Annotated in this window: 97 protein-coding genes, 1 tRNA gene, 1 pseudogene and 2 riboswitches (2 of these 101 only partly in view); of the genes and pseudogenes, 67 read left to right on the top strand and 32 right to left on the bottom strand. The window is 74.1% G+C overall.

What is annotated here, in order from left to right; all coding sequences use genetic code 11:
• Together ABIB53_RS01770 and ABIB53_RS01765 are read right to left on the bottom strand one after the other, a co-directional pair.
• Window positions 1-1,225 carry the 5' portion of an aspartate aminotransferase family protein gene (locus ABIB53_RS01770; protein WP_191563104.1) on the bottom strand. 182 nt of this gene lie to the left of the window's left edge, so 1,225 of the gene's 1,407 nt are visible here — the first part of the coding sequence; the start codon lies at window positions 1,223-1,225; the stop codon falls past the left edge of the window.
• 19 nt (window positions 1,226-1,244) lie between these two features.
• Window positions 1,245-1,733, bottom strand: coding sequence for an Lrp/AsnC family transcriptional regulator (locus ABIB53_RS01765; protein ID WP_354586888.1), 489 nt, complete (start codon window positions 1,731-1,733; stop codon window positions 1,245-1,247).
• Window positions 1,734-1,904: 171 nt separating this feature from the next.
• Between ABIB53_RS01765 and ABIB53_RS01760 the strand changes: the two genes are divergently transcribed.
• The 10 genes and pseudogenes from ABIB53_RS01760 to ABIB53_RS01715 all read left to right on the top strand — a co-directional run bounded on the left by ABIB53_RS01760 (window position 1,905) and on the right by ABIB53_RS01715 (window position 12,853).
• The gene (locus ABIB53_RS01760) at window positions 1,905-3,350 is read left to right on the top strand and encodes a gamma-aminobutyraldehyde dehydrogenase (protein ID WP_068274736.1); all 1,446 of its coding nucleotides are present in this window, start codon (window positions 1,905-1,907) and stop codon (window positions 3,348-3,350) included.
• Between the two features lie 96 nt (window positions 3,351-3,446).
• Window positions 3,447-4,697: an ABC transporter substrate-binding protein gene (locus ABIB53_RS01755; RefSeq protein ID WP_354586887.1), complete on the top strand. Its 1,251-nt coding sequence runs from the start codon at window positions 3,447-3,449 to the stop codon at window positions 4,695-4,697.
• Entirely contained in the window at window positions 4,697-5,851 is a 1,155-nt protein-coding gene (locus tag ABIB53_RS01750) for an ABC transporter ATP-binding protein (protein WP_354586886.1), read from the top strand. The genes ABIB53_RS01755 and ABIB53_RS01750 overlap by 1 nt, the downstream gene beginning before the upstream one ends.
• Window positions 5,848-6,768, top strand: coding sequence for an ABC transporter permease (locus tag ABIB53_RS01745; protein ID WP_354586885.1), 921 nt, complete (start codon window positions 5,848-5,850; stop codon window positions 6,766-6,768). The genes ABIB53_RS01750 and ABIB53_RS01745 overlap by 4 nt, the downstream gene beginning before the upstream one ends.
• A gap of 59 nt (window positions 6,769-6,827) precedes the next feature.
• On the top strand, window positions 6,828-7,604 hold the full coding sequence (locus tag ABIB53_RS01740) for an ABC transporter permease (RefSeq protein ID WP_201468350.1): 777 nt from the start codon (window positions 6,828-6,830) through the stop codon (window positions 7,602-7,604).
• A gap of 37 nt (window positions 7,605-7,641) precedes the next feature.
• Window positions 7,642-8,919: a saccharopine dehydrogenase family protein gene (locus ABIB53_RS01735; RefSeq protein WP_354586884.1), complete on the top strand. Its 1,278-nt coding sequence runs from the start codon at window positions 7,642-7,644 to the stop codon at window positions 8,917-8,919.
• A 13-nt stretch (window positions 8,920-8,932) separates the two neighbouring features.
• Window positions 8,933-9,289, top strand: a pseudogene (locus ABIB53_RS01730) (nitrilase-related carbon-nitrogen hydrolase); the annotation flags it as partial.
• Window positions 9,277-9,795, top strand: a complete 519-nt coding sequence (locus ABIB53_RS01725; RefSeq protein WP_354586883.1) for a nitrilase-related carbon-nitrogen hydrolase — start codon at window positions 9,277-9,279, stop codon at window positions 9,793-9,795. The pseudogene ABIB53_RS01730 and the gene ABIB53_RS01725, both read left to right, overlap by 13 nt.
• Entirely contained in the window at window positions 9,792-11,480 is a 1,689-nt protein-coding gene (locus tag ABIB53_RS01720; RefSeq protein ID WP_354586882.1) for an amidohydrolase, read from the top strand. The genes ABIB53_RS01725 and ABIB53_RS01720 overlap by 4 nt, the downstream gene beginning before the upstream one ends.
• The gene (locus tag ABIB53_RS01715) at window positions 11,477-12,853 is read left to right on the top strand and encodes an APC family permease (RefSeq protein ID WP_354586881.1); all 1,377 of its coding nucleotides are present in this window, start codon (window positions 11,477-11,479) and stop codon (window positions 12,851-12,853) included. Before ABIB53_RS01720 ends, ABIB53_RS01715 begins: the two co-directional genes overlap by 4 nt.
• Before the next feature lie 401 nt (window positions 12,854-13,254).
• Here the strand turns inward: ABIB53_RS01715 and ABIB53_RS01710 are convergent, their stop codons facing one another.
• Entirely contained in the window at window positions 13,255-14,331 is a 1,077-nt protein-coding gene (locus ABIB53_RS01710) for a threonine aldolase family protein (protein WP_354586880.1), read from the bottom strand.
• Complete coding sequence (locus ABIB53_RS01705; protein WP_354586879.1) at window positions 14,328-16,493, bottom strand: DUF6421 family protein; 2,166 nt, start codon at window positions 16,491-16,493, stop codon at window positions 14,328-14,330. The genes ABIB53_RS01710 and ABIB53_RS01705 overlap by 4 nt, the downstream gene beginning before the upstream one ends.
• A 171-nt stretch (window positions 16,494-16,664) precedes the next feature.
• Here ABIB53_RS01705 and ABIB53_RS01700 point away from each other — a divergent pair, with 171 nt between their 5' ends.
• Complete coding sequence (locus ABIB53_RS01700) at window positions 16,665-20,009, top strand: DEAD/DEAH box helicase (protein ID WP_354586877.1); 3,345 nt, start codon at window positions 16,665-16,667, stop codon at window positions 20,007-20,009.
• Here the strand turns inward: ABIB53_RS01700 and ABIB53_RS01695 are convergent.
• Window positions 19,984-20,877: an SDR family oxidoreductase gene (locus ABIB53_RS01695; RefSeq protein ID WP_354586876.1), complete on the bottom strand. Its 894-nt coding sequence runs from the start codon at window positions 20,875-20,877 to the stop codon at window positions 19,984-19,986. The two genes, ABIB53_RS01700 and ABIB53_RS01695, sit on opposite strands and share 26 nt — an antisense overlap.
• A 132-nt stretch (window positions 20,878-21,009) precedes the next feature.
• Between ABIB53_RS01695 and ABIB53_RS01690 the strand changes: the two genes are divergently transcribed.
• Genes ABIB53_RS01690 through ABIB53_RS01665 form a run of 6 tightly spaced genes read left to right on the top strand, consistent with a single transcriptional unit; the run spans window position 21,010 to window position 26,431 of the window.
• A complete protein-coding gene (locus ABIB53_RS01690; protein ID WP_191681687.1) occupies window positions 21,010-22,473 on the top strand; it encodes an NAD-dependent succinate-semialdehyde dehydrogenase in 1,464 nt (487 codons plus the stop codon).
• Window positions 22,474-22,533: 60 nt separating this feature from the next.
• The gene (locus ABIB53_RS01685; RefSeq protein WP_354586875.1) at window positions 22,534-23,046 is read left to right on the top strand and encodes a guanyl-specific ribonuclease; all 513 of its coding nucleotides are present in this window, start codon (window positions 22,534-22,536) and stop codon (window positions 23,044-23,046) included.
• A complete protein-coding gene (locus ABIB53_RS01680) occupies window positions 23,043-23,384 on the top strand; it encodes a barstar family protein (protein ID WP_354586873.1) in 342 nt (113 codons plus the stop codon). Before ABIB53_RS01685 ends, ABIB53_RS01680 begins: the two co-directional genes overlap by 4 nt.
• 26 nt (window positions 23,385-23,410) lie before the next feature.
• Window positions 23,411-23,908, top strand: a complete 498-nt coding sequence (locus ABIB53_RS01675; protein ID WP_224766769.1) for an acyl-CoA thioesterase — start codon at window positions 23,411-23,413, stop codon at window positions 23,906-23,908.
• Entirely contained in the window at window positions 23,905-25,083 is a 1,179-nt protein-coding gene (gene dxr / locus ABIB53_RS01670; protein WP_354586872.1) for a 1-deoxy-D-xylulose-5-phosphate reductoisomerase, read from the top strand. The genes ABIB53_RS01675 and dxr overlap by 4 nt, the downstream gene beginning before the upstream one ends.
• Window positions 25,084-25,087: 4 nt before the next feature.
• Window positions 25,088-26,431: a M50 family metallopeptidase gene (locus ABIB53_RS01665; protein WP_201467312.1), complete on the top strand. Its 1,344-nt coding sequence runs from the start codon at window positions 25,088-25,090 to the stop codon at window positions 26,429-26,431.
• 168 nt (window positions 26,432-26,599) lie between these two features.
• Here the strand turns inward: ABIB53_RS01665 and ABIB53_RS01660 are convergent, their stop codons facing one another.
• Window positions 26,600-27,580, bottom strand: a complete 981-nt coding sequence (locus ABIB53_RS01660) for a hypothetical protein (protein ID WP_354586870.1) — start codon at window positions 27,578-27,580, stop codon at window positions 26,600-26,602.
• A 279-nt stretch (window positions 27,581-27,859) separates the two neighbouring features.
• Here ABIB53_RS01660 and ispG point away from each other — a divergent pair, with 279 nt between their 5' ends.
• Both ispG and ABIB53_RS01650 read left to right on the top strand, forming a co-directional pair.
• Entirely contained in the window at window positions 27,860-29,023 is a 1,164-nt protein-coding gene (gene ispG, locus ABIB53_RS01655; protein ID WP_354586869.1) for a flavodoxin-dependent (E)-4-hydroxy-3-methylbut-2-enyl-diphosphate synthase, read from the top strand.
• A 14-nt stretch (window positions 29,024-29,037) separates the two neighbouring features.
• Window positions 29,038-29,883 (top strand): GNAT family N-acetyltransferase, encoded by an 846-nt coding sequence (locus ABIB53_RS01650; protein ID WP_123092782.1) that lies wholly within the window; start codon window positions 29,038-29,040, stop codon window positions 29,881-29,883.
• Between the two features lie 117 nt (window positions 29,884-30,000).
• On the opposite strand, the gene ABIB53_RS01645 is transcribed toward ABIB53_RS01650, so the two are convergent.
• Window positions 30,001-30,957 carry a zinc-binding dehydrogenase gene (locus ABIB53_RS01645; RefSeq protein ID WP_354586868.1) on the bottom strand — a complete coding sequence of 319 codons (957 nt, stop codon included), beginning with the start codon at window positions 30,955-30,957 and terminating at the stop codon, window positions 30,001-30,003.
• 120 nt (window positions 30,958-31,077) lie between these two features.
• Here ABIB53_RS01645 and poxB point away from each other — a divergent pair, with 120 nt between their 5' ends.
• The 4 genes from poxB to ABIB53_RS01625 are packed head-to-tail and all read left to right on the top strand — an operon-like array spanning window position 31,078 to window position 34,664.
• The gene (poxB, locus tag ABIB53_RS01640) at window positions 31,078-32,802 is read left to right on the top strand and encodes a ubiquinone-dependent pyruvate dehydrogenase (protein ID WP_201467309.1); all 1,725 of its coding nucleotides are present in this window, start codon (window positions 31,078-31,080) and stop codon (window positions 32,800-32,802) included.
• Between the two features lie 8 nt (window positions 32,803-32,810).
• Complete coding sequence (locus ABIB53_RS01635) at window positions 32,811-33,212, top strand: DoxX family protein (RefSeq protein ID WP_201467308.1); 402 nt, start codon at window positions 32,811-32,813, stop codon at window positions 33,210-33,212.
• On the top strand, window positions 33,209-33,997 hold the full coding sequence (locus tag ABIB53_RS01630; protein WP_354586867.1) for an SIR2 family NAD-dependent protein deacylase: 789 nt from the start codon (window positions 33,209-33,211) through the stop codon (window positions 33,995-33,997). The genes ABIB53_RS01635 and ABIB53_RS01630 overlap by 4 nt, the downstream gene beginning before the upstream one ends.
• 16 nt (window positions 33,998-34,013) lie before the next feature.
• Window positions 34,014-34,664, top strand: coding sequence for a peptidoglycan DD-metalloendopeptidase family protein (locus ABIB53_RS01625; protein ID WP_354586866.1), 651 nt, complete (start codon window positions 34,014-34,016; stop codon window positions 34,662-34,664).
• Here ABIB53_RS01625 and ABIB53_RS01620 read toward each other — a convergent pair.
• Both ABIB53_RS01620 and ABIB53_RS01615 read right to left on the bottom strand, forming a co-directional pair.
• A complete protein-coding gene (locus tag ABIB53_RS01620; protein ID WP_354586865.1) occupies window positions 34,658-35,278 on the bottom strand; it encodes a pyridoxamine 5'-phosphate oxidase family protein in 621 nt (206 codons plus the stop codon). The two genes, ABIB53_RS01625 and ABIB53_RS01620, sit on opposite strands and share 7 nt — an antisense overlap.
• Window positions 35,279-35,318: 40 nt before the next feature.
• On the bottom strand, window positions 35,319-36,275 hold the full coding sequence (locus ABIB53_RS01615) for a WcbI family polysaccharide biosynthesis putative acetyltransferase (protein WP_354586864.1): 957 nt from the start codon (window positions 36,273-36,275) through the stop codon (window positions 35,319-35,321).
• Between the two features lie 137 nt (window positions 36,276-36,412).
• Between ABIB53_RS01615 and ABIB53_RS01610 the strand changes: the two genes are divergently transcribed.
• Genes ABIB53_RS01610 through ABIB53_RS01600 form a run of 3 tightly spaced genes read left to right on the top strand, consistent with a single transcriptional unit; the run spans window position 36,413 to window position 39,739 of the window.
• Window positions 36,413-38,182, top strand: a complete 1,770-nt coding sequence (locus tag ABIB53_RS01610; RefSeq protein ID WP_191563118.1) for a proline--tRNA ligase — start codon at window positions 36,413-36,415, stop codon at window positions 38,180-38,182.
• Window positions 38,179-38,979: an HAD family hydrolase gene (locus ABIB53_RS01605; protein ID WP_224766771.1), complete on the top strand. Its 801-nt coding sequence runs from the start codon at window positions 38,179-38,181 to the stop codon at window positions 38,977-38,979. The genes ABIB53_RS01610 and ABIB53_RS01605 overlap by 4 nt, the downstream gene beginning before the upstream one ends.
• Window positions 38,980-38,986: 7 nt before the next feature.
• Window positions 38,987-39,739 carry a cobalt-precorrin-6A reductase gene (locus ABIB53_RS01600; RefSeq protein WP_354586862.1) on the top strand — a complete coding sequence of 251 codons (753 nt, stop codon included), beginning with the start codon at window positions 38,987-38,989 and terminating at the stop codon, window positions 39,737-39,739.
• On the opposite strand, the gene cbiB is transcribed toward ABIB53_RS01600, so the two are convergent.
• Genes cbiB through ABIB53_RS01565 form a run of 7 tightly spaced genes read right to left on the bottom strand, consistent with a single transcriptional unit; the run spans window position 39,723 to window position 48,125 of the window.
• Window positions 39,723-40,652 carry an adenosylcobinamide-phosphate synthase CbiB gene (gene cbiB / locus ABIB53_RS01595; RefSeq protein WP_354586861.1) on the bottom strand — a complete coding sequence of 310 codons (930 nt, stop codon included), beginning with the start codon at window positions 40,650-40,652 and terminating at the stop codon, window positions 39,723-39,725. The genes ABIB53_RS01600 and cbiB overlap by 17 nt on opposite strands.
• Window positions 40,649-41,200 carry a bifunctional adenosylcobinamide kinase/adenosylcobinamide-phosphate guanylyltransferase gene (locus ABIB53_RS01590; protein ID WP_354586860.1) on the bottom strand — a complete coding sequence of 184 codons (552 nt, stop codon included), beginning with the start codon at window positions 41,198-41,200 and terminating at the stop codon, window positions 40,649-40,651. Before ABIB53_RS01590 ends, cbiB begins: the two co-directional genes overlap by 4 nt.
• Window positions 41,197-41,985 (bottom strand): adenosylcobinamide-GDP ribazoletransferase, encoded by a 789-nt coding sequence (locus ABIB53_RS01585; protein ID WP_354586859.1) that lies wholly within the window; start codon window positions 41,983-41,985, stop codon window positions 41,197-41,199. The genes ABIB53_RS01590 and ABIB53_RS01585 overlap by 4 nt, the downstream gene beginning before the upstream one ends.
• A complete protein-coding gene (cobA, locus tag ABIB53_RS01580; RefSeq protein ID WP_354586858.1) occupies window positions 41,982-42,749 on the bottom strand; it encodes a uroporphyrinogen-III C-methyltransferase in 768 nt (255 codons plus the stop codon). Before cobA ends, ABIB53_RS01585 begins: the two co-directional genes overlap by 4 nt.
• Complete coding sequence (cobBC, locus tag ABIB53_RS01575; RefSeq protein ID WP_354586856.1) at window positions 42,746-45,328, bottom strand: bifunctional hydrogenobyrinic acid a,c-diamide synthase/histidinol phosphate aminotransferase CobBC; 2,583 nt, start codon at window positions 45,326-45,328, stop codon at window positions 42,746-42,748. Before cobBC ends, cobA begins: the two co-directional genes overlap by 4 nt.
• 50 nt (window positions 45,329-45,378) lie before the next feature.
• Window positions 45,379-45,993 carry a cob(I)yrinic acid a,c-diamide adenosyltransferase gene (gene cobO / locus ABIB53_RS01570; RefSeq protein WP_068274825.1) on the bottom strand — a complete coding sequence of 205 codons (615 nt, stop codon included), beginning with the start codon at window positions 45,991-45,993 and terminating at the stop codon, window positions 45,379-45,381.
• Window positions 45,993-48,125: a magnesium chelatase subunit D family protein gene (locus ABIB53_RS01565; RefSeq protein WP_354586854.1), complete on the bottom strand. Its 2,133-nt coding sequence runs from the start codon at window positions 48,123-48,125 to the stop codon at window positions 45,993-45,995. The genes cobO and ABIB53_RS01565 overlap by 1 nt, the downstream gene beginning before the upstream one ends.
• Window positions 48,126-48,177: 52 nt before the next feature.
• Window positions 48,178-48,308, bottom strand: a riboswitch (cobalamin riboswitch).
• 18 nt (window positions 48,309-48,326) lie between these two features.
• Between ABIB53_RS01565 and cbiE the strand changes: the two genes are divergently transcribed.
• The 3 genes from cbiE (at window position 48,327) to ABIB53_RS01550 (ending at window position 51,098) form a co-directional block, all read left to right on the top strand.
• Window positions 48,327-49,547 (top strand): precorrin-6y C5,15-methyltransferase (decarboxylating) subunit CbiE, encoded by a 1,221-nt coding sequence (gene cbiE / locus ABIB53_RS01560; RefSeq protein WP_354586853.1) that lies wholly within the window; start codon window positions 48,327-48,329, stop codon window positions 49,545-49,547.
• Window positions 49,544-50,329, top strand: coding sequence for a cobalt-precorrin-4/precorrin-4 C(11)-methyltransferase (locus ABIB53_RS01555; RefSeq protein ID WP_354586851.1), 786 nt, complete (start codon window positions 49,544-49,546; stop codon window positions 50,327-50,329). The genes cbiE and ABIB53_RS01555 overlap by 4 nt, the downstream gene beginning before the upstream one ends.
• Before the next feature lie 211 nt (window positions 50,330-50,540).
• A complete protein-coding gene (locus ABIB53_RS01550) occupies window positions 50,541-51,098 on the top strand; it encodes an acyl-CoA thioesterase (protein ID WP_354586850.1) in 558 nt (185 codons plus the stop codon).
• A gap of 4 nt (window positions 51,099-51,102) precedes the next feature.
• Here ABIB53_RS01550 and ABIB53_RS01545 read toward each other — a convergent pair whose 3' ends face one another.
• The 3 genes from ABIB53_RS01545 to ABIB53_RS01535 are packed head-to-tail and all read right to left on the bottom strand — an operon-like array spanning window position 51,103 to window position 54,448.
• The gene (locus ABIB53_RS01545) at window positions 51,103-52,659 is read right to left on the bottom strand and encodes a precorrin-2 C(20)-methyltransferase (protein ID WP_354586849.1); all 1,557 of its coding nucleotides are present in this window, start codon (window positions 52,657-52,659) and stop codon (window positions 51,103-51,105) included.
• Entirely contained in the window at window positions 52,656-53,324 is a 669-nt protein-coding gene (locus ABIB53_RS01540) for a precorrin-8X methylmutase (RefSeq protein ID WP_354586848.1), read from the bottom strand. Before ABIB53_RS01540 ends, ABIB53_RS01545 begins: the two co-directional genes overlap by 4 nt.
• Window positions 53,321-54,448, bottom strand: a complete 1,128-nt coding sequence (locus ABIB53_RS01535) for a ferredoxin-like domain-containing protein (RefSeq protein WP_354586847.1) — start codon at window positions 54,446-54,448, stop codon at window positions 53,321-53,323. Before ABIB53_RS01535 ends, ABIB53_RS01540 begins: the two co-directional genes overlap by 4 nt.
• A 127-nt stretch (window positions 54,449-54,575) precedes the next feature.
• Window positions 54,576-54,641: riboswitch (cobalamin riboswitch) on the top strand.
• A gap of 83 nt (window positions 54,642-54,724) precedes the next feature.
• Here ABIB53_RS01535 and cobN point away from each other — a divergent pair.
• Together cobN and bluB are read left to right on the top strand one after the other, a co-directional pair.
• A complete protein-coding gene (cobN, locus tag ABIB53_RS01530) occupies window positions 54,725-58,435 on the top strand; it encodes a cobaltochelatase subunit CobN (RefSeq protein WP_354586846.1) in 3,711 nt (1,236 codons plus the stop codon).
• Entirely contained in the window at window positions 58,432-60,213 is a 1,782-nt protein-coding gene (gene bluB, locus ABIB53_RS01525) for a 5,6-dimethylbenzimidazole synthase (RefSeq protein ID WP_354586844.1), read from the top strand. Before cobN ends, bluB begins: the two co-directional genes overlap by 4 nt.
• Window positions 60,214-60,268: 55 nt before the next feature.
• On the opposite strand, the gene cobF is transcribed toward bluB, so the two are convergent.
• Complete coding sequence (cobF, locus tag ABIB53_RS01520) at window positions 60,269-61,066, bottom strand: precorrin-6A synthase (deacetylating) (RefSeq protein WP_354586843.1); 798 nt, start codon at window positions 61,064-61,066, stop codon at window positions 60,269-60,271.
• The gene (locus ABIB53_RS01515) at window positions 61,063-62,547 is read right to left on the bottom strand and encodes a cobyric acid synthase (protein WP_354586841.1); all 1,485 of its coding nucleotides are present in this window, start codon (window positions 62,545-62,547) and stop codon (window positions 61,063-61,065) included. The genes cobF and ABIB53_RS01515 overlap by 4 nt, the downstream gene beginning before the upstream one ends.
• A gap of 38 nt (window positions 62,548-62,585) precedes the next feature.
• Here ABIB53_RS01515 and ABIB53_RS01510 point away from each other — a divergent pair, with 38 nt between their 5' ends.
• Window positions 62,586-63,185: a histidine phosphatase family protein gene (locus ABIB53_RS01510; protein WP_354586840.1), complete on the top strand. Its 600-nt coding sequence runs from the start codon at window positions 62,586-62,588 to the stop codon at window positions 63,183-63,185.
• A 175-nt stretch (window positions 63,186-63,360) separates the two neighbouring features.
• Here the strand turns inward: ABIB53_RS01510 and ABIB53_RS01505 are convergent, their stop codons facing one another.
• Both ABIB53_RS01505 and ABIB53_RS01500 read right to left on the bottom strand, forming a co-directional pair.
• Window positions 63,361-64,257 (bottom strand): aminoglycoside phosphotransferase family protein, encoded by an 897-nt coding sequence (locus ABIB53_RS01505; protein WP_354586839.1) that lies wholly within the window; start codon window positions 64,255-64,257, stop codon window positions 63,361-63,363.
• Between the two features lie 5 nt (window positions 64,258-64,262).
• Window positions 64,263-65,120, bottom strand: a complete 858-nt coding sequence (locus tag ABIB53_RS01500) for a hypothetical protein (protein WP_354586838.1) — start codon at window positions 65,118-65,120, stop codon at window positions 64,263-64,265.
• Between the two features lie 132 nt (window positions 65,121-65,252).
• On the opposite strand from ABIB53_RS01500, the gene rimP reads away from it, so the two are divergent.
• The 4 genes from rimP (at window position 65,253) to infB (ending at window position 70,262) form a co-directional block, all read left to right on the top strand.
• Window positions 65,253-65,807: a ribosome maturation factor RimP gene (gene rimP / locus ABIB53_RS01495; protein WP_068274869.1), complete on the top strand. Its 555-nt coding sequence runs from the start codon at window positions 65,253-65,255 to the stop codon at window positions 65,805-65,807.
• A 7-nt stretch (window positions 65,808-65,814) separates the two neighbouring features.
• Window positions 65,815-66,873 (top strand): transcription termination factor NusA, encoded by a 1,059-nt coding sequence (gene nusA / locus ABIB53_RS01490; RefSeq protein ID WP_123092806.1) that lies wholly within the window; start codon window positions 65,815-65,817, stop codon window positions 66,871-66,873.
• On the top strand, window positions 66,866-67,210 hold the full coding sequence (locus tag ABIB53_RS01485; protein WP_354586837.1) for a YlxR family protein: 345 nt from the start codon (window positions 66,866-66,868) through the stop codon (window positions 67,208-67,210). The genes nusA and ABIB53_RS01485 overlap by 8 nt, the downstream gene beginning before the upstream one ends.
• A 133-nt stretch (window positions 67,211-67,343) precedes the next feature.
• A complete protein-coding gene (gene infB / locus ABIB53_RS01480; RefSeq protein WP_354586835.1) occupies window positions 67,344-70,262 on the top strand; it encodes a translation initiation factor IF-2 in 2,919 nt (972 codons plus the stop codon).
• Window positions 70,263-70,337: 75 nt separating this feature from the next.
• Here infB and ABIB53_RS01475 read toward each other — a convergent pair whose 3' ends face one another.
• The 3 genes from ABIB53_RS01475 to ABIB53_RS01465 form a co-directional block, all read right to left on the bottom strand.
• The gene (locus ABIB53_RS01475; RefSeq protein ID WP_354586834.1) at window positions 70,338-71,585 is read right to left on the bottom strand and encodes a Dyp-type peroxidase; all 1,248 of its coding nucleotides are present in this window, start codon (window positions 71,583-71,585) and stop codon (window positions 70,338-70,340) included.
• Window positions 71,582-72,184, bottom strand: coding sequence for a copper chaperone PCu(A)C (locus ABIB53_RS01470; protein WP_354586833.1), 603 nt, complete (start codon window positions 72,182-72,184; stop codon window positions 71,582-71,584). The genes ABIB53_RS01475 and ABIB53_RS01470 overlap by 4 nt, the downstream gene beginning before the upstream one ends.
• Window positions 72,185-72,281: 97 nt before the next feature.
• Entirely contained in the window at window positions 72,282-72,848 is a 567-nt protein-coding gene (locus ABIB53_RS01465; protein WP_123092809.1) for a hypothetical protein, read from the bottom strand.
• 103 nt (window positions 72,849-72,951) lie between these two features.
• On the opposite strand from ABIB53_RS01465, the gene ABIB53_RS01460 reads away from it, so the two are divergent.
• From ABIB53_RS01460 to ABIB53_RS01420, 9 genes are all read left to right on the top strand, one after another.
• Window positions 72,952-73,557 carry a DUF4190 domain-containing protein gene (locus tag ABIB53_RS01460; protein WP_354586832.1) on the top strand — a complete coding sequence of 202 codons (606 nt, stop codon included), beginning with the start codon at window positions 72,952-72,954 and terminating at the stop codon, window positions 73,555-73,557.
• 87 nt (window positions 73,558-73,644) lie between these two features.
• On the top strand, window positions 73,645-74,124 hold the full coding sequence (locus tag ABIB53_RS01455) for a hypothetical protein (protein WP_354586831.1): 480 nt from the start codon (window positions 73,645-73,647) through the stop codon (window positions 74,122-74,124).
• 70 nt (window positions 74,125-74,194) lie between these two features.
• Window positions 74,195-74,638 carry a 30S ribosome-binding factor RbfA gene (rbfA, locus tag ABIB53_RS01450; RefSeq protein ID WP_068274885.1) on the top strand — a complete coding sequence of 148 codons (444 nt, stop codon included), beginning with the start codon at window positions 74,195-74,197 and terminating at the stop codon, window positions 74,636-74,638.
• Complete coding sequence (truB, locus tag ABIB53_RS01445; protein WP_354586830.1) at window positions 74,635-75,588, top strand: tRNA pseudouridine(55) synthase TruB; 954 nt, start codon at window positions 74,635-74,637, stop codon at window positions 75,586-75,588. Before rbfA ends, truB begins: the two co-directional genes overlap by 4 nt.
• A 50-nt stretch (window positions 75,589-75,638) precedes the next feature.
• Window positions 75,639-76,598, top strand: a complete 960-nt coding sequence (locus ABIB53_RS01440) for a bifunctional riboflavin kinase/FAD synthetase (protein ID WP_123092813.1) — start codon at window positions 75,639-75,641, stop codon at window positions 76,596-76,598.
• A 16-nt stretch (window positions 76,599-76,614) separates the two neighbouring features.
• On the top strand, window positions 76,615-77,760 hold the full coding sequence (locus ABIB53_RS01435; RefSeq protein ID WP_354586829.1) for an FtsW/RodA/SpoVE family cell cycle protein: 1,146 nt from the start codon (window positions 76,615-76,617) through the stop codon (window positions 77,758-77,760).
• A gap of 153 nt (window positions 77,761-77,913) precedes the next feature.
• Complete coding sequence (locus tag ABIB53_RS01430) at window positions 77,914-79,770, top strand: AMP-dependent synthetase/ligase (RefSeq protein WP_354586828.1); 1,857 nt, start codon at window positions 77,914-77,916, stop codon at window positions 79,768-79,770.
• Window positions 79,771-79,929: 159 nt separating this feature from the next.
• The gene (locus ABIB53_RS01425) at window positions 79,930-81,912 is read left to right on the top strand and encodes a TIGR03960 family B12-binding radical SAM protein (protein WP_354586827.1); all 1,983 of its coding nucleotides are present in this window, start codon (window positions 79,930-79,932) and stop codon (window positions 81,910-81,912) included.
• 55 nt (window positions 81,913-81,967) lie between these two features.
• Window positions 81,968-84,823: an FAD-binding and (Fe-S)-binding domain-containing protein gene (locus tag ABIB53_RS01420; protein WP_354586826.1), complete on the top strand. Its 2,856-nt coding sequence runs from the start codon at window positions 81,968-81,970 to the stop codon at window positions 84,821-84,823.
• A 121-nt stretch (window positions 84,824-84,944) separates the two neighbouring features.
• Here ABIB53_RS01420 and ABIB53_RS01415 read toward each other — a convergent pair whose 3' ends face one another.
• Window positions 84,945-86,312 (bottom strand): transaminase, encoded by a 1,368-nt coding sequence (locus tag ABIB53_RS01415; protein WP_354586825.1) that lies wholly within the window; start codon window positions 86,310-86,312, stop codon window positions 84,945-84,947.
• Window positions 86,313-86,383: 71 nt separating this feature from the next.
• On the opposite strand from ABIB53_RS01415, the gene ABIB53_RS01410 reads away from it, so the two are divergent.
• From ABIB53_RS01410 to proB, 7 genes are all read left to right on the top strand, one after another.
• On the top strand, window positions 86,384-87,103 hold the full coding sequence (locus tag ABIB53_RS01410) for an MBL fold metallo-hydrolase (RefSeq protein WP_354586823.1): 720 nt from the start codon (window positions 86,384-86,386) through the stop codon (window positions 87,101-87,103).
• Window positions 87,104-87,391: 288 nt separating this feature from the next.
• Window positions 87,392-88,150, top strand: a complete 759-nt coding sequence (locus tag ABIB53_RS01405) for a TIGR03936 family radical SAM-associated protein (RefSeq protein ID WP_354586822.1) — start codon at window positions 87,392-87,394, stop codon at window positions 88,148-88,150.
• A gap of 140 nt (window positions 88,151-88,290) precedes the next feature.
• Entirely contained in the window at window positions 88,291-91,143 is a 2,853-nt protein-coding gene (locus ABIB53_RS01400; RefSeq protein ID WP_354586821.1) for an Rne/Rng family ribonuclease, read from the top strand.
• 180 nt (window positions 91,144-91,323) lie between these two features.
• Window positions 91,324-91,632 carry a 50S ribosomal protein L21 gene (rplU, locus tag ABIB53_RS01395; protein ID WP_123092820.1) on the top strand — a complete coding sequence of 103 codons (309 nt, stop codon included), beginning with the start codon at window positions 91,324-91,326 and terminating at the stop codon, window positions 91,630-91,632.
• A 30-nt stretch (window positions 91,633-91,662) separates the two neighbouring features.
• Window positions 91,663-91,926 carry a 50S ribosomal protein L27 gene (rpmA, locus tag ABIB53_RS01390; protein WP_068274920.1) on the top strand — a complete coding sequence of 88 codons (264 nt, stop codon included), beginning with the start codon at window positions 91,663-91,665 and terminating at the stop codon, window positions 91,924-91,926.
• Window positions 91,927-92,009: 83 nt separating this feature from the next.
• The gene (gene obgE / locus ABIB53_RS01385; protein ID WP_191563355.1) at window positions 92,010-93,518 is read left to right on the top strand and encodes a GTPase ObgE; all 1,509 of its coding nucleotides are present in this window, start codon (window positions 92,010-92,012) and stop codon (window positions 93,516-93,518) included.
• Window positions 93,519-93,575: 57 nt separating this feature from the next.
• Window positions 93,576-94,721: a glutamate 5-kinase gene (gene proB, locus ABIB53_RS01380; RefSeq protein ID WP_232311846.1), complete on the top strand. Its 1,146-nt coding sequence runs from the start codon at window positions 93,576-93,578 to the stop codon at window positions 94,719-94,721.
• 215 nt (window positions 94,722-94,936) lie between these two features.
• Here proB and pdxY read toward each other — a convergent pair whose 3' ends face one another.
• Window positions 94,937-95,794, bottom strand: coding sequence for a pyridoxal kinase PdxY (pdxY, locus tag ABIB53_RS01375; protein ID WP_191680908.1), 858 nt, complete (start codon window positions 95,792-95,794; stop codon window positions 94,937-94,939).
• A 72-nt stretch (window positions 95,795-95,866) separates the two neighbouring features.
• On the opposite strand from pdxY, the gene ABIB53_RS01370 reads away from it, so the two are divergent.
• From ABIB53_RS01370 to ABIB53_RS01305, 14 genes are all read left to right on the top strand, one after another.
• A complete protein-coding gene (locus ABIB53_RS01370) occupies window positions 95,867-96,169 on the top strand; it encodes a hypothetical protein (RefSeq protein ID WP_354586820.1) in 303 nt (100 codons plus the stop codon).
• Between the two features lie 27 nt (window positions 96,170-96,196).
• Entirely contained in the window at window positions 96,197-97,489 is a 1,293-nt protein-coding gene (locus ABIB53_RS01365; RefSeq protein ID WP_354586819.1) for a glutamate-5-semialdehyde dehydrogenase, read from the top strand.
• A 467-nt stretch (window positions 97,490-97,956) separates the two neighbouring features.
• Window positions 97,957-98,208, top strand: a complete 252-nt coding sequence (locus tag ABIB53_RS01360) for a hypothetical protein (RefSeq protein ID WP_354586818.1) — start codon at window positions 97,957-97,959, stop codon at window positions 98,206-98,208.
• A gap of 2 nt (window positions 98,209-98,210) precedes the next feature.
• Window positions 98,211-98,816 carry a nicotinate-nucleotide adenylyltransferase gene (gene nadD / locus ABIB53_RS01355; protein ID WP_083968759.1) on the top strand — a complete coding sequence of 202 codons (606 nt, stop codon included), beginning with the start codon at window positions 98,211-98,213 and terminating at the stop codon, window positions 98,814-98,816.
• Window positions 98,813-99,214 carry a ribosome silencing factor gene (gene rsfS, locus ABIB53_RS01350; RefSeq protein ID WP_191680913.1) on the top strand — a complete coding sequence of 134 codons (402 nt, stop codon included), beginning with the start codon at window positions 98,813-98,815 and terminating at the stop codon, window positions 99,212-99,214. The genes nadD and rsfS overlap by 4 nt, the downstream gene beginning before the upstream one ends.
• Window positions 99,211-99,861 (top strand): histidine phosphatase family protein, encoded by a 651-nt coding sequence (locus ABIB53_RS01345; RefSeq protein ID WP_201467266.1) that lies wholly within the window; start codon window positions 99,211-99,213, stop codon window positions 99,859-99,861. Before rsfS ends, ABIB53_RS01345 begins: the two co-directional genes overlap by 4 nt.
• A gap of 76 nt (window positions 99,862-99,937) precedes the next feature.
• Window positions 99,938-100,010: transfer RNA gene (locus ABIB53_RS01340), tRNA-Ala, on the top strand.
• Between the two features lie 86 nt (window positions 100,011-100,096).
• Entirely contained in the window at window positions 100,097-101,599 is a 1,503-nt protein-coding gene (locus ABIB53_RS01335) for a LamG-like jellyroll fold domain-containing protein (RefSeq protein WP_354586817.1), read from the top strand.
• Between the two features lie 66 nt (window positions 101,600-101,665).
• Window positions 101,666-102,295 (top strand): YgjV family protein, encoded by a 630-nt coding sequence (locus ABIB53_RS01330; protein ID WP_123092829.1) that lies wholly within the window; start codon window positions 101,666-101,668, stop codon window positions 102,293-102,295.
• Window positions 102,296-102,314: 19 nt separating this feature from the next.
• Complete coding sequence (locus tag ABIB53_RS01325; RefSeq protein ID WP_354586816.1) at window positions 102,315-103,790, top strand: gamma-aminobutyraldehyde dehydrogenase; 1,476 nt, start codon at window positions 102,315-102,317, stop codon at window positions 103,788-103,790.
• Between the two features lie 10 nt (window positions 103,791-103,800).
• Complete coding sequence (locus tag ABIB53_RS01320; RefSeq protein ID WP_354586815.1) at window positions 103,801-104,469, top strand: lysoplasmalogenase family protein; 669 nt, start codon at window positions 103,801-103,803, stop codon at window positions 104,467-104,469.
• Window positions 104,466-105,128, top strand: a complete 663-nt coding sequence (locus ABIB53_RS01315; RefSeq protein ID WP_354586814.1) for a SanA/YdcF family protein — start codon at window positions 104,466-104,468, stop codon at window positions 105,126-105,128. Before ABIB53_RS01320 ends, ABIB53_RS01315 begins: the two co-directional genes overlap by 4 nt.
• Window positions 105,129-105,238: 110 nt before the next feature.
• Window positions 105,239-108,139 carry a leucine--tRNA ligase gene (gene leuS / locus ABIB53_RS01310; protein WP_354586813.1) on the top strand — a complete coding sequence of 967 codons (2,901 nt, stop codon included), beginning with the start codon at window positions 105,239-105,241 and terminating at the stop codon, window positions 108,137-108,139.
• A 4-nt stretch (window positions 108,140-108,143) separates the two neighbouring features.
• Window positions 108,144-108,989, top strand: coding sequence for a DegV family protein (locus ABIB53_RS01305; RefSeq protein WP_068274957.1), 846 nt, complete (start codon window positions 108,144-108,146; stop codon window positions 108,987-108,989).
• Between the two features lie 49 nt (window positions 108,990-109,038).
• Here the strand turns inward: ABIB53_RS01305 and ABIB53_RS01300 are convergent, their stop codons facing one another.
• Entirely contained in the window at window positions 109,039-111,555 is a 2,517-nt protein-coding gene (locus tag ABIB53_RS01300; protein WP_354586812.1) for a ComEC/Rec2 family competence protein, read from the bottom strand.
• Window positions 111,552-112,448 (bottom strand): ComEA family DNA-binding protein, encoded by an 897-nt coding sequence (locus ABIB53_RS01295; RefSeq protein WP_354586811.1) that lies wholly within the window; start codon window positions 112,446-112,448, stop codon window positions 111,552-111,554. The genes ABIB53_RS01300 and ABIB53_RS01295 overlap by 4 nt, the downstream gene beginning before the upstream one ends.
• Before the next feature lie 159 nt (window positions 112,449-112,607).
• Between ABIB53_RS01295 and ABIB53_RS01290 the strand changes: the two genes are divergently transcribed.
• Window positions 112,608-112,748, top strand: coding sequence for a DUF8730 family Cys-rich protein (locus tag ABIB53_RS01290; RefSeq protein WP_201467259.1), 141 nt, complete (start codon window positions 112,608-112,610; stop codon window positions 112,746-112,748).
• Between the two features lie 4 nt (window positions 112,749-112,752).
• Here ABIB53_RS01290 and ABIB53_RS01285 read toward each other — a convergent pair whose 3' ends face one another.
• Window positions 112,753-113,655, bottom strand: coding sequence for a LysR family transcriptional regulator (locus ABIB53_RS01285; RefSeq protein ID WP_068274964.1), 903 nt, complete (start codon window positions 113,653-113,655; stop codon window positions 112,753-112,755).
• Window positions 113,656-113,797: 142 nt separating this feature from the next.
• Window positions 113,798-113,956, bottom strand: the final stretch of a protein-coding gene (locus ABIB53_RS01280; protein WP_354586810.1) for a DUF3618 domain-containing protein. The gene runs 549 nt beyond the window's last position; only the last 159 of its 708 coding nucleotides appear in the window; the start codon falls outside the window, past its right edge; it ends in the stop codon at window positions 113,798-113,800.

Genomic DNA, 113,956 nt, shown 5'->3' with positions numbered 1-113,956 from the left:
CGGACTCGGCCTCGTCGAAGGTCTCCTTCGTCGCCTTGTCCTTGACGAGCTCGATCCCGTAGAAGTACCCCTCGCCGCGCACGTCGCCGACCATCGGCAGGTCGAGCAGACGCTCGAGGGTGCGGCGGAAGGTCGGGCCGTGCTCGCGCACGTGCTCGACGATCCCCTCGCGCTCGAAGATGTCGAGGTTCTCCATCGCGACCGCGGCGGCGACGGGGTGCCCGCCGAAGGTGTAGCCATGGGCGAAGGACGCGGTGCCGTGCTTGAAGGGCTCGAAGAGGCGCTCGCTGGCGATCATCGCGCCCATCGGCGCGTAGCCGGAGGTCAGCCCCTTCGCGCACGTGATGATGTCGGGCTGGTAGCCGAACTGCTCGGCGCCGAACATCGACCCGACCCGTCCGAAGGCGCAGATGACCTCGTCGGAGACGAGCAGGACGTCGTAGGTGTCGCAGATCTCGCGGACCCGCTCGAAGTACCCGGGCGGGGGAGGGAAGCACCCGCCGGCGTTCTGGACCGGCTCGAGGAAGACGGCGGCGACGGAGTCGGGGCCCTCGGTCTCGATGGCGACGGCGATCTGGTCGGCGGCCCAGCGGCCGAAGGCCTTCTCGTCCTCGCTGTAGACGTCGGGGGCGCGGTAGAAGTTCGTGTTCGGCACCTTGTGGGCCCCGGGCACGAGCGGCTCGAACATCTCCTTGAGCGGCGGGATGCCGGTGATCGACAGGGCGCCGTGCGGGGTGCCGTGGTAGGCGACCGAGCGTGAGATGACCTTGTGCTTGCCCGGCTTGCCGGTGAGCTTGAAGTACTGCTTGGCGAGCTTCCACGCGGACTCGACGGCCTCGCCGCCGCCCGAGGTGAAGAAGACGCGCTCGAGGTCGCCCGGCGCCATCCGGGCGAGCCGCTCGGCCAGCTCGATCGCGGCCGGGTGCGCGTAGGACCACAGCGGGAAGAAGGCGAGCTGCTCGGCCTGCTTCGCGGCGGCCTGGGCGAGCTCGGCCCGGCCGTGGCCGACCTGGACGACGAAGAGCCCGGCGAGCCCGTCGATGTACTCGCGCCCGCGGTCGTCCCAGATGCGGTGGCCCTCGCCGCGCACGATGACCGGCACCTCGCCGCCCTCCTCGAGCACGGAGTGGCGGGTGAAGTGCATCCACAGGTGGTCGCGGGCGGCGTCGGCGTGCCGGCTGCCCGACCGGGTCGTCATCGGCCCGGTCTGCGGGGTGGTGGTCATGCTGCTCCTGTCGCGGGGCTCATCGCGTGCCCCAGTCGTAGTGCTGCTTGTCGAGACGCAGGTAGACGAAGGTCTCGGTGCTGCGGACGCCGGGGATGGTGCGCAGCCGGGTGGTGAGCAGCTCGAGGAGCTGCTCGTCGTCCTCGCAGACCATCTCGACAAGGACGTCGAAGCTGCCGGCCGTCGTCACGACGTAGGAGGCCTCGGGCATCGCGGCGATCTGCTCGGTGACCGGGCGCAGGTCGCCCTCGACGGTGAGCCCGATCATCGCCTGGCGGGTGAAGCCGACCTGGAGGGGATCGGTGACGGCGACGATCTGCATGACGCCGGCCTCGAGCATCTTCGTGGCCCGCTGCCGCACCGCGGCCTCGGACAGACCCACCTCGCGGGCGATGGTCGCGTAGGACTGGCGGCCGTCGACCTGGAGGTGCTCGATGATCTGCTTGCTCACCTCGTCGAGCCGCACCCGTCCCCGGGGCTCTGACGCGTCGGGCGAAGGGGTGGCCATGCGCCCCATCGTGCGCCCAGATGATCGCTCTGACAAGCCTGCTTCGACGATATCCGTACGAAACATGGGCGTGATCAGAAGTTTTCGCACCTTCTTCACCATGGGTCTGTCGAGATCGACATCCGCCGTCTATCGTCTGTCTCACCCATCCCCCTTCGCAAAGGACGCACAGTGACGAAGACCCGGACCCTGCGCAACTTCGTCGGCGGCGAGTACGTCGACACCGAGAGCGAGGGCAGGACCGACCTGGTCAGCCCGGCGACCGGTGAGGTCGTCGCGTCCGCGCCCGTCTCCGGCCAGGCGGACGTCGACGCCGCCTACGCCAGTGCCGCCACCGCGTTCGAGGAGTGGGGCCAGACCACCCCGGGGGAGAGGCAGACCGCGTTGCTGCGGTTCGCCGACGCCCTCGAGGCCCGGGCCCAGGAGTTCGTCGAGCTGGAGGCCGAGAACACCGGCAAGCCCTTCGCGCTCACCGCCAGCGAGGAGGTGCCGGTCATGTGCGACCAGCTGCGCTTCTTCGCCGGCGCGGCCCGGGTCCTCGAGGGCAAGGCGTCCGCGGAGTACATGCGTGGTCACACGAGCTGGATCCGGCGCGAGCCGATCGGCGTCGTCGGCCAGGTGACCCCGTGGAACTACCCGATGATGATGGCCGCCTGGAAGATCGGGCCGGCCCTCGCCGCGGGCAACACCATCGTGCTCAAGCCGAGCGACACGACCCCCGAGACCACCCTGCTCATGGCCGAGATCGCCGCCGAGCACATGCCCGCCGGCGTCTTCAACGTCATCACCGGTGACCGCGAGACCGGCCGGATGCTCGTCGAGCACACGACCCCGGGTCTCGTGGCCATCACCGGCTCCGTGCGCGCCGGTGTCGAGGTCGCGGCCTCGGCCGCGCGCAACCTCACCCGCGCGCACCTCGAGCTCGGCGGCAAGGCCCCGGTCGTCGTCTTCGACGACGCCGACATCGAGGCCGCGGTCGAGGGCATCGGCACCGCCGGGTACTTCAACGCCGGCCAGGACTGCACCGCCGCGACCCGCGTGCTGTGCACCCCCGGCATCCACGACGACTTCGTCGCCGCGCTCGCCGACTTCGCCCGCACGCAGGCCAAGGTCGGCCGGCCCGACGACGAGGACGCGCTGCTCGGCCCGGTGAACAACGCCGACCAGCTCGCGAAGGTCTCCGGCTTCCTCGAGCGCCTGCCCGACCACGCCTCGCTCGACGCGGGCGGCACCCGCCTCACCGAGCTCGGGGGCGGCTTCTACCTCAGCCCCGCCGTCGTGTCGAACCTGCGCCAGGACGACGAGGCCGTGCAGCAGGAGATCTTCGGCCCCGTCATCACCGTGCAGCGCGTCGCCGACGAGGACGAGGCGGTGCGCTGGGCCAACGACGTCGAGTACGGCCTGGCCTCCTCCGTGTGGACCCGCGACTTCGGTCGCGCCATGCGGATGAGCAAGCGGCTCGACTTCGGCTGCGTGTGGATCAACACCCACATCCCGCTCGTCGCCGAGATGCCGCACGGCGGCTTCAAGAAGTCCGGCTACGGCAAGGACCTGTCGATGTACGGCTTCGAGGACTACACCCGGATCAAGCACGTCATGGCCAACATCGACAGCTGAGCCGGGCACCCCTTCGCCGCCGGCCGGTGCACCCGGCCGGCGGTACCCCTCCACCCCGACGACCGCCCGCGGTCCCGTCCCGTGAAGAAGGCCACCATGACGCCTCTGCGGCCCCCCTCCGACCCGATGACCGCCGCGCTCGTGCGGGCCGCGCAGGCCTCGCAGCGCTCACGGCTGACGCGTCGCTCGGTCCTCACCGGCGGTCTGCTCGGCGGCGCGGCGCTCGCCGCCGCCGGGTGCGCTCCGCCGCCCCCGCCGTCGGCCGAGGGCGGCACGGTCGCGCTCGACCTGCCCGACGACCTCTCCGACGAGGAGAAGGTCGTGCGGTGGGCGAACTGGACGGCCTACCTCGACATGGACGACGACGGCAAGCGCTACCCGACGCTCGACGCCTTCAAGAAGAAGACGGGCATCTCGGTGACCTACACCGAGGACATCGACGACAACGACACGTACTTCAACAAGATCGCCCCGCAGCTGCGCGCCGGTCAGGACATCAAGCGCGACATCTTCACCTTCACCGACTGGATGGCCAACCGGATCATCCGCGAGGGGCTGTGCCAGCCGCTCGAGCTCATCCAGATGCGCAACGCGGGCAACCTCCTCGAGCCGCTGCGCGAGGTGAGCTTCGACCCGGGTCGGCAGAACTCTTTGACCTGGCAGTCCGGCTTCGCCGGGATCGGCTACCACAAGAAGAAGGTGGGCCGAGAGCTGAAGTCGCTCGAGGACCTGTGGGCCGACGACCTCAAGGGCCGGATCTCGGTGCTCTCGGAGTTCCGCGACACCGTCGGCCTCATCCTGCTCCAGCAGGGGATCGACATCGACCAGGGGATCACCAAGGAGCAGTTCGAGTCCGCCGTCGCCGAGGTCGACAAGCGCGTCACCGACGGCTACATCCGTCGGATCAAGGGCAACGCCTACCTCAACGACCTCAAGAGCGGCAACGCGATCGCCGGCATCGTGTGGAGCGGCGACCTCTTCGTGCTGCGGGCCGAGACCAAGGACGACAACTGGGAGTTCGTCATCCCCGAGTCCGGCGGCACGCTGTGGAGCGACAACATGATGGTGCCGATCACCTCGACGCACCGCCGCAACGCCCAGCGGGTCATGGACTACTACTACGACCCGAAGGTGGCCGCCGAGGTCGCCGCGTGGGTCAACTACATCTGCCCCGTCGAGGGCGCCCGTGAGGAGATGGAGAAGATCGACCCCGAGCTGGCGAAGTCGCCCTTCATCTTCCCCGGGGCGGACTACATCCGCGACAACAACGTCCAGGGCTTCGCCGCGCTGTCGGCGCAGGACGACGCCGAGTTCAGCGACATCTGGTCGCGGACGGTGGGCAACTGATGGCCCGTCGCTCCGGCTCCGGCTTCCGGGAGGCGCACGGCGACCTCGAGCTCGAGTCGGTGACGAAGTCCTTCGGCGACTTCACCGCCGTCGATGACCTCGACCTCACCATCCCGCGCGGGTCCTTCTTCGCCCTCCTCGGCCCCTCGGGCTGCGGCAAGACGACGACCCTGCGCATGGTCGCCGGGCTCGAGCAGCCGACCTCCGGCCGGGTCCTCATCGGCGAGACCGACCTCACCGGGTCGCGCCCCTACGAGCGCCCGGTCAACACCGTCTTCCAGAGCTACGCGCTCTTCCCGCACCTCAGCGTGCGCGACAACGTCGCCTTCGGCCCGCAGCGGCGCGGCGAGAAGGACGCGAGGACGAAGGCCGACGAGGCGCTCGAGCTCGTGCAGATGGGCCACCTCGCCGGGCGCAAGCCGACCCAGCTCTCCGGTGGTCAGCAGCAGCGCGTGGCGCTCGCCCGGGCCCTCGTCAACCGTCCCGAGGTGCTCCTGCTCGACGAGCCGCTCGGCGCGCTCGACCTCAAGCTGCGCCGCGAGATGCAGGTCGAGCTCAAGCGCATCCAGACCGAGGTCGGGCTCACCTTCGTCCACGTCACCCACGACCAGGAGGAGGCCATGACGATGGCCGACACCGTGGCCGTGATGAACCAGGGCCGGATCGAGCAGATGGGCCACCCCGAGGCGCTCTACGACCTGCCGCGCACCGCCTTCGTCTCGACCTTCCTCGGCCAGTCCAACATCGGGGCCGGCCGGGTCGTCGACCGCGACGGCGACTTCGAGGTGCTCGAGGTCGCGGGCACCCGGGTCAAGGTGCACCGGGAGCGCTCCGGCGGCGAGGGCGACGACGTCCTCTTCGGGGTGCGCCCCGAGAAGGTGACGATCCACGAGCACCGCCCCGACGGCGCCGGCAGCGACGTGCGCGCCGTCGTCCAGGACGTCTCCTTCACCGGTGTCGCGACGCAGTACCTCGTCGAGGTGCCGAGCGGCTCCGTGTGGTCGGTCTACGAGCAGAACCTCGACGTCGAGCGCAACACGATCCGCCGCGGCGACGAGGTCTGGCTGTCGTGGAAGGACGCGCACGCCTTCGCCGTGCCCGCCGACGCGCAGGCCGCCGAGGCCGGTCGCGTCGCCGCGGGGGAGCCGGCGTGAGCATCGCCCACGGTCTCGGCGCCGCCGCCGGGACCGGCGGTGACGGGGCGGACCACGCGAAGGGCGGGCGCCGCTCGAGCCGGACGGCCTACCTGCTCCTCCTGCCGGGCGTGCTGTGGCTCGTCGTCTTCTTCGTCGTGCCACTCGTCCAGCTCTTCACCGTCTCGCTGCAGAGCGACTTCCCGGGCTACCCGGGGTACTACTACCGCGACGTCAACCTCGGCAACTACGTCGACGCCTTCGTCGAGTTCTGGCCGCACATGGTGCGCTCGCTGCTCTTCGGCGCGCTCGCGACCTTCTTCGCCTTCGTCCTGGCCTACCCGCTCGCCTACGCGATGGCCTTCAAGGCCGGGCGGTGGCGGGGCGTCATGCTCATCTGCGTCGTCGCGCCCTTCTTCACGAGCTTCATCCTGCGCACGATCGCGTGGCGCCAGATCCTCTCCGACGAGGGTCCCGTCGCGAGCACCCTGCGCACCCTGCACCTGCTCCCCGGCGGGCACATCACCGAGACCTGGGTCGCCGTCGTCGCCGGTCTGACGTACAACTTCCTGCCCTTCATGGTGCTGCCGATCTACGCCTCGCTCGAGCGGGCCGACCCGCGGGTCATCGAGGCCGGCGGCGACCTCTACGCGAACGGCTTCACGACCTTCCGCACCGTCACCCTGCCGATGTCGCTGCCCGGCGTCCTCGCCGGCACGCTGCTCACCTTCATCCCCGCAGCGGGCGACTACGTCAACGCCGAGCTGCTCGGCTCGGACCGGAGCACGAAGATGGTCGGCAACGTCATCGAGAGCCAGTTCTTCCGGGTGCCCGGCGGCTTCGACACGGCGGCCGCGCTGTCCTTCACCCTCATGGCGATCATCCTCGCCCTCGTCTTCGTCTACGTCCGCCGCTTCGGGACCGAGGAGCTGCTGTGAGCGCCACGTCCACCCCCTTCGTGCGCCGGGTGCGCTTCTGGGTCGGCGAGCGCTTCGCGATGATCGCGGCGCTGCTCGTGCTCTTCTACCTCTTCCTGCCCGTGCTCTACACCTTCGTCTTCTCCTTCAACGACTACAAGAAGTCGAACATCACGTGGAACTCCGAGGCGGGGCCGACGCTCAAGCACTGGCAGAACCCCTGCGGGGCGCCCGGGGTGTGCGAGTCGCTCGTGAAGTCGATCCAGATCGGCGCGATCGCCACCCTCGTCGCCACCGTCCTCGGCACGATGATCGCCTTCGCCCTCGTGCGGCACCGCTTCCGCGGGCGCGGCACGGGCAACTTCCTCGTCTTCATCCCCATGGCGACGCCGGAGATCGTCCTCGGCGCGAGCCTGCTGACGATCTTCGTCCAGGGCTTCTCGCGGGTGGGGCTGCAGCTGGGCTTCTGGACGATCGTCATCGCCCACATCATGTTCTGCGTGAGCTTCGTCGTCGTCACGGTCAAGGCTCGGCTGCAGAGCCTGGACCCCCGGCTCGAGGAGGCGGCGCAGGACCTCTACGCAGGACCCGGCGGGACGTTCTGGAGGGTGACCTTCCCGCTGGTCCTGCCGGGCATCGTCGGCGCCGCGCTGCTCGCCTTCAGCCTGTCCTTCGACGACTTCATCATCACCAACTTCGTGTCCGGCGACGAGACGACCTTCCCGAAGTTCGTCTACGTCAGCTACCTGCGCGGCATCCCCGCGCAGGCCAACGTCATCGGCTTCTCGATGTTCGTCATCGCGGTGCTGCTCGTCGTCCTCGCGCAGGTCGTCGGCAACCGCCGGAAGAGCGCCTGACCCGCGCGGGAGCGCGGCGGGCGGAGGAGGAGACCCCGTGCGAGTGCTCATGATCGGTGCCGGGGGCGTCGGCGACGCCGCGGCGAAGATCGCCGTCGACCGCGACTACTTCGAGCGGTGGGTGGTCGCGGACTACTCGCTGGAGCGGGCCGAGGCGACCGTGGCCGCGGCGAGCGGGCGAAGGGAGGGCGAGTCCCGTCTCGTGGCCGCCCAGGTCGACGCCTCCGACCCCGGGGCGGTCGCGGCGCTCGCGTGCGAGCACGGCGCGACCCACGTCTTCAACGCCGTCGACCCGCGCTTCGTCATGCCGGTCTTCACGGGGGCGCTCGCGGCCGGGGCGCACTACCTGGACATGGCGATGTCGCTGTCGCGGCCGCACCCGGAGCGCCCGTACGAGGAGGTGGGGGTCAAGCTCGGCGACGAGCAGCTCGCGCAGGCGGGGGAGTGGGAGTCGTCGGGCCGGCTCGCGCTCGTCGGGATGGGCGTCGAGCCCGGGCTCTCCGACGTCTTCGCCCGGTACGCCGCCGACGAGCTCTTCTCCTCGATCGACGAGCTCGGCACGCGCGACGGGGCGAACCTCGTCGTGCGCGACGAGGAGGGGCACGAGGTCTTCGCGCCCGGCTTCTCGATGTGGACGATCATCGAGGAGTGCCTCAACCCACCGGTCGTGTGGGAGCGCGAGCGGGCGCAGGCCGCCGGGGGTGACGTCGAGGCGGGCTTCTTCACGCTGCCCCCCTTCGCCGAGCCCGAGGTCTTCGACTTCCCCGAGGGGATCGGCCCGGTCGAGTGCGTGCACGTCGAGCACGAGGAGGTGCTCCTCATGCCGCGGTGGGTCGACGCGCAGCGGGTGACCTTCAAGTACGGGCTCGGCGCGGAGATGATCGCCATGCTGCGCCAGCTGCACGCGCTCGGGCTCGACTCGACGCTGCCCGTGGACGTCAAGGGGGTGCAGGTCAGCCCCCGCGACGTCGTCGCCGCCGTGCTGCCCGACCCCGCGAGCATCGGCCCGCGGATGGAGGGCAAGACGTGCGCCGGGCTGTCCGTCACCGGCACCGGCAGGGACGGGCAGCCGCGCGCGGTCTACCTCTACCACGTCGTCGACAACGCCGACTCGATGCGCGACTTCGACGCCCAGTGCGTCGTGTGGCAGACCGCGATCAACCCCGTCGTCGCCCTCGAGCTCCTCGCGAAGGGGGAGTGGTCCGGCACCGGCGTCCTCGGCCCTGAGGCCTTCCCCGCCCGCCCCTTCCTCGACCTCCTCGCCGCCCCCGCGCCGGCCGGGTACGGCTCGGCCTGGGGGATGGAGGAGCGATGAGCGCGGTGGCGCGATGAGCGAGAGCCCCGTCGCCGGTCGAGGTGCGAGGGCCCGCCAGGGCCTGAGCCCCGAGACCACCGTGCCGCCCCCCGAGACCCTGCGGGTCGCGGTCTGGCAGTGCCACCCCGAGCCCCGCGACCCGGCGGCGAACCTCGCCCGCCTGCGCGCCGCGGCGACGTCAGCCGCGGAGCAGGGCGCGCGGGTGGTCGTCGCCCCCGAGGCCATGCTCACCGGGTACGACGTGGGGGTCCTCGAGCCGGAGGACGTCGACGGCGCCGTCGACGCAGTCGCCGAGGTCGCTCGCTCGACCGGGGTCGCGGTCGTCGCGGGCGTCCTGCGCGTCGACCCCGGGGGGACGTGGCGCAACAGCGGGGTCGTCGCCTCCGCCGACGGGGTCGTCGTCCACGACAAGGCGCACCTCTTCGGCGGTCTCGACGCGACCCGGGTCGAGGCCGGCGACCACCCCTTCGCCCTGGGTCGGTCGACGGGGTGCCGGTCGCGACGATGGTCTGCTACGACGTGGAGTTCCCCGAGGCGGTGCGAGCGGCGGCGCTCGCCGGGGCACGCGCCGTGCTCGTGCCGACGGCCAACATGGAGCCCTACGTCGCGGTCAACGACGTCGTGGTGCGCTCACGGGCGATCGAGAACGCGACGCCCGTCGTCTACGCCAACCACTGCGGGAGCGAAGGCGAGACCCGCTACGTCGGGGCGAGCGTCGTCGTCGGGCCGGACGGCGCCGTCCTCGCCCGCGGAGGCCCCGACGGCGAGGAGCTCCTCGTCGTCGACCTGCCGCTGCGGGCCGCGAACCCGCCGGACGGGGCGACCTACCTCGCCGACCGCAGGCCCGAGATCTACGACGCCGGAGGCGAGCGATGAGCCAGACCACCCTCTTCACCGGACGCATCTGGTCGGCGTGCACCGGCGACCTCGACGCCCTGCTCGTCGACGACGGGCGGGTCGTCGCGACGGGGGACCGGGCGCGCGAGCGCGCGAGCGAGATCGGGGCCGTCGAGCACGAGGTCCCGACCCTGCTGCTGCCCGCCTTCGGCGACGGCCACGCCCACCCGCTCTTCGGCGGGCTCGAGTCCGAGGGGCCCGCGATCCGGGAGTGCACGAGCGTCGAGGAGATCGTCGCCGAGGTCGCGCGGTACGCCGCGGCCCACCCCGACCTCGACGTCATCCGCGGCGCGTCCTACGACGCGAGCCTCGTCGACGGGGGGCTCTTCGACGCGCGCTGGCTCGACGAGGCCGCCCCCGGCCGGCCGGTCGTCCTGCGGGCCTGGGACTACCACACGGTCTGGGTGAGCACGGCGACCCTCGAGCGCTGCGGCATCACCGCGCAGACCCCCGACCCGCCGCTCGGCGAGATCGCGCGACGGCCCGACGGCTTGCCGCTGGGCACCCTGCGCGAGTGGGGCGCCGTCGACCTCGTCACCGACGTGCTCGGCGAGTGGGACGTCGAGACGATGGTCCGCTCGGTGGAGCGGGCCGGTCGCGCCTACGCGGCCCTCGGCGTCACCTGGGTGCAGGACGCATGGGTCACCCCGGCCGAGCTGCCGGCCTGGCTGCGCGCCGCCCGTGAGGACCGGCTGCCCGTGCGCTTCGACCTCGCGCTGCACGCCGACCCGCGGCGCTGGCCCGACCAGCTCGAGGAGATCCTCGCGATGCGCGAGCAGGTGCGGGCGCTGGGCCACCCGCACCTGCGGGCCGAGTCGGTGAAGTTCTTCGCCGACGGGGTCGTCGAGAACGCCACGGCCGCGCTGCTCGAGCCCTACGCCACGTTGCTCGACGGCAGCCGCCCGGAGGAGCACGCCGCGTGCGGGTGCCCGGTCGACGGGATGATGGTCTGGCCGCCCGAGCAGCTCGCCGAGGCCGTCACCGCGGTGGACGCGCACGGGCTGCAGCCGCACATCCACGCGATCGGCGACCGGGCCGTGCGGGCCGCGCTCGACGCGGTCGGAGCCGCCGAGGCCGCCAACGGTCCGCGTGACCGACGTGCCGTCGTCGCCCATGTGCAGCTCGTCGACCCGGCCGACCGTGCTCGCTTCGCCGAGCTCGGCGTCATCGCCAACGCCGAGCCGCTGTGGGCCCAGCTCGACGACCTCATGACGGTGCTCACCGTGCCGCGGCTCGGTCAGCCGCGGGTCGACGAGCAGTACTGCCTGGCCGACCTGCACGCACTCGGTGCGCCGCTGAGCTTCGGGTCGGACTGGCCGGTGAGCTCCGCGGACCCGCTCGAGGGGATGGCGGTCGCGTGCTCGCGGCAGACGCAGGACCGCGTGCCGGAGGGCGGGTGGGTGCCCGAGCAGCGCCTGCCGGTCGAGGCGGCGCTCATCGCCTACACCCTCGGCAGCGCCCACCAGGCGCGCCGCGACGCGGGCTGTCTCGACCCCGGGTGCGTCGACGGCGGGCCGGTCGCCGATCTCGTCGAGCTCACCGCCGACCCGCGAGACCTCCCTTCGCCGCGTGACATCGACGGCATCCGGGTCCGACGGACCTGGCTGGCCGGCCGAGCCGTCCATCCCTCCCCAGCCACCGACGAGGCAGGAGCCCCGAGATGAGCACGACCCCTCGACCCACGCCCGCGAGCCGGCAGGACGTCACCCTGCGCCGTGCCCTCGGGCTGCCCTCGCTCGTCCTCTTCGGGCTGGCCTACCTCGTGCCGCTCACCGTCTTCACGACGTACGGCATCGTCACGCAGGAGACCGGAGGGCGGGTCGCGCTCGCGTACTGCGTGACCACCTTCGCGATGATCTTCACCGCCTTCAGCTACGCGCGGATGGTGCGCGCCTTCCCCGTGGCGGGGTCGGCGTACACGTACTCGCAGCGCACCTTCGGCAGCCACGCGGGCTTCCTCACCGGGTGGTCGCTCATGCTCGACTACCTCTTCCTGCCGATGATCAACTACCTCGTCATCGGCATCTACATGGAGGCGCAGTTCCCCGCCGTCCCGCTGTGGGTGTGGGTGGTGCTCGCGATCGCGCTCGTCACCGTGCTCAACGTCGTCGGCATCACGAGCATCGCGCGGGCAAGCTCGATCATCATCGCCGTGCAGGCCGTCTTCATCGTCGTCTTCGTCGCTCTCGCGCTGCGGGCCGCCGGTGGTGTCGAGACGGTCGTCAACCCCTTCGTCGGCGACGGCTCGGTCGAGGGGATCGGGCCGGTCCTCGCGGGGGCGGCGATCCTGTGCCTGAGCTTCCTCGGCTTCGACGCGGTGTCGACGATGGCGGAGGAGGCGCGCGACCCGCGGCGGGACATCCCCCGGGCGATCCTGCTCGTCACCGTCGCCGGCGGCGTGATGTTCGTGCTGCTGTCGTCGGTGGCGCAGCTCGCCGCGCCCGCGACGACCTTCGCCGACCCGGACTCGGCGACGCTCGACGTCATGGCGGCGGTCAGCGGGTCGTGGCTGGGCACCTTCTTCACCGCCGCGTACGTGGCGGGCTGCATCGGCAGCGCGCTCACCTCGCAGGCCTCGGTCACCCGGATCATGTACGTCATGGGCCGCGACGGGGTGCTGCCCCGCCCGCTCGCGCTGCTGTCGCGACGGTGGCGCACCCCGGTCGTCGCGATCGTGCTCGTCTCGGTGATCTCGCTGCTCGCGACGATCATCAGCCTCGACCTGCTCGCGTCGGTCGTGAGCTTCGGCGCGCTCGCGGCCTTCTCGACCGTCAACCTCGCGGTGGTCAAGCACTACGTCGTCGACGAGGGCCGGCGTGCCGGGGCCGATCTCGTGCGCTACCTCGTCATGCCGCTCGTCGGCTTCGCGATGTCGGTGTGGCTGTGGACCTCGCTCAGCGGTCAGTCGCTGCGGCTGGGCCTGATCTGGCTCGCCGTCGGCATCGCCTACCTCGCCTGGCTCACCCGCGGTTTCCGCCGCCCGCCCCCGGAGATGGACTTCGCCGAGGCCGACGTCGAGACCGGGATGGCGCGGTGACGCAGGCCCGGTGACGGGGATGGGGACGGTTGGTGGTTGAGGTGCGAAGGCCCGCCAGGGCCTGAGCCTCGAAACCGCGCGGGGTGGTGGTCTCGGCCCCCCTTCGCCGAGGTATGGCGATGCGCCCGGATCCCGGGGGATCGACGGGCGCATCTCCATACCTCGGCGGGTCAGGGGCGGGCGAGCCTCGAGCAACGAAGGGGGTCCGGTGGTCTCGAGGCTCGCTGGCGCTCGCACCTCGACCAGCGAAAGGCGCTGGCGCTCGCACCTCGACCAGCGAAAGGCGCTGGCGCTCGCACCTCGACTAGCCAGGGGTCGTGGTCTCGGCCTCCCTTCGCCGAGGTATGGCGATGCGCCCGGATCCCGGGGGATCGACGGGCGCATCTCCATACCTCGCGGGGTCAGGGGCGGGCGAGCTCCTCACGGAGGGCGGCGACGAAGGCGTCGACGTCGGCCTCGGTCGTGTCCCAGCTGCACATCCAGCGGTACTGGTCGCGCGACTCGTCCCAGGGGTAGAAGCGGAAGCGGGCTGCGAGGCGGTCCGCCACCGCGGGGTCGAGCATCGGGAAGACGGCGTTGGCCTCGGCGGGGGTCGCCAGGCGCACCCCGTCGACGTCACGCACGGCCTCCTGGAGGCGGGCGGCCATGGCGTTCGCGTGACCGGCACCGCGCAGCCACAGGTCGCCCTCGTACAGCGCGAGCAGCTGCGCGGAGACGAAGCGCATCTTGCTCGCGAGCTGCATCGACTGCTTGCGCAGGTACGGCATGCCACGGACCTTGTCGGGCGAGAGGACGACGACGGCCTCGGCGGCGAGCGCCCCGGCCTTCGTCCCGCCCAGGCTCAGCAGGTCGACACCGGTGTCGGCGACGAGCTCGCGCAGCGAGACGCCGAGGGCCGCGGCGGCGTTGGAGATCCGCGAGCCGTCGAGGTGCAGGACGAGACCGCGTTCGTGCACGTGGTCGGCGAGGGCGCGGATCTCGTCGGGGGTGTAGACCGTGCCGATCTCGGTGGAGTTCGTGATCGAGACGACCCGCACCTGCGGCCAGTGCTCGTCACCGACGCGCGCGGGCACGGTGTCGACCAGCTCGGGCGTCAGCTTGCCGTCGCCGGTGGGCACGGCGTGCAGCTTGATCCCGCCCATCCGCTCGGGGGCGGCGCACTCGTCGACGTGGATGTGCGCGTTGCTCGTGCAGATCACCGACTCCCAGCGGTCGGTCGCCGCCTGGAGCGCGACGACGTTGGCGCCGGTGCCGTTGAAGACCGGGAAGGTCTCGACCTGCTCGCCGAGGTGCCCGCGCATGACCTCGCGCAGCCGCTCGGTGTAGACGTCCTCGCCGTAGGCCACCTGGTGGCCGCCGTTGACGGTCGCGAGGGCCTGGAGCACCTCGGGGTGGATGCCGGCGTAGTTGTCGCTGGCGAAGCCGCGGACCGTGTCGTCGTGCAGGGCGCTGAGCTGCGAAGGGGTCGTCGTCGTCACGCGGCAATCCTCGCACCGGTCGCGGACGTGCCGGTCACGCCCCTGCTCGCCTCGATGACGGGCGCGAGCTTCTTGCGCAGCGCCTCGTAGAAGACGTTGAGCGGGAACTCGTCGGGCTGCACGAGGTCGGTCAGGCCCTTCGGCGGGCCGTCGAGCGGCAGCGCGGCCGGGTCGCTCATCCCCTTCGCCCAGGTCGACCCCGGGTGCGGCGCGACGTAGCCGGCGACGAGCTCGTAGGCCGCGCGCCAGTGGCCGACCCGGCTGCGGTCGATGCCGGAGCGGTAGAGCTCCTCGACGGCGTCGGACAGCGCGACGACCGCCTCGGGCACCGCGGCCCAGTCGAAGGACAGCGTGTTGTCGGTCCAGCGCAGGACGCCGCGCTTGTGCAGCCAGGCGAAGAGCAGCTGGCCGCCGAGACCGTCGTAGTTGCGCACCCGGTCACCGGTGATCGGGAAGCGGAAGAGGCGGTCGAAGAGGATCGCCAGCTGCACCGGCCGGGCGTACGGGTGGCCCTGCTCGTCCATCTGCACCGCGACGCGGAAGGTGTTGAGGTCGCAGCGCAGCTCCTCGAGCGCGTACATCCAGAAGGGCATCCGCTGCTTGATCATGAAGGGGTCGAAGGGGAGGTCGCCGTGGCTGTGCGTGCGGTCGTGCACGAGGTCCCACATGGCGAAGGTCGACTGCGCGAGCGACTGGCTCGCGACGAGCTGCTCGCCCTCCGGCGGCAGCTGCAGCCCGAGGGTCTGCGCGGCGGCGGACGTCACGGCGCGGAAGCGTGCGGCCTCGCGGTCGCAGAAGATCGCACCCCACGTGAAGGTCGGCACCTCGCGCACGGCGACCGTCTCGGGGAAGAGGACCGCGGAGTTCGTGTCGTAGCCGGGGGTGAAGTCGGTGAAGGTCACAGGCAGGAAGGCGGGGTTGGGCTGCTGCGCCTCGACGTCGGCGAGCCACTGCGGCCACACGACGTCGAGCAGCACGGCCTCGAAGACCCGGTCGAGGTTGCCGTTCTGCGTGTACATCGGGAAGAGCACGAGGTGCTCGGTGCCGTCGACCCGGTGCTGCTCGGGGTGGAAGAGCACGAGGCTGTCGAGGAAGTCGGGCACGACGAAGCCCTCCTCGACCCAGCGGGCGAGGTCGGTGTCGAGCGCGGCAAGGTACTCGGCGTCGTGCGGGAAGCGCGGCGCGATCGCGGCGACGTCGGCCCGGATCGAGGCGACGAGCTCGCCCGCGCGAGCCAGGTCGGTCTCGTCGTGGGTCTCGCGGTCGATGCTGCCGTCCTTGCCCTGCAGCAGGCGCAGCTCCTCGACCGCCGCCTTCAGGCTCGCCCACTCGGCGGTGTCGACGGTGCGCTCGGCCGCGGCGTCCTGCGGCGCGTCCTCGCCGAGGTGGGCCGAGCGGGGGACTGCCGCCCAGGTGACGAGGTTGGTCCACAGCCGGCGGTGGTCGAGGTCGGCGATCGAGTCGTCGCCGACGAGGTCGGAGTCGGCGAGCACGACGACGCGGCCGGCCCCGTGCTCGACGGTGACGGCCAGCGGGGCCTGCGCGGGGTGGGCGCTGGCGCTCGAGCTGGCGATGACGTGGGCGGACGGGGCGGCCGAGACGTCGACCGCGCCGGAGCGGTAGAAGCACACCTCGCCGACACCGGCGAGCACACCCTGCCCGCCGTTGTGCCCGACCGCCAGCTCGGGCAGGACCCACGTCGCGTTGCCGAGGTGGCGCCGGCCCGAGGTCGCGCTCTCGTGGACGAGGGTCGAGGTGATCGAGAGCCCGAAGGGGGAGAGCACGTCGTCGAGGTTGTTGCCGTGCGCGCGGTGGTCGCACTCCGCGAGCACGACGAGACCGCCGCCGGTGCGCACGTGCTCGGCGATCGCGGCGATCTCGGCGGGGGAGTAGACCGGGGGCAGGTCGCCGGCGACCCGCTCGGAGGCGGCGTCGGCCGGGTGGGCGACGACGAGGACGTCGACACCCTCGAGCGCAGCGCCGACGAGCTCGCCGGTGCGGTGCTCGCGCACGCTCAGACCGCGCTCGGCGAGGGCGTCGACGGCCAGCGCCAGCGAGGCGTCCGCGGGGTTGGCCGGGTTCATCCGGGCGGCCCGGGCGCGGTCGATGGACCAGGCGCTCGAGTGGGCCTGGTCGAAGAGGACGGTGGCGAAGTCGCGCATGGGAGCACCCCTGTCGGTCTCGGGTGGGCGCCGGCAGGTCCGGCAGGAAGATCTAACTGTCTCAGCGTCTCAAACGCACAGATCTTCTTGCAAGCCGGGCATCGCACCGGACGTAGCGCCGTTGTGGATCGGCGACGGGGGGTGTCGGACGAAGTCGGTAGCGTCCTGCACATGGACGGGACGGCGACGAGCGGGACGAGGTGGGTGACCGACCTGCGCGACGGCGATCTCGTCGGGCTCTTCGACCGGGGCACCCTCGAGCGGGCCGCGCCGTACGCCCACGACGGGGCGATCCTCGGCGTCAGCGCGGCGAGCGGGGCCTCGCTCGTGCTCGCGGAGGTCCAGGGCAGCCGGGCCCGTCCCTACCAGGTGCTCATCACCCGGCACAGCGAGGTCGGCGAGACGCCGGTGGAGCTGTCCTGCCGCTGCAGCTGCCCGGTCCAGCACGCATGCAAGCACGCCGCCGCCGTGCTCCTCTACCTGCGCGAGGTCCACTCCCGCGCCGCCGGGCCGACGGGCCCACCGGACTGGCGGCGTCTGCTCGAGAGCATCGCGGCGGTGGACCTCGAGCGCGCGGACCAGCGCGCCGCCACGCGCGAGCTGCCCGGTCTCGTCGTGCTCGTCGACGTCGTGCGGCAGCCGGCCCGATGGGGTCAGGAGGCCACCGCCCGGGTCGAGCTGCGCAGCTCGCGCATGGGTCGCACCGGACGGCCCGTGCGCAACCTCGGGTGGGACACCCTCGCCCGGGGCCGCGGCGGCTACTACGGGCGCGACCCGTCGCCCATGGTGCGCCCCGAGCACGCCGAGCTCGCCCTCGAGCTCCTCGCCCTGGACCAGCGCGAGTCGCACTACGCGTACCGCGACCGTGCGGTCGTCGACCTCGCGGGTCTCGGCCCGGCGGGCTGGCAGTGGGTCTCCCGGGCGCTCGACGCGGGTGTCGACGTCCTCCCGGGCGGGGCGAAGGGGGTGCGCCTGGACCCGGAGGCGGTCGACGTCGTCGTCGCCCTCACCGGTGCGGAGCGCGGCGGTCTGCGGATGTCGGTGCACCTCGACGGGTTCCCCGATGTCGCGCTGGACGCGGTGACCCTCGTCGGCTCTCCGCCGCACACGCTCGTCGTCGAGACACCGCAAGAGACGCAGGTGCGCCCGCTCGGCACCTCGGCCGAGCTCGTAAGCCTGCTCGGCATGCCCGCTGCGACGGTCCACCCGGGTGAGGTCGCAGATCTCGTGCGGCGCTACCTGCCGGTCCTGCGCCGGCACGCCCGGGTCACCTCGCCCGACGACGCGCTCGACGTCGACCTGATCCCGTGGACCCGGCTCGTGGCGCGCGTCGCCTCGTCCGGTCCTGGGGTCGTCACGCTCGAGTGGGGGACCGAGGAGGTCCTGCCCGACGGCGCCCTGCCCGGATCGGACGAGGAGGCGGCCTCCCCCTTCGTCCCGCTGCCGCCCCCGCCGCACCGCACCGAGGTGCGCGAGCTCATCGGCCGGGTCGCCGTGCTCACCGAGCTGCCGGACGTCCGGGCCCGCGGGATCCGGGGGCCGGCGACATGGTTGCCGCCGCGCTCGCGGTACACCGGCGCCGACGCCGTGACCCTCACCGAGCAGGTCCTGCCCCGGCTCGGGGAGGACGAGCTCGTCCGGGTCGAGCGGATCACCGAGATCCCGGAGCACCGCGAGGCCGAGGGCGGACCGCTCGTGCACGTGAGCGTCGACGGGGCCGAGGGGACCGACTGGTTCGACCTCCACGTCGAGGTCCGCATCGACGACGAGCTCGTGCCGGTGGGCGAGCTGCTCGACGCGCTGAGCCGTGGTGAGCCGCTCATGCTCCTGCCGAGCGGGACGTGGTTCCGGCTCGACCGCCCCGAGCTGGAGCGGCTGCGCGAGCTGCTCGCGGAGGCGCAGGAGATGCGCGACCCGAGCAGCGGGCAGGTCCGGCTCAGCCGCTTCGACGTCGGCTACTTCGACGAGCTCGTCGAGCTCGGGGTCGTCGACCGGCAGAGCGCGCAGTGGGCCCGCCAGGTGGAGACGCTGCGCAGCGTGCAGATCGACCCGGCCCCCGCGCCGCCGGACCAGCTCGCCGCGACCCTGCGCCCCTACCAGCAGGACGGCTACCAGTGGCTCAGCGCGCTGTGGGACGCCGGGCTGGGTGGGATCCTCGCCGACGACATGGGGCTGGGCAAGACGATGCAGGTCCTCGCGACCATCGGCCGCGCCCAGGAGCGGGGCGAGCTCGACGACCCCGTGCTCGTCATCGCCCCGACCTCGGTGCTCGGCACCTGGGTGGGTGAGGCGCAGCGCTTCGCGCCCGGGCTCCGCGTGCTCGCCCGCCCCCGGACCAGCGCGAAGTCCGCGGAGGCGCTGGCCGACGCGGCGGCTCAGGCCGATGTCGTCGTCACCTCCTACGCCGTGGCGCGGATCGACTCCGAGCGCTTCGCGGGCGTGCGGTGGTCGGCGCTCGTCCTCGACGAGGCGCACTCGGTGAAGAACCACCAGTCCAAGACCTACCGCGCGATCCGCGCGCTGCCCCGCCGGGTGACCTTCGCGGTCACCGGCACACCCGTCGAGAACTCCCTCATGGACCTCTGGGCTCTCCTCTCGCTCGCGGCGCCGGGCCTCTACCCACGGCCGGACCGCTTCGCCGCGCAGTGGCGGCGGCCGATCGAGCGCGGCGACCACGAGAGACTGGCGACGCTGCGCCGGCGGGTGCGCCCGCTCATGCTCCGGCGCACGAAGGACGAGGTCGCGCTCGACCTGCCGCCGAAGACGGTGCAGGTCCTGCCCGTCGTCCTCGCACCTGCCCACCGGCGCACGTACGACCGGCAGCTCCAGCGCGAGCGGCAGCGCATGCTCGGCCTCCTCGAGGACCCGGAGGCCAACCGGGTCGCGATCCTCGCCTCGCTCACCCGGCTGCGTCAGCTCGCGCTCGACCCGCGGCTCGTCGCGGACGACACCGAGAGCTCCGAGCCGCCCGGTGCCGACTCGGCGAAGATCGAGGTGCTCGTGGAGCACCTGCTCGAGATCGGCCAGGAGGGCCACCGGGCGCTCGTCTTCAGCCAGTTCACCTCGTTCCTCGCCCTCGTCGGCGACCGGCTGCGCCGCGAGGGCATCGGCTACGGCTACCTCGACGGCGCGACCGCGGACCGGCAACGGGTCGTCGAGGACTTCCGGCGCGGTGACGACCCGGTCTTCCTCATCAGCCTCAAGGCCGGCGGGGTCGGTCTCACCCTCACCGAGGCCGACTACGTCTTCGTGCTCGACCCGTGGTGGAACCCCGCGGCCGAGTCGCAGGCGATCGACCGGGCGCACCGCATCGGGCAGGAGCGGCCGGTCGTCGTCTACCGGATGGTCTCGGCCGACACCATCGAGGACAAGGTCGTCGCGCTCCAGGACCGCAAGCGCGACCTCGTCGCCCGGGTCGTCGACGACGACCCGCTCACCGCGGGGGTCAGCGCCGACGACCTCGTCGCGCTGCTCGACCCGCCCGATCAGGTCACGGGGTCGGCTGGCCGCCGTTGACGTTGAGGGTCTCGCCGACGACGAAGCTCGACTCGGCCGAGGCGAGGAAAACGTACGCCGGGGCGAGCTCGACCGGCTGACCGGCCCGCCCGAGCGGGGTGTCCTGGCCGAACTCGGGCAGAGCCTCCTTGGGCTGGCCGTCGACGACCTGCAGGGGCGTCCAGACCGGGCCCGGGGCGACCGCGTTGACGCGGATCCCCTTCGGCGCCAGCTGCTGCGACAACCCCTTCGCGAAGGTGTTCATGCCCGCCTTGGTCATCGCGTAGTCCACGAGGTGCGCGCTCGGCTGGTAGGCCTGGATCGAGCTCGACATGATGATCGAGCTGCCCGGCTGCAGGTGGGGGACCGCGGCCCGGCAGATCCACACCATCGCGTAGAGGTTGGTCTTCAGCGTGCCGTCGAGCTGCTCGTCGGTGAGCTCGGTGATGTCCTCGCAGGCGACCTGCTTGCCGGCGTTGACGACGAGGACGTCGAGACCGCCGAGGCCCTCGACGGCCTTCGCGACGAGGTCGTCGCAGTAGGCGCGGTCCCGGACGTCGCCGGGGATGCGCACGAGGGTGCCGCCCTCCTCCTCGACGACGCGGGCGACGCGGTCGGCGTCCTCCTCCTCGTCGGGCAGGTAGGCCAGGGCGACGTCGGCGCCCTCACGGGCGAAGGCGACGGCGACCGCCGCGCCGATGCCGGAGTCGGCTCCGGTGACGAGGGCCTTGCGCCCCTGCAAACGACCGGTGCCGCGATAGCTGCTCAGGCCGATGTCGGCGCCGGGCTCGAGACCGACGTCGGAGCCGGGGAAGTCCTGGTCCTGCTCCGGCGGCGAGATCGTCGGGTGGCGCTCGACGGGGTTGTCCAGGTCCAGCTGGTCGGACATGACGTCTCTCCTGGGATGTCGGGGGTGGGGACGTCTCCACGGTCGCACCCGCGGGAGCGCCTCGACGGGGGAGCCGCCCCCTCCCTTCGGGTGCACGCCGCAGACCCCCGCGGCGGTTGTAGCGTGACGCTCATGGCCGACGTGACCCAGCAGTCCGCTCTCGAGCTCGCCCCCACCCAGCTCTTCATCGGGGGGGAGTGGCGCGACGCGACTGGCGGGGCCACCTTCGCCGTCGACGACCCGGCGACGGGGCAGACCCTCACCCAGGTGGCCGACGGCACCGCCGCCGACGGGGCCGCCGCGCTCGACGCCGCCGTCGCCGCGCAGGCCGAGTGGGCGGCGACCGAGCCGCGCACCCGCTCGGAGATCCTGCGCAGCGCCTTCGAGCTCGTGCGCGAGCGCTCCGAGACCTTCGCGATGCTCATGACCCTCGAGATGGGCAAGCCGCTCGCCGAGGCCCGCGGCGAGGTCACCTACGGCAACGAGTTCTTTCGCTGGTTCGCCGAGGAGGCCGTGCGCATCCACGGCCGCTACGCCGTGGCCCCGAGCGGCGGCACCCGGCTGCTCACGACGAAGCAGCCCGTCGGCCCGACCTTCATGATCACGCCCTGGAACTTCCCCCTCGCCATGGGCACGCGCAAGATCGGCCCCGCCATCGCCGCCGGCTGCACGATGGTCGTCAAGCCGGCGCACGAGACCCCGCTGACGATGCTCGCGCTCGCGAAGACCCTCGAGGAGGTCGGCCTGCCCGCCGGCGTGCTCAACGTCGTGACGACGAGCAGCTCGGGCGAGGTGAGCGAGCCGATCATCCGTGACCCGCGCCTGCGCAAGCTGACCTTCACCGGCTCGACCGGGGTCGGGCAGAAGCTCGTCGAGCAGTCCTCCGAGCAGCTGCTGCGCCTGTCGATGGAGCTCGGCGGCAACGCCCCCTTCGTCGTCTTCGAGGACGCCGACGTCGACGCCGCGGTCGAGGGCGCGATGCAGGCCAAGATGCGCAACATCGGCGAGGCGTGCACCGCCGCCAACCGCTTCCTCGTCCACGAGGACGTCGCGCAGGAGTTCTCCACGAAGTTCGCCGAGCGGATGGGCGGGCTCACCGTCGGCCAGGGCACCAAGGACGGCGTCCAGGTCGGCCCGCTCATCACGAGCAAGGCCCGCGACGGGGTCGCCGCGCTCGTCGACGAGGCCGTCGAGGGCGGTGCCACCGTGCTCACCGGCGGCGAGGTGCCGCAGGGCGAGGGCTGGTTCTACCCGCCGACCGTGCTCACCGACGTCGCCGCGGGCTCGCGCGTCATGCGCGAGGAGATCTTCGGCCCGGTCGCGCCGATCACGACCTTCAGCAGCGAGGACGAGGCCGTGCGCATCGCCAACGGCACCGAGTACGGGCTCGTCGGCTACGTCTACACCCGGGACGCCTCGCGGATGATCCGCGTCGCCGAGGCCCTCGACTTCGGCATGGTCGGGGTCAACCAGGGCGTCGTCTCCAACCCCTCCGCCCCCTTCGGCGGGGTCAAGCACTCGGGCTACGGGCGCGAAGGGGGATTCGAGGGCATCGAGGAGTACCTCGAGACGAAGTACATCGGCATCGCCCTGTAGGCCCGCCGCGGGTGCCACGGGGCTGCACAATCTCCCCATGGCACCCTCGACGGCACGCGCGTGAGCACGACCTGGCGGCAGCGGCTGCAGGTGGTCGCCGGGGTGCTCCTGCTCCTCCTCGCCGCCTGGCTGACGATCGGCGGCGGCGACGACGGGGAGCCGGCCGGCGCCCCGTCGTCCTCGCCGACGTCGTCCACCTCCGCGCAGCCGTCGCCGCCCGCCTCGCGGTCGTCGACCCCTTCGCGCTCGTCCTCCGCGCGGCCCGCCGCGGCGGCGACGCCGGACTCGGGGCTGTCGACGGTCCCCGCCTCCTCGCTGCCGCCCGAGGGGCGCCGCACTCTCGCGCTGGTCGCGGCCGGCGGGCCCTTCCCGTACGACCGCGACGGGGTGACCTTCGGCAACCGCGAGCGGATCCTGCCGATCCGCGACCGCGGGTACTACGCCGAGTACACGGTGCCGACGCCCGGCGAGAGCGACCGCGGGGCGCGCCGGCTCGTCGTCGGTGACGAGGGCGACACGTACTACACGGCCGACCACTACGCGAGCTTCCGCCAGGTCGAGGTGGATTCGTGATCCGGCTGCGGCCCGAGGCCGTCGACGCCCTGCTCGTCGAGGCGATGCACCACCACGTGCACGTCCACGTCGTCGACGGCGGGTCCGACCGCGAGACCGCGTACGACGCCTTCGCCGCGTCCTTCGACCTGCCCGAGCACTTCGGGCGCAACCTCGACGCGCTCTACGACAGCCTCATGGACGTCGCGACACGTCACCACGGGTCGTGGACCCTGCTGTGGCGACCCACCCCCGGGTCCGACGTGCTCGAGGACCAGGCGCTGCTGGGCGTCCTCGGCGACCTCGAGCACGACGCCGAGCAGCTGACGGTGGCCGTCGAGATCGCCCGCGCGGGCTGACCGGCGCGGTGGGGGATCATGGGGGCGTGACGACCCCCACCTCGACCCAGGTCACCCTCAGCCACGTGATGAACGCGACGGAGGCCAACCTCCTCGGCACGATCCACGGCGGCAACATCATGAAGATGGTCGACGACTGCGCCGGCGTCGTGGCCAACCGCTTCGCGCAGGGGCCGGCGGTGACCGCCGGGATGGACGAGATGACCTTCCTCACCCCGGTGCGGGTCGGGGACGTCCTGCACGTGAGCGCCCAGATCAACTGGGCGGGGCGCAGCTCGATGGAGGTCGGGGTGCGCGCCGAGGCCGACCGCTGGGACAGCGTCGCGCCGCGCGTGCACGTCGCCTCGGCCTACCTCGTCATGGTCGCCGTCGACGCCGACGGGCAGACCCGTCCGGTGCCCGAGCTGAGCGTCGAGACCGAGGAGGAGCACCGCCGCTTCCGCGAGGCGCAGATCAGACGACGCCACCGGCTGGCTCGGCGTGACGAGATCCGCACCTCGCGTGGCGAAGGGGGTGCGGCATGACCCGCACCCGCGTCACCCTCCTGGGGTCGACGGGCTCCATCGGCACCCAGGGGCTCGACGTCATCTCCGCGAACGCCGAGCGCTTCGAGGTCGGGGCGCTGGCGGGCGGGTCGAACGTCGGCCTGCTCGCAGAGCAGGCCGTCGCGCACCGGGCGCCACTCGTCGCGGCGGCGACGGGCTCGACGGAGGACCTGCGGGCGGCCGTGCGGTCCGCCGCGGACGCCGCGGGCGTCACCGGGTACGCCCCGGAGGTGCTCGTCGGCGAGGACGCCTCGACCGAGGTCGCCGGGCGCGAGGCCGACGTCGTGCTCAACGGCATCACCGGCGCGATCGGGCTGCGGCCGACGCTCGCCGCCCTGCGGGCGGGCACGACGCTCGCGCTGGCGAACAAGGAGTCGCTCATCATCGGCGGCCCGCTCGTGCGCGACCTCGCCGGGCCCGATCAGGTCGTCCCCGTCGACTCCGAGCACTCGGCCATCGCGCAGTGCCTGCGGGGCGGGCGGTCCTCGGAGGTGCGGCGGCTCGTCGTCACCGCGAGCGGCGGTCCCTTCCGCGGCCGCACGCGTGAGCAGCTCGCCGAGGTGACGCCGCAGGAGGCACTGGCCCACCCCAACTTCGCCATGGGCCGTGTCATCACGACGAACTCGGCGACCCTGGTCAACAAGGGGCTCGAGGTCATCGAGGCCCACCTGCTCTTCGACATCCCCTTCGAGCGGATCGCCACCGTCGTGCACCCGCAGCAGCAGATCCACTCGATGGTCGAGTTCCACGACGGGTCGACGATCGCGCAGATGGGCCCGCCGCGGATGCTCGTGCCGATCGCGCTCGGGCTGTCGTGGCCGGATCGCCTGCCCGACGTCGACGTGCCGTGCGACTGGACCCAGGTGCAGAGCTGGGACTTCGCGCCGATCGACGACGTCGCCTTCCCCGCGGTAGAGCTCGCCCGACAGGTCGGCACCGCCGGTGGCACGTACCCGGCCGTCTACAACGCGGCCAACGAGGTGGCCGTCGACGCCTTCCACGACGGGGCGCTGCCTTTCGTCGGGATCGTCGACACCGTCGCCGAGGTCGTCGGGCGCCACGACGGGGGCGACTTCGACGCCCACAGCCTCGACGGGGTGCTCGCCGCGGACCGCTGGGCGCGCGAGGTCGCTGCGGCTGTCGTGAGGGGATGAGACGATGGCGACCATGCTCTTCCTCGCAGGGGTCGTGCTCGTCTTCGTCGGCATCGCGCTGTCGATCGCGCTGCACGAGATCGGGCACCTCGTGCCCGCCAAGCGCTTCGGCGTGCGCGTCCCGCAGTACATGGTCGGCTTCGGCCCGACGGTCTTCTCGCGACGGCGCGGAGAGACCGAGTACGGCGTCAAGGCGATCCCGCTCGGCGGCTACATCCGGATGATCGGCATGTTCCCGCCGCGCGCGGGTGACGAGCCGGGCACGATCCGCACGTCGAGCACGGGCCGCTTCAGCCAGCTCGCCGACGAGGCGCGCGCGCAGTCCTTCGAGGAGGTGCGACCCGGCGACGAGGACCGGCTCTTCTACAAGCTCTCGGTGCCGAAGAAGATCACCGTCATGCTCGGCGGGCCGATGATGAACCTCCTCATCGCCTTCGTCATCTTCGGCGGCATCTTCACGCTCTACGGCACGGTGCAGACCTCGCCGAGGCTCTCCTCCGTCAGCGAGTGCGTCGACCTCACCAAGGCCGGGCAGAGCACCGCGCAGGAGTGCACGCCCGACATGCCCACGGCCCCGGCCAACGAGGCGGGTCTGCGCCCCGGCGACACGATCACCGCGATCAACGGCCAGGCCGTGACGACGTGGGACGAGGTGCGCGCGCAGATCCGCGCCAACGGCGACCGCGAGATGCGCATCGCCGTCGACCGCGGGGGACGCGACGAGACCGTCACCGCGACCCCGATCGTCCTCGACCAGCCGAAGATCGGCGACGACGGCCGGGTCGTCGAGGACGCGAAGGGGGAGCCCGTCCTCGAGCAGGCCGGCTTCCTCGGCGCGAGCGGCACCCCCGTGCGCGTCAAGCAGCCCGTGACCGAGGTGCCCGCGCTCTTCGGCGACATGCTCGTGACGACCTTCTCCGCCGTCGCGAAGATCCCGCAGAAGCTCGTCGGGGTCTACCAGGCGGCCTTCGGCAGCGAGGAGCGCGACCCCGAGAGCCCGATGTCGGTCGTCGGCGTCGGCCGGGTCGCCGGCGAGGTGGCGAGCTCGGACGAGTTCGGCACCCCGGTCGAGAAGCTCATGATGATCATCAGCCTCATCGGCTCGCTCAACCTCATGCTCTTCGCCTTCAACCTCATCCCGCTCCTCCCGCTCGACGGCGGCCACGTCGCCGGCGCGCTGTGGGAGGGCGTGAAGAAGGGCTGGGCCCGCGTCCGCGGCCTGCCCGACCCCGGCCCGGTCGACGTCGCGAAGGCCCTGCCCCTGGCCTACGGCGTCGCCCTGACCTTCATCGCCATGACGGTCCTGCTCGTCTACGCCGACATCGTCAAGCCGATCAAGCTCCTCTGACCCCCTTCGGCCCTTGCCTGCCCGGCGAGGCGCGCGGGCCGGCATGGGTGTGACCGACGGGCCGCGCCGTCGGCAGCGCCGCGTCCTCGACTCCACGCCGTCGACACCCCCACCTACCCCTCCGTAAATGGGGTGATCACCCCACTCACGGAGGGGTAGGCGGGGGCCTCAGCGGGTGGGGCGCCTCGTGGCGCGGAGGTCAGGGCGAGGGCGGCGGGCGGCGACCGCGTAGGTCTCCTCGAGCCGACGCAGGGTCCCCGCACCGTCTCGTCGCAGGCCGGTGGGCGTGACCCCGACGACGACGACACCCAGGCGGGTCAGGTCGCCGTCGCGCTCCACCGTCGTCACCCAGTCCTCGCCCTGCGAGTGGTACTGGAAGGAGTGGACGAGCACGGCCATGCCCACGTCGTCGAACCACAGGTCCGGCGTGAGCAGCGCGGCGCCGGTGGCATCGCGCAGCGGCGGGTTGGTCCACGGCTCGGGCAGCACCGACGAGGTGAGCACGAGGTCGACGAGCTCGGCCTCCGGGGCCGACCACGCACCGGTCGCCGCGTGGTCGAGCGCCTCGACGAGCTGTGCCCCGTCTCGGTCGCGCAGCCGGCAGGTCCACTCGTGCAGCTCCTCGACCGAGGCCAGCCCCCGCTGGACGGCCTCGACGAGCACGGCCGTCCGTTCTCGTGACGACCTGCGTCGCAGCGCCGCGTCGACCGCCGACCGGGCGGGGGACGCGTATCGGATCGGACCCCTCGTGCAGATCGCCACGTCGTCGAGGAGGGTGCGACGCACGGAGGCGAAGCCGTTGTGGCGGCTCTTGCCGGGCCACGGGGTGAGCATCTCGAGCACCGGAGGGGCGGGCAGACCCATCCCATGGAGCCGGGCGGCCGCATCCCCGGTGAGGTAGGCCCTCGGACCAGCCCACAGCAGGGCAGCGACGAGACGTTGTCGCTCGCTCGGCGACTCTCGTCCGACGAGGTAGGTGCGGGGGAGCACCACCCTCCAGTGCCGCCCGGCCCGCCACCTGATCGTCTCCTTGGTGACACCGGAGCTCAGGGCCTGCGCTCGGGTGATGAGCCCGTCCTGGGCAGCGAGATATGTCCGGGCGTCTGTCGTCAGGCCGTCGGGTGTGGTGGTCTCGGGTGCTCGTGTCATGGCCGCAGGCTCGTCTGCGAGGGACCGCTCGGCCGTCACCGGGCGCGACCGGTGGACGACGGGCCGTCGTGGACCGGGCCTGTGGATCCCCCTTCGCCCCCGTCCAGACCCCCACCTACCCCTCCGTACGTGGGGTGATCACCCCACTTACGGAGGGGTAGGTGGGGGTCTCAGAGGGTGGGGCGGGGGCCGCGGTTGCGGAGGGGGGCGGGCGAAGGGGGTGGCACCGGGGTGGGGGAGTGCCCAGACCACTCCCAGCGGAAGGGGGATAATGAGGGTATGACTGTCTCCCTCGGCATGCCGAAGGCCCCCGCGCCCGTGATCGCCCCCCGTCGCCCCACCCGGCAGATCAAGGTCGGGTCGGTCGGGGTCGGCAGCGAGTCGCCGATCTCGGTGCAGTCGATGACGACGACGCTCACCTCCGACGTCAACTCCACCCTCCAGCAGATCGCCGAGCTCACCGCGGCCGGCTGCGACATCGTGCGCGTCGCCTGCCCGAGCCAGGACGACGCCGACGCGCTCGCCGAGATCGCCCAGCACAGCCAGATCCCGGTCATCGCCGACATCCACTTCCAGCCGAAGTACGTCTTCCAGGCGATCGAGGCGGGGTGCGCGGCGGTGCGGGTCAACCCCGGCAACATCCGCCAGTTCGACGACCAGGTCGGCGAGATCGCCAAGGCCGCGAAGGACCACGGCACCTCGATCCGGATCGGCGTCAACGCCGGCAGCCTCGACAAGCGCCTGCTCGAGCGCTACGGCAAGGCCACCCCCGAGGCGCTCGTCGAGTCCGCCGTGTGGGAGGCGGGCCTGTTCGAGGAGCACGACTTCCACGACTTCAAGATCTCGGTCAAGCACAACGACCCCGTGACGATGGTGCGCGCCTACGAGCTGCTCGCCGAGCGCGGCGACTGGCCGCTCCACCTCGGCGTCACCGAGGCCGGCCCCGCCTTCCAGGGCACGATCAAGTCGGCCACCGCCTTCGGCGCCCTGCTCTCGCGCGGCATCGGTGACACGATCCGCGTCTCGCTGTCGGCCCCGCCGGTCGAGGAGGTCAAGGTCGGCATCTCGATCCTCCAGTCCCTCGGCCTGCGCCCGCGCAAGCTCGAGATCGTCTCCTGCCCCAGCTGCGGCCGCGCCCAGGTCGACGTCTACAAGCTCGCCGACGAGGTCACCGCCGGGCTCGAGGGGATGACCGTCCCCCTCCGCGTCGCCGTCATGGGCTGCGTCGTCAACGGCCCGGGCGAGGCCCGCGAGGCCGACCTCGGCGTCGCCTCCGGCAACGGCAAGGGCCAGATCTTCGTCAAGGGCGAGGTCATCAAGACCGTGCCCGAGAGCAAGATCGTCGAGACCCTCATCGAGGAGGCCATGCGCATCGCCGAGGAGATCGGCGAGCCCGTCGACGAGGAGGACGGCGCGGGCACCCCCACCGTCACCGTCGGCTGACCTACGCTGAGCGCGTGCTGCGCACCCGCTCGCCCGTGAGGCTCCTGACGACAGATGATCGTGAGGCCGCCCTCGAGCTGTGCGCCCAGGACCCCGCGGCGAACGTCTACGTCGCCAGCCGGATCCTCGACGGTGCGCTCGGGCTCGGCAGCACGGCCGTCTCGGGGTACTTCGAGGACGAGGCCCTCACCTCGATGGTGTGGACCATCGCCAACGTCGTGCCCGTGTCCACCCACGCCGACAGCCGCGCCGCCTTCGCCGACCGCGTGCGCAAGGTGCGACGGCGCTGCGCCTCCTTCCTCGGCCCTCACGACGAGGTCATGGCGATGTGGGACGAGGTCGGCGAGAGCTTCGGGCGGCCCCGCTCGGTGCGCGGGCAGCAGCCGCTCATGGGCATGCGGGACACCCCGTCGAGCCGGGGCGTCGAGCTCGACCCCCGCGTGCGCCCGGGCCTGGTCGAGGAGACCGACCTCGTCCTCCCGGCGGCCGAGCACATGTTCACCGAGGAGATCGGCTACCCGCCCTACCAGGGCTCCTCGACGTACTACGCCGACACCCTGCGCACGCTGCTGCGCAAGAACCGCACCTACGTCGTCGTCGAGGACGGCGCGGTGATCTTCAAGGCCGACGTCGGGTCGGTGGCGCTCGGCTGCGCGCAGATCCAGGGCGTGTGGCTCGCCCCGCACCTGCGCGGCCAGGGCCTCGCGGCCCCGATGATGGCCAGCGTCGTCGAGATGACGCTCGCCCACCACGCCCCGTGGGTGACGCTCTACGTCAACGACTACAACGCGCCGGCGATCGCCACTTACGAGCGCATCGGCATGGAGCGGATCGGGGCCTTCGCGACGATCCTCTTCTGAGGGGTTGCAGGGGGTGGGGCCACGAGCCCCCTTCGAGGCTCCTGCGTCGCACCTCAGGGCGGCGCTGGGTCGCACCTCAGGGCGGCGCCCCGTCGCACCTCGACCTGCCAGAGGGCCTCAGAAGGTGAGCACGAGCTTGCCGACCATGTCGCCGCGCTCCATCTCGGCGAAGGCGTCACGCGCCCGCTCGACCGGCACGACGTCGTGGATCACCGGCCGTGCGCCGCTCACGGCGAGCAGGGCGGTGAGATCGCGCAGCTCCTGCAGGGTGCCCATCGTCGAGCCGACGACCCGCAGCTGGAGGAAGAAGATCCGGGTGAGCTCCGCGTCGTCGAGCTGCGGCCCGCTCGTCGTCCCGGAGACGACGAGCGTCCCGCCGGGGCGAAGGGAGCGGATCGAGTGGCTCCACGTCGCGCGGCCCACCGTCTCCATCACCGCGTCGACCTTCTCCGGCAGACGCTCACCGCTCTCGAAGACCGCGTCGGCGCCGAGCTCGAGCGCGCGGGCCCGCTTCGCCTCGTCGCGCGAGGTCGCGAGTACCCGCAGCCCGGCCGCGTGGCCGAGCACGACGAGCGCGGTGGCGACGCCGCCCCCCACGCCCTGGACGAGCACGCTCTGACCGGGGCGCAGCTCGCCACGGGTGAAGAGCATCCGGTAGGCGGTGAGCCACGCGGTCGGCAGGCAGGCAGCCTCCTCGAAGGTGAGGTCGGCGGGCTTGGGCAGGAGGTTGCGCCGGGGCACGACGACGGTGCCCTGGTGGCGCTCGCTGAGCAGCGAGCGGCGCGGGTCCATCGTCTCGTCGCCGGTCCACGACGGGTCGGAGATCACCGCGTGGACGATCACCTCGCGGCCGTCCTCGTCGACGCCCGCGGCGTCGCACCCGAGGACCATCGGCAGCTTGTCCTGCCCGAGACCGACCCCGCGCAGCGACCACAGGTCGTGGTGGTTGAGCGCCGCCGCCCGGACGCTGACCCGGGCCCAGCCGTCGGGCACCTCGGGCTCGGGGCGCTCGCCGACGACGAGGCCGGCCAGGGGGTCGTCGGGGGTGATGCTCTCGGCGTACACGGCGCGCACGGGGTCTCCTCGTCCTCGGTGGTGTCGCGCTCACCCTACGAGGGGCCCCGCCCGCCGGGTCGGGTCGGGCAGGGGTCTAGCGTGGCGAGGACAGCACGTCCGACCGAAGGGAGAGCCCGCATGGCCACCATCGCGGACACCGTCATCGCCACCCTGAGGGCCAACGGGGTGACCCGCGCGTACGGGGTCCCCGGCGACTCGCTCAACGGCTTCACCGAGGCGATGCGCCGGGACGGCAGCATCGCCTGGCAGCTCGTGCGGCACGAGGAGTCCGCGGCCTTCGCCGCCGCGGCCGACGCCGAGCTCACCGGTGAGCTCTCCGTCTGCTTCGGCAGCTGCGGCCCTGGGAACCTCCACCTCATCAACGGCCTCTTCGACGCCCAGCGCTCGCGTGTGCCCGTGCTCGCCATCGCGGCGCAGATCCCGAGCTCGGAGATCGGCAGCGGCTACTTCCAGGAGACGCACCCGCAGAACCTCTTCCAGGAGTGCAGCGTCTACTGCGAGATGGTCTCCGACGCCTCGCAGATGCCGCGGATGCTCGAGACCGCGATGCGCGCGGCGATCCAGCAGCGCGGGGTCGCCGTGCTCGTCATCCCCGGTGACGTCGCCCAGCTCGAGGCCCAGGACACCCGGGTCACCGTCGTCGAGCGCGCCCGCGCCCGCGTCGTCCCCGACGTCGAGCAGCTGCAGCGGGCAGCCGACCTGCTGAGCCGCTCCCGGCGCACGACCCTGCTCGTGGGCGTCGGCGCGGAGGGCGCGAAGGCCGAGGTCCTCCAGCTCGCCGACACCCTCGGCGCCCCGGTCGTGCACTCCCTGCGCGGCAAGCAGCACGTCGAGGGGGACAACCCCTTCGACGTCGGTCTCACCGGTCTGCTCGGCTTCGCCTCCGGCTACCGCGCGATGGAGCGGGCCGACACGATCCTCATGCTCGGCACCGACTTCCCCTACCGCCAGTTCTTCCCCGAGCACGCGAAGGTCGTCCAGGTCGACGTGCGGGGAGAGCAGCTCGGCAAGCGCGTGCCCCTCGAGGTCGGGCTCGTCGGCGACGTCCGCGACACCGTGCGCGAGCTGCTCCCGCTCCTCACGCGGGCGAAGGACCGCGACCACCTCGAGGACTCGGTGAAGCACTACCGCCGCACCCGCGAGCGGCTCGACGACCTCGCCGTGCCGTCGAAGCGGCGCCAGGCGATCCACCCGCAGTACCTCGCCCGGCTGGTCGACGAGATCGCCGCCGACGACGCCGTCTTCATCCCCGACGTCGGCTCGCCGGTCGTCTACGCCGCGCGCTACCTCAGCTGCCGCGGCGACCGACGCGTCATCGGCTCCTTCGTCCACGGGTCGATGGCCAACGCCGTGCCGCACGCGATCGGCGCGCAGAGCGCCTACCCCGACCGCCAGGTCGTCACCCTCAGCGGGGACGGCGGGCTGGCCATGCTCATGGGCGAGCTGCTCACCGTGCGCCAGCACGACCTGCCGATCAAGGTCGTCGTCCTCAACAACAGCTCGCTGAACTTCGTCGAGCTCGAGATGAAGGCCGCCGGGCTGCCCGACTTCGGCACCGGTCTGGACAACCCCGACTTCTCGAAGGTCGCCGAGGCGGTCGGCATCCGCGGCTGGCGGGTCGAGCGATCCGAGGACCTCGAGGGCGCGCTGCGCGAGGCCTTCGCCCACGACGGACCCGCCCTCGTCGACGTCGTCACCGAGCGCCAGGAGCTGACGATCCCCCCGGCCATCTCCGCCGAGCAGGTCAAGGGCTTCACCCTCTACGCCCTGCGCACCGTGATGTCCGGCCGCGGCGACGAGCTGCTCGACCTCTCTCGCGCCAACCTGCGCCAGATCCTCTAGGAGAGCCCGTGCCCCGTCGCGACCTGTCGACCACCGGCCTGGCCGGTCTGCTCATCACCTCCGGAGTCGTGCACCTCGTGCGCCCCCAGGTCTTCGAGTCGATCGTCCCCGCCCCGCTGCGGGGCCACCGGCGCGAGCTCGTCTACGTCTCCGGCGTCCTCGAGATCCTCTGCGGCGCAGGCCTGCTCGTGCCGCGCACCCGTCGCGTCGCCGGTCTGGCGAGCGCGGTCCTGCTCGTCGCTGTCCTGCCCGCCAACGTCCAGATGAGCCTCGACCACGGCCGGCGCGCCCGCCGACGCCGCACGACCGGCTCCCGGGCCGCCTTCGCCGGCACCCTGGCCCGGCTGCCCCTCCAGCTCCCGCTCGTGCGCGCTGCGCTGCGGGCCGCCCGCAGCGCACCGCGGCGATGAGCGCCGACGTGGGGGAGCCCGCCTCGTCCGCCGACCCCGCCGTCGTCGACGCCCTCCGCGCTGCCCGCCGGGTCCTCGTGCTCTCCGGCGCCGGCATGAGCGCCGAGTCCGGCGTGCCGACCTTCCGCGACGCGCAGAGCGGGCTCTGGGAGCGCTTCGACCCCTCCTCCCTGGCGACCCAGGAGGCCTGGGACGACGACCCTCCCTTCGTGTGGGCCTGGTACGCATGGCGGGCCGCCCTGCTGCGCCGGGTCGAGCCCCATGCGGGTCACCGGGCGGTCGCCGACCTCGCCCGCCTGCGTGATGTCGAGGTCGTCACGCAGAACGTCGACGACCTCCACGAGCGCGCCGGCTCTCGCGTCCTCTCGCACGTCCACGGGTCCCTCCTGTCCTTCCGCTGCCGCGACTGCGCGACCCCGTGGCAGGGCGAGCTCGCCGTGCCCGACGAGCCGGTCGAGAGGCTCGACCCGCCGACGTGCCCCGCGTGCGGCGGCGACGTCCGACCCGGGGTCGTGTGGTTCGGCGAGGAGATGCCGCGCGACGCGTGGGACGCAGCGGTCGGCGCCGTCGAGCGGCTCGACGGGGGAGACGTCGTCCTCGTCGTCGGCACGAGCGGCCTGGTCTACCCGGCCGCGGGTCTGCCCGCGATGGCCCTCGGCCAGGGCGCCGTCGTCGTCGAGGTCAACCCGCAGCCCAGCGACGTCTCCGACCTGTGCCACCACCACGTGCGCGCCGGTGCCGCGACCGCCCTGCCCGCCCTCGTCGCCGCGCTCGACGAGGGCTGACGTGGACGGGGACGGCGTGACCGGCCCCGTCGTCCTCGACCTGCCCTTCCGCGGACGCTGGCGCACCGAGATGAGCCCGGCCCGCCGCGTGCCCAGCCACGGCACGACCCTCTACGGCACGAGCCACGCCATCGACTTCGTCGCCGTCGACGAGCACGGCCGCAGCGCCCCGCGGTCGTGGCGCAGCGCGATCGCCACCGAGGCCCCCGAGGGCTTCGTCGGCTTCGGCGCCGAGCTCCTCGCCCCCGTCGCCGGCACGGTCCTGCTCGTCCACGACGGCGAGCCCGACCACGAGGCGAGGCGGTCCCCCTTCGCCCTGCTCGGCTACGCCCTCACCCAGGCGAGCCGCGCCCGCCGGGGTCACGCCGCGCTCGCCGGCAACCACGTCGTCCTCGAGATCGCCCCGGGCGGCCCGGTCGTCGTCCTCGCCCACCTGTGGCGCGGCTCGCCACGGGTCGCCGTCGGCGACCGCGTACGCCCCGGGGACGTCCTCGGCGAGTGCGGGAGCTCGGGCAACAGCACCGAGCCGCACGTCCACCTGCAGGTCAGTGACACCACCGACTGGGAGCACGCGCGGGGCGTGCCGCTGGCCTTCCGGCTCCCGGGAGGTCCCCGCGTGCCCGAGGAGGGCGAGGTCGTCACGGGCCGGCCGGCGCCCGGTCAGTAGAGCTGCTGCGCGTACCCCTCGCCGTAGTACTCGCGCAGCTCCTCGACGCTGTCCTCCGGTCGCTCGAGCGCGTGCGCGATCTCGGCGCGCGACTCCACCGCGTCCGGCTGCCAGGTCTGCGGGTCCCACAGCCCGCTGCGCAGGAAGGCCTTCGCGCAGTGGTGGAAGACCTCCTCGATCTCGACGACGAGCGCGAGCACCGGACGGTGACCGCGCACGACGAGGTCGTCGAACCACGGCGCGTCCGCGACGAGGCGTGCCCGGCCGCCGACCCGCAGCGTGTCGCCGCGACCGGGGATGACGCACAGCAGGCCGACGTGCGGGTTGGTGAGGACGTTGCGGTAGCCGTCGACCCGACGGTTGCCCGGTCGCTCGGCGATCGCGACGGTCCGCTCGTCGAGGACGTGGACGAGGGAGCCGGCGGGGTCTCCCTTCGGCGAGGCGTCGACGCTCCCGTCGGCGGCCGAGGTCGCGACGACGACGAAGGGGGTGGCGGCCAGCCACCGGCGGTCGACGTCGGTGAGGTGGGTGCGGACCTTGTCGCGGACCCGGGGGAGGGGCTCGCCGATGAGATCGGTGAGCTGCTCGAGGGTGGTGACCGGTCGCTCGTCCATGCGCCGATCGTGGCACGGCCGCCCGCGAGCGGCCGCGGCCTCAGCGCCAGCCGAGCAGGCGCATCCGCTCGCCGTGCCGCTCGACGCCGGCGCTCACCATCTCGGGGTGCTCGGCGTACCAGCGCGCCTGGGTCTCGCGGACCTCGTCGTCGGCGACGACCTCGCCGCCGACGAGCCAGTCCGCCCGCGGCTCGTGGGGCAGGTCGAGGGCCTCGACGACGTCCTCGCGAAGGGGGGTGCGCACCGAGCGCAGGAGGACCCGGCCGGGGTCCGCGCCCGGGGCGGGCAGCCCGATCGCCTCGCGCAGGCGCTCGCCGAGCGCGACGAGCACGGTGTTGCCCGGGTGGTTGATCGTCCACCCCTCGCCGAGCGTCTCGGCGACGACGTCGTCGGCGCGCAGGGTGCCCGAGACGGACTGCCGGCGCGCGAGCTCGGCGAGTCCCTCGCGGGCGATCGTGCGATAGGCCTCGGCGAGCTCGTCGGCCGCGAGGGTCTGCGGGCCCCCGGTGAGGCCCGCGGCCTGCGCCAGGGTGCGCAGGTCGTGGTACGGCACGACCGGCGGGTCGCCGGCCGCGCCGCGCACGAGTGCCTGGAAGGGATAGGCGCTGGGGTCGCGCAGCACCGGCAGCGGGACGAGCCGGGCGTCCTCGCACAGGTGGGCCCGGACCTGGCTCGTGCCGAGCGGCAGGCCTCGGTAGTCGTCGCGGACCGGCTGCGCGGCGAGGACGTCGAGGTGGGGGAGCAGACGGTGCAGGTGGGGGATGTCCGACGCCTCGAGCTCGTGCACCGGCGGCACCCGCACGGAGTCGACGGGGCTCGTGCCGTCGGCGGTGGTCGTCGTCGTGATGCGCAGGGACTCGGCCTGGCAGTTGCCGAGGACGGCGAGCAGCGGGCGCGCGCCCGGCTCGTCCGCCCCGGGCAGGGGGTCGATCCCGTAGAAGACGCCGTAGTGGCGTCGGCGTCCCTCGTCGGTGCCTGTCGACTGCTGGGTGCTCATCGGCCCAGCCTCGCAGCCCGGGGCGGGCTCACCCCCTTCGCGACCGGGCCGCCTCGACGGGCGGTCCGCCGACCACCGATATCCTGCCCGGGCACGTCTGCCCCACCCCCAGCTGCCAGGAGCCAACCACCGTGGTCATGCGCATGTCCTCCCTCTTCCTCCGCACCCTCCGCGAGGACCCGGCGGACGCCGAGCTGCCGGGGCACAAGCTGCTCGTGCGGGCCGGCTACGTCCGACGCGCCGCGCCCGGCGTCTACAGCTGGCTGCCGCTCGGGCTGCGGGTCCTGCGCAAGGTCGAGGGCATCGTGCGCGAGGAGATGGACGCGATGGGCGGCCAGGAGCTGAGCTTCCCCGCGCTGCTGCCCAAGGAGCCCTACGAGGCGACGAACCGGTGGACGGAGTACGGACCCAACCTCTTCCGCCTCCAGGACCGCAAGGGCGTCGACATGCTCCTCGGCCCGACCCACGAGGAGATGTTCACCCTCGCGGTCAAGGACCTCTACACGTCCTACAAGGACCTGCCCGTCTCGCTCTACCAGATCCAGACGAAGTACCGCGACGAGGCCCGGCCGCGCGCTGGCGTGCTGCGCGGGCGCGAGTTCGTCATGAAGGACAGCTACTCCTTCGACGTCGACGAGGCGGGTCTGAGCAAGTCCTACGACGCCCACCGCGACGCGTACGTGAAGATCTTCGACCGCCTCGGCTTCGAGTACGTCGTCGTGCACGCCGACTCCGGCGCGATGGGGGGCTCGGCGAGCGAGGAGTTCCTCGCGGTCAACGAGGGCGGCGAGGACACCTTCGTGCGCGACGGCGAGGGCTACGCCGCCAACGTCGAGGCCGTCACCGTGCCGCAGGCCGAGCCGGTCGAGGTGACCGCCGGTCCCGCCCACGTCGAGGACACCCCCGACACCCCGACGATCGACACGCTCGTCGCCGCGCTCAACCGGGACCACCCGCGCACCGACGGGCGCGCGTGGACCGCGGCGGACACGCTGAAGAACGTCATCGTCATGCTCGTACACCCTGCCGACGAGGAGCACCCCGACGGCCGCCGCGAGCCGCTCGCCATCGGCGTCCCCGGCGACCGCGAGGTCGACCCGAAGCGTCTCGAGGCCAAGGTCGCCCCGGCCGCCGTCGAGGCCTTCGAGGAGCGCGACTTCGCCGCGCACCCGCACCTGGCGAAGGGGTACATCGGCCCCGGCGCCCTCGGCGAGGAGCGCGGCATCCGCTACCTCCTCGACCCCTCGATCGCGGTGGGCTCGGCCTGGGTGACCGGCGCCGACGAGCACGGCAAGCACGTCATCGACCTCGTGCACGGGCGTGACTTCACCGCCGACGGGACGATCCAGGCCGCGGCGATCCGCGAGGGCGACCTCGGCCCGAACGGCCGCCCGCTGACGCTGGCCCGCGGCATCGAGATGGGCCACATCTTCCAGCTCGGCCAGAAGTACGCCGAGGCGCTCGGCCTCAAGGTCCTCGACGAGAACGGCAAGCTCGTCACGGTGCACATGGGCTCCTACGGCATCGGGGTCACCCGCGCCGTCGGCGTCATCGCCGAGGACAACCACGACGAGCGGGGCCTGGTCTGGCCGCGCTCCGTCGCCCCCTTCGACGTCCACGTCGTCGCCGCCGGCAAGAGCGACGAGATCTTCGTCAAGGCCGCCGAGCTGTCCGAGGAGCTCGAGCGTCACGGGCTGCAGGTCGTCTACGACGACCGTGCTGGGCGCGTCAGCCCCGGCGTGAAGTTCAAGGACGCCGAGCTCATCGGCGTGCCGACGATTCTCGTCGTCGGCAAGGGCCTGGCCGACGGCGTCGTCGAGATCAAGGACCGGCGCACCGGCGACCGGCGCGAGGTCCCCGTCGACGAGGCCGTGAGCGCGCTCCTCGCGGAGGTGCGGTCGTCGTGAGCCGTGAGGAGACGCCGCTGCGGGTCGCGCCGAGCCGGCCCGCGCCGGGCCCGGTCCGGGCGGTCGTCTTCGACTGGGGAGGCACCCTCACGCCCTGGCACGCCATCGACCTCGGCGAGCAGTGGCGGGTCTTCGCCCGAGAGGTCCACGGCATCCCCGTGGACTCCGCCCAGGTGCCCGAGGCCGATCTCGCCCGGGCCCACGAGCTCGCCGAGCGGATCCTCGCCGCCGAGCACGAGGCCTGGCAGGGCACGCGCGGCGACCAGCGCAGCGCGAGCCTCGACGAGGTGCTGCGCCGGGCCGGGGTCGACCCCCGCCACGACCGTCACCACCTGGCGCTGGCGGCCTACCGCCGCTTCTGGGAGCCGCACACGATCACCGACCCGCAGGTCCGGCCGCTGTGGGAGGGCCTGCGCGCCCGCGGGCTCAAGGTCGGCGTGCTGTCGAACACCATCTGGAGCCGCGTCTACCACCGCGACGTCTTCGCCCGCGACGGCGTGCTCGACCTGCTCGACGCCGACGTCTACTCCAGCGAGATCGGCGTGACCAAGCCCCACGAGGGGGCCTTCGCCGCGATCTGCCAGGCGCTCGGCGTCGACGCGACGAGCACCGTCTACGTCGGCGACCGGCTCTTCGAGGACGTCCTCGGGCCGCAGGAGCTCGGCATGCGCGCCATCTGGGTGCCCCACAGCGACATCCCGCTCGACCAGCAGGTCGCCGTCGACGTCGAGCCCGACGCGACCGTCCACGAGCTCGTCGACATCCTCGCCGTCGTCGACGGCTGGCTCGAGGGCTGAGCCCGCCATGACGCACGTGCTCGTCCTCGGCGGCACCGCCGAGGCGAGGGACCTCGCGGCCCGTCTCGACGCGAAGGGGGTGCCCCTCACCTCCTCGCTCGCCGGCCGGGTCTCGCAGCCCCGCCTGCCCGTCGGGCCCGTGCGCGTCGGCGGCTTCGGCGGGGCCGACGGCCTCGTCCGGTGGCTGCGGGAGCACGACGTGAGCGCGGTTGTCGACGCCACCCACCCCTTCGCCGCGACGATGGGTGCGCACGCGGCGGCGGCCTGCGACGCCGTGGGGCTGCCGCTGCTGCGGCTGGCCCGCCCCGGCTGGGCGGACCACCCGGACGCGGCGACGTGGACCTGGGTTGAGAGCCACGAGGCCGCCCGCGAGGCGGCGGACCGGGCCGGGGGAACCCCCTTCGTCACGACCGGGCGGCAGACCCTGCACCACCACGTCGGCCCGTGGGCGCGCCGCGAGGTGCTCGTGCGGCTCGTCGAGCCGCCGGAGGAGCCGCTGCCGCAGACCTGGACCGTGCTGCGCTCGCGGGGACCCTTCGAGGTCGCCGCCGAGGAGGCGCTCCTGCGCGACCACGCGGTGGGCGTGCTGCTGACGAAGGACTCGGGCGGCCGCTACACGCAGGCCAAGCTCGAGGCCGCCCGCCGGGTGGGGGTCCCGGTCGTCGTCGTCGCCCGCCCGCGGCGGGCCGACGGGGTGATCGAGGCGGTCGACGCGGAGCAGGCGACCCGGTGGGTCGAGCAGGTCACCTCCGGGCGCTGAGCACCTGGCGCGCGCCGGCGGCGAGGACGAGCGCGACGACCCCGACCCGTCGGGCGAGCGTCACCGCGCGGGGCAGGTCGGCCGCGGTGGGGCGGGGCCCCGACCCGAGGACGCCCCGGTCCTCGACGGCGCCCTCGTAGACGTTGCGCCCGCCGAGGCGCACGCCGAGCGCGGCCGCGAAGCCCGCCTCGACCGGACCGGCGTTCGGGCTGGGGTGCGCGCGGCCGTCGCGCCGCGCGACGGCGAGCACCTGCCCCGCCCGGGCGGGTGCCGCCAGCGCCGTCGCGAGGACGGTCACCCGCGCGGGCAGCCAGCCCAGGACGTCGTCGGTGCGGGCCGCCGCCCAGCCGAAGCGGTGGTAGCGCGGGCTGCGGTGGCCGTGCATCGCGTCGAGGGTGTTCGCCCCGCGGTGCAGGACGACGCCGACCGGGCCGAGGAGCGCTCCCCAGACGAGCGTGCCGACGACGGCGTCGGAGGAGTTCTCGGCGACGGACTCCAGCGCAGCCCGGGCGACCTCGTCGGCGGTGAGGTCCTGGGTCGCGCGCCCGACGAGGTTGCGCACCCGGGTGCGGGCCCCGGGCAGGTCGTCGCCCACGAGCAGGTCGTGCACGGCGGTGCCCTCTCGCCCGAGGCTCGTGCCGCCGAGGGCGGTCCAGACGAGGGCCGCCGTCGCGGCGCACCGTGCCGGGGCGGGCAGACGGCCGGCGGCCGCCCCGAGGACGAGCACGGGGGCGAGCACGACGACCTCGGTGAGGACCCCGGCGGGCCGGGCGTCGCGGTAGGTGCGGCGCTCGACGGCGCCGGCCCACGAGCCGAGCAGCGCGACGGGGTGCCCGCGTCGCGGGTCGCCGAGCACCTGGTCCGCGGCCCAGCCGAGGACGAGACCGAGGGCGACCGGGTCGACCCGCGTCACGGCTCGTCCTTGATCGTCAGGACCTGCCCGAGGACGACGAGGTCGACGCGGGTGGCGCTGCGGGCGAGCCGTTGGCCGAGCATGCCGAGCCGGTCGGCGAAGACGCGTCCGGAGCGGTAGGCCGGGACGACGCCCCAACCCACCTCGTTGGTCACCGCGACGACGTGCGGGGCCGAGCGCCAGGCCGCGTCGAGGGCGTCGACGCGCGCGTCGAGCTCGGCCTCCCACTGCTCCTGCGGGCTCTCCCACGCGTCGATCTCGTCGAGCTGGGCCGTGAGCCACGTGCCGAGGCAGTCGAGGAGCACCGGTCCGGTCGCCGCGGTGAGCGCGGCGGCGGCGTCGGTGCTCTCGAGCGTCGTCCACGTGGCCGGCCGGCGATCTCGGTGCGCCTGCACCCGCGCGGCCCAGTCGGGGTCGTCGCGCTGCGGGCCGCACGCGAGATAGGTGACCGGGGCCCGGTCGTCGAGGTGCGGGGGCAGGAGGAGGGACTCGGCGTGACGGGACTTGCCGGAGCGCACGCCACCGGTGACGAGCACGCGGGCGCTCATGACGCCACCGTCATGACGACGAGCGAGGCGGTGAGGGCGACCTCGACCCCGGCGCCGAGCACGTCGCCGCCGACCCCGCCGAAGGTGCGAGCGGCACGCTCGCGCAGGACGACGGCGAGCTGGCTCGCGACGAGCACGGCGAGGGCGGCGCCTGCGAGGACCGCGGGGAGCTCGCCGGTCGACGCGGCCAGGGGGAGCGCGGCGAGGACGACGACGACGGCGACGGCCGCGAGGAGCAGCCCGGACGCGGCTGGGGTGACCGTGCCGACGAAGACCCGGCCCAGGCTCGAGGCGGGTGCCGCGGTCGTGCCGGTCGTGCACATCCGGGCGCAGGTCGCGCGCGAGGCGACGACGAGCGCGGCGACGACGAGCGCGCCGCGCCAGCCGTGCGCGAGCAGGTGGGCGACGGACGCGGCCTGGACGAGGAGGACGACGACGAGCGCGACGACGCCCATCGGCCCGACGTCGCCGGTGCGCATCACGGCGAGCGCGCGCTCGCGGTCCCACCCCGCGCCGAGCCCGTCGACGGTGTCGGCGAGGCCGTCGAGGTGCATGCCGCGCGACCCGTGGGCGAGCAGGCCGAGGACCAGCCCGGCCGCGACGAGCGGGGGCAGCCCGATCTCGACGGCGGCGCCGACGAGCCCGGCGAGCGCCGCGAGCGGGAGGACGGCCAGGGGGGCGAGGAGCAGGGCGGAACGGGCCGCGGCGGGGGAGGTCGAGACCTCGCCGCTGGGGATCCGTGTGAAGGTCCCGACCGCCAGCCGCAGCCCGGCGTCGAGGCTCACGTGCCCGCCGGTGCGACCGGGTCGAGAGCGGCGACGACGTCGCCGATGACGGTGATCGCCGGAGGGGCGAAGTCTCCCTCGTCGGCCGCGGCCGCGATGCCCGACAGCGGGGCGCGCACGCTGCGCTGCTGCGGGCTCGCGCCGTCGGCGACGCACGCCGCGGGGGTGTCGGCCGGCATGCCGGCCGCCACGAGCGCCCGGGCGATCGACCCGAGCGTCGCGACGCCCATGAGGACGACGATCGTCAGCCGCGAGGTCGCGAGCGCCGCCCAGTCGACCTCGCTGCGCGGGTCCTCGGGGGCGACGTGCCCCGAGACGACGACGACCCCCTGCGAGAGCCCGCGGTGCGTCACCGGGATCCCGGCGAGGGCCGGGACGGCGAAGGCGGAGGACACGCCCGGCACGACCTCGACCGGCACCCCGGCGACGGCGCAGGCCTGCCACTCCTCGCCGCCGCGGCCGAAGAGGTAGCCGTCGCCGCCCTTGAGCCGCACGACCGTCCGCCCCGCGAGCGCGTGCTCGACGAGCAGCTCGTTGATCCGCTCCTGCGGGGTGAAGTCGCCGCGCGGGATCTTGCCGACGTGGATCACCTCGGCCTGCGGGGCGTGCTCGACGATCGCCGCGAGCGGGGCGAGCCGGTCGGTGACGACGACGTCGGCGACCGCGAGGGCGTCACGACCGGCGATCGTCAGCAGGCCGGGGTCGCCGGGCCCGCCGCCGACGAGCAGCACCCGTCCGGTCGTCGTCGTGGGGGTCGTCGTCATGCGGTCCTCCGGTGCAGCAGGTGGCCCAGCTCGCGCAGCAGGCCGTCGACGGTCAGCGGGTCGCGCACGGCGACCCGCACCCAGGTGGGGTCCAGCCCGGGGAAGGTGTCACCGCGACGCACGGCCCAGCCGGCGTCGCGCAGGGCGGCGTGCACACCGGTGCCCACCTGGGCCAGGACGAAGGGGGCGTCGGCCCCCGCCGTCGGCACGCCGAGGGCGTGCAGCCCGTCGAGGAGGTGACGACGCCAGACCGCCGTCTCCTGCGCGGCGCGGCCGGCCTCGGCGAGCGCCCGCGGGGTCGCGGTCTCGGTCATCACCCGCAGGGCGAGCGAGCCGACCGACCAGTGCGGCTGGTGCGCGGCGAGCGCGGCGACGAGCTCGGGGTCGCCCGCGAGGTACCCGGCGCGCACCCCGGCGACGGCCCAGGTCTTCGTCAACGAGCGCACGACGAGCACCCCGTCGAGGTCGCCGGTGAGCAGCGTCTCGGCCTCGTGCGGGACCGCGTCGACGAAGGCCTCGTCGACGAGCAGCACCCGCCCGGGCCGCGCCAGCGAGCGCAGCACGTCGGCGGGATGGAGCACGCCCGTCGGGTTCGTGGGGTTGCCGACGACGACGAGGTCCGCGTCGCCGATCTCGGCGAGCGCGTCCGGTGTCAGCGCGAAGCCCTCATCAGCCCGCAGCAGGACCCGCCGTACCTCGTGCCCGGCAGCGCGCAGCGCCGCCTCGGGCTCGGTGAACTGCGGGTGCACGACGACTGCGTCGAGCGGGCGCAGCGCCCGGGCGAGCAGCGTGAAGGCCTCGGCACCGCCGCTCGTCGGCAGCACCTGCTCGCGTCGCAGCCCGTGCCGGGCGGCCAGGGCGTCCCGCGCAGCGGTCGGGTCCGGGTACGCGGCGACCGCGTCGAGCTCGTCGCGCAGGGCTGCCGCCAGCCAGGCCGGCGGCTGCTCGAGCCGCACGTTGACCGCGAGGTCGACGAGCTCCTCGGCGACCTCGGCATCCCCGTGATGCCGCAAGGGGTCGACCGGCGTCTCCTGGGACGCACCGGCGCCGGACGGGCTCATCCCTCGGGTCGGCGCGGTGCGGGAGGGGTGCCCCTTGGGGCCTCGCGGTGCGCCCTCGGTCATCGGGTCACGTCGCCCGACGAGGTCTTGGGTCGGCCCCTGAGTCGGGGCGACCCCTCCCGCTCCGCGCCTCGCGTCGTGCTCGCGTACGGCGTCGACGAAGCTCGAGGCGACGGCGGGGGAGCCGGCCCAGTGGGTGTGGAGGTACGAGGCGATCAGGGTCGCGCGGCCGGTGCCGGCGGGGTCGAGCGCGAAGCCCTCGTCGCGCTCGCCGAGCCGCCACGCGGCGGACGTGCCCGCGGGCGGGTCGGTCGTCGTGCGGTGGAACTCGTGCCCGGTGACCGTCGTGCCGGCGGGGCCGATGACAGAGTCGGTGAGGGACACCCCTTCGCGGTAGCCGAGGGTGAGCCGTCGCCCCATCGCGGCTCGCGCGGGCAGCGAGCCGATCATCGGGTGGTCGTCGAGGCTCTGGGCGAGGTAAAGCATGCCGGCGCACTCGGCGACGGTGGGCATGCCGGCGGCGACGGCCGCGCCGATCTGGCCGACGAGCTCGCGATTCGTCGCGAGGGCGCGGGCGTGCACCTCGGGGAAGCCGCCGCCGAGGTAGAGACCGCGCGTCCGCTCGGGCAGCACGGTGTCGCGGGCGGGGTCGACCTCGACGACGCGGGCGCCGGCGGCCTGGATCAGCTCGACGGTCTCGGGGTAGCGGAAGGTGAAGGCGCGCCCGCCGGCCACGGCGACGACCGGGGCGTCGTCGGGCAGGGGTGCGGGCTCGCGGCCGAGGGCCTGCGCGGGCGACCACGGGGTCGTCTGCAGGGGCGGTGCGCCCGCGGCCGCCGTCAGCAGGGCGTCGAGGTCGAGGTGCTGCTCGGCGACCCCGGCGATGTGGTCGAGGGTGGCGGCGGCCCGGCCGCGCTCGGCGGCGGGGACGAGGCCGAGGTGACGCGAGGGCACGTGCATCGCCGCGTCGCGCGGGAGCACTCCCCAGACGGGCACGCCGACGCCCTCGACGGCGCGGCGGGCCTCGGCCCCGTGACGCGGGGTGCCGGCCTTGTTGAGGACGACGCCGACGACCTCGAGCGCGGAGTCGATCCGGGTGAGCCCGAGCACGGTGGCGGCGACGGTGCGCGAGGTCGAGCTGATGTCGACGACGAGGACGACGGGGGTGCGGGTGAGGGCGGCGACGTGCGCGCTGGAGGCGAAGCCGTCGGTGCCCAGGCGGCCGTCGAGCAGACCCATGACGCCCTCGAGGACGGCGACGTCCGCGGCGACCGGGTGGGTCGCGCCGCGGGCGAGCAGGGGTGCGACGCGCTCCTCGCCGACCAACCACGGGTCGAGCGTGCGGCTCGGGCGGCCGGTCGCCAGGGCGTGGTAGCCCGGGTCGATGTAGTCGGGGCCGACCTTCGCCGGGGCGACGACGTGCCCACGACGGGAGAGCGCGGCCATGATGCCCACGGCGATCGTCGTCTTGCCGTGGCCGGACGCGGGGGCGGCGACGAGGACCCGGGGCAGGGCCACCTCTCGCCCTTGCCTCACCACTCGCGCGTCCCTCACCACTCGCGCTTCCCTCACCACTCGATGCCCCGCTGACCCTTCTGACCGCGGTCGAAGGGGTGGGCGATCTTCGTCATCTCGGTCGCGACGTCGGCGATCTCGAGCAGGCGCGGGTGCGGGTCACGACCGGTGATGACGACGTGCTGGTAGCCCGGGCGGCTCGTCAGGGTCTCGACGACGTCGTCGACGTCGACCCAGCCCCACTTCATGACGTAGGTGAACTCGTCGAGGACGTAGACGGTGTGCGTCTCCTCGGACAGCCGGCGCTTGATCTCGGCCCAGCCCTCGCGGGCGTCGGCGGCGTGGTCCTCCTCGGATCCCGCCTTGCGCGACCACGACCACCCCGAGCCCATCTTGTGCCACTCGACCGGGCCCCCTTCGCCGGTCTGCTCGTGGAGCCGGCCGAGCGCCGCGAAGGCCTCCTCCTCGCCGATCCGCCACTTCGCGGACTTGACGAACTGGAAGACCCCGATCGACCAGCCCTGGTTCCACCCGCGCAGGGCGAGCCCGAAGGCGGCGGTCGACTTGCCCTTGCCGGACCCGCCGTGGACGACGACGAGGGGCGAGGTGCGGCGCTGACGGGTGGTCAGGCCGTCGGCCGGGGTGACGGGGGTGCGTCCCTGCGCCATCAGGCGGCGCTCCGGCCGGTGCGCCCGGTGCCCGTGCGGTCGGTGACGATCTCGACGAGACCGCTCGCGGCGACCTGCTCGAGGGCGATGTGCTCGGCGCCCATGCGCCGGGCGAGGTCGGCGGCCAGGCCCATGCGGAAACGGCCGGACTCGCAGTCGACGACGACGGTCTGCGCGGTCGGCACGGCGCGCGACCAGCCGTCGGCGACGACCCGGGCGCGGGCGAGGGCATCCGCCCCGGCGGTGGCCCGGCCGTCGGTGACGACGACGACGAGCGCGCGCTGGTGGCGGTCGCGGACCTGCTCGCGGGCGACGACCCGGGCGACCTGGGTCAGGCCCTCGGCGAGCGGGGTGCGCCCGCCGTGGGGCAGCTGCGCGAGCCGCGCAGCGGCGGCGTCGACGGACGAGGTGGGCGGCAGGGCGACCTCGGCCTGCGCGCCCCGGAAGGTCACCAGACCCACCCGGTCGCGGCGCTGGTAGGCGTCGAGGAGCAGGGAGAGCACAGCCGTCTTGACCTCGCCCATCCGGCGGCGGGCGGCCATCGAGCCGGAGGCGTCGACGGCGAGGAGCACGAGGTTTGCCTCTCGCCCGCGGGTCACGGCGTGGCGCAGGTCGCCGCCGGTGACGCGGGCCGGCCCGGTGCGGGCGGCCCGTCGTGCGGCGGAGGCGCGCAGCGTCGCGGTGAGGTGCACGGGCGCGCCCGCCGGCTCCTGGCCGGCCGGGTGCGTGCCGACGACCCTGCCGCGCGGGGTGAGCGCGGGGGAGCGGCGGCCCGAGGGACCGGACCCGACACCGGCGAGCTCGAGGCGGCGGGCGCGGTAGGGCGCCTGGGCGCTCGCGGTCCCGACCGGCGCGGCGGCACCGCCCGTGGGGGGAGCGGCCTGCGCGTCGGAGGGGTCGGCCGGGTCCTGCGCTCCGTGGTCCTCGGCGCTCGGCTCGGGAGGGCTGTCGGCGCGCCCGCTCGGCGGGGTGTCGTCGGACCCGTCGGGGGTGGGGGACGGTCCGCCGGTGGTCCGGCCGTCGCCGTCGCGCTGCTCGTCGTCGGGCCGGCCGCCATCGGGCTGCTCGTCGGGGCCGTCCTCGGGCTCGTCGCCGCCGGGCGGGTCGTCCTCCGGCTCCTCGTCGAGGAGCCGGTCGAGGAGGTCCTCGTCGAGACCGGGCGCGTCGAAGGGGGAGCGCCGGCGGCGGTGCGGCAGGGCGAGCAGGGCCGCGGCACGGATGTCCTCGCGGGTCACGTGCGTGCGTCCCTGCCAGGCCGCGTGGGCGACCGCCGTGCGGGCGGTGACGATGTCGGCGCGCAGGCCGTCGACGTCGAAGCCGGCGCACACCCGGGCGACGGTGCGCAGCGTCCGCTCGTCGAGGACCACCTCGCGCACGCCGGCGCGGGCGGCGGCGATGCGCTCGGTGAGCTCGACCTCGGAGCGCTCGTAGCCGGCGGCGAAGCCCACCGGGTCGGCGTCGGCGGCGAGCCGGCGACGCACGACCTCGGCCCGCTCACGGGGGTCGCGGCTCGCGGCGACGTGCACGGTGAGCCCGAAGCGGTCGAGCAGCTGCGGGCGCAGCTCGCCCTCCTCGGGGTTCATCGTGCCGACGAGGGTGATCCGGGCGGGGTGGGAGATCGAGACCCCGTCGCGCTCGACGGTGTTGCGGCCCATCGCGGCGGCGTCGAGCAGGACGTCGACGAGGTGGTCGTGCAGGAGGTTGACCTCGTCGACGTAGAGGATCCCGCGGTGCGCCTCGGCGAGCAGGCCGGGCTGGTAGGCGGCCTCGCCCTCGCCGAGCGCGCGACGCAGGTCCAACGAGCCGACGACGCGGTCCTCGGTGGCGCCAACGGGCAGCTCGACGAGACGGGCCGGCCGGGTCGTGCCGGGTCCGTCGTGGGGGCCGTCCGGGCAGTCCTCCGCACGGTCGGGGTCGCACCCGAAGCGGCAGCCGAGCGCGACGTGCTGCTCGGGCAGCACGGCGGCGAGGGCGCGCACGGCGGTCGACTTCGCGGTGCCCTTCTCGCCGCGCACGAGCACCCCTCCGATCTCCGGGGAGATCGCGCTGAGGAGCAGGGCGGTCGTCAGCTCGTCGGCGCCGACGAGGGCGGTGAAGGGGTAGGTCGGGGTGCGCTGGCCGAGAGCCGTCACGGCTGCCTCCTGGCGAGTGTCCACGCTCGCCGGTCGATGACGTCGCCGCGGGTGACGGTGACGGGTGCAGACCGAGTGTCTGGCTCGGGCCCAGAGGGCCGTGACAGTGGCGGGACCGCTCCGGATTCGCACCGGATTCCTCGGTTGGCTGCGCCGGGCGCGATCCTCTCACAACCGCGAAGGGGCCTAGGGTGGGCGACCGTGATCGAGGTCGTGGGTGTCGGTGACGACGGGTGGGACGGCCTGGACGGGGCGCGTCGCCGCCTCGTCGCGGGTGCGTCGACCCTCATCGGCGGGCGCCGCCACCTCGACCTCCTGGGTCCCCACGCACCCGGCGCCGAGCTCGTGCCCTGGCCGAGCCCCCTTCGCGCCGGTCTGCCCGAGCTGCTGCGGGCGACGGGCGACGCCGTCGCCCTCGCGAGCGGCGACCCGCTGCGCTCCGGCATCGCGACGACGCTGGTCGACCTGCTCGGGGCCGACGCCGTGCGGGTCCACCCGGCGGTGGGCAGCGACGCCCTCGCGCGGGCGCGCCAGGGCTGGTCCGCGGAGAGCGCGACGGTCGTCACGGCGGTCGGGCGCGACCTGCGCGCGGTCCTGTCCCATCTCGCCCCCGCCGCCCGGCTCGTCGTCCTGTGCTCCGACGGCGCCGACCCCGCGCGCCTCGGCGCCCTGCTCGCGGAGAGCGGCTGGGGCGCGAGCACGCTCACCGCACGATGGCACCTCGGCGGTCCGGACGAGGGAGCCCGCAGCGAGCGGGCCGACGCCTTCGCCGGTCGGACCGACGACCTCGTGCTCTGCTGCGTCGAGGTGCGCGCCGACGACCCCGCCGCGGTCTCGCCGACCGCGGGACCCGTGCCGGGTCGCCCCGAGGACTTCATCGCCCACGACGGCCAGCTCACCAAGCGCGACGTGCGGGCCTCGGCCCTGGCCCGCCTGCGCCCCACCGCCGGTGCCCACCTGTGGGACCTCGGCGCCGGCAACGGCTCGGTCGCCCTCGAGTGGTGCCTCGCCGCGGAGCGGACGAGCGCGACCTGCGTCGAGCGCGACCCCACCCGAGCCCAGCGCATCCGCGACAACGTCGCCGCCCTCGGTCTGGCCGGGCGTGTCGAGGTCGTCGTCGGCGACACGACGACGACCGACCTGACCCCCTTCGCCACCCCCGACGCCGTCTTCGTCGGCGGCGGGCTCGACGAGGACCTGCTCGCGCGGGCCTGGCAGGCGCTGCCCGCCGGCGGGCGGCTCGTCGCGCACGCCGTGACCCTCGAGGGCGAGGGCGCGCTCGTCGCCACCCACGGCCGTACCGGCGGCGAGCTCACCCGGGTGAGCGTCGAGCGGGCGGTCCCGCTCGGTCGCTACCTGTCGTGGACCCCCGCCCGCGCCGTCGTCCAGCTCGCCGTCACCCGACCCCACGGAGCGTCATGACCGTCCACTTCATCGGCGCCGGCCCCGGTGCCGCCGACCTGCTCACGCTGCGGGCAACGCGGCTCCTCGCGCAGAGCCGGCTGTGCCTCTACGCGGGCAGCTATCTCGACGCCGCGGTGCTCGAGCACTGCCCCCACGACGCCCGTCTCGTCGACACCCAGGACCTCGACCTCGACGCGATCGTCGCCGAGGTCGTCGCGGCGCACGGGCGCGGCGAGGACGTCGCCCGGCTGTGCTCCGGCGACCCGTCCGTCTACTCGGCGCTCGCCGAGCAGACCCGCCGCCTCGACGCCGCGGGCGTGCCGTGGGACGTCACGCCCGGGGTCGCGGCCTACGCGGCGACCGCCGCCCGGATCGGGCGCGAGCTCACGGTGCCCGAGGTCGCGCAGTCGGTCGTGGTCACCCGCGCCCAGCGCGACTCGACGGCGATGCCGACGGGCGAGAGCCTTGAGGCCTTCGCCGCGACCGGCGCGACCCTCGCGCTCCACCTCGCCGTGCGGCGGGTGCGCGAGCTCGCACAGCGCTGCGCGGTGCACTACGGCGAGGACTGCCCCGCCGTCGTCGCCTACCGCGTCGAGCAGCCCGAGGAGCTCGTGCTGCACGGGACCCTCGCCGACATCGCCGACCAGGTCGAGGCGCACGACATCCGCCAGGCCGCGGTCGTCCTCGTCGGGTGGGCCCTGCGGGCCGAGGGCTTCGTCGAGTCGCACCTCTACTCGCGGCTGCGCGCGGCCGGCCCCTCCGCCGCGGCCCGGGCGGCCGAGGACGGCGGCCTCCGCTGACCCCCTTCGCCCCCGAGCCGAGTCCCACCCGCCCCCGAGCCGAGTCCCACCCGCCCCAGGTTTCTCGGGTGACCCGATAAACCCCCGCTGAGCATGAGTACGCAACTCCTGCTCACCAGGGGTAAGTCTTGCTGAGCGCCCCGCGCGCGGGCCGGCACGGGGCTCGGGGGAGGATGGCCCCCGCCCCGCCACCCACCCCGAGGACCGTGAGTTGAACCGCCTGCTGCGCACCGCCTGGACCGTCACGACCGCCCGGCGTCGCGGACCCGTCGGCCCGGGGGAGCACGCCGTCCTGCCGCTGCGGGTGCTGCTCAACGACATCGACCTCGCCGGGCACATGAACAACGGCGTCTACCTCTCGATCGCCGACCTCGGCCGGCTCGACCTCGCCGTGCGCTCGGGGTGGGCGCGCCCGCAGCTGCGGCACCGCCTCTCGCCGGTCGTCATGCAGGAGACGATCACCTTCCGCACGTCGCTGCGCCCGCTCCAGGCCTTCGAGCTGCACAGCGCGGTGGCGGGGTGGGACCGCGTGAGCGTGACCTTCGAGCAGCGCTTCGTCGTCGACGGCCAGGTGTGCGCGCAGGCCCTCGTGCGGATGCGATTCCTCCAGCGCGGTCGCGGGGTCGACACCGACCGGCTGTGGTCCCTCCTGCGGGTCGAGCCGCCGCCCTCGGCCCTGCCGACCTGGGCGAAGGGGTGGGGAGACGGCGCGCGGCTGCCCTCGCCCCGCGCGGACGCACCGGCAGGACCTCCGCCCTTCTGGGCCTGAGGGCTCAGCCGATCGAGCGCGGGGTCCAGACCCGACCGTCGGCGTCGACCCGGGTCGTCGAGGCACCGACGACGACGAGGCATCCCATGTCGACGGCGTCGACGTCGAGCCCGCCCAGGGTCGTCACCATCACCGACTCCTCCTCGCGCCCCACGTGGCGGGCGACGACGACGACCCGGTCCGGGCCGACGGCGTCGACGAGCAGGTCGCGCGCGGCGCCGAGGGTGTCGGGGCGCGAGCGCGAGCGCGGGTTGTAGAGCGCGACGCTGATGTCCCGCGTGACGAGCGCGGTGAGCCGGTCGGCGAGGACCTCCCACGGCTTGAGGTTGTCGCTGAGGTTGACCAGGGCGTGGTCACCTCCGAGCACCGCGCCGACGAGCGCGCTCGCGGCGTGCGCGGCCGTGACGCCCGGCACGACGTGCACCGGCACGTGACCGAAGCCCTCGTCCTCGCGCAGCGCCGCCTCCCGCGCCTCGAAGAGCGCCGTCGCCATGCCGAAGACCCCGGCGTCGCCGCCGGACACGAGCGCCACGTGCTCCCCGCGCCGGGCCAGGTCGAGGCACAGCCGGCCGCGGTCGACCTCGACGGAGTTGCCCGACGGGTGACGGGTCAGGCCCTCGCGCTGCGGCACCCGGGCGACGTAGGGCGCGTAGCCGACGACGTGGTCGACCTCGGCGAGCACCTGCGAGGCCTGCGGGGTGAGCCAGTGGTCCGGGCCGGGGCCGAGCCCGACGACGTGGACCGTGCCCGGGGACGAAGGGGGGTCCGCCACCTCGGGCGACCCGGCGGTCAGCCGGGCGAAGTCCGCGGCCCGACCGGCCGCGTCGTCGCGCAGCCCCTCGCCGGGCACGACGACGAGCGACATGTACGGCACCCGGCCCTCGTCGACCTCCGCCGCGGGTAGGACGACCTGGCCCGGGCCGGACGCGCGCTCGACGTAGACCGCGCGCTCGAGCACCCCCGCCTGGCGCAGCGCCTCGCGCACCCCGGTGAAGGTCCGCCCGAGCTTCATGATGATCGCGGCGTCGGTGTCCGCGAGCCGACGGGCCAGCTCGGGCACGGCGAGCGTGCCGGGCAGCACCGTGAGGGTGTCCTCGTGCCGGCACAGACCGGTCGCGACCGCGGCGGTGGCCGCCGACAGCGCGGTGATCCCGGGCACGACCTCGGTCGGGTAGCGCGGGCTGAGCCGGTCGTGGACGTACATGAAGGACCCGAAGAAGAGCGGGTCGCCGACGGCGAGGACGACGACCGAGCGCCCGGCGGCCAGGTGCGCCTCGAGCCGGTCGGCGCACTCGTCGTAGAAGTCCGAGAGCGCGCCGTAGTAGCCCCGCGGGTGGTCGGTGAAGCCCGTCGTCACGGGGTAGCGCAGCTCCTCCTCGAGCACCCCCTCGGGGATGAGGTCGGCGGCGATGGAGCGCGCCATCGACTGCTTGCCGGTGCCCGCGTGGTACGCCACGACGTCGGCCTCGGCGATGACCCGGGCGGCCTTGAGGGTGACGAGCTCGGGGTCGCCGGGCCCGATCCCCACGCCGTAGAAGCGCCCCCGCGCCTCCTCGCTCATGCGAGCTCGTCCGGGTTGGCGAGCGCGTTGAGGGCCGCGGCCGCCATGGCCGAGCCGCCGCGACGCCCGTGGACGACGAGCCACGGCACGGGCCTGCCGGGCAGGTCGTGCTCGGCGAGCGCGACCTTCGACTCGGCGGAGCCGACGAAGCCCACGGGCATCCCGATGATCGCCGCCGGCCGGGGCGCGCCGTCGGCGAGCATCTCGAGGAGGTGGAAGAGCGCGGTCGGGGCGTTGCCGATCGCGACGACAGCGCCCTCGAGCCGGTCCTCCCACAACGAGACGGCGGCGGCGGCGCGGGTGGTCTCCCACGCCGCGGCGAGCCCCGGCACGCGCTCGTCGCGCAGCGTGCACACGACGTCGTTGTCGGCGGGCAGCCGCCGGCGGGTGACGCCCGAGGCGAGCATGTTGCTGTCGGTGAGCACGGGTGCCCCGGCGACGAGCGCGGCGAGCGTCGCCGTCGCGACCTCGGGGTGCGCGGCGATGTCACGGGTGATCTCGACGTCGCCGGCAGCGTGGACGATGCGCACGGCCGCGCCGTGCAGGCTCGCCGGCAGCCCGGAGACGTCGGTCTCCTCGCGGATCATCGCGAAGGAGCGCCGGTAGATCTCCTGGCCGTCGGTCACGTAGTCGTGCCGCCGGGTCGGTCGGCGAAGGGTGGTCACGTGGGCTCCTCAGGGGTGCGGCGCTGCGCGCGGACGACGTCGTCGGCGCAGGTCGGGTCGAGCGCGGTCGTGTGCGGGCGAGCGGGGTGCCCGCACGCCCGGTCGCAGCCGATGACGTGGACGGGCGGGCCGAAGGGGTCGACGAGAGGCGCCGCCGCGCGGGCCAGCTCTCGGGTCGGCGTCCTCGTGCGGGCGCAGGCGGGGGCCCCGGCGCAGGCCGTGAGCACCGCCCACGGCGAGCCGGGGGAGACGACGAGGCCGGCGGCGGCGAGCTCGCGGGCGCGCGCAGCGCCTCCCGGGACGAGGGCCGAGCGCCAAGGGGTGATCCGCAGGGGAGGTGTGAGGCCGCCCGCGGCCGCGGTCGCCGTCCCCGCCAGCGCGGCGGCCATGGCGGGGGTGAGCAGACCCAGCGGCACGAGGACGACGAGATCCTCGCCGAGCGGGCCGGCGGGGGGAGGAGGCCCGACGTCGACGACGAAGGGGGAGCCCCCCGGCAGCAGGGCCGCCCGGTCCTCGGCGGTCAGGTCGCGGACGTTCCACACCCGCTCCCCGCCGCGGACGGCGAGGAAGCGGCGCGCGACGTCGAGGACGGTCGTCGCGGCGTCCGCGCGGGGCACGACGAGGGCGCGTCCGTCGACGAGCACGCGCGCTATCGCCCCCTCGTCGACGACCGCGACGTCCCACGGCTCGCCGAGCACGGCCCCGCCGGGCGCGGCGACGGCGAGCAGGAAGCGCCCGGGCAGAGCGGCGAGCGCGTCGTCGGCGAGCAGCGCCTCGTCGAGCGCACGGACGAGGTCGTCGAGGGCGGGCGCAGGGTCGGCGACGACGTTGCGTGCCTTGTCGTGCGCCGCCGACGGGACGAGTCCGAGCGCGCCGATCGCGGTGACGAGCTCGCGGGGGAGCGGGCTCGGCAGACCGCGCAGCTGGAGGCTGCCGCGCGAGGTGAGCGTGACATCGGGGTCGCCGAATCTGCCTGCGAGAGAGGAGATCTCGACGAGATCGGCGGCGGCGACGCGACCGCCGGGCACCCGCAGCCGGACCATCGCGCCGTCCGCCGAGACGAAGGGGGAGAGCAGCCCCGGGCACCGGTCGGCGCCGTCGCGAGCGGGCGATCGGGTGGTCACGGCGGTGCAGCCTACGCGTCGCGCCGACCTCTCGCCGATGCCCCGGGGGCACCCCGAGGGCCCTCGCCGACGCACCTCGCGGGGACACCGGGCGACCCCGGTAGGGTGCGTCTCGGTCGATCTGCGCGGAACCCGGTGCGACTCCGGGACGGTCCCGCCACTGTGAGCGAATCTCCCTTCGCGAGTCAGACACGCCTGGTCGGCCGGCCCGGACGACACGTCTGGGTCCCTCCCTTCGACTGCGGGGCGCGGATCCCTGCCAGAGGAGTCACCGACGTGACCACGCTCGCCCTGCTGTCCACCTCCGACACCGACCTGCTGAGCGCCCGAGAGGCTGCTCGCACCCACGGGATCGACGTGGTGCTGGCCAACCCCGCCCGTCCCGGGCACACCGACATGGGCGAGCTCATCGCCTCCGCGGACGTCGTCGTCGCCCGCATCCTCGGCACCCCGGACGACCTGTGCAGCGGCTTCCGCCACCTCGCCGAGCAGGGCGCGCGGCTCGTCGTCGTCGGCGGCACCCAGGAGCCCGACGCGGCGCTCATGGAGATGTCGACCGTGCCGGCCGGCGTCGTCGCCGAGGCCCACCGCTACCTCGCCGAGGGCGGCCCCGACAACGTCGCGCAGCTGCACGCCTTCCTCGGCGACACCCTCCTGCTCACCGGCGAGGGCTTCGAGGCCCCGAAGGCGTTGCCGCAGTGGGGCGTCCTCGAGCGCCCGGAGCCCGAGCCGCTGCCCGACGGCGCGGTCCGCCCGCGCGTCGGCGTGCTCATCTACCGGGCCCAGTACGCGGCGGGCAACACCGCCTACGCGCACGCGCTCGCCGACGCGATCGACGCGGCCGGCGGGCACGGCGTCGTCGTGCACTCCGCGTCGCTGCGCGACGCCCCCGACGGGCTGCTCGAGCACCTCGGCACCCTCGACGCGCTCGTGACGACGGTCCTCGCCGCGGGCGGCACGAAGCCCGCGACCGCCTCCGCCGGCGAGGACGACGAGGCGTGGGACGTCGAGCGCCTCGCCGCGCTCGACATCCCGATCCTGCAGGGCCTGTGCCTCACGTGGAGCCGGGCCGACTGGCAGGACTCCGACGACGGCATGAGCCCCCTCGACGTCGCGACCCAGGTCGCCGTCCCCGAGTTCGACGGGCGGCTCATCACGGTCGCCTTCTCCTTCAAGGAGATCGACGACGAGGGCCTGCCGCACTACGTCGCAGACCCCGAGCGGGCCGCCCGGGTCGCCGGCATCGCGGTCAACCACGCCCGGCTGCGCTCGACCCCCGTCGCCGAGCGCAAGATCGCCCTCGTCCTGTCCGCCTACCCGACGAAGCACTCCCGCCTGGGCAACGCCGTCGGCCTCGACACCCCGGTGTCGACGATCCGCCTGCTGCGCCTCATGCGCGAGGCCGGGTACGACCTCGGCGAGGGCTTCGTCGGCATGGACCCGATGCCCGAGGTCGAGGGCGAGGCCCCCGACACGACGTGCGGCAACGCGCTCATCCACGAGCTCATCGCCGCCGGCGGCCAGGACGAGGAGTGGCTCACCCAGGAGCAGGTCGAGGGCGCCCAGGTGCGCATCCCGGCCGAGCGCTACCGCGGCTGGTTCGACGCGCTCCCCGCCGACCTGCGCGAGGCGATGACCCAGCACTGGGGCGACGCGCCCGGCGAGGTCTTCGTCGACACGACCCGCGACGCGACGGGCGAGATCGTCACCGCCGCCATCGTGCGGGGCAACGTCGCGCTCCTCGTGCAGCCGCCGCGCGGCTTCGGCGAGAACCCCATCGCGATCTACCACGACCCCGACCTGCCGCCGACGCACCACTACCTCGCGACCTACCGCTGGGTGGAGGAGGAGTTCGGCGCCCACGCCGTCGTCCACGTCGGCAAGCACGGCAACCTCGAGTGGCTCTCGGGGAAGAACCTCGCGATGTCCGCCTCGTGCGGCACCGACGCCGCGCTCGGCAGCCTGCCGCTCGTCTACCCCTTCCTCGTCAACGACCCCGGCGAGGGCACCCAGGCCAAGCGCCGGGCGCACGCGACGATCGTCGACCACCTCGTGCCGCCGATGGCGCGCGCCGAGTCCTACGGCGACATCGCCCGCCTCGAGCAGCTCCTCGACGAGTACGGCAACGTCTCGGTCATGGACCCGGCGAAGGCGCCGGCCCTGCGCGGCGAGATCTGGCAGCTCATCCACGCGGCGCAGATGCACGTCGACCTCGGGCTCGAGGACGTCGACCTCGACGACGCCGACGGCTTCGACGAGCTCGTCATGCACGTCGACGGCTGGCTGTGCGAGATCAAGGACGTCCAGATCCGCGACGGCCTCCACGTCCTCGGCCAGGCGCCCCAGGGCGACGAGCTCGTCAACCTCGTCCTCGCGGTCCTGCGCGCCGCCCAGGTCTTCTCCGGCCAGGTCGGCTCGGTCCCCGGCCTGCGCGCCGCGCTCGGCCTCGCCGAGGACGCGGGCACCGTCGAGACCGACGCGGTCGAAGGGCGGGCCCGTCGCCTCGTCGAGGGCCTGGCGGCCGCCGACTGGCGGGCCGACGCCGCCGCTGGCGTCGTCGCGCGGATCGAGCCCGATCTCGACGAGGACGCCGCGGCCGGCGTCGTCGACGTCCTCGAGTTCGCCGCGACCCAGGTCGTGCCGCGCCTCGCGGGCACCGAGCGCGAGCTCGCCATGGTCCTGCACGCCCTCGACGGCGGCTACGTCCCCGCCGGGCCGAGCGGGTCCCCCCTTCGCGGGCTGATCAACGTGCTCCCGACCGGGCGCAACTTCTACTCGGTCGACCCCAAGGCCATCCCCTCGCGCCTGGCCTACCAGACCGGCACCGCGATGGCCGACTCGCTCCTCGCGCGCTACCTCGAGGACACCGGCGAGCTGCCGCGCAGCGTCGGCCTGTCGATGTGGGGCACCTCCGCGATGCGCACCTCCGGCGACGACATCGGCGAGGTCCTCGCCCTGCTCGGCGTCACGCCGGTGTGGGACGAGCAGTCGCGCCGGGTCACCGGGCTCGCCCCCATCCCGCTCGAGGAGCTCGGCCGACCGCGCGTCGACGTCACCGTGCGCATCTCCGGATTCTTCCGCGACGCCTTCCCCCACGTCATCGCGCTCATCGACGACGCCGTCGCGCTCGTCGCCGGGCTCGACGAGAGCGACGAGGACAACCACGTGCGGGCCCACGCCGCCGCCGACCTCGCCGACCACGGCGACGAGCGGCGCGCGCGCACCCGGATCTTCGGCTCGAAGCCCGGGTCGTACGGCGCGGGGATCCTCCAGGTCGTCGAGTCGGGCACATGGCGCAGCGACGACGACCTCGCGCAGGTTTACACGGCGTGGGGCGGCTACGCGTACGGCCGCGACCTCGACGGCGCGCCGGCCGCGGAGGACATGGAGCGCACCTACCGGCGCATCCAGGTCGCGGCGAAGAACGTCGACAACCGCGAGTCCGACATCCTCGACAGCGATGACTACTTCCAGTACCACGGCGGCATGGTCGCGACCGTCCGTGCGCTCACCGGCGCCGAGCCGAAGGCCTACGTCGGCGACTCCACCTCGCCGGACGCCGTGCGCACCCGCACGCTGCAGGAGGAGACCAACCGCGTCTTCCGCTCCCGCGTCGTCAACCCGCGGTGGATCTCGGCGATGCAGCGCCACGGGTACAAGGGCGCCTTCGAGCTCGCGGCGACGGTCGACTACCTCTTCGGCTTCGACGCCACCGCCGGGGTCGTGCACGACTGGATGTACGACCGGATCGCCAAGGACTACGTCCTCGACGAGACGACGCAGGACTTCATGCGCCGGGCCAACCCGTGGGCGCTGCGCGGCATCGTCGAGAAGCTCACCGAGGCCGTCGAGCGCGGTCTGTGGCAGGAGCCCGACCCCGAGGTCATCACCCAGATGCAGCAGGTCTACCTCGACGTCGAGGGCGACCTCGAGGACGACGCGGACGACGTCGTGGGCGTCGGCGGCGCGGTGGACGCCCGGGCGTGACCGAGGGCGAAGGGGTGTCCGAGCGCGACGCGGTGACGGGTCGCGAAGGGGGGACCGGGCGCTACGCCCGACCGGTCCCGACGATCGGCGACACCAGCAGCGCGGCGCAGCGGCGCGAGGACCCCGCCGGCTGGGCGATGGGCGAGGACGTCACCGAGGCGCTCGCCGCGGTCGTCGCCGGGCGCCGCGACATCCGTCGCTTCCGACCCGACCTGGTGCCCGAGGAGCTGCTCACCGCGGTCCTTGAGGCCGGCCACCGGGCGCCGAGCGTCGGGCACTCGCAGCCCTGGCGCTTCGTCGTCGTCACCGACCCCGCCACCCGGGACCGGGCCGCGGCGATGGCCGACCGGTGCCGGGCGCAGCAGGCCGCCCACCTGTCCTCGGAGCGGGCGGCGCGCATGCTCGACCTCAAGCTCGAGGGCCTGCGCGAGGCGCCGGTCGGCGTCGTCGTCGCGTGTGACCGGCGCGTCCCGGCCGGGGGAGTCCTCGGCCGGGCGACCTACCCCGACGCCGACCTGTGGTCGTGCGCGACCGCGGTGGAGAACATGTGGCTCACCGCCCGCGTGCACGGGCTCGGGATGGGCTGGGTGACCCTCTTCGAGCCCGACGAGCTCGCCGACCTGCTCGCCCTGCCCGACGGCGTCGTCACCCTCGGCTGGCTGTGCCTCGGCTGGCCCGACGAGCGGCCCCCGTCACCGGGGCTGGAGCGCGCGGCGTGGTCGCGTCGGGCGCCGCTGGAGGAGGTGGTCGTGCGCGAGCGCTGGCCCGCCGACGAGGGCGAGCCCGCCCGACCCGTCTCGCACCTGCGCGGCCCGCAGCCCGAGCGTCTCGTCGGCGCGACCGACGCCGCCGACGAGCTGCTCTCGCCGCCGGAGTCGCTCGGCGTGCTCGACCGCGCCCTGAGCCGGGTGCTCGCGGTCGGGGCGGGCGACGTCGTCGGCGGCACTCTCGTGCTCGCCGGGGCCGACCACCCGGTGACCTCGCTCGGCGTGAGCGCCTACCCGTCCGAGACGACGCACGACGTCCTCTCGGCGACGGTGGCCGGCAGCTCGCTCGGCGCCGCGACCGCTGCGGGTGCCGGGCTCGCCGTGGTCGCCGTCGACGCCGGGGTCGCCGCGCCGGTGCGCGGCGCCCACGACGCCCGCCCGGCCGGGGTGCGCGGTGACCTCGCGACGGCCGACGCGATGAGCGACACCGACGTCGCGGACCTGCTCGCCGCCGGCCGTGAGATCGGGCGGTCCGCGGGCTCGAGGGGTCTGGTGTGCCTCGGCGAGGTCGGTGTCGGCAACACGACGGTGGCCGCCGCCCTCGCCTGCGCCCTGCTCGACCTCGAGCCGCAGGACGCCGTCGGCCTGGGCTCCGGCTCGGACGCCGCGATGGTCGCGCGCAAGCGCGAGGTCGTCGCGTCCGCTCTCGCCCGCACCGCAGGGGAGCGCGACCCCCTTCGCCTCCTCGCCGTGCTCGGCGGACCGGAGATCGCGCTGCTCACCGGGGTCACCCTCGGTGCGGCCGCGGCAGGCGCGCCCGTCGTGCTCGACGGCCTCGCCGGGTCGCTGCCGGGGCTGGTCGCGTCACGCCTCGAGCCGGCGGCGCAGGCGTACCTGCTCGCGGGGCACGTGAGCCGCGAGCGCGCCCACGCGCTCGTCCTGCGCGAGCTCGGTCTCGAGCCGTTGCTCGCGCTGCGGCTGCGCTCGGGCGAAGGGGTCGGTGCCTGCCTCGCCGCGTCGCTCGTCCTCCAGGGACTCGCCGTGCGCCGCGTCGCCGCCCGCACCCGCTGAGCCTGCACCGCTTCGCTGGTCGAGGTGCGACGAGCGCAGCGAGGAGCCTCGAGACCTAGGGCCGAGCCGGCGTGAGCGCGTACACGTCCATCACCCAGCCGTGCTCCGCGCGCAGCCGGGCCCGCAGCTCGACGACCTCGTCGATCACCTCGTCGAGGCGGCCGGATCGCAGCTCCTGCTGAGGCATGCCGACGTAGGCGCCCCAGTGGATCGTCGTCGCGGGGGCGGTGGCGACGAGCTCGCGGCAGCGCAGGTGCCCGTCGAGCATGACGACGACGGTGCCGAGGTCGAGCCCGGCCTCGCCCGCGCGGGTCCAGTCGTCGACGAGCCGACGCCCGGTGGTGATGTGCACGGGCTCGCCGACCCGGTGCAGGACGACGCCGTGCGCGGCGGCCAGCGCCTGGAAGGCCGAGATCCCCGGGATGACCCGCACCGTCGTCGCGAGCCGCTCGCCGATCGCGTCGACGACCCGGATCGTGCTGTCGTAGAAGGCCGGGTCGCCCCACACGAGGAAGCCGACGACCGCCTCGGGCGGCAGCCCCTCGACGACCCGCACGTACGCGTCGGTGCGGGCGGCGTGCCAGTCGGCCACCCCCTTCGCGTACTGCGCGCCGTCGCGGGCGGCGTCGGGACCGCGCTGCGGGTCGGGCACCGCGACGACCTCGTAGGGGTGGTCAGCGGGCACGAAGCGCTCGCAGATCGAGCGGCGGAGCGCGACGAGCTCGTCCTTGGTCTCGCCCTTGTCGGCGACGAGGAAGACGTCGACCTCGGCGAGCGCGGCGGCCGCCTCGGCGGTGACGTGCTCGGGCGAGCCGGCCCCGATGCCGATGACGTGGATGCGGCGGGTGCTCATCGGATCTCCTGGGCGAGGGCGAGGACGGCGTCGACGTCGACGTGGGTCTCGATCGCGTCGGCGAGCACGTCGATCATCTGCTCGCGTCGCGCGGCGAAGGGGGAGGCCCCCGCCTGCGGGGCCCACCGGGAGCCCGTCGTCGCGGCGACCTCGCGCAGCAGCTCGCGGCGGAAGCCGTCGCACTCGAGGGTGCCGTGCCAGATCGTGCCGATGACCGGCCCGACGGCGTGACCACCGGGGAAGTCCTCGCCGCCCTCGGGCGTGACGACCCCGTGGTGGATCTCGTAGCCCTCGACGTCGTGGCCGCGCCAGCGGCCGGTGGGGCGGTCGAGCACCTTGTCCTCGAAGAAGACGACGCGACCGGGCAGCAGACCCAGGCCTGCGACGGACCCGGACGGTGCGCCCCCTTCGCCCCCCGCCCCGTCGCCCTCGACCCCGTCGTCGACGACCTCGTCGAGGAGCATCTGGTAGCCGCCGCAGATGCCGAGCACCGGAGCGCCGCGAGCGGCGCGGTCGCGCACGACGTCGGCCAGACCGGTGCGGCGCAGCCAGGCGAGGTCGGAGGTCGTGGCGCGCGAGCCCGGTAGGACGAGCAGGTCGGCCTCGCGGGCGAGGTCGGCGTCGACCGTGACGCGCACGTCGAGGCCGGGCTCGGCAGCGAGGGCGTCGACGTCGGTGCCGTTGGAGGTGCGCGGCAGGCGCACGACCGCGACCGACAGGCGGGCGTCGTCGGGCACGCCGTCGTCGGCGTCGCCCCACGCACCCATCGACAGCGAGTCCTCGGAGTCGAGCCACACGTCGTGCAGCCAGGGGAGCACCCCGAGCGAGGGCATGCCGGTCCGGCGGGTGATCTCCTCGAGGCCGGGCTGCAGGACGGAGGCGTCGCCGCGGAACTTGTTGATGAGGTAGGCGGCGAGCAGGGGCCGGTCGTCGTCGGAGACGAGCGCCCATGTGCCGTAGAGGGCGGCGAGGACGCCGCCGCGGTCGATGTCGCCGACGAGGACCGTCGGCAGCCCGAAGCGCTGGGCCAGGCCGAGGTTGACGTAGTCGCCGGCGCGCAGGTTGATCTCGGCGGGCGAGCCCGCGCCCTCGCACACGACGACGTCGTAGGTCTGCGCGAGCTCCTCGAAGGCGGCGAAGGCCGCCTGTGCGAGATGGGCCCGACCGGTCGCGTACTCGCCGGCGCGCAGCTCGCCCGCGGGGCGGCCCCGGACGACGACGTGGGCGCGTCGGTCGCTGCCCGGCTTGAGCAGCACGGGGTTCATCGAGGAGGTGGCCTCGACCCCGGCCGCCTGGGCCTGGAGGTGCTGGGCCCGCCCGATCTCCGAGCCGTCGCGGCACACCATCGAGTGGTTCGACATGTTCTGCGCCTTGTAGGGCGCGACCGACAGGCCACGGCGCGCGAGCACGCGGCACAGCCCCGTCACGACGAGCGACTTGCCCGCGTCCGACGAGGTCCCGGTGACCAGCAGCCCGCTCACGAGGCGCCACCCTACGGTCCGCGGCTAGCGTGACCCGCGTGAGCCCGACGCACGTGCACCTCGTCCGCCACGGGGAGTCGACGTGGAACCGCGACGGGCGGGTCCAGGGGGCCTACTGCGGCGCCGACCAGGCCGAGCTCACCGCGACCGGTCGGGCCGATGCCGCGCGAGCCGGGCTCACCCTCGGCTCCCGGATCGGGGTGCCGCGCGGGGAGCGCTCGCTGTGGCTGTGGTCGAGCGACCTGCGCCGCGCGCTCGAGACCGCGCAGGTCCTCGCCGTCGCCCTCCGCCCCTCCGGCTGGACGGCCTCGGTGCGCCACGAGCCGGGGCTGCGCGAGCAGTCGCTCGGCGACCTCGAGGGGCGCGAGGCGCGCACGCTGCGCGCCGAGCCGGTGCCCGAGGGAGAGCACGTCAGCGAGGTGCGCTGGGGCGGGGGCGAGTCGATGTACGACGTCTTCGAGCGGGTGGGTGCCTGGCTGGCGCCGGCCCTGCTCGAGCAGCCCGAGCACCTCGTCGTCGTCAGCCACGAGCACACGATCCGCGCGGCCCTGGCGTGGCTGCGCTCGACGTCGCACCGCGACGTCGACTGGGACGAGCCCGTCCCGCCGGGCTCGGTGACGACGCACGAGGTCAGGTGATCGGTCCAGAACGATGACCAAGGGTGCGGGCGGCTCCGGGGGCGCCCCACCAGCCACAGGTTTCTCGGGTCACCCGATAAACCCCCGGTGAGCATGAGTTCGAGACTCGTGCCGAGCCGGGGGAAGTCTTGCTCAGCGGGCGAAGGGGGACCGCCACGGGTCCGTGAGGCGCGGGTCAGTCCTCGAGCGCCTTGACAAGCGACATCGCGAGCGAGACGCGGTCGCGGTCGCCCGCCTGCGCGGCCCACATCGCGGTGACGCACTCGCGCACGACCGTGTGGTCGCGGGCCTGCTCCCACGCGATCCCGGAGCGCTCGCAGAGCACCTCGGCGCGGCGCCGGACGAGGTAGCGAAGGGAGGACCCCGTGCCCATCTCGTCGGTGCGGTTGCCCAGCATCGGCGCGATCTCGAAGGCCGGGTGCCCGGCCATCGGCTTGGGGTCGATCGCCACCCAGTCGGTGCCGTCGGACAGCACGTTCTCGAAGTGGAGGTCCGTGTGCACGAGGGTCGCGTCGCAGGCGGGGTCCTGCGCGATCTGCGTCATGAGCGAGCGGGCCCGGGCGACGAGCCGCCGGGGGAGCACGTCGCCGGACGCGGCGAGCGCCTCGGACTGGTGCGCGAGCCACGTCGACAGCCGCGGGGCCTGCGGGTAGGGCGCGACGTGCAGCCTGCCGTAGAGCTCGGCGACGACCTCGCAGGCCTGCTCGTCCCACATCTGGGTGAGGTCCTCGTCGGGCAGCCGCTCGAGGAGCAGCGCGCCGCGCGAGGGGTCGGCTCGCAGCAACCGGACGGCGCCGTCGCCGTCCCAGCGGCGCAGCGCGAGGTGCTCGGTCGCCGCCTCGGCGTGGGGCCACACGAGCTTGAGCGCGGCGCCGCGCGGGAGGTCCGCGCCCGCGACGGGCACGACGAGCGCCGTCCGTCCGTGACGCGCGGGGCCGTCGGGCGCGAGGCCCCAGTCCTCGAGCACCGCGGTGAGGAGGGCAGGCAGGGCGTCCACCCAGTCGGCGCCGCTCGGGCCGCCGTCGGGCTCGAGCCCGCGCACACCCTCGACGAGGGCCGGGGGCAGCTCCACCCGGCTCAGGACCCGAAGCCCGGCAGCTCGTCGACCGTGACCCCCCAGGGCCGACCGAGGCGGTAGACCCGGGCGGCCCACGTGACGACCTCGTGCGCGGCGTCCCGGTCCTGCGCGAGATCGGGCAGGAGGGCGACGAGTCGGCCGGCCATCCGGTCGAGGACCGTCGCCGCGAGCTCGCGGCGAGCCTGCGGGGTGCGCGTGCTCGCCTCGAGGTCGTAGCCGAGCGGGGCGCGGCTGCCGTCGTCCTCGCCGGCGCTCACCTGGCGGGCGAGGAGGTCGTCGAGGTCGTCGACGAGGTCGGTGATCCGGGTCTGCTCCGCGCCGGAGGCCTTCGCAGCGGCGACGGTGAGCACCCACGTCGCGGCCCGGGTGTCGGCGGCGGCCGAGACGGCCGCGTCGGTGCTCGACCACGCCGCCGCGCTGTCGCGTCCCCACAGCCGCGCGGGACCGCGCAAGACCCGGCCGACGGCCATGCTGCCGACCTGCTGGACGAGCCCGGGCGGGCACTCGCGCAGCGCGCTCTCGTAGACGGCGACGTCCTCGCCCTCGCCCCACGTCGGGACGCGCGCCTCGGCGTCGTCGAGCTCGCGCGCCGGCACCTCGAGCTCGACGAGCGAGGCGCGCAGCACCTGCGCCCGCGCGGGGGCCGAGCCCTGCGGCACGCTGTCGTCGGCGCTCTCGTGCGACAACGAGCTGAGCAGGGCGAGCAGGGGGACCTCGCCGGGCACCGGGGTGCGCCGGGGCAGGATCGGGATGTCGGGGGCGTCGTCCTCGAGCCGGACGCCGCAGCCGCCGAGCGAGACCGCCGCGACCGTCCCGAGCAGGAGGGCTCGGCGGGAGGGCGAAGGGGTCACGGGCACCGGGCCATGCTGCCACGGCCGGTGGGTTGCTCCCGGACCGCCAGCGCGCCGTCGCGGCGTGCGCGGCGCCCTGCTCCCGGGCTAGAGTGACCAGCCAGCCCGGCCCCTCAACTTCACACGGAAGGCCCACCCATGAGCCTTGAGCACGATCTGCGCGAGCTGGTCGCGCCCGCCCTGGGGGCGGACGTCGTCGTCGACGACGTCACCGTGACGCCGGCCGGGCGTCGTCGCGTCGTCCGGGTCACCGTCGACCGCGCCCTCGACGGGCTCGGCGGGACCGACCCGGTGGAGCCCCTCTCGCTCGACGAGGTGGCCGACGCCACCCGTGCCGTGAGCGACGTCCTCGACGCCGGCGACGCGCTGGGCTCGCAGCCCTACACCCTCGAGGTGAGCACCCCCGGGGTGAGCCGCCCGCTGACGACCCCCGAGCACCTGCGCCGCAACCTCGGCCGGCTCGTCGAGGTCGAGCGCACCGACGGGGGACCGGTCACCGGCCGCGTCCTCGAGGTGACGCCGAGCACCCTTCGCCTGCAGATCCCCGCCGAGCGCAAGACGCCGGCGAGCGAGGTCGAGATCCCCCTCCCAGACATCACCCGCGGACGGGTCCAGGTCGAGTTCAGCCGTCCGGACGCGGACGAGACCGAGTCGCCCAGCGACCAGCCCGAGCAGCCCGACGAGAGCAGGTAGGACACCCATGGACATCGACATCCACGCCCTGAGGGCGGTCGAGCGCGAGCGCGACATCCCCTTCGACGTGCTCGTCGAGGCGATCGAGGCCGCGCTCCTCGGCGCCTACCACCACACCCCGGGCGCCTACAAGCACGCCCGGGTCGAGCTCGACCGCAAGCACGGCCACGTCGTCGTGTGGGCGCGCGAGGAGACCGTCGTCGAGGAGCCCGCCCCCGAGGGCGAGGTCGGCGAGGACGGCGAGCCCGTCCGTCCGCGGCTGCGCCGCGAGGTCGGTCCCGAGTTCGAGCACACCCCCTCCGACTTCGGCCGGGTGGCCGCCGCGACGGCCCGCCAGGTCATCGTCCAGCGCATGCGCGACGTCGAGGACGAGGCGGTCCTCGGCGACTTCCGCGGCCGCGAGGGCGACATCGTCGCCGGCGTCATCCAGCAGAGCCCCAACCCGCGCCACGTCACCGTCGACTTCGGCACCGTCGAGGGCATCCTCCCGCTCGCCGAGCAGGTGCCGGGGGAGCGCTACGTCCACGGCGAGCGGATCCGGACCTACGTCGTCTCCGTGCGTCGCGGCATGCGCGGCCCGGAGATCGGCCTGTCGCGCACCCATCCCAACCTCGTGCGCAAGCTCTTCGCCCTCGAGGTCCCCGAGATCGCCGACGGCAGCGTCGAGATCGCGGCCCTGGCCCGCGAGGCCGGCCACCGCACGAAGATCGCCGTGCGCTCCAAGGTGCCCGGTCTCAACGCGAAGGGGGCGTGCATCGGTCCGATGGGGCAGCGCGTCCGGGCGGTCATGGACCACCTCCAGGGCGAGAAGATCGACATCGTCGACTACTCGGAGCGTCCCCAGGACTTCATCGCCGCCGCGCTGTCGCCGGCGAAGGTCCAGTCCGTCGAGGTCGTCGACCCCACGCTGCGCTCGGCGCGCGTCATCGTGCCCGACTACCAGCTGAGCCTGGCGATCGGCAAGGAGGGGCAGAACGCCCGTCTGGCCGCCAAGCTCACCGGCTGGCGCATCGACATCCGTCCCGACACCGCCCCCTCCGGGGCGCCCGAGGCGGGGCGTGCCTGACGCCGCGGGCGGACGCGCTAGACTTGGGGAGACCGACCGGACTGGACTCCGGGCTCCGGCTGCCCCTTCGGGTCCCTTGCGGACCTGCATCGGGTGCCGCGGCACGGATAGCCGGTCGATCTTGCTGCGAGTTGTCGCGGAGACGCACCCGGACGGTCTGACCGTCCTCGTGCCGGACCCGCGCCGCCGGGCGCCGGGACGTGGGGCATGGCTCCACCCCGACCTCCGGTGCTTCGACCTCGCCGTACGTCGCCGGGCCTTCGCCCGGGCGCTGCGCTGCAGCCCCGGAGGGATCGACGACCTGCGGTCCTGGGTCGCAGACCACGCGCAGCGATGAACCGTCCGAACAGACACCGAGAGCGGGTTTGACGCTGATGAGCACCCGATGAGTACTCAGCGATGAGCATCCCCCTGCACTGACGACGGTCCGCGCCTTCTTCTAATCGACGCGGACCAGGAGAAGGAGAAACGTGGCTAAGGTCCGTGTCCACGAGCTCGCCAAGGAGCTCGGCGTGTCCAGCAAAGATCTGCTGGCGCATCTGAAGGAGATGGGCGAGTTCGTGAAGTCCGCGAGCTCGACCATCGAGGCCCCGGTCGTGCGCCGGGTCCAGGAGAACCCCCCGGCCGCCCCGGCCGGCAAGAAGTCCGCCGCCAAGGAGTCCGCCCCCGCCGCGAAGCCCGCGTCCGGTGCTGCCCCCTCGCCCGGCCCCCGTCCGGGTCCGAAGGCCCCGGCGGCCCCTGCCCCCGCAGCTCCCGCCCCGGCGGCCCCCACGCCGGCCGAGGCCCCCGCTGCCCCGAAGCCCGCCGAGTCGGCACCCGCCGCCCCGGCTCCGGCCCCGAGCCCGGCCCCCGCGCCGAGCCCGGCGCCCCAGGCTGCGCCCGCGGACAAGCCGAGCGCCACGCCCGGCCCGCGCCCGGCCCCCAGCCAGCCCGAGGCCCCGGCCCGTCCCGCCGCCGGCGGTCCGACCCCGGGTCCGCGCCCCAGCCGTCCCGAGGCGCCTGCCGCCCGTGACCGTGGCGGTCGCCCCGGCGCCGCTCCGCGCTCGGGCAGCACCCGTGGTGGCGGTGCGCCGCGCCCCGGCAACAACCCCTTCGCCTCCTCGCAGGGCATGGGGACCCGTCGTGACGGCGGTGGCGGCTCCGGCGGCCCCCGTCCCGGCAACAACCCCTTCGCCCCCGCCCAGGGCATGCCTCGTCCGGGTCAGCGTCCCCCGCGCCCCGGTGGCGCGGCGGGTGCCGGCGCCGGTGCGGCCGGCCCGCGTCCGGGCGGTCCCCGTCCGGGTGCCCCGACGCCCGGCATGATGCCGGCGAGCAGCTCGGTCGCGCGTCCCGGTGAGCGCCCCCGCGGCGGTCCCGGTGCCCGTGGTGGCGCCGCCGGTCGTGGCCCGGGTGGCCCCGGTCGTCCCGGTGGCGGTGGTCCCGGCGGCTACCGCGGTGGTCCCGGCGGTCGTGGCGGCACCCAGGGTGCCTTCGGTCGCGGTGGCGGTCGCAACAAGCAGCGCAAGAGCCGTCGTGCGAAGCGCCAGGAGTTCGAGCAGATGCAGGCGCCGTCGATCGGCGGCGTCATCGTCCCCCGGGGCGACGGCACGACGGTCGTCCGCGTGCGTCAGGGTGCGTCCCTGACCGACTTCGCCGACAAGATCAACGCCAACCCGGCGTCGCTCGTCACGGTGCTCTTCAACCTCGGCGAGATGGCCACGGCCACGCAGTCGCTGGACCAGGAGACCTTCGAGCTGGTCGGCGCCGAGCTCGGCTACGACATCCAGATCGTCTCGCCGGAGGAGGAGGAGCGCGAGCTCTTCGACTCCTTCAACATCGACCTGGAGACGGGCATCGCCGACGAGGAGGACGAGGACCTCTCGCCGCGTCCGCCGGTCGTCACCGTCATGGGTCACGTCGACCACGGCAAGACGCGCCTCCTGGACGCGATCCGCAACGCGGACGTCCAGGGCGGCGAGGCCGGTGGCATCACGCAGCACATCGGTGCGTACCAGATCCACCGCGAGCACGAGGGCGTCGACCGTGCGCTGACCTTCATCGACACCCCCGGTCACGAGGCCTTCACGGCCATGCGTGCCCGTGGTGCGAAGGTCACCGACATCGCGATCCTCGTCGTGGCCGCCGACGACGGCGTCATGCCGCAGACCATCGAGGCGCTCAACCACGCCCAGGCCGCGGACGTGCCGATCGTCGTCGCCGTCAACAAGATCGACGTCGAGGGCGCCGACCCGATGAAGGTGCGCGGTCAGCTGACCGAGTACAACCTCATCGCCGAGGAGTACGGCGGCGACACGATGTTCGTCGACGTCTCCGCCCGTCAGGGGCAGAACATCGACAGCCTCCTCGAGGCCGTCCTGCTCACCGCCGACGCGGCGCTCGACATGCGGGCCAACTCCGACCGTGACGCCCGTGGTGTCGCGATCGAGGCCAACCTCGACAAGGGCCGCGGCGCGACCGCCACCGTCCTCGTCCAGGCCGGCACCCTGCACGTCGGTGACGCGATCGTCGCCGGCAGCGCCTACGGACGCGTCCGTGCGCTGCTCGACGAGCACGGCAACACCCTCGACGAGGCGGGCCCGTCCCGTCCGGTCCAGGTGCTCGGCCTGTCGAGCGTCCCCCGCGCCGGCGACACCTTCGTCGTCGCGCCGGACGACCGCACCGCGCGCCAGATCGCCGAGAAGCGCGAGGCCGCGGACCGTCAGGCCTCGCTGGCCAAGGCGCGCAAGCGGATCAGCCTCGAGGACCTCGACAAGGTCATCGCCGCCGGCAAGATCGACACGCTCAACCTCATCCTCAAGGGCGACGTGTCCGGCTCGGTCGAGGCGCTCGAGGACGCGCTGCTGCAGATCGACGTCGGCGACGACGTGGACCTGCGGATCATCGACCGCGGCGTCGGCGCGATCACGCTGAACAACATCAACCTCGCGATGGCGTCCGACGCGATCATCATCGGCTTCAACGTGCGGGCCGAGGGCCAGAACGCCGAGGTCGCCGAGCGCGAGGGCGTCGAGATCCGGTACTACTCGGTCATCTACAACGCGATCGAGGAGATCGAGCAGGCTCTCAAGGGCATGCTCAAGCCGGAGTACGAGGAGGTCGAGCTCGGCACCGCCGAGATCCGCGAGATCTTCCGCTCGAGCAAGTTCGGCAACATCGCCGGCTCCATCGTGCGCAGCGGCGAGATCAAGCGCGGAACGAAGGCGCGCATCACGCGCCAGGGTGTCGTCGTGGCGGAGAACGTCGAGATCGCCGGTCTGCGGCGCTTCAAGGACGACGTCACCGAGGTCCGCGAGGGCTTCGAGTGCGGCATCAACCTCGGGTCGTACAACGACCTGCAGCTCGATGACCTCATCGCCACCTACGAGATGCGCGAGAAGCCGCGCGCCTGACGCGCCCGGATCATCACGACGAAGGGGTGACCCTCCCACGCGGGAGGGTCACCCCTTCGTCGTGCCCGGGCCGGCTCAGCCGTCGAGGACCCGTTCGCCAAGGGCCTCGCCCGGGTGCACCCCCGGCAGGACCGCGACGAGCGCCGAGCCGGTGGTGACCGTCCAGATGTTCAGCAGGTCGGCCTCGGCGAGGCGGCGCTGGACGGGCACGTACTGGCGGTGGGCGTCGGCGCAGTAGGCCGCGAAGAGCAGGCCGTGGGCCGAGCGCGCGGTCTGCGCGCGGGTGAGCGTGCCGACGTCGTCGGCCCCGGGCAGCTCGAAGGAGTACGGCCGGCGCAGGAAGCGCTCCCACGGCTCGCGCGGCATCGCTCGGGCCATGTGCGACGACGGGTCGATGACGGTGAGGCCGTCGGCGTCCGTCGCGTGCAGGTCCGGGGGAGTGCGCTCCCCGCCGCCGGTGAGCGGGGCGCCGTCGGCGAGGCGGCGGCCGATCGCCGCCTCCTTCGCGTGCCCGTCGAGCTGCTCCCAGGTGTCGAGGTTCATCGCGACCCGGCGCAGGACGAGCGTGCTCGCGTGCTCCCACGCCCCGCTGCTCGCGTCGCGCCACAGCAGGTCGTCGTCGAGCCCGTCGACGGCCGGCTGCACGGTGCCGTCGACCTGGCCGAAGGCGTTGCGCTGCGTGGCCCACGACGGCTCGGGCGACGGGCCGCGGTGCCCGGCCTGGGTCCACCGCGAGGTCGTCGTCGAGCCGGCCGCCCGCACGAGAGCCCGCTGGACGCGGGCCGTGGCCTCGAGCGAGCTCGACCCGATCTGGAGCACCACGTCGCCCCCGCTCCAGCGGTCGTGCAGCGCGTCGGTCGCGAAGGAGGGCAGGTCGCGCAGCCACGGCGGCGCGAGGTCGAGCCGTCCGAGCCGGGCGAAGGCGCTGCGCCCGAGGCCCACGGTCACGCTGAGGTGAGCGGGATCGAGGGTCAGCTCCGGGGTGTGGTCGGCCAGCGGCGGCACGCCCTGCGTGATCCGGGCGAGGTCCTGCGTCCACATCCGCAGCACGCGGCGCAGGTCGGCGAGGTCGCTGCCACGGGCCAGGTCGAGGGCGACCCACCGGGTGTGGGTCTGCGGGGGCGTCGTCACCCCGGCCTGGCGGTCGCCGTAGAAGGCGACGGTCCGCGGTCCGGGTGACGTCTGCTCGGCCGCGGCTGCGACCGGCCCCGCCGGGCCGGCGGCCGTGAGCACGGCCGCCGAGCCGGCGAGAGCGGCGCCGACGCCGGACCCGAGCAGGGTCCGACGACGCAGCCCGTGGCCCCCGGAGGAGCCGGGGGTCATCGGCTCGAGCTCGACGTCGCCGAGGTCTCGCCGTGCCCGTCGTGCCCGTCGTGCGACGTGCCGGGCATGTCGGGCGCGTACTCCTCCTCGGCGCCGGAGAACTCCCGGCCGGCGAAGGTGAGGTCGACCTCCTGGCCGTCCGCCGTCGTCACGGTGACGACGTAGTCCTCACCGGCGACGACGTCGCTCGAGAGGTCCATGAGCATGAGGTGGGCGCCCCCGGGGGTGAGCTCGAGCTCGCCCCCGGCGGGGACGGTGTGCCCGTCCTTCGCCTCCTCCATGACCATGGCGCCGTTCTCGTCCTTGCTCATGACGTGGGCCTCGACCATCCCGGCGAGGTCGGAGCGACCGCCGGTGATGACGACGTCCTCGTCACCGGTGTTCGTCAGCGTGCCGAAGGCGGCGGTCATGTCCTGCGAGGCGTCGACGGCCTTGACCCAGCCGTCGGTGACGGTGAGGGACGGGGTGGACGTCGAGGCGGCCGAGGAGGACGAGGCCGTCGTGGTCGAGGTCGTCTTGCCCGACCCGCAGGCGGCGAGGGTGGTGACGGCGGCGAGGCCGACGAGCGCGCGCAGGGCGCGGCGGTGAGTGGTGCGCATGGGTGTCTTCTCCTGTGAGCGATGGGGCCCGCGGCGTGCGGGCAGGGCCGGGCGCACGGGGTGCGTCCGGTGGTGCGCCGGGAGGCGCGAAGGGGGATCAGCTCACAGGGAGAGGTGGGGCCCGGCTCGGGTGCCACCGGGTCAGGCTGCGCGCTCGCGGCGCGACGACCGCGACGAGCACCGCCGGTGCTCCTGGCACCGACCAGCGGGGGAGCGCCGGCGGGCGCAGCCGGCGCACGACGGCGAAGAGGGCCTGCTCGCCGCGCGACCACAGGGCAGCGAGGGCGAGCGTGACGACGAGGTGCAGCCCGAGCATGGTCAGCCCGCCGCCGTCGGTCGAGCCGGCGGGCAGCGGCCCGAGGTGCACGACCTCGTGGCCGCCGTGCGACGACGCGTGCGAGGAGGTGGTGCCCCCCAGGGCGCCGAGCAGGTGGATCGCACCCTGGCCCGCGCCGAGCACCACGGTCGCGACGGCCGGGGAGACCCGCCGTGCGCTGAGCCGCGCCACCGGCACGGTGAGCACGAGGAGCAGGACGAGCAGCGCGACCGGGTGGGGCGTGGTCCCGCCAGCGTGCCAGTGGGCGAGGAGCCCGGCACCCACAGCGCTCGTCGTGAGGGCCAGGCTGCGGACGGCCCTCACGACGGGGAGCCGTCCGGTGGTCATGGCCCCCAGGCTAGGTGGTCCGGCTGCGGGGGGGACGCGCCGCCCGCGCTCTTCGCCGATCCGGGCCAGGTGGGCCCCTAGACTCCGGGCAGCACGACCGACCGTGTCCGTCAACACCTCTCAGGGGATCCTCGTGACCACGCCTCCTCCTCCGCCCGGCAGCGGCGGCAACCAGCCCTACGACCCGACCGGCTCGTCGCCGTACCCCTCGGGCTCGGGCTCGACGCCCGGCTCCGGCTCGACGCCCGGCTCGGGCTCGACGCCCGGCTCCGGCTCCACGCCCGGCTCCGGCTCCACCCCGCCCCCGTCCGGCCCCTCCGGCTCGTCCTACCCGAGCGCCCCGGGCGCCTCCTACGGCAGCTCCGGTCCCGGCGCCCCGCAGGGCAACCCCTACGGCAGCGCGCCGAACCAGTACGGCGCCCCGAAGTCCGGCAGCGACTCGACGAAGATCCTCGCCCTCGTCTCGATGGGCTTCGGCATCGTCGGTGTCGTCCTGTGCTGCTGCTGGGCCCTGCCGATCTTCCCGATCGTCGCGCTCGTCACGGGCTTCATCGCCCGTAACCAGACCAAGACCCACCCGCGCCCGGACCTCAAGACCTTCATCACCGTCGGTCTGGCCACCGGTGCCCTCGGCCTGGTCATCGCGGTCCTGTACTGGATCCTCGTCGCCGCCGGGGTCATCGACCTCAACGCCACGTACAACTACTGAGCGGCTGCCGCCACCTGCGGCTGCTCGTCGACGCGCCCCGTCCGCTCCCGCGGGCGGGGCGCGTCGTCACCTGAGACGGGGGAGCACATGACGACACCACCGCCGCCACCGCCCGGGCCGGGAGAGCCCGGCGGGGTCCCGGGCGACGACCGACCGGCGCGCCCGGACGTGCCGTACCCGGAGGTGCCTCCCCGTGCGGCCCACCCACCGGTCCCGTACGGGGCGCAGCACGTGCCCGGCACCCCCTACGCCCAAGCCGGCGGCGCACAGAGCCCGGGCACCCCGGCCCCGCAGATCCTCGGCATCGTCTCGATCGTCTTCGGCATCGTCGGCATCCCCGCGTCCTGCTGCTGCTGGTTCATCGGCTGGATCTTCCCCGTCGCGGCGCTCGTCGCCGCCGTCGTCGGCCTCACCCAGGCACGCGGGGCCGAGGACTCGCGCCACCGCCCGCTCCTCGTCGCGGGGGCCGTGCTCGGCGGCACCGGGCTGCTCCTCGTGGCGGCCGCCTTCGTCGCCGGCCTGCTCGGCACCATCCCGGGCCTCTACGACGTCCCGGGCGACTACTGACCGGTGCCCGTGCGGGACGCGCGATCGCATACCGTGTCCTCGTCCTGTCCCGACTCACGGAGGTGCCCTCATGGCTGACCCGGCCCGCGCCCGCAAGATCGCCGACCGCATCAAGGAGGTCATCGCCGGCAACCTCGAGTCGATCGTCAAGGACCCCGACCTCGGCTTCGTGACGATCACCGACGTCCGTGTCACCGGCGACCTCCAGCACGCCTCGGTCTTCTACACCGTCTTCGGCGACGACGCCCAGCGCGAGCGCAGCGGACGTGTCCTCGAGGCCAACCAGGGCAAGCTGCGCTCCTTCGTCGGCCGCCAGCTGGGCATCCGGCTCACCCCGACCCTCGAGCTCATCCCCGACGCGCTGCCCGAGACCGCGTCGCACCTCGACGACGTGCTGCGCCAGACCCGCGAGCGCGACGAGCAGCTCGCGCAGAGCGCGACCGGCGCGCAGTACGCGGGCGAGCCCGACCCGTACAAGAAGCCCCGCGAGGACGCGGACCAGAGCGAAGGGTGAGCCGCCCCGCCTCGCGCCCGCGTCGCCCCTTCGCCGGCGACGGTCTCGTCGTCCTCGACAAGCCGGCGGGCTGGACCAGCCATGACGTCGTCGCCCGCTGCCGCGGGCTGTACGGCACCCGCAAGGTCGGACACGCCGGCACGCTCGACCCCATGGCCACCGGCGTGCTCGTCATCGGCGTCGGGCGCGGGACGAAGCTGCTGACCTTCCTCGTCGGGTGCGACAAGGAGTACACGGCGACGATCCGGCTCGGGCAGCGCACGGTCACCGACGACGCCGAGGGCGAGGTCACCGCGAGCGTCGACGCCGCCGCGGTGACCGACGACGCGGTCGCGCAGGGGGTCGCGGCCCTCACCGGCGACATCGAGCAGGTGCCGAGCTCCGTGAGCGCGATCAAGGTCGACGGCGAGCGGTCCTACGCCCGGGTGCGCTCCGGCGAGCAGGTCGACCTGCCAGCTCGCCCGGTGACGGTCTCCGAGCTCGTCGTCCTCGACCGCCGTGCTGCGACCGCCGACGACGGCACCGCCGTCGTCGACCTCGACGTGCGCGCCGTCGTCTCCTCGGGCACCTACATCCGTGCGCTGGCCCGCGACCTCGGCGAGGCGCTCGGGGTCGGGGGCCACCTCACCGCCCTCACCCGCACCCGCGTCGGCGGCTACCACCTCGACGACGCGGAGGACCTCGCCGAGCTCACCGCGCGTGCCGAGGACCTCCAGGCGAGCATGCCCCTCGTCCCGCTCGCCGACGCGGCGGCCGCCTCGCTCGCCGTGCGGCGGCTCGACGAGGCCCAGGCCCGGGCCCTCGGGTACGGCCAGCGGATCGACTCGGAGCAGCCCGGGCGCACCGAGCCGGTCGCGGCCATCGGGCCCGACGGCACCCTCGTCGCGGTGCTCGACGAGTCCGGCGCGAGGGTGCGGGCGCACGTCGTCCTCGCCCCGGCCGGCAGCTGAGGGCGGGCGGGCGCGGCGTGCTGCCCCTCGACTTCGTAGAGTGTGCTGCTGTGCAGCGATGGACCACTCCCGAGGCCACCCCGGACGCCCTGCGTCCGTGCGTGGCGACCTTCGGCAACTTCGACGGCGTCCACCGCGGCCACCGCGCGATCCTCGACCGGCTCCTCGCGGAGGGTCGTGAGCGCGGTCTGCCGACCGTCACGGTGACCTTCGACCCCCACCCCGTCGAGGTCCTGCACCCCGAGCGGGCGCCCGAGCTCATCGCCCCCGGGGCGCTGCGCGACGAGCTGCTCGGCGAGCTGGGCGTCGACGGCGTCCTCGTCGTGCCCTTCACCTGGGAGTACGCCCAGACCACCGCCGAGGACTTCGTCGTCTCCACCTTCGTCGAGGGTCTCGGGGCCACCTGCCTCGTCGTCGGCGCGGACACGAAGGGGTACGGCCGGGGCTACACCGGCGACGTCGACCTGCTGCGCACCCTGGGCGAGCAGCACGGCTTCGAGGTCGTCGTCATCGACGACGTCGGCGACGGCGAGCGCTGGAGCTCCTCCGCGGTGCGCCGGCTCCTCGCCGAGGGCGACGTCGCGGCCGCCGGCGAGATCCTCGGCCGCCCGCACCGGGTCGTCGGCGAGGTCGTCCACGGCGAGCACCGGGGGCGCGAGCTGGGCTACCCGACGGCGAACATGAGCCAGGACAGCCTGGGCATCCTGCCCGCCGACGGCGTCTACGCCGGCTGGCTCGTGCGTCGCGGGCTGCCCGAGGGGCACCCGGACCGGCGCCTGCCCGCCGCCGTCTCGGTCGGCACCAACCCCACCTTCGACGGGGTCCGTCGTGTCCTCGAGTCCTACGTCCTCGACCGCACCGATCTCGACCTCTACGGCGAGCAGGTCGGCGTCGAGCTCGTCGAGCGGATCCGTCCGACGCTGCGCTTCTCCTCCGTCGACGAACTGCTCGACGCGATGAGCACCGACGTCGAGCGCACCCGCGCCGTCCTCGGCGTCACCGCGCCCTGATCGTCGCGGCCGCGTGATGAGCCCGACCGCGACCGCCCGGCGCCCGGGCAGCCGGCGCCCGGGCGGGCGAGTGCGCGAGCTGCTCCTGCGCGGCGACGTCGTCCTCGTCGTCACCGCACTCGTGCTCAGCCTCGTCGGCGCCCTCCTCGTGGGCTCGGCGACCCGCGCCGAGGCGGGCTCCACCGTCTTCGTCAAGCACCTCGTCAACCTCGCCGTCGGGCTCGTCATGGCCGGGGCCCTCCTGCGGCTCGACCGGCACACGCTGCGCGCGCTGGCCCCGGTGCTCTACCTGCTGAGCGTCGCCGCGCTCGTCGTCGTCCTCGGGCCGCTCGGCTCGACCGTCAACGGCTCGCGGTCCTGGGTCGAGCTGCCGGTGGGTCTGTCCGTCCAGCCCTCCGAGCTGGCGAAGGTGGCGCTGTGCGTCGCGCTGCCGATGGTCCTCGCCGACGCCGCCGAGCGCGGCCGGGCGCCGACGACGCGCGACGTCCTCGTCTCCGGTGCCGTCGTCGGCGTGCCGGTCCTGCTCGTCCTCGCCCAGCCCGACCTCGGCTCCGCCCTCGTCCTGCTCGCGCTGTCCGTCGGGGTGCTCGTCGCCTCGGGGGCGAGGTGGCCCTGGCTCGCCGGTCTCGCGCTCGTCGCCGGCGGGGCCGTGCTCGCGGCCTTCACCACGCCGGTGCTCAGCGGCTACCAGCGCGACCGCCTCACGACCTTCCTCGACCCGAGCGCGGACCCGCTCGGCATCGGCTACCAGACCCAGCAGGTGCGCGAGGCGATCGGCTCGGGCGGGCTGCTCGGGTCGGGCCTGGGGGCGGGCGAGCTCACGCAGTCGGGCCGGATCCCCTTCCAGGAGACCGACTTCGTCTTCTCCGTCGCGGGGGAGGAGCTCGGCTTCCTCGGCGGGGCGGTGATCATCGCCCTCTACGGCCTGCTCGTCGCCCGGATCGGGCTCGCCGCCGCGCGGGCCGACCACTTCGGGCGGCTCGTGTGCGTCGGCGTCGCGACGTGGTTCGGCGTGCAGGTCGTCGAGAACGTCGGGATGAACCTCGGGGTGATGCCGGTCACCGGGCTGCCGCTGCCCTTCCTCAGCTACGGGGGCAGCTCGATGTTCGCCTGCTGGCTCGCGATCGCGCTCGTCGTGTCGGCCGCACCGCGCGAGCGCTGAGCCCCGATCCGGCTGTCCCGGAGGCGGATCGGGTCACTCCGCGGCAACTTTCGGGCGCGAACCCGTGACAGCGGCGCCTCCAGATGCGAAGGTCGTGCATCACAGACCCCCGTCGACGGCGCCGGGGGCCGACTGCTATCGAGGAGCCCCCCGTTGAGCGCGACCCACGTCAACCTGCCCAGTGACGAGACGTACGACGCCGCTGTGCTGGCGAACCCGGCCCCGAGCGTGGGCCACCTGCTGCGCGAGCGGATCGCCGCCACCCCCGACCGCGCCGCCTACAGCTACCCCGAGGGCGTCGCCTGGGGCGAGATGACGTGGGCCCAGCTCGGCGACCGCGTGTGGCGCCTCGCCGCCGGTCTCGTCGACCTCGGGGTCGAGGCCGAGGAGCGGGTCGCGATCGCGTGCAGCACCCGCATCGAGTGGGTGCTCGGCGACCTCGCGATCATGGCCGCCGGTGCGGCGACGACGACGATCTACCCGACGACCATCGCCGACGACGTCGCGTACATCCTCGACAACTCCGGCTCCGTCGTCGTCATCGCCGAGGACGCCGAGCAGGTGGCCAAGCTGCGCGAGGTCCGCGAGGTCATCCCCGACGTGCGCACGGTCGTCGTCGTCGACCCCGAGGGCGTCGAGCGCGACGACTGGGTCGTGACCCTCGACGAGCTCGAGGAGCGCGGGCAGGCCGTGCTCGAGGCCACCCCCGGCGTCGTCGACGAGCGCATCGAGGGCACCGGCCCGGACTCGCTCGCGACGATCATCTACACCTCCGGCACGACCGGCCGTCCGAAGGGCGTGCGCCTGCTGCACTCGGCGTGGACCTACCAGGGTGCGGCGACGACCGCGACGGGGATGATGACGCAGGACGACGTGCAGTACCTGTGGCTGCCGCTCGCCCACGTCTTCGGCAAGCAGCTGCTCATGCTCACGCTTGCCACCGGCATGTCGACCGCCGTCGACGGGCGGATCGACAAGATCGTCGACAACCTCGCGGTCGTCCGGCCGACCTTCATGGCTGCCGCCCCGCGCATCTTCGAGAAGGTCTACGCCCGGGTGAGCCTGGGCATGGAGGCCGAAGGGGGAGCCAAGCTCAAGCTCTTCCGCTGGGCCTCCGACCTCGGCCGGGCCCGGGCCGACGCCGAGCAGGAGGGGCGCTCGCTCAGCCCGGTGCAGAAGGCCCAGCTGGCCGTGGCCGACAAGCTCGTCCTGTCGAAGGTGCGGGACCGCTTCGGCGGGCGCATCCGCTTCTTCATCTCCGGCTCGGCGGCGCTCAACACCGACATCGCGCAGTGGTTCAACGGCGCCGGCCTGACCATCCTCGAGGGCTACGGCATGACGGAGACGAGCTCTGCGGCCACGGTCAACCGCCCGTACGCCCAGCGCACCGGCACCGTCGGCTGGCCGCTCATCGGCACCGAGGTGCGCATCGCCGAGGACGGCGAGGTGCTCATGCGCGGCCCGGGCGTCATGCAGGGCTACCACGACAACCCCGAGGCGACCGCCGAGACGCTCGACGCCGACGGCTGGCTGCACAGCGGTGACATCGGCGAGATCGACGAGCGCGGCTTCGTGCGGATCACCGACCGCAAGAAGGACCTCTTCAAGACGAGCAACGGCAAGTACGTCGCCCCCTCGCAGGTCGAGTCGACCTTCAAGGGCCTGTGCCCCTACGTCGGGCAGCTGCTCGTGCACGGCGAGGGGCGTCACTTCGTCACCGCGCTCGTCACCCTCGACGAGGAGGCGATCAAGCCGTGGGCGCAGGCCAACGGCCTCGGCGACGCCACCTACCAGGAGGTCGTCTCCTCGGCCCAGGCCCGCGACATGGTGCAGGGGTACATCGACGAGCTGAACTCTGGTCTCAACAAGTGGGAGCGGATCGGCAAGTTCACCATCCTCGGCCGCGACCTCTCCGTCGAGGAGGGCGAGCTCACCCCGAGCCTGAAGCTGCGCCGCCGCGTCGTCGCCGACAAGTTCAAGGGCGACATCGACGGCATGTACGCCGGCTGACGCCCGACCCTCGCTGGTTCGAAGAAGGATCGTCACCTCGAGGTGACGATCCTTCTTCGACTCGGCAGACGCAGTGGTGCGACGACGACGAAGGGGGGACGACACCCCTTCGTCGGCGGCCGTTTGGGCTGGTGGCGGGCGGGACCTACCCTGGAACCCATGTCTGGACAGTCTCGTTTCGCCGACCTCGAGCCGCTGCTCGAGCGGGTCAGCAAGCCCATCCAGTACGTCGGGGGCGAGCTGAACTCCACGGTCAAGGACTGGGACTGCGGCGGACGCGGCCCCGGCGGCGAGGACCTCACGACCCGGTGGTGCCTCATGTACCCCGACGCCTACGAGGTGGGCGTGCCCAACCAGGGCGTCATGATCCTCTACGAGGTGCTCAACGAGCGCGACGACGCCCTCGCCGAGCGCACCTACGCGGTGTGGCCGGACATGGAGGCCCTCATGCGCGAGCACGAGGTGCCCCAGCTGAGCGTCGACGGCCACCGCGCGGTGCGCGACTTCGACGTCTTCGGGCTGTCCTTCTCGACCGAGCTCGGCTACACGAACATGCTCACTGCGCTCGACCTCGCGGGCATCCCGCTGCACGCGGCCGACCGCACCGACGACGACCCGATCGTCCTCATCGGCGGTCACGCGTCCTTCAACCCCGAGCCCGTCGCGGGCTTCATCGACGCCGCCATCGTCGGCGACGGCGAGGAGGCGGTGCTCGCGGCGACCGACATCATCGGCGCGTGGAAGGCCCAGGGCTCGCCCGGCGGCCGTCTGGAGCTGCTGCGCCGTCTCGCCGAGACCGGTGGCGTGTACGTGCCGGCCTTCTACGACGTGTCCTACCTGCCCGACGGGCGCATCCAGCGCGTCGCGCCCGCCGAGAGCGGCATCCCGTGGCGGGTCGCCAAGCACACGGTCATGGACCTCGACGAGTGGCCCTACCCGAAGAAGCCCCTCGTCCCGCTCGCCGAGTCGGTCCACGAGCGGATGTCGGTCGAGATCTTCCGCGGCTGCACCCGCGGCTGCCGCTTCTGCCAGGCGGGGATGATCACCCGCCCGGTGCGCGAGCGCTCCATCACCGGCATCGGCGAGATGGTCGAGGCGGGTCTGCAGGCCACCGGCTTCGAGGAGGTGGGCCTGCTCTCGCTGAGCTCGGCCGACCACTCCGAGATCGCCGAGGTGACCAAGGGCCTGGCCGACCGCTACGAGGGCACGAACACCGGCCTGTCGCTGCCGTCGACCCGCGTCGACGCCTTCAACATCGACCTCGCCAACGAGCTGACCCGCAACGGTCGTCGCTCCGGGCTCACCTTCGCGCCCGAAGGGGGGTCCGAGCGGATCCGCAAGGTCATCAACAAGATGGTCACCGAGGACGACCTCATCAAGACCGTCTCCGCCGCCTACGGCGCCGGCTGGCGCCAGGTGAAGCTGTACTTCATGTGCGGCCTGCCGACGGAGACCGACGAGGACGTCCTGCAGATCGCCGAGGTCGCCAAGCGCGTCATCGAGACCGGTCGTCAGGTCGCCGGGCACAACGACATCCGGTGCACCGTCTCCATCGGGGGCTTCGTGCCCAAGCCGCACACCCCCTTCCAGTGGGCCAGCCAGCTCTCCGCCGAGGAGACCGACGCCCGCCTGGCCAAGCTGCGCGAGGCGATCCGCTCCGACAAGCGCTACGGGCGCTCCATCGGCTTCCGATACCACGACGGCAAGCCCGGCATCGTCGAGGGCCTGCTGAGCCGCGGCGACCGCCGTATCGGCCGGGTCATCGAGGAGGTGTGGCGCGACGGCGGTCGTTTCGACGGCTGGAGCGAGCACTTCTCCTACGAGCGCTGGATGGCCGGCGCCGAGCGCGGCCTGGCCGGCACGGGCGTCGACGTCGACTGGTACACCACCCGCGAGCGCGGCGAGAGCGAGGTCCTGCCCTGGGACCACATCGACTCCGGGCTCGACAAGGAGTGGCTGTGGCAGGACTGGCTCGACGCGGTCGACGAGACCGAGGTCGAGGACTGCCGCTGGACCCCGTGCTTCGACTGCGGCGTGTGCCCGCAGATGGGCACCGACATCGAGGTCGGCCCGACCGGCAAGACCCTCCCGCCGCTCACCGTCCTCGGCTCCGGCAAGGAGTCGATGGTCCGCGGGGCGTGACCACGCTGCGGGACCGGCTGGGGCCGGTCCCGCGGTCCGGGAGAGGATGGCGCGCATGAGCGTGAGCCTGGACGACCTCGGGGCCGAGCTGCGCCGTGCCGGCATCGCCGACGTGCGGACCGACCCGCTGTCGATCGGCATGTACGCGGCGGACGCCTCGATCTACCGCGTGCCCCCGCGTGCGGTGGTGCTGCCCCGCGACACCGACGAGGTCGCCGCGGCGCTCGCCGTCGCCCGCAGCACCGGTGTGCCCCTCACGGCACGCGGTGCGGGCACCTCGTGCGCCGGCAACGCGATCGGCCCGGGCATCGTCGTCGACACGAGCCGTCACCTCGGGCGGGTGCTCGAGGTCGACCCGGAGAGCCGGACCGCGCTCGTCGAGCCCGGCACCGTGCACGCCACGCTGCAGGCGAGCGCCCGTCAGCACGGGCTGCGCTTCGGCCCGGATCCGAGCAGCCACACCCGCTGCGTCATCGGCGGGATGATCGGCAACAACGCCTGCGGCAACCGCGCGCTCGGCTACGGGCGCACGTCCGACAACATCTCCGCGATGAGCCTGCTGCTCGCCGACGGCCGCGCCGTCGAGACGACGACGGGGGTCGGGGGCACCCCTTCGCTCACCGGCGCCGACGACCTCGTCTCCCGCCTCACCGCTCTCACCGACGACCACCTCGCGACGATCCGCACCGAGCTCGGCCGCTTCGGCCGGCAGGTGAGCGGGTACGCCCTGGAGCACCTCCTGCCCGAGCACGGCCGCGACGTCGGGCGGATGCTCGTCGGCTCCGAGGGGACCCTCGCCGTCGTCACCCAGGCCCGGGTCCGCCTCGTCACCGACCCGTCGGCGACCTGCCTCGTCGCGCTCGGCTTCGAGGACATCTACGCCGCCGGCGACGTCGCCCACCTGCTGCGCGGGCTCGGCGCCGTGGCCGCCGAGGGCATCGACCGCCGCATCGTCGAGGTCACCGCCCGCCGTCGCGGGCCGGCCGCCGTCCCCGACCTGCCGAAGGGGGCCGCCTGGCTCTTCGTCGAGGTCACCGGGGCCGACGAGGGCGAGGCGATGGCCGCGGCCCGCCGCGTCGTCGCCGAGATCCCGGCCGTCGAGGCACGGGTGGTCACCGACCCGGCCGAGGTGCGGGCGCTGTGGCGCATCCGCGAGGACGGCGCCGGGCTGTCGAGCCGCTCGCCGCGCGACCGGCCGGCGCACGCCGGGTGGGAGGACGCCGCGGTGCCGCCCGAGCGCATGGGCGAGTACCTGCGCCGGCTCGACGCGCTGCTCGCCGAGCACGACGTCACCGGGCTGCCGTACGGCCACTTCGGCGACGGCTGCCTGCACATCCGCCTCGACGTCGACCTCGCCTCGCCGGGCGCCCCGGCCCGCTACCGCTCGCTCGTCGAGGACGCCGCGGACCTCGTCGCCTCGCTCGGGGGCTCGCTGTCCGGCGAGCACGGCGACGGGCGCGCCCGCAGCGCCCTGCTGCCGCGGATGTACTCGCCCGAGGTCATCTCGCTCTTCGGCGCGGTCAAGCACGCCTTCGACGAGCACGGGCTGCTCAACCCCGGTGTCCTCGTCGACCCCGACCCGGCCGAGGCCTCGCTGCGCATCCCGCGCGCCCGCCCGGTGACCCGGTCGCGCGACGGGCTCGCCTTCGCCTACCCCGAGGACGACGGCGACCTCAGCCAGGCGCTGCACCGCTGCACCGGGGTCGGCAAGTGCCGGGCCGCCGGCACGTCGAGCACCGTCATGTGCCCGAGCTACCTGGCCACCCGCGAGGAGAAGGACTCGACCCGCGGCCGCGCCCGCGCGCTGCAGGAGATGCTCGACGGCGGGACGATCAGCGGCGGCTGGCGCGACCCGGCCGTGCACGAGACCCTCGACCTGTGCCTGTCGTGCAAGGGCTGCGCGAGCGACTGCCCGACCGGCGTCGACATGGCGACGTACAAGGCCGAGGTGCTCCACCAGACCTACCGCGGGCGGCTGCGCCCGCGCTCGCACTACTCGCTGGGCCGGCTGCCGGAGCTCTCGCGGATCGCCTCCCGCATGCCCCGGGTCGTCAACGCCCTCACCTCGCTGCCCGGGGCCAAGCGGCTCACCCTGCCGCTCGCGGGCGTCGACCCCCGCCGCAACCTGCCGACCTTCGCGCGCCAGACCTTCCGGGCCTGGGCCGACGGCGAGGGCCTCGTCCGTCCGGCCGGCGACGCCGCCGGCCTCGACCACCCCGTCGCGATCTTCGTCGACTCCTTCACCGACCACTTCTCGCCACGGGTCGGCCAGGCCGCGGTGACGCTGCTGCGGCAGGCGGGGTACACCCCCTTCGTCCCGGCGGAGCGGGGCTGCTGCGGGCTCACCCTCATCTCGACCGGACAGCTCGACCGGGCGGCGAGCACCCTCGCGCAGGCGAGCGAGGCGCTGGCGCCGGCGGTCGCGGCCGGGGTCCCGGTCGTCGGTCTCGAGCCGAGCTGCACCGCAGCGCTGCGCCACGACCTGCCGCGTCTGGTCGACACGGACACGGCCCGCTCGGTCGCCGAGGGCGTGCGCACCGTCGCCGAGCTGCTCGTCGTGGCGCAGGACGAGGGCCGCTGGAGCGCGCCCGACCTCACCGGCACCACCGTCGTCGCGCAGCCGCACTGCCACCACCACGCGGTGATGACGTGGCAGGCCGACGAGGCGCTGCTCGCCCGGACCGGCGCCACCGTGCAGCGGCTCGGCGGGTGCTGCGGGCTCGCGGGCAACTTCGGGGTCGAGCTCGGCCATTACGAGGTGTCCGTCGAGGTGGCGCGCCAGCAGCTGCTGCCGGCGATGGAGGCCGCGCCCGACGCGGTCGTCCTCGCCGACGGCTTCTCCTGCCAGACCCAGGTCGCCGACCTCTCCGACCGCGAGGCGATCCACCTCGTGGAGCTCCTCACCCGCTGACCTCGCTGCCCCCTGACCCGCTGCCCCCCCTTCGCCGAGGTATGGCGATCGGTCGCCATGCGGTCGCGATCACGACCGATCGCCATACCTCGGCGAGGGGGGGGGCAGGGCGAAGGGGGAATCAGCCGCGCAGGGCGGCAGTCACCTCCGCGAAGACCGCGGTGTGACCGGCGACGTCGGCCTCGCTCGTCGTCGGGCACATGAGCGCCATGTTGTGGAAGGGCGTCATGAGGTAGCCGCGGTTGACGAGCGCGAGGTGGAGGTAGGCGTCGAGCTCGTCGTCCGCCGCGGCGGCCGACTCCGCGCCGGTGCGCGGGGCGGGGGAGGCGAAGCGGTACTCCGCGCGCGCCCCGAGCCGGCTCACCGACCACGGCAGGTCCTGGGCGTCGATCGCGTCCTGCACCCCGGCGGTGAAGTCGGTCGCGAGCCGCTCCATCCGCTCGAAGGCCTCCCGCGTGAGGACCTCGCCGAGGGTGGCCCGCGCCGCGGCGAGGCTGAGGGCGTTGCCCGCGAGGGTGCCACCGACCCCGCCGACGTCGACGATGTCGGCGTCGCCGCTCTCGGTGCGCCGCATGACGTCCGCGGCCAGCTCCTCGCTCAGCCCGTAGGCACCGATCGGCACCCCGCCGCCGATGGACTTGCCGATGACGACGACGTCGGGCTGCAGCCCCCACGCGGTCGTCGCCCCGCCCCACCCGGCGGAGAAGGTGTGGGTCTCGTCGATCATGAGCAGGGCGCCGTACCGCGTGGCCAGCTCGCGCAGCCCGCTCATGAAGCCGTCCTCGGGCAGGACGATGCCGATGTTCGTCAACGCCGGCTCGGTGAGCACCGCGGCGACGTCGCCGTGGCGCAGCTGCTCCTCGACGCTCGCCAGGTCGTTCCACGTCGCCGCGCGCGTCGTGAGGTCGAGCGGCACCGGAGGAGCGACGTTGCCGGGCCGGCTCACGGTCGTGCCGTCAGGACCGGGCAGGGCGAAGGTCTCGTCGACGCTGCCGTGGTAGCAGTGCCCGAAGACGAGGATCTTGCTGCGGCCGGTGACGAGGCGGGCAAGGCGCACCGCCCACCGGTTGGCGTCGGTGGCGGAGAGGGTGAAGCTCCAGCGCGGCACCGTGAAGCGCCGGGTCAGCTCGGCGGCGACCCACTGCGCGTCGGCGGTCGGCAGCATCGTCGTCAGCCCGCCGAGGTCCTGGGCGCGGCGCCGGATCGCCGCGAGCGTCGGGTCGGGGGAGTGCCCGGCCATCGCGCCCGTGTCGCCGAGCGCGAGGTCGACGAGCTCGTGACCGTCGAGATCGGTGACGCGGTTCCCCTTCGCCGCCTCGAAACCGAGCGGGAAGCCGCCGGCCCACATCCGCATCCACGTCATCGGGACCTGCCCGAAGAGGTTCGTCCCCTCCTCGTGCAGCGCGCGGCTGCGCGGGTTGGCGGCGGCGTAGGCGGCGGTCTCGGTCTGCAGCAGCGCGCGCAGCCGGGTGCGGTCGACGGGTGTCATGAGCACACCGTAGGAGCAGCGAAGGGGGCGCGCGGCCCCCTTCGTCAGGTCGGTCGTGCCAGGCTGGTGCGATGGCGCGCGACCTCGTCGTCCCCCTCGCCCCCGGCGTGTGGCGCATCCCGCTGCTCGGCGACTTCGTCAACGGCTTCGTGCTGCGCGACGACGACGGCCAGGTGACCCTGCTCGACATGGGGGTGGCGCGGTCGGGGCCGAAGGTCATGGCGGCGCTCGCGGCGATCGGCGCGGGCCCCTCCGACGTCACCCGGCTGCTGCTCACCCACGCGCACCCGGACCACGCCGGGGGAGCGGCGCACGTCGCGCGCGAGACGGGGCGGTCCTTCGAGATCCACGAGGACGACGTCGAGCACGCCCGCACCGGCACCTCGCCGCCGCGGGACCGGACGCTGCGGCTCGGGCGGCTGCTCGACCGCCTCGCGAAGGGGTCCTTCGACCCGGTCCCGGTCGAGCGCGGCCTCGTCGACGGCGAGGTCCTCGACGTCGCGGGCGGGCTGCGGGTCATCCACACCCCGGGGCACTCGCCGGGGCACGCGTCCTTCCTCCACGAGCCGACCGGGACGCTCGTCACCGGCGACGCGATCTTCAACGTGCGCGGGGTGCGGTGGCCGGTCGCGTCCTTCTGCACGAGCTACGCGATGACGAAGGCGACGGCGCACCGCCTCGTCGAGGTCGACTACGCGCTCGCGGCCTTCACCCACGGGCCCGAGCTGCGCGACCGGCCGCGGCAGACGATCACCGACTTCCTCCACCGCGAGGGCCACCTCGAGGGGTGACGGCCGCCCCCTTCGCCCGCTGAGCATGACTTACCCCGGCTCAGCACGAGTTTCATACTCGTGCTGAGCGGGGGTTTATCGGGTGACCCGAGAAACCTGTGGCTGGTGTGGCGCCCCACCCCCCGACCGGGGCTCGCGGGCCCGCGGTGCCCCCCCTTCGCCCGCTGAGCATGACTTACCCCGGCTTCGCACGGGTTTCTTACTCGTGCTGAGCGGGGGTTTATCGGGTGACCCGAGAAACATGTGGCTGGTGGGGCGTCCCCGGAGCGCCCCGTACCCTTGGTGGCCATGTCACCGCAGCGCACCCCGGACGGACCGCCCCCGCCCCCACCGGTCCAGAAGCTGCGGGTGCAGTACGCCCGGCGCGGGCGGCTGCGCTTCTCCTCGACGCGTGACTTCGCCCGGGCGCTCGAGCGGGCGCTGCGTCGCTCGGGGGTGCCGATGGCCTTCTCCGCCGGCTTCCACCCGCACCCGAAGATCTCCTACGCCAACGGCGCCCCGACGGGGATGGCCAGCGAGGCCGAGTACTTCGAGATCTCGGTGACCGAGCACGTCGACCCGGAGTCGGTGCGGGTCGCCCTCGACGAGGCGCTGCCGGAGGGCATCGACGTCATCCAGGTCGTCGACGCCACGCCCGGGGCGCTCGCCGACCGGCTGCAGGCGAGCCGCTGGCGGATGGTCTTCGCCGGGGTAGAGGTCGAGGAGCTCCAGCGCGTCGTCGACGCCTTCCTCGCGCAGGAGCTGGTCGAGGTGTCGCGCATGTTCAAGCGCGGTCGCAAGAGCTTCGACGCCCGCGAGCCCGTCCGCGAGACCCGTGTCGAGGCCGGTCCCGATGCTCCCTGTGCGATACTGACGATGGTCGTACGGCACACCACACCGGCCGTGCGCCCCGACGACGTGCTCACCGCGCTGTCGCTCGTCACGCCCTTCGCACCGCCGAGGCCACCGATGGTCACCCGGCTCGAGCAGGGGGTCTGGGACGAGGCGGACGCGACGGTCATCGATCCGCTGATGACCGACGAGGACACCGTCGGCCCGATGGGGTGACGCGCTCGGCGCGAGCCTTCACCGGGCAGCACTGACTTCCCGGGCGTGGCACGACCGCCACGCCGAGCCGCGACACGCGGCCGGACGGCCCCTCATCGGGGTTGGTCGTGGCGTCCGGCGGTGCCGCAGGAGGTGCCATCATGGCGACCGACGAGACCAGCACGACCGACGAGACCCTCGAAGAAGGCGTCGCGACGAGCCAGACCCCCCAGGACCCCGCCCCCGAGGCGGTCCAGGACGAGCTCATCGCGGACGACACCGCCGAGGACGACACCGAGGCGGAGGACGAGCAGGACGAGCCCGAGGAGCCGGCCGCCAGCGTGCCGAGCTTCGGTCTGCTCTTCCAGGCCCCCGAGCCCGTCGCTCCCCGCCGTGCGCGCCGCGCGGCCTCTGCCCCGCAGGCCGCGCCCGAGCCCCGCCCGCAGGACGACGAGCCCGAGGCCGTCGTCGAGCCGGAGAGCTCGCAGGACGACCGCGCCGCCGACACCGGCGACGACGACGAGCAGTCCGACCAGCCTCGACGCCGCCGCCGGCGCGGCGGTCGTGGCCGCAACAAGTCCGAGGACAGCGCGTCCGAGGACGAGGGCACCGAGGACACGAACGGGGAGGCCCAGGCCTCCTCGGACGACGACGCGGCCGAGGCCGACGACTCCGGCAAGGGCAGCGGCAACGGCTCCGGCGGTGGCTCCGGCGGTGGCTCCGGCCGCGGCCGTGGCGGCCGTGGTGGTCGCGGCGGCGACAAGGCTCGCCAGGACGCGCAGGACAAGGCCTCGGGCGGCTCCGACGACGCCGACGACGCGGCCCAGGACCACGAGGACGACGACTCCGAGGGCGGCGGCTCGAGCCGGCGCCGGCGTCGTCGTCGCCGCGGCTCCGGCTCGGGCGAGGGCCAGGAGGACCCGCCCGGCACCGTGACGAAGGTCCGCGAGGCCCGCAAGGAGCGCGACGAGCCGCAGGCCGTCAAGGGCAGCACGCGTCTCGAGGCGAAGAAGCAGCGTCGCCGCGAGGGTCGCGAGGCCGGCCGTCGCCGCACGATCATCACCGAGGCCGAGTTCCTCGCCCGTCGTGAGAGCGTCGAGCGCGTCATGGTCGTGCGCTCCAGCGGCGAGCGCACGCAGATCGGCGTCCTCGAGGACGACGTGCTCGTCGAGCACTACGTCTCGCGCGAGACGACCTCGACGATGGTCGGCAACGTCTACCTCGGCCGGGTGCAGAACGTCCTGCCGAGCATGGAGGCCGCCTTCGTCGACATCGGCAAGGGCCGCAACGCCGTCCTCTACGCCGGCGAGGTCAACTGGGACGCCCACGGCATCGGCAACGGTCAGCCCCGGCGCATCGAGCAGGCGCTGTCCTCCGGTGACGCCGTCCTCGTCCAGGTGACGAAGGACCCGATCGGCCACAAGGGGGCGCGCCTCACCTCGCAGATCTCGCTGCCCGGCCGCTACCTCGTGTACGTGCCCGAGGGCAGCATGACCGGCATCTCGCGCAAGCTCCCCGACAAGGAGCGCGCCCGCCTCAAGTCGATCCTCAAGCAGGTCGTCCCCGACCGTGCCGGCGTCATCGTGCGCACGGCCGCCGAGGGCGCGAGCGAGGAGGAGCTCACCAAGGACGTCGAGCGTCTCACCACCGCGTGGGAGCGCATCAGCGACAAGGCCGAGTCGAAGAAGGGCAAGAAGGGCGGCGCACCGACGGTCCTGCACGCCGAGCCCGACATGACCGTCCGCGTCATCCGCGACATCTTCAACGAGGACTTCTCGAAGATGGTCGTCTCCGGCGAGGACGCGTGGCGCGAGATCAAGGGCTACGTCGACGACGTCGCCCCCGACCTCTCCGACCGCCTCGAGCGCTGGACCGGTCAGCAGGACGTCTTCGCCGGGCACCGCATCGACGAGCAGATCGCCAAGGCGATGGACCGCAAGGTGTGGCTGCCCTCCGGCGGCTCGCTCGTCATCGACCGCACCGAGGCGATGACCGTCGTCGACGTCAACACCGGCAAGTTCGTCGGCTCCGGGGGCAACCTCGAGGAGACGGTGACGAAGAACAACATCGAGGCGGCCGAGGAGATCGTGCGTCAGCTGCGGCTGCGCGACATCGGCGGCATCATCGTCATCGACTTCATCGACATGGTCCTCGAGGCCAACCGCGACCTCGTCGTGCGCCGCCTGCTCGAGTGCCTCGGCCGCGACCGCACGAAGCACCAGGTCGCCGAGGTCACCTCGCTCGGCCTGGTCCAGATGACCCGCAAGCGGGTCGGCTCGGGGCTCATCGAGGTCTTCTCGCAGGAGTGCGAGCACTGCCACGGCCGCGGCATCATCGTCTCCTCCGAGCCGGTCTCCGGCGACGGCGGTCACGACCACGGTCACGGCGGCAACGGCGGGCGTGGCACCGGCGGCTCCAAGGACGACGACCAGGGCGGCTCCGGCTCCCGGTCGCGCCGGGGCAAGGGCCGCGGGTCGAAGGGGGAGGAGCAGCGCTCCTCCGCCGAGCCCGAGCGCGAGCCGCAGGACAAGAACGGCCGGACCGCGGCCCAGATCGCCGCGGCCGCCCACGCCGCCGCGATCAAGAACGTCTCCGGCGAGTCCGCCGAGGACGACGTCGCCGAGCTCGACCTCACCGCGGGCGAGGACGAGGTGGCCTCGGTCGAGGTGCGCGACGACGCGTCGACCTCCGTGCAGGACGCGCCGGCCGAGGAGCCCGCCCCCCAGGCTGCTCCCGAGCCCGAGCCCGAGCCCGAGCCCGAGCCCGAGCCCGCCCCGGCGCCGCGTCGTCGTGGCGGCCGTCGCGCCGCCTCCAGCGGCGCCCCGGTCACCCTCCAGGCCGTCGACCTCACCGCCTCCGCACCGAGCGAGCCGATCACGGCCGTCGCCGGTGCCGTGAGCGGCGCGGCCGAGCCCACCCCTTCGCCCGAGGCCGAGCAGACCTCGACACCCGCGCCGCGCCGCAAGCGCAAGCGGGTCACCTCCGAGGCCGGCCCGCCGACCGCGGGGGAGTGAGCCGGGCATGACCGGACCCGCCCCTCACGGGGCGGGTTTGGCCGGTGGTACCGCCGCCGGTAGTCTTGATCCTTGGTGCGTCCACCGAGCGGACGCCATCGGCCCTTCACGGGGTCGATGGACTGTCGGCCGGTCAGACAGAGAGAGCGCGCCATGCACACCGAAAGAGAGTTCCCACTGATGTACGCGATCGTTCGCGCGGGTGGCCGCCAGGAGAAGATCTCCGTCGGCGACACCATCCTCATCAACCGCGTCAAGGGCGAGGCCGGCGACGCCGTCGACCTCCAGCCGCTGCTCCTCGTCGACGGCTCCACCATCACCAGCGACGCCGACAAGCTCGCGAAGGTGTCGATCAAGGCCGAGGTCGTCGGTCCCGCGAAGGGCCCGAAGATCACGATCATGAAGTACAAGAACAAGACCGGGTACAAGAAGCGTCAGGGCCACCGCCAGCCGCTCACCCAGGTCAAGATCACCGACATCACGGCCTGAGCGCCACCGAGTAGCGAAGGACTTCCTGACATGGCACACAAGAAGGGTGCATCCTCGACCCGCAACGGTCGTGACTCCAACGCCCAGTACCTCGGCGTCAAGCGCTTCGGCGGCCAGGTCGTCGGCACCGGCGAGATCATCGTCCGCCAGCGCGGCACGCACTTCCACCCGGGCGACAACGTCGGCCGCGGTGGCGACGACACGCTGTTCGCCCTCGCGGACGGCACCGTCCACTTCGGCACGAAGCGCGGCCGCAAGGTCGTCAACATCGTCCTCGCGGACAGCGCCAGCTGATCGCCCGCAGGCACCACGTCGAAGGGGGTGGGTCAGCGCCACGCTGACCCGCCCCCTTCGTCTACCCCCAGGAGAAGAAGCAGATGACGAACTTCGTCGACCGGGTCGTCCTCCACGTCGAGGCCGGCAAGGGAGGCCACGGCGTGGCCTCGGTCCACCGCGAGAAGTTCAAGCCGCTCGGCGGCCCGGACGGCGGCAACGGCGGCAACGGCGGTGACGTCGTGCTCGTCGTCGACACGCAGAGCACGACCCTGCTCGACTACCACCGCAGCCCCCACCGGCGCGCCAAGAACGGCGCCCCGGGGGCCGGTGACGAGAAGGACGGCGCGGCCGGCGAGGACCTCGTCCTGGCCGTGCCCGAGGGCACGGTCGTCAAGACCCGCGCCGGTGACGTGCTCGCCGACCTCGTCGGCGAGGGCACCCGCTACGTCGCCGCCCAGGGCGGGCGCGGCGGCCTGGGCAACCGCGCCCTGGCCTCGCAGCGCCGCAAGGCCCCCGGCTTCGCGCTGCTCGGCGAGCCCGGCGAGAGCGCCGAGATCGTCCTGGAGCTGAAGTCGCTCGCCGACGTCGCGCTCGTCGGCTTCCCCTCCGCCGGCAAGTCCTCGCTCGTGTCCGTCCTGTCGGCGGCGCGACCGAAGATCGCCGACTACCCCTTCACCACCCTCGTCCCGAACCTCGGCGTCGTCACGGCCGGCTCGATGCGCTACACCATCGCCGACGTGCCCGGTCTCATCCCCGGCGCGAGCGAGGGCAAGGGCCTGGGCCTGGAGTTCTTGCGCCACGTCGAGCGCTGCTCGGTGCTCGTCCACGTCGTCGACTGCGCGACCCTCGAGCCCGACCGCGACCCGATGAGCGACCTCGACCTCATCGAGGCCGAGCTCGCCGCCTACGTCGGCGACGACGCCCTCGGCGGGATCCCGCTCTCGGAGCGCACCCGGGTCGTCGTGCTCAACAAGGCCGACGTGCCCGAGGCCCACGAGCTCGCCGAGATGGTCACCCCGATGCTCCAGGAGCGCGGGCTCGAGGTCTTCACGGTCTCGGCCGTCGCCCACACCGGCCTCAAGGAGCTCTCCTTCGCGCTGGCCCGCCACGTGCAGCAGGCGCGGGCCGACATCGAGCGCGAGGTCGTCCCGCAGCGGGTCGTCCTGCGCCCGAAGGGGGTCGACGACTCCGGCTTCGTCGTGCGGCGCGAGCGCACCTCCGACGGCGAGGTCTTCCGCGTCATCGGCGAGCGTCCGACCCGCTGGGTGCGCCAGACCGACTTCAGCAACGAGGAGGCCGTGGGCTATCTCGCCGACCGGCTCTCGCGCGCCGGTGTCGAGGACCAGCTCGTCAAGGCCGGCGCCGTCGCCGGCTCGACCGTGCTCATCGGCCCCGAGGACGACGCCGTCGTCTTCGACTGGGAGCCCACGCTCGTCGGCGGTGCCGAGCTGCTCGGCGGTCGTGGCACCGACGCGCGTCTCGACCCCAGCGACCGGCGCACCAACGCCGAGCGGCGCGAGGAGTTCCACGCCCGCAAGGACGCCCAGAGCGCGGCCCGCGAGGAGCTCGCGGCCGAGCGCCGTGCCGGTCACTGGACCGACGAGGACTGACGCGGCCACAGGCCGCAGACTGGGGCGCGTCCCCGACGCCCGGACCCGAGGAGCACCGTGACGCCGCTGGAGGTCACCGACGAGCAGGCCCGTGAGCGGGTCGCGTCCTCGCGACGGGTCGTCGTCAAGGTCGGCTCGTCCTCGCTCACATCGGCCGACGGCGGGCACCTCGACCTCGACCGGCTCCGGGGTGTCGTCGACGCCCTCGCCGGCCGCGTCGCGCTCGGTGCGCAGGTCGTCCTCGTCTCCTCCGGGGCGATCGCGGCCGGTCTCGGGCCCCTCGGCCTGCCCTCGCGCCCGCGCGACCTCGCGACCCAGCAGGCGGCGGCCAGCGTCGGCCAGGGGGCGCTCGTCGCCGCGTACGACCAGGCCTTCCGCCGGCACGGGCTGACCGTCGGCCAGGTGCTGCTGACGGCAGACGATACGACCCGGCGCACCCACTACACGAACGCGCGGCGGACCCTCGACCGGCTGCTCACGCTGGGGATCTTGCCGGTCATCAACGAGAACGACACCGTCGCGACGAGCGAGATCCGCTTCGGCGACAACGACCGGCTCGCCGCCCTCGTCGCCCATCTCGTCGGCGCCGACGCGCTGCTCCTGCTCACCGACGTCGACGCGCTCTACACCGACAAGCCCGGGCGTCCCGGGGCCCGCCGCATCCCCGTCGTGCGCGGCCGCGAGGAGCTCGACGCCGTCGACGTCAGCGCGCGCGGCTCGCGCGTGGGCACCGGCGGCATGCAGACGAAGGTCGAGGCCGCCTCGATCGCGGGCGCGGCCGGCATCACGGCGATGCTCGCCTCGGCCGCCGACGTCGCACCGGCCCTGGCCGGCGAGGACGTCGGCACCGTCTTCGTGCCCGCGCAGCGGCGCCGGGCCCCGCGTACGTGGTGGCTGCAGCACGCGACGACGTCGCGCGGCGAGCTCGTCGTCGACGCCGGCGCCGTCACGGCCCTCACCCAGCGCGGCAAGTCGTTGCTTCCCGCGGGCATCGTCGAGGTGCGGGGCAGCTTCGTCGACGGCGACCCCGTCGACGTCGTCGGCCCCGACGGCACGGTCCTGGGTCGCGGCCTGAGCAACTACGGCTCGGTCGAGCTGCCGCTCATGCTCGGGCGCTCGACGAAGGAGATCGCCGCCGACCTCGGGCCCGAGTACGAGCGCGAGGTCATCCACCGCGACCACCTGGCCCTCCACCCCCGCTGACCGGCGCGGGCAGCCCCTTCGCCCGTCGTGGCCGGGCAACCGGCCGGCGACCGGGACCCCCGGCTGTGACCGGGACACGTCCCGGTCACCCCGAGGTGTCCCGGTCGGCCCGGGGTATCCCGGTCCTGGCCGCATCCCCTGGCCGTGCTCGACCCATGACGAAGGGGGAGCCGGCCGGCTCCCCCTTCGCGCTGTCCTGCGGTGCGTCTCGCGGCTCAGCGCACGCGGGTGACCTCGAACTGCATCCGGGGCGCGGCGAGGTGCTCCTGGGCCTGGACGAGCTGGAGCTCGCGGCGGCCGGAGTCGAGGGTGGTCTTGACGAGGTCCCACACGCTCGAGGCGGTGCGGCCGAGGGCGAGGGCCGGGTCGCCGGTCTGCAGCAGGTGGGTGGTGAAGAGGGCGGCGGTGACGTCGCCGGAGCCGTTGCACTTGATCGGCAGGTGCTCGGTGCGCACGACCCAGGCCCCGTCGCCGTGCACCGCGAGCATCTCGATGGTGTCGTCGGGGCGGTCGGGCTGGAGCACCGAGGTGACGAGCACCGTCGAGGGGCCCATCGCGCGGGCGGCGTCGACGGAGGCGAGCGTGCTCTCCATGTCGTCGGGCTCGGTGCCGGTGAGGAAGCCGAGCTCGAACTGGTTGGGGGTGATGAGGTCGGCCTGCGGCACGACGCGCTCGCGCAGGAGCACGGGGATGTCCGGGTGGACGAAGCAGCCCGACTTCGCGTTGCCCATCACGGGGTCGCACGCGTAGATCGCGTCGGGGTTGGCCGCTTTGACCTGGGCGACGGCGTCGAGGACGACGTCACCGATCTGGGTGCCGCCCTGGTAGCCGGACAGCACCGCGTCGACCTCGGGGAAGGCCTCGCGCTCGCCGACGCCGGTGATGACCTCGCGCACGTCGTCGGCCGGCAGCATCGGGCCGCGCCACTGGCCGTACCCGGTGTGGTTGCTGAAGACCACCGTCGAGACCGGCCACACCTCGACGCCGAGGCGCTGCATGGGGAAGACGGCGGCGGAGTTGCCGACGTGGCCGTAGGCGACCGAGGACTGGATGGACAGGATCGTCGTGCTCACCGGCCCATCTTGGCACTGCGAGGGCGCACCATGGACACCGTCCGCCCACGCGACCGTCCCCGAGGAGCCCCGATGTCCGCAGCTCTCGTTCTGCCGCTCCTCGCCGGCCTGCTCGTCGTGCTCGTGGCGGTCGTGGCCCTCGTCGTCCTCGTCGTGCGCTCACGGCGGCGCGCTGAGGAGGCGCACCAGCAGGAGCACCGACCGCTCGACCCGAGCGTCATCGAGTGCTTCCCGACGGGCTACCAGCCGCCCGCGCGACCCGGTGCGGGGGGAGCGGGCGAGACCGCCCCGGGCACGGCGGGACCCGCCCCGGACCCGGCGGGACCCACCCCGGGCGCGTCGACCGGTCGCCGGTCGGACGACCCGACCGGCTGAACGCCGTCGTCGCCTAGATTTGTCGTCATGACCGCCCCGACCGCCGGACCGGCGCAGGCCAGCCCCGAGGACGTCGAGCTCGTCACCGCGCTCGCCACCCGCTCTCGCGTCGCCGCCCGCCGTCTCGCCCTGCTCACCCGCGCCGAGAAGGACGCCGCCCTCCACGCCCTCGCCGACGCCCTCGACGCGGCGAGCGAGCAGGTCGTCGCCGCCAACTCCGAGGACGTCGAGCGCGGCCGCTCGCAGGGCATGGAGCAGAGCCTGCAGGACCGCCTGCGCCTCGACCCCGAGCGGGTCGCCGCGGTCGCCCAGGCGCTGCGCGACGTCGCGGGGCTGCCCGACCCGGTCGGCGAGGTCGTGCGCGGATCGACCCTGGCCAACGGGCTGCAGATCCGCGAGGTCCGCGTGCCGATGGGCGTCGTCGGGATGATCTACGAGGCCCGTCCCAACGTCACCGTCGACGCCGCCGGTCTCGGGCTGAAGTCCGGCAACGCCGTCATCCTGCGCGGCGGCAGCGCCGCCGCGAGCAGCAACCGCGTGCTCGTCGACGTCATGCGCTCGGCGCTGACCACGGTCGGGCTGCCCGCCGACGCCGTGCAGCTGCTCGAGGGCGGGCACGGGTCGGTCACGGCGCTCATGCGGGCCCGCGGGCTCGTCGACCTGCTCATCCCGCGCGGGGGAGCGGGCCTCATCCAGTCCGTCGTCCTCGGCTCGACCGTGCCGGTCATCGAGACCGGCATCGGCAACTGCCACGTCTACGTCGACGCGGCCGCCGACCTCGAGCAGGCGCGGGCGATCACGATCAACGCCAAGACCCACCGGCCGAGCGTGTGCAACGCCGCCGAGTCGCTCCTCATCCACCGCGCCGTCGCCGCGGACTTCCTGCCGGTCGCCCTTCGACAGCTGTGCGACGCCGGGGTGCGCCTCCACGTCGACCCCGCCACCGCGGCTCTCGCCGGCGACGTGCCGACGGAGCCGGCGACCGACGAGGACTACGCGACCGAGTACCACGGCCTCGAGATGAGCGTCGCCGTCGTCGACGACCTCGACGCGGCGCTCGAGCACGTGCGGCGCTTCGGCTCGGGTCACAGCGAGGCGATCGTCACCCAGGACCGCGGCGCGTCGCGCCGCTGGGTCGCCGAGGTCGACGCGGCCGCGGTGCTCGTCAACGCGAGCACCCGCTTCACCGACGGGGGCGAGTTCGGCTTCGGTGCCGAGATCGGCATCTCGACCCAGAAGCTGCACGCCCGCGGGCCGATGGCGCTGCCCGAGCTGACGACGACGAAGTGGGTCGTCGAGGGCGAGGGCCACGTGCGCTGACCCGCGCGGACGACGCGCCGAGGGCCCCTTCGATCGTCTCGAAGGGGCCCTCGCGCCGTCGGACCAGCCGGCCGGGTGGGCTCCGCGGTGACGTGCGGCGGCGCGGGGCGCCGGGCGATCCGAGTCGAGCCCCCGGGGTCCGTCCCTGCGGTCACCCGGCAGCCCGGAGGCCGTCGTCGCGCTCGCGCGCCGGTGCAGGTGCGTTATCCCTGGGACCCGTTGCCGCCCAGGCCCCCGGGCGAAGGGGGGCGCCGGGCTTGGGTGCACCCGCTTGTCTACTCCTGGGTACCGCGACGGGGCAACCGCGCCGGGCGCCCGGTCGACGAACGGTGGACGGACCCGGGTTGTCCCCAGCGAGAGGCCCATGACCTCGTCGCCGTGCACACCCCTGTGCACGACGACGGTGGACAAGTCGGGCCGACGACGCCGCGGGGCGGGCCGGGCGCGGGGCCCGGTAGGCTGGGGCCATGCTGAGCACCTTCGTCTCGTACGCCGCCGAGGCCGCCCCCGAGCACCACATCGAGCTGCCCTTCAGCCACTGGGGCTTCGGTGGCATCGCGCTCGCGGTCTTCGCCTTCATGCTCGGGTCGCTGTGGTCCTTCCGCAACACCGCGAACAAGGTGCCGCACACGACCGAGCACGCCCCCGGCGCGCACGACCACGACACCCCCGGCGCGCACGACCACGACACCCCCCACGAGGGCCCGGGCCAGCACTGACCATGCGCCTCGGCGTCATGGGTGGGACCTTCGACCCCATCCACCACGGGCACCTCGTCGCGGCCTCGGAGGCGCAGTCGTTGCTCGACCTCGACGAGGTCGTCTTCGTCCCCACCGGGCAGCCCTGGCAGAAGGCGGAGCGCAAGGTCAGCCCGCCCGAGCACCGCTACCTCATGACGGTCGTCGCCACCGCGAGCAACCCGCGCTTCACCGTGAGCCGGGTCGACATCGACCGCGACGGCCCGACCTTCACCATCGACACCCTGCGCGACCTGCGCGCCGCACGACCGGACGACGAGCTCTTCTTCATCACCGGCGCCGATGCGCTCGCGCAGATCCTGTCGTGGAAGGATGCCGACGAGCTCTTCGAGCTCGCGCACTTCGTCGGCGTCACCCGCCCCGGCTACGAGCTCAGCGAGTCGGGGCTGCCGCAGGACCGGGTCACCCTCCAGGAGGTGCCCGCCATGTCGATCTCCTCGACGGACTGCCGTGACCGCGTCGCCGAGGGCGAGCCGGTCTGGTACCTCGTGCCGGACGGCGTCGTCCAGTACATCAACAAGTACGCCCTCTACACCCGACCCACTGATGGGGAGCCCACCACCTCGTGACTGCCAGCACCCGAGCCGTCGAGCTCGCCACCGTCGCCGCCCGCGCCGCCGAGGACAAGATCGCCGAGTCGGTCGTCGCCCTCGACGTCAGCGGGCAGATGCCCCTGACCGACATCTTCCTCATCGTCTCCGCGGACAACGAGCGCCAGGTCGCCTCCATCGTCGACGCCGTCGAGGACGCCCTGCGCGACGTCGGCGCGAAGCGCCTGCGCCGCGAGGGGGCCCGCGAGTCGCGCTGGGTCCTGCTCGACTTCGGCGACGTCGTCGTGCACGTCCAGCACGAGGAGGAGCGCGCCTACTACGAGCTCGAGCGGCTCTGGCGCGACTGCCCGGTCCTCGACCTGCAGACGGGGGCGCCGGCCGCCGGCGCCTCGGACGAGACCACCGACCCCTCGTGAGCCGGCCGCGTCGCCTCGTCGTGCTCCGGCACGGCGAGACCGACTCCAACGCGCGCGGGATCTGGCAGGGCCAGCTCGACCACGAGCTCTCCGAGCGCGGGCACGCGCAGGCCCGCGCGGCTGCTCAGGCGCTCGTCGCGCTGCACCCCTCGCGGGTCGTCGCCTCGGACCTCCTCCGGGCTCAGGTGACCGGTCGTGACGTCGCGCAGGCGTGCGGCGTGCCGATCACCCTCGACGAGCGGCTGCGCGAGATCCACGCCGGCGACTGGCAGGGCCTCACCGGGGCCGAGGTGCGCGAGCGCTACCCCGAGGACGCCGAGCGCCTGCTGAGCGGCGAGGACTTCGTGCGCGGCGGCCACGGCGAGAGCGTCGCCGACGTCGCCGAGCGCTCCCGGGCCGCGGTCTCGGAGGTCGTCGCGAGCATGGCGCCGGGGGAGTGCGTCGTCCTCGCGACCCACGGGGTCACCGGCCGCACCCTCGTCGTCGACCTCGTCGGTCTCGACCAGCAGCAGGCCTGGCTGGCGCTGGGCGGGCTGCGCAACTGCCACTGGGCGCTGCTCGAGGAGGGACGCGCCGGATGGCGCGTCGTCGAGTGGAACGTCGGGGCCCCGCCGGACGCGACCGCGGCCGAGAGCGTCATCGCCTGACCGCTCGATTTGGTGGCGAAGGGGTAGGCATGGGTACTATTCCGCAGTCCCCACAGGGGGCGCGAGCATCACGCTCGGGGCTGTAGCGCAGTTGGTAGCGCACCTCCATGGCATGGAGGGGGTCAGGGGTTCGAATCCCCTCAGCTCCACCCGTGAGACGAAGACCCGGACCGGATCGGTCCGGGTCTTCGTGCGTCCGGCCGCACGACGACGTCGCCTCGTGGACACTGTGCGCATGCCACGTCGGCGAGCACGCGCTCGCAGCCCCCGCCTCGTCCCCCTCCTGCTCGTCGGTGCGCTCGCCGTGCCGGCTGCGCTCGCCACGCCCGCCGAAGCCGCGCCCGACGCCGGTCCCGCCGCGTCGTCGGCCGCCGCCTCCAGCCCGAGGACCCCGGGCTGGGGCGACGGCATGACCGTCGCCGGGCGCAGCTGCCTGGCTGCCACACGGTGGAAGGAGGTGCTGCGCCCCTCCTCCGCCCAGCGGCTCGCGGTGCGTCTCTCCGACGCCGACGGCGACGCCGTCCGTGCCCGCCTGGAGATCTGGGACGCCTGGCCCCGGCAGCGGGTCTCGGCCCGGGCGGTGCCCGGCGGGTCGACGCACGTCGCCAGCGGGTCCACCGTCTCGGCCGGGCTGTCGCCGACGCTCACCGACGGCCAGCACACCGCGCGATGGCGGGTGCAGGACGCGACGGGGGCGTGGTCGGGCTGGTCCCCGGAGTGCCCCTTCACCGTGCTGCGCTCGGCGAGCATCAGCGGGTCGGCGCGCCACGGCTCGGTCGTGCCCGTCCACTCCTCGCAGACGTGGACGATCACGGCGCCTCGCACCGATCGTGAGATCGCCTACCGCTGGCGCGTCAACGGCATCGTCGGCCCGTGGACGACGACGCCCTACCCGGGACGACCGATCACCCTGACGCGTCCTGTCGACGCCTCTCTCGTCGAGCTGCAGGCCCGGGCGGTCGACGCCGCCGGCGTCACGCACCCCGACACCGCGTGGTTCGCGCTGCACGGCCGGCTGAGCGACGTGTCCGCCGCCTACGCCATGCGGCCCGTGCGCACGACGACCGGCTACCGCGTCGACAACGAGGTCGAGGGCGGTCCCGCCCTGTCGACCGCCGCCCGCGGCGACGGCAGCGCGCCGGTGGAGCGGGTCGTCCGGCCGGCGCGAGGGGTGCCCACCGACTCGCTCACCGACGCCCTCGCCCCGCGCGCGACGACGGGGGCGCGGGCCCGGACCGGTCTCGACGCCAGCACCGGCTTCAGCGTCTCCGCCTGGCTGCGGGCCGCGGGTGCCGACGACCAGACGGCCCTGGTCGTGCCGGTGACGACCGCAGCGGGTGCGGGCACCCTCTCCGTGCGTCGCGACGCGACCGTCGACCGCTACGAGGCCGTGCTGCGCGGCCCCGGCGGCACCGAGCTCGCCCGGGTCGTCGACGCCGCCCCGGACCAGCCCTCACGGGCCGGGCGGTGGTGGTCGGTCGGCATCACCTACCTGCCGGGTGCGACCGGTGGCCCCCAGCTGCGGCTCGACGTCATGCACGAGAGCGACGAGCGGTCGATCGGGTCGACCCTGCGGACGAGCTCGTCGCCCGTCCCGGTGCTGGGCGACGTCGGCGACCTCCTCGTCGGGGCCGGTCACGGCCAGGCCGGCTGGGCCGGCCACCTCGACGACGTGCGCACCTGGGACGGCCCCGCGACCCAGGCCCAGGTCGTGGCCGCGGCGGGGTCGTCGTGGTGACCCCCCTTCGCCACGCCTCGCCGCACCTGACCCGGCCGCGGGCGGGCGCCCGCTAGCCTGCGGCCCATGAGCAGCACGGCGCTGGAGGTCATCGGCTGGCTCGGCTCCGCCGTGCTCGTCGTCTCGCTCCTGCAGACCAACCTGCACCGGCTGCGCTGGATCAACCTGCTCGGCTGCGTCGTGCTCATCGGGTACAACGCCGCGGTCGGCGTGTGGCCGATGGTCGGGCTCAACGTCGTCCTGGCCGTCATCAACGTCGTCTACCTCGTGCGGGGCTGGCGGGACCGCCACGACGAGCGGGCCTACCAGGTGCTCCAGGTCGACGGCGACGACGCCTACCTGCGCCACGTCCTGCGCGTCCACGAGGCCGACATCCGCCGCTTCACCCCTGGCTTCGTCCACGACCCCTTCGCCCACGACGCCGCCTACCTCGTGCTCACCGGCGACGAGACCGTCGGCGTCGTCGTCGTGCGCGACGAGGGCGACGGCGTGGCGCAGGTCCTGCTCGACTACGTCACGCCGCGCTACCGCGACCGCAGCCCGGGCGAGGTCGTCTTCGGGCCGCACGGCCCCTTCCGCACCGACGGCTACCGGCTCGTGCGCACGCCCGCCGGCATGGTCGAGCCCTACTACGACCGGCTCGGCTTCGTCCGGGTCGGTGACCACCACGAGCTGACCGTCGGCCCGCCGGGCTGAGGTCGGGCAAGGAGCAGACATGCACCAGATCGTCGACGGCACCCGTCGCCGGGGCTCAGGCGAGCAGATCGACCTCGTCGACCCCTCGACCGGCGAGGTGCTCGACGTCGTCGACCTCGCCTCGCCGCGGGACGTCGACGACGCGGTCGCGGCCGCCCGGAGCGCCTTCGCGACGTGGTCGCGCACGACGCCGGGCGAGCGCTCGGACCTGCTCGCCCGCACCGCGCGGGTGCTCGACGACCGCGCCGAGGAGCTCGCCCAGGCCGAGACGGCCCAGTGCGGCAAGCCGATCCGGCTCTCGCGCGAGTTCGACGTGCCGGGCACCGTCGACAACGTCGCCTTCTTCTCCGGCGCCGCGCGTCACCTCTCGGGCCTGGCGAGCGGCGAGTACAGCCCCGACCACACCTCGGCGATCCGCCGCGAGCCGATCGGCGTCGTCGGCTCGATCGCCCCGTGGAACTACCCGCTGCAGATGGCCGCGTGGAAGGTCCTGCCCGCCGTCGCGGCCGGCAACACCATCGTCCTCAAGCCCTCCGAGCTCACCCCGACGACCTCGCTGCTCTTCGCCGAGGCCTTCCTCGAGGCCGGGGTGCCCGCCGGGGTGGTCAACGTCGTCACCGGGCGCGGCGCCGACGCCGGCTCGCACCTGCTGCGGCACCGTGACGTCGACATGGTGTCCTTCACCGGCTCGACCCGGGTCGGGCGAACCGTGCTCGAGGCGGCGGCGACGACCGCGAAGCGGGTCCACCTCGAGCTCGGGGGCAAGGCCCCCTTCGTCGTCCTCGAGGACGCCGACCTCGACGCGGCGATCCACGGCGCCGTCGCCGGGTCCCTCATCAACTCCGGGCAGGACTGCACGGCCGCGACGCGGGCGATCGTCCACGAGAGCCTGCACGACGCCTTCGTCGACGGGGTCGCCGAGCTCTACGAGCGGGTCGTCCTCGGGCCGACCCGGGACGAGGCGACCGACATGGGATCCCTCGTCTCGGTGGAGCACCGCGACCGCGTGGCGGCGATGGTCGAGCGGGCGAAGGGGTACGCCCGGGTCGTCACCGGGGGAGAGGCCCCGACGTCCGGCGAGCTCGCCCGCGGCGCGTACTACCGGCCGACCCTCGTCACCGGGGCCCCGGCGGACAGCGAGATCGTGCGCGACGAGGTCTTCGGCCCCGTCCTCGCGGTGCTGCCGGCCGCCGACGACGACGAGGCGATCGCGCTGGCCAACGACTCGGTCTACGGGCTCGCGGCGTCGGTGTGGACGCGCGACGTCTACCGCGCCGGGCGGGCGACCCGCGAGATCTCGGCGGGCTGCGTGTGGGTCAACGACCACATCCCGATCATCAGCGAGATGCCGCACGGCGGCTTCCAGCAGTCCGGCTTCGGCAAGGACATGTCGCACTACTCCTTCGAGGAGTACACGCAGGTCAAGCACGTGATGACCGACATCACCGGGGCGGCGCACAAGGAGTGGCACCGCACGATCTTCCGCACGCCGTAGGGTGCGCGCCATGACCCGACCCAGCCGCCGTGCCGCGCTGTGGACGCTCACCGCGGGAGCCGTCGCCGCCGACTGGGTCGCCGTCGCCGCCCGGCACCGCCGCGCCGAGGTCGTCGCCAAGCCGGGCGCGATGCTGGCGCTCGGCTCGGCGGCCCTCGCCTCCGGTCTGCACGAGCGACCGTGGGGCCGCAGCGTGCTCGGCGGGCTGGGGCTCGGCCTCGTCGGCGACGTCGCCCTGCTGCGGGGCGAGCAGCGCGGGTACTTCCTCGGCGGGCTGACGAGCTTCTTGCTCGGCCACCTCGCCTACCTCGACGCGACCCGCCGGATGGGTCTGCACCGCACCGCGTGGGTCCTGCCGGGCGGTCTCGTGCTCGCCGGGTGCCTGTGGTCGAGCCGCGAGGTGCTGCCGGCGCTCGCAGCAGAGGGCGGGCTGCCCGCAGCAGCGCCGGTCGCCGCGTACATGGCGGTCATCGGCGCGACGAGCCTGGCCGCGTGGTCGACGCAGGACGTCGTGCTCGGCACCGGCTCGTCGCTCTTCGTGCTCAGCGACACGGTGCTCGCGCGCGACGCCTTCGTCGCGCCCGTGCCGGCCGCCGGGGTCCGCGTCATGGTCCCGTACCTGCTGGCCCAGACCCTCGTCGTCGTCGGGGCCCTGCGCCACGCCCGGGCGCAGCGATGACCCGGCGACGGCTGCTGCTCGCCGCCGGCGGGCTCGTGCTCCTCGTCGCGCTCGTCGTCGGAGGGCCCAACCTCTGGGTGGCCCGCGCGTCCTCCGGGCACCTCTACACCGCGCAGGACGTGCCCCGTCACCCCGTCGCGATCGTCCTCGGTGCCGGGCTGGCGCCGGACGGGTCGCCGAGCCCCTTTCTCCGGGCGCGGCTCGACGTCGCGGCCGAGCTCGTCCGCGAGGACAAGGTCGAGGTCGTCCTCGTCAGCGGTGACAACCGCAGCCACGACTACGACGAGCCGAGCGCGATGCGCGACTACCTCGTCGACCGCGGGGTCGACCGGGACCGGGTCGTCCTCGACTACGCGGGCCTGGACAGCTACGACACGTGCGTGCGGGCCAAGCGGGTCTTCCAGGTGAGCAGCGCGACGGTCGTCTCGCAGGGCTACCACGTGCCCCGCGTCGTCGCGGTCTGCCGGGCGGTCGGGCTGCCCGTCGACGCCGTCGGCGACGAGACCGCCCGGCGGTGGGGCGGCACGTGGTCGGCCGGTCGCCAGCGCGAGGTGCTCGCGAACGTCAAGGCCGCCGCCGACGTCATCACCCGGCGCGACCCGGTCCTCGGGCCCGTCGAGCCCGGCGTCACCGACGCCCTCGAGCGGGCGCGGGACTGACCCCCTTCGCCGCTCGTCGTCGTGGGCGCGGCGAAGGGGGCCGGCGCACGGCCGGTATCCTGCCAAGTCGGGCTCCCGTGCCCGCTGACGATCGCGAGAGACAAGGACCGATGAGCCAGACCCCGCACCGTTACACGGCCGCACTCGCCGACCAGATCGAGCTCTCCTGGCAGGACCGGTGGGAGAGCGAGGGCACCTTCCACGCGTCCAACCCCGCCGGCCCCTGGGCCGACCCGGAGGGCGTCGCCGCCCACCCCGAGGGTCATCTGCTCGTCCTCGACATGTTCCCCTACCCCAGCGGGGCCGGGCTGCACGTCGGCCACCCGCTGGGCTACATCGCCACCGACGTCGTCGCGCGCTACAACCGCATGCTCGGCAAGAACGTCCTGCACTGCCTGGGCTACGACGCCTTCGGGCTGCCGGCCGAGCAGTACGCGGTGCAGACCGGTCAGCACCCGCGCACGACGACCGAGGCGAACATCGCGATCATGGCGCGCCAGCTGCGCCGTCTCGGGCTCGGCCACGACGACCGTCGGGCGATCCGCACGATCGACCCCGACTACTACCGCTGGACGCAGTGGATCTTCCTGCAGATCTTCAACTCCTGGTACGACGCCGACGCCCCGCGCGAGGACGGCGGCATCGGGCGGGCCCGACCGATCGCCGACCTCGTCGAGGAGTACCGCAGCGGGCGCCGCCCGCTCCCGGCCGACGACGGCCGCGGCTGGGACGACCTCTCGCACGTCGAGCGGGCCGACCTGCTCGACGCCCGGCGCCTCGTGCAGAGCGTCGAGGCCCAGGTCAACTGGTGCCCGGGGCTGGGCACCGTGCTCGCCAACGAGGAGGTCACGAACGAGGGCCGCTCGGACCGCGGCAACTTCCCGGTCTTCAAGCGCAACCTGCGCCAGTGGGTCATGCGGATCACCGAGTACGCCGACCGGCTCGCCGACGACCTCGACGGGGTCGACTGGCCCGAGAAGGTCAAGATCATGCAGCGCAACTGGATCGGGCGCAGCCAGGGCGCGCGGGTGACCTTCCCGGTCGACGGTGCCCCCGGCACCGGGATCGAGGTCTTCACGACCCGGCCTGACACCCTCTTCGGCGCGACCTTCATGGTCCTCGCCCCCGAGCACCCGCTCGTCGACGAGCTCGTCCCCGAGGGCGGCTGGCCCGAGGGCACACGGGACGCGTGGACCGGGGGAGCGGGCAGCCCCGGCGAGGCGGTGGCCGCCTACCGCGCCCAGGCCGCGGCGAAGACCGATCTCGAGCGCCAGGCCGAGGGCAAGGAGAAGACCGGCGTCTTCACCGGTGGCTGGGCGACCAACCCCGTCACCGGCACGCGCGTGCCCGTCTTCGTCGCCGACTACGTCCTCATGGGCTACGGCACCGGCGCGATCATGGCCGTGCCCGCCCAGGACGAGCGCGACTGGGACTTCGCGACCGCCTTCGAGCTGCCGGTCGTGCGCACCGTGCAGCCCCCGGCCGACCACGACGAGTCGACCGCCTTCACCGGCGACGGCCCGGCCATCAACTCGAGCAACGACGAGATCTCCCTCGACGGGCTCGGCGTCGCCGAGGCCAAGGAGAGCATCACGACCTGGCTCGAGGGCAAGGGGCTGGGCGAGGGCGCGGTCACCTACAAGCTGCGCGACTGGCTCTTCGCCCGTCAGCGCTACTGGGGCGAGCCCTTCCCCGTCCTCTTCGACGAGGACGGCATCGCCTACGGGGTGCCCGAGGACCAGCTGCCCGTCGAGCTCCCGGACGTGCCGGACTACAGCCCGCGCACCTACGACCCCGACGACGCCGGCAGCGAGCCCGAGCCGCCCCTCGCCCGCGACGCCGACTGGGTGAGCGTCGAGCTCGACCTCGGCGACGGGCGCGGCCCGCGCCGCTTCCGCCGCGACACCAACGTCATGCCGCAGTGGGCCGGCTCGTGCTGGTACTACCTGCGCTACCTCGACCCGGCGAACGGCCAGGCCCTCGTCGACCCCGAGAACGAGCGGTACTGGATGGGCCCGCGGCCCGAGCCGGTCGCCGGCGCGCCCGCCGGCACCCGTGACCCCGGTGGTGTCGACCTCTACGTCGGCGGCGTCGAGCACGCGGTGCTGCACCTGCTCTACGCCCGCTTCTGGCACAAGGTGCTCCACGACCTCGGTCACGTCAGCTCCTCGGAGCCCTTCCGCACGTACTTCAGCCAGGGCTACATCCAGGCGGCCGCCTACCGCGACGCCCGGGACCAGCCGGTCGAGGCGCGCGAGGTCGAGGAGGGGCCCGACGGCACCTTCACCTGGCAGGGCCAGCCGGTGACCCGGGAGTTCGGCAAGATCGGCAAGTCGCTGAAGAACATGGTCAGCCCCGACGAGATGTACGAGACGTACGGCGCGGACACCTTCCGGCTCTACGAGATGGGTCTGGGCCCGCTCGAGCAGAGCAAGCCGTGGGACACCCGTGCCGTCGTCGGCCCGCAGCGCTTCCTGCAGCGGCTCTGGCGCAACGTCGTCGACGAGGAGAGCGGCGAGGTCACCGTCGTCGACGCCCCGCTCGACGACGCGACCGCGGCCGTCCTGCACCGCACGATCGACGCGGTGCGCGCCGACTACGCGGGGCTGGGCTTCAACACCGCGATCGCCCGGCTCACCGAGCTCAACAACGCGCTGACGAAGATCGAGGGCGGTGTGCCCCGCGAGGCGGCCGAGGCGATCGTGCTCATGGTTGCCCCGCTCGCGCCGCACATCGCCGAGGAGCTGTGGTCGCGCCTGGGTCACGAGGGCTCGCTCGCCCACGAGGCCTTCCCGCAGGCCGACCCGTCGCGCCTCGTCGAGGAGACCGTCACCTGCGTCGTGCAGGTGCGCGGCAAGGTCAAGGACCGTCTCGAGGTGCCCAGCGACATCGGCGAGGACGAGCTGCGCGAGCTGGCGCTCGCCAGCCCGAAGGTCGCGAGCCTGATCGACGGGGGTGTGCGCACCGTCGTCGTGCGCGCCCCGAAACTCGTCAACGTCGTGCCGGCCTGAGCCGATGACCCCGGTTGCCGTCGTCACCGACTCCACCGCCGTCCTGGCGGGTCGTGGGTCGGTGACGACGGTGCCGCTCCAGGTCGTCGTCGACGGGGTGTCGCACACCGACGGCACGCTCGCCCCCGGGCTCCTCGCGCAGTCGATGCGCCGGCGCTCGCCGGTCTCGACGTCGCGGCCCACCCCCCACGTCTTCCTCGAGGCCTACGAGCGGCTCGTCGAGCAGGGGGCTGACGCGATCGTGTCGGTGCACCTCTCCTCGGCGCTGTCGGGGACCGTCGACGCGGCTGCGAGCGCCGCCGTCGACTCGCCCGTGCCCGTGCGTGTCGTCGACACCCAGACCATCGCCCGTCCGCTGGGGGTGGCGGCCGAGGAGGCCGCCGTCCTCGCGGCGGCCGGCGCCGACCTCGACGCGTGCGAGGCGGCTGCCCGCCGGGTCACCGCAGCCAGTGAGGTCGTCGTCTACGTCGACACGCTCGAGCACCTGCGCCGCGGCGGGCGGATCGGGGGCGCCCAGGCGCTGCTCGGGTCCGCGCTGGCGATCAAGCCGATCCTCGAGGTCCGCGACGGCGCGGTCCAGCCGCTGGAGCGCGTGCGCACCGCGGGGCGCGCGCTGGGCCGGCTCGAGGCGATCTGCCTCGAGCGGGCGGGGCGCATCAGGGCGAGCGGGGCGACGCTCGACGTCGCCGTGCACCACCTCGACGCCGACGAGCGGGCCCAGACGCTGTGCGATCACCTCGCGGCGTCGCTCGAGGAGCAGCCCCGCGTCGTCGAGCTCGGCGCGGTCATCGGCGCGCACGTCGGGCCGGGCACCATCGCGGTGACCCTCGCCCCCCGCTTCGAGAGCTGATCTCGCTGGCGGGATCTCGCCGGCGGGCTGTCGCTCGCGGCCCTGGCCCTCACGGGAGCGAGCCCACCGCTGCGCCGTCGCCGTCGGGCACGACGACGAGCAGGCCGTGGACGTCGGTGCGCCAGACCCGAGTGCCGGTGCGGGCGAGGAGCGCGAGCAGGGGAGGGGCGGGGTGTCCGTAGTCGTTGTCCGCGCCGACGCTGATGAGGGCGTCCGGTGCGGCGACGGCCGCCATGAGGTCCTCGTCGACGTTCGCCGAGCCGTGGTGGGCGACCTTGAGGACGTCGACGTCGGCCGCCTCTGCGGACATCACGGGGTCTCGTCGCAGCGGGAGGAGGATCGCGTGCCCGGCCTCGCGCTCGATGTCGCCGAGCAGCAGCACGTCGACCTCGCCGATCCGCAGTCGCAGCACGAGCGAGGCGTTGTTGGGCACCGAGCCCTCGGTGATCCTGCGGGCCGGCCACCACACGCTGCCGGTCACCGGGCCGATGCTCAGCCGGTCGCCGGCGACGACCTCGCTCACGGCGATGCCGCGGCGCCGCGCCTCCGCCCGCACCTCGCGGTCCGCGTCCTCGGGGTCGCGCACCGGCGACACGAGCAGCCGCTGGGTGGGGCGCTCGTCGAGCGCGCCGGTGAGACCGCCGACGTGGTCGGCGTGCAGGTGGGTCAGCACGACCGCGTCCAGCCGGCGCACGCCGAGTCGGGACAGGCAGCTGTCGACCGCGGCGGGGTCGGGGCCGACGTCGACGAGCACCGCGCGACCCGGCCCGGTGGCGAGGACCAGCGCGTCGCCCTGGCCGACGTCGCAGGCCGCCATCACCCAGTCGTCCGGCACCTCGACGAGCACTCGCCGGGGGACAGCCGCGCTGGCGAGGACGAGGACCACGCAGCACGCGAGCACCGGCGCCGCGCGGGCCCGGTAGCCGAGGTAGGGCGCGGCGAGGAGCCCGATCACGGTGAGGCCGGCGAGGAGGAGCGCCCCGCGGGTGCCGTCCGGCCAGTCGACGGATCCTCCGGGCACGTCCGCGCTGACCCGGGCGACGCGGGCGATGCCCAGCGCCGGCAGGCCGGCCAGCCAGGCGGGCCACGACGCGAGGCTCGGTGAGAGCAGCGCGACGAGCGCCGTGAGGACGCCGGCGACCGTCGTCGGGGCGACGAGCGGCGCGGCGACGAGGTTGGCGAGCACGCTCACCGTGCTCACCGATCCCTGGAGGAGGACGACGACCGGGGCGCACGCGAGATGCGCGGCGACGGGGATGGCGACGGCCGGCCCGACGACGTGCAGGCGCCGGGGGAGCCGGGCGTTGATCGCCCGCGACCACGGCCGCACGAAGAGCAGCAGGCCGAGCGTCGCGAGCGTCGACAGCGCGAAGCCGTAGCTGCGGGCGAGCCACGGGTCGAGCAGGAGGAGGACGACGACCGCGGCGGACAGCGCCGGCGCACCCGCGCCACGACGCGACGCGCTCATGCCGAGCAGCGCGACGAGACCCATGGTCGCGGCACGCACGACGCTGGGCTCCGGACGGGCCAGCACGACGAACCACGCCAGCGCGAGAGCCGCCACCCACGGCCGGGCTCGGCGGGGGCAGCCGGCGAGACGGCAGGCGCCGAGCACCGCGGCGAGGACGATCGCGACGTTGCTCCCGCTCACGGCCGACAGGTGCGACATCCCGGTGACGAGCATGTCGTCGGTGAGGTCGGGCGGGGTGACGCTCGTGTCGCCGATGACGAGGGCGGGCACGAGCCCGCGTGCGTCGGCGGGCAGGTGGTCGGTCGCCTCGCGCAGCCGTGAGCGCATGTGGTCGGCGGCGGCGAGCAGCGGCCCTCGCTCGCCGACCTCGGGCGGTCCGCGGGGCCGGAGCACGGCGACGGTCGGCTCGTAGGGGCGGCCGGGCACGAGCGTGCCGGCGACGCGGATCTCGTCGTGCCAGCGCAGGTCGCGCCAGGCCGGGTCCGACGAGCGCACGACGACGGGGGCGTGCAGACGCCGGACCTGCCCGCGCACGCTCGTCTGGGTCAGCCGCACGCGCAGCATCACCGCGGGCTCCTCGGACCCGTGGCCCCGCACGAGCACCGGCTCGCCGAGGACGACGGCCGTGCACGTCACGGACACGCGCTGCTCGGCCAGCTCGACGACCCCGCCGACCCGAGAGCGCGTGTCGTGCGCCGCGGAGGCGAGCAGGCAGGCCGCGCTCGTCAGGCACGACAGGCCCAGGAGCGCAGCGAGCCCGGAGCGCCAGGACGCTGGGCGGGTGCCGGACGAGCCGCGCACGGACTGGCGTCGCATCGCCTGGTGTCCCGCGTCGTCGTGTCGCACTGTTGGGCGGTGTGCGATCGGGCGGTGTGCGGGCGGGCGGTGTGCGGGCGAGCGGGACGCGAGGACGACGCCACCGAGGAGGAGGCATGCGAGCGCGCACCCGACCCGCACCGGCACCGGCACACCCAGGGCGCCGACCGTGACGGCCCAGGCGGCGAGAGCGGGCACGAGCAGACGCAGGTCGACCCGGTCGGGCGCCCTCACCGGCGCGGTGCTCGTCGGCTCCCGCCGCGCCGGCCCGGGGCTCACACGGTGACCTTCGGGCTGATCTGGGCGTAGAGCTTCTCGCCGATGCCCGAGACCTCGTCGAGCTCCTCGACGGTAGTGAAGCCGCCGTTCGTCGTGCGCCACTCGACGATCCGTGCGGCGAGGACGGGTCCGACGCCGGGCAGGGTCTCCAGCGTGGCCTGGTCGGCGGTGTTGAGGTCGACCGGCGCCGACGGGGCCGCGGTGCCCGCCGGTCCGCCCGGAGCAGCAGCCGGTGCCGTGGGTCCGGCGGGTGCCGGGACCCCTCCGGCGACGGGGGTGGCGCCCCCTTCGCGCGGGACGACCACCTGCTCGCCGTCGACGACCGGTCGGGCGAGGTTGACCTGGGCGAGATCGGCACCCTCGCGCACGCCCCCGGCGCCCTTGATCGCCTCCTCGACGCGGGCGCCTGCGGGCACGGTGACCACCCCCGGGCTGCGCACCCGTCCCACGACGTGCACGTACACCTCCGCCGCCGGCGTGGCTCGAGCCGGTGCGGTGCCGCTGGGCACCGGCTCGGTGCCGACGCCGGTCTCGAAGCCGGAGCGGTCACCGCTCGCCACCACGGCAGGACCGCCCGACGTGGCCGGTGCGGCCTGCGGCAGCGCGTCGCGCTGGGCGAGGTGCAGCCTGACCCCGAGCACCGTGACGGCGACCGCGAGCAGCAGGGCCACCCCGACGACCGCGCGGGGGCGGACCTGCCACCGGGCCGTCGCGATGCTCGACGGCAGGGTCAGCGGCCGGGGCGGCTGGGGTACCGGCCCGTCTCGCGTCCCCTCGTCGGGGAGATCGGGGTCCAGGTCGGGGTCGCCGTCCGCGGGGTCGGTGGCGCGGGCGTCCTCGACGCCGTCGAGGATGCGTCGCAGGCGCTCGCTGGGCTCGTCCGGTCTGCGCATGGCGCGACGTTACGAACGCCGGGACGCTCGCAGCGGGCCACCACGGCGGGCTGTGGACGGCGGACCGCGCCGAGGGGCCCCTGTGGGTGAGGGGGACGAGGCCCGCGGGGGCTACCCTCGCGGTGACATCAGTCCCGATCGAGCAGGAGCGTGATCCTCATGTGCCGACCCGTCCCGTGCGAGGTCTGCGGCAAGACGACGTGGGCCGGCTGCGGCGAGCACGTCGACCAGGTCCGCGCGCAGGTCCCCGCCGAGCAGTGGTGCGACGGCCAGCACGCCGAGGCCGGCGCGAGCAGCTAGGCCCTCAGCGGGCCGCGGCGTCGACGAGAGCGGTGACCGCGGCCTGCACGGCCGGCACGCGCTGCAGGTCCTCGGTCGTCACGACGTGGATGTGGCGCCGGGTCGGCGGGTTGAGCGGGCGCACGACGACGTCGTCGTTGGCCGTGGCCTCGCGGATGATGTCGGGGATGAGCGCGACGCCCAGCCCCGCGGCGACGAAGCCCTGCACCGCGACGTAGTCCTCGGTCTCGAAGGCCACACGCGGCGCGAAGCCCGCGTCGTGCGAGATCTGCAGCAGGTGACCGCGACATCGCGGGCAGCCCGCGATCCACTCCTCCTCCGAGAGGTCGGAGAGGTCGACCCGCTCCTCCTCGGCGAGGCGGTGCCCCTTCGGCAGGGCGATGCCCACCTCCTCGGTGAGGAGGGGGTGGACGACGAAGCCCTCGAGGTCCTCGCCCCGCCCGAGGTCGGTGCCGTCGTAGCTGAAGGCGACCGCGAGGTCGCAGTCGCCGCCGCGCAGCGCCGCGAGTGACTCGGGCGGCTCGGCCTCGGTGAAGGTGACCTTGACGTCCGGGTGCGCGCGGCGCACCGCGGCGAGGGCGCGGGGCACGAGGGTGACCGACGAGCTCGGGAAGGCCATGAGCCGGACCCGACCGGCGCGCAGGCCGGCGATGGCTGCCACCTCTTCCTCGGCGGCGTCGAGCGCGGCGAGGACCGGTCCGGCGTGCCGGGCGAGCACCTCGCCGGCCTCGGTGAGGCGCACCGAGCGACCGACCTTCTCGACGAGCACCGTGCCGGTGCGCTGCTCGAGACGGCGCACCATCTGCGAGACCGCCGGCTGGGAGTACCCGAGCGCGAGCGCGGCGGCGGTGAAGCTGCCCTCGTCAGCGATGGCGCGCATCACCCGCAGCCCTGCAGCGTCGATCATGCGGTCACGATAGCCGCAGCCCCGGCGCGCTCCGAGCGGCGCCGGGAGCCTCGCGCGCAGGACGGGCGGGCACGACCGGACGAAGGGGTGCCCACCACCACCTGGTGGGGGCACCCCTTCGCCCGTCGGGGTCGCCGACGAGTCACGCGCCCTGCTGGTGCTCCTGCACCGTCTCCTTCGAGTCCTGGGCGCTGTCCTTGACCTGCTGCGCCTGCTGCTCGCCCTCTGTGCGGACGGTCTCGACGGACTCCTGGGCGGTGTCCTTGAGCGAGGCCGCCGCCTGCTGGGCAGGCTCCTTGAG

The sequence above is a fragment of the Janibacter sp. UYMM211 genome, from assembly GCF_040547045.1.
Taxonomy (GTDB): Bacteria; Actinomycetota; Actinomycetes; order Actinomycetales; family Dermatophilaceae; genus Marihabitans; species Marihabitans melonis.
This window is presented reverse-complemented; position numbering and strand designations above follow the sequence as displayed.

What these genes read in the sequence shown, in the direction of transcription:
- ABIB53_RS01765 (WP_354586888.1), bottom strand. Translation starts at nt 1,733, where the DNA reads ATGGCCACCCCTTCGCCCGACGCGTCAGAGCCCCGGGGACGGGTGCGG.
- ABIB53_RS01755 (WP_354586887.1), top strand. Translation starts at nt 3,447, where the DNA reads ATGACGCCTCTGCGGCCCCCCTCCGACCCGATGACCGCCGCGCTCGTG.
- ABIB53_RS01750 (WP_354586886.1), top strand. Translation starts at nt 4,697, where the DNA reads ATGGCCCGTCGCTCCGGCTCCGGCTTCCGGGAGGCGCACGGCGACCTC.
- ABIB53_RS01740 (WP_201468350.1), top strand. Translation starts at nt 6,828, where the DNA reads ATGATCGCGGCGCTGCTCGTGCTCTTCTACCTCTTCCTGCCCGTGCTC.
- ABIB53_RS01720 (WP_354586882.1), top strand. Translation starts at nt 9,792, where the DNA reads ATGAGCCAGACCACCCTCTTCACCGGACGCATCTGGTCGGCGTGCACC.
- ABIB53_RS01715 (WP_354586881.1), top strand. Translation starts at nt 11,477, where the DNA reads ATGAGCACGACCCCTCGACCCACGCCCGCGAGCCGGCAGGACGTCACC.
- ABIB53_RS01705 (WP_354586879.1), bottom strand. Translation starts at nt 16,493, where the DNA reads ATGCGCGACTTCGCCACCGTCCTCTTCGACCAGGCCCACTCGAGCGCC.
- ABIB53_RS01700 (WP_354586877.1), top strand. Translation starts at nt 16,665, where the DNA reads ATGGACGGGACGGCGACGAGCGGGACGAGGTGGGTGACCGACCTGCGC.
- ABIB53_RS01695 (WP_354586876.1), bottom strand. Translation starts at nt 20,877, where the DNA reads ATGTCCGACCAGCTGGACCTGGACAACCCCGTCGAGCGCCACCCGACG.
- ABIB53_RS01690 (WP_191681687.1), top strand. Translation starts at nt 21,010, where the DNA reads ATGGCCGACGTGACCCAGCAGTCCGCTCTCGAGCTCGCCCCCACCCAG.
- dxr (WP_354586872.1), top strand. Translation starts at nt 23,905, where the DNA reads ATGACCCGCACCCGCGTCACCCTCCTGGGGTCGACGGGCTCCATCGGC.
- ABIB53_RS01665 (WP_201467312.1), top strand. Translation starts at nt 25,088, where the DNA reads ATGGCGACCATGCTCTTCCTCGCAGGGGTCGTGCTCGTCTTCGTCGGC.
- ABIB53_RS01660 (WP_354586870.1), bottom strand. Translation starts at nt 27,580, where the DNA reads ATGACACGAGCACCCGAGACCACCACACCCGACGGCCTGACGACAGAC.
- ispG (WP_354586869.1), top strand. Translation starts at nt 27,860, where the DNA reads ATGACTGTCTCCCTCGGCATGCCGAAGGCCCCCGCGCCCGTGATCGCC.
- poxB (WP_201467309.1), top strand. Translation starts at nt 31,078, where the DNA reads ATGGCCACCATCGCGGACACCGTCATCGCCACCCTGAGGGCCAACGGG.
- ABIB53_RS01630 (WP_354586867.1), top strand. Translation starts at nt 33,209, where the DNA reads ATGAGCGCCGACGTGGGGGAGCCCGCCTCGTCCGCCGACCCCGCCGTC.
- ABIB53_RS01620 (WP_354586865.1), bottom strand. Translation starts at nt 35,278, where the DNA reads ATGGACGAGCGACCGGTCACCACCCTCGAGCAGCTCACCGATCTCATC.
- ABIB53_RS01615 (WP_354586864.1), bottom strand. Translation starts at nt 36,275, where the DNA reads ATGAGCACCCAGCAGTCGACAGGCACCGACGAGGGACGCCGACGCCAC.
- ABIB53_RS01610 (WP_191563118.1), top strand. Translation starts at nt 36,413, where the DNA reads ATGCGCATGTCCTCCCTCTTCCTCCGCACCCTCCGCGAGGACCCGGCG.
- ABIB53_RS01600 (WP_354586862.1), top strand. Translation starts at nt 38,987, where the DNA reads ATGACGCACGTGCTCGTCCTCGGCGGCACCGCCGAGGCGAGGGACCTC.
- ABIB53_RS01590 (WP_354586860.1), bottom strand. Translation starts at nt 41,200, where the DNA reads ATGAGCGCCCGCGTGCTCGTCACCGGTGGCGTGCGCTCCGGCAAGTCC.
- cobA (WP_354586858.1), bottom strand. Translation starts at nt 42,749, where the DNA reads ATGACGACGACCCCCACGACGACGACCGGACGGGTGCTGCTCGTCGGC.
- cobO (WP_068274825.1), bottom strand. Translation starts at nt 45,993, where the DNA reads ATGGCGCAGGGACGCACCCCCGTCACCCCGGCCGACGGCCTGACCACC.
- ABIB53_RS01555 (WP_354586851.1), top strand. Translation starts at nt 49,544, where the DNA reads ATGACCGTCCACTTCATCGGCGCCGGCCCCGGTGCCGCCGACCTGCTC.
- ABIB53_RS01545 (WP_354586849.1), bottom strand. Translation starts at nt 52,659, where the DNA reads ATGAGCGAGGAGGCGCGGGGGCGCTTCTACGGCGTGGGGATCGGGCCC.
- cobF (WP_354586843.1), bottom strand. Translation starts at nt 61,066, where the DNA reads ATGAGCACCCGCCGCATCCACGTCATCGGCATCGGGGCCGGCTCGCCC.
- rimP (WP_068274869.1), top strand. Translation starts at nt 65,253, where the DNA reads ATGAGCCTTGAGCACGATCTGCGCGAGCTGGTCGCGCCCGCCCTGGGG.
- nusA (WP_123092806.1), top strand. Translation starts at nt 65,815, where the DNA reads ATGGACATCGACATCCACGCCCTGAGGGCGGTCGAGCGCGAGCGCGAC.
- ABIB53_RS01475 (WP_354586834.1), bottom strand. Translation starts at nt 71,585, where the DNA reads ATGACCCCCGGCTCCTCCGGGGGCCACGGGCTGCGTCGTCGGACCCTG.
- ABIB53_RS01470 (WP_354586833.1), bottom strand. Translation starts at nt 72,184, where the DNA reads ATGCGCACCACTCACCGCCGCGCCCTGCGCGCGCTCGTCGGCCTCGCC.
- ABIB53_RS01465 (WP_123092809.1), bottom strand. Translation starts at nt 72,848, where the DNA reads ATGACCACCGGACGGCTCCCCGTCGTGAGGGCCGTCCGCAGCCTGGCC.
- ABIB53_RS01455 (WP_354586831.1), top strand. Translation starts at nt 73,645, where the DNA reads ATGACGACACCACCGCCGCCACCGCCCGGGCCGGGAGAGCCCGGCGGG.
- rbfA (WP_068274885.1), top strand. Translation starts at nt 74,195, where the DNA reads ATGGCTGACCCGGCCCGCGCCCGCAAGATCGCCGACCGCATCAAGGAG.
- ABIB53_RS01435 (WP_354586829.1), top strand. Translation starts at nt 76,615, where the DNA reads ATGAGCCCGACCGCGACCGCCCGGCGCCCGGGCAGCCGGCGCCCGGGC.
- ABIB53_RS01425 (WP_354586827.1), top strand. Translation starts at nt 79,930, where the DNA reads ATGTCTGGACAGTCTCGTTTCGCCGACCTCGAGCCGCTGCTCGAGCGG.
- ABIB53_RS01420 (WP_354586826.1), top strand. Translation starts at nt 81,968, where the DNA reads ATGAGCGTGAGCCTGGACGACCTCGGGGCCGAGCTGCGCCGTGCCGGC.
- ABIB53_RS01415 (WP_354586825.1), bottom strand. Translation starts at nt 86,312, where the DNA reads ATGACACCCGTCGACCGCACCCGGCTGCGCGCGCTGCTGCAGACCGAG.
- ABIB53_RS01410 (WP_354586823.1), top strand. Translation starts at nt 86,384, where the DNA reads ATGGCGCGCGACCTCGTCGTCCCCCTCGCCCCCGGCGTGTGGCGCATC.
- ABIB53_RS01405 (WP_354586822.1), top strand. Translation starts at nt 87,392, where the DNA reads ATGTCACCGCAGCGCACCCCGGACGGACCGCCCCCGCCCCCACCGGTC.
- ABIB53_RS01400 (WP_354586821.1), top strand. Translation starts at nt 88,291, where the DNA reads ATGGCGACCGACGAGACCAGCACGACCGACGAGACCCTCGAAGAAGGC.
- rplU (WP_123092820.1), top strand. Translation starts at nt 91,324, where the DNA reads ATGTACGCGATCGTTCGCGCGGGTGGCCGCCAGGAGAAGATCTCCGTC.
- rpmA (WP_068274920.1), top strand. Translation starts at nt 91,663, where the DNA reads ATGGCACACAAGAAGGGTGCATCCTCGACCCGCAACGGTCGTGACTCC.
- obgE (WP_191563355.1), top strand. Translation starts at nt 92,010, where the DNA reads ATGACGAACTTCGTCGACCGGGTCGTCCTCCACGTCGAGGCCGGCAAG.
- ABIB53_RS01370 (WP_354586820.1), top strand. Translation starts at nt 95,867, where the DNA reads ATGTCCGCAGCTCTCGTTCTGCCGCTCCTCGCCGGCCTGCTCGTCGTG.
- ABIB53_RS01365 (WP_354586819.1), top strand. Translation starts at nt 96,197, where the DNA reads ATGACCGCCCCGACCGCCGGACCGGCGCAGGCCAGCCCCGAGGACGTC.
- ABIB53_RS01360 (WP_354586818.1), top strand. Translation starts at nt 97,957, where the DNA reads ATGCTGAGCACCTTCGTCTCGTACGCCGCCGAGGCCGCCCCCGAGCAC.
- nadD (WP_083968759.1), top strand. Translation starts at nt 98,211, where the DNA reads ATGCGCCTCGGCGTCATGGGTGGGACCTTCGACCCCATCCACCACGGG.
- ABIB53_RS01335 (WP_354586817.1), top strand. Translation starts at nt 100,097, where the DNA reads ATGCCACGTCGGCGAGCACGCGCTCGCAGCCCCCGCCTCGTCCCCCTC.
- ABIB53_RS01330 (WP_123092829.1), top strand. Translation starts at nt 101,666, where the DNA reads ATGAGCAGCACGGCGCTGGAGGTCATCGGCTGGCTCGGCTCCGCCGTG.
- ABIB53_RS01325 (WP_354586816.1), top strand. Translation starts at nt 102,315, where the DNA reads ATGCACCAGATCGTCGACGGCACCCGTCGCCGGGGCTCAGGCGAGCAG.
- ABIB53_RS01320 (WP_354586815.1), top strand. Translation starts at nt 103,801, where the DNA reads ATGACCCGACCCAGCCGCCGTGCCGCGCTGTGGACGCTCACCGCGGGA.
- ABIB53_RS01315 (WP_354586814.1), top strand. Translation starts at nt 104,466, where the DNA reads ATGACCCGGCGACGGCTGCTGCTCGCCGCCGGCGGGCTCGTGCTCCTC.
- leuS (WP_354586813.1), top strand. Translation starts at nt 105,239, where the DNA reads ATGAGCCAGACCCCGCACCGTTACACGGCCGCACTCGCCGACCAGATC.
- ABIB53_RS01305 (WP_068274957.1), top strand. Translation starts at nt 108,144, where the DNA reads ATGACCCCGGTTGCCGTCGTCACCGACTCCACCGCCGTCCTGGCGGGT.
- ABIB53_RS01295 (WP_354586811.1), bottom strand. Translation starts at nt 112,448, where the DNA reads ATGCGCAGACCGGACGAGCCCAGCGAGCGCCTGCGACGCATCCTCGAC.
- ABIB53_RS01290 (WP_201467259.1), top strand. Translation starts at nt 112,608, where the DNA reads ATGTGCCGACCCGTCCCGTGCGAGGTCTGCGGCAAGACGACGTGGGCC.
- ABIB53_RS01285 (WP_068274964.1), bottom strand. Translation starts at nt 113,655, where the DNA reads ATGATCGACGCTGCAGGGCTGCGGGTGATGCGCGCCATCGCTGACGAG.